This is a genomic window from Actinomycetospora cinnamomea (assembly GCF_003096675.1).
Lineage (GTDB): Bacteria > Actinomycetota > Actinomycetes > Mycobacteriales > Pseudonocardiaceae > Actinomycetospora > Actinomycetospora cinnamomea.
Map to the genome: position 1 here is coordinate 56,364 of NZ_QEKW01000004.1, position 115,343 is coordinate 171,706.

Below are 115,343 nucleotides of genomic sequence, written 5' to 3' on the forward strand. Positions count from 1 at the left end.
TTCGCGGCGACGGAGATGTAGGCGGCCGGCGCGACCTCCATGATGAACAGGCTCTGCCCCGGCATGAGCATGCTGCCCTTGCGCCACTTGTTGAGCAGCTGCGCCTGGTAGGGGTGCACGTTGGTGATGAACTGGGTCGACGCGATCGTCGGCCGGATGCGGTCGGTCTCGACCAGGCCGAACTCGTCGAGGATCGCCTGCCCCGAGGCGAGCACCTCGGCCTGCTGCTCGGAATGGATCTCCAGCAGGCCGAACTCACGCTCGATGATCTGCAGCGCAGGACGGACACCCGCGGCCTTGAGCGCGATGTCGGCGGCACGGAACACCTCGTTGCCGGGCGCCATCTCGATGTAGAGCTCGGCCATGCCGGCGATCGGCACGTCGCCGGGGCTGGTCGCGGCGATGTGCGCGGCACACTGCGGCTGCATGCGATCGACGAAGGCGTAGGTCCGCAGGGACGGAGCGTTCGCTGACGTCATGGCGCAGACCTCGCGATCCCGAGGGGGGTGATGAGCAGGGCGTGCGGGTGGGTCACGACGGTCCTCTGCAGGTACTGCGCCAGTACGTCGCCGGCGCGGGGGAGCATGAGGGCGCCGCCCGCCAGGTGCAGCGGGAGGTCGGCGTCCGTGCCCCGGGTCATGGCGCGGATCGACTCCGCGATGCGGTGCAGGCCGGGGGTGAGGATCGGGAGGGCCTCACCGGGCCGCTCTCGTTTGAACTGCTCGGCCTCGCTGACGTCGACGCCCAGCGCGCCGGCCACGACGAGGTCGAGGTGGTGCCCGCCGCCGGGGCGATCATCGAGGCGCTCGAGGCGTCCGTCGCGGAAGACCCCGACGCCGGTGGAGCCGCCGCCGACGTCGATCACCACGCCGTCGGTGATCTCGAGGGTGCGTTGCGCCGCGGTGACCTCGTCGACGAGCGCGACGTCCCGGAAGCCGGCCGTCTCGCAGACGTAGGTGCAGGCCCGGGCGTCAGCGGCGGGGATGCAGGGTGGGTAGGCGGTGGCGGCGCTCGTGAGCTCGATCCCGAGGGCGTCCACCGCGCGCTCGCGCAGCTCGCGCACCGTGGCCGCCGCCCGGGCGAAGTCGACGACCACGCCGTCTTGCAGTGCGCCCGAGCCGGCGGACTCGACCCACACCGGCCGCTCGTCGTCCAGCACGACGAGCACACAGCTGGCCGTCCCGAGGTCGACTCCGACACGAGGCCGGGCCGGTGTGCCGTTCGGCGGCTTCCCGACCCTGTCCGCCGCCGCGGCGAGCAGGGCCTGCGGATCCCCGCCCGCCACCGCGCTCAGACCTCGACGCTGTCGTAGACGCTGCGCCATGGCCGGACCTCGTGGGCGACTCTCTTGATGTTGATTAGGTGCAGGGGCGTGACGTTGTCCGAGCAGATGGATCCGCTCCACGTCCCGGTACCGAGCTGAAAGGACGGGTCGACGTCGGTCGAGTAGCCCATCCCGCCGAACAGAGCGGGAGTGTTGACCACGATGCGTCCCGCGGGGAGTGCTGCGAACGGGGCGAGCTCCGCAGGGTCGGCGGCGTGCACCGCCGTGGTGTGCCCCTCCCCGCCGAGCGCGAGGATCTCCCGGCATCGAGCGAGGCCGGCCTGCGGGTCACGGGCGCGGTAGACCGACAGCACCGGGCCGAGGATCTCCCGCGAGAGCGGGGTCGTCTCACCGACGGTGTCGAGCTCGCAGGCCAGCACGCGGGTCGAGTCTGGCACCCCGAACCCGGCGAGCGCCGCGAGGCGGTGCGCGCTCTGCCCGACGCTCGCGGGGCGCAGTGCCCCGCGGTCGTCGAAGAGGACGTCGACCAGGGCCGCCTGCTGGGCGGCGTCCATCCAGTGCGCGCCGCGCTCCTCGAACGCCCGCAGGAAGTCCCCGGCCACCGCCTCCGCGACCACCACCGACTGCTCGGCCACGCAGGCCGTGCCGTTGTCGAAGGACTTCGAGGTGATGATCATCTCCGCTGCCTCGGCGGCGTCGGACACGCTGGCGCCCACGTAGGCCGGCACGTTGCCCGCGCCCACCGCGATCGTCGGCTTGCCGCTGGAGTACGCGGCGCTCACCATGCCCGGCCCACCCGTCGCGAGGACGAGCGCGACCTCGTCGCGACGCATCAGCTCCCGGGTGGCCGCGAGCGTCGGCGACTCCAGGCAGGAGACGACGCCCTCCGGGGCACCGGCCGCCGCCTCTGCCATGATCTCCGCCGCCCGCAGCGTGCAGCGCGCCGCTCGGGGGTGCGGAGCGTGCACGACGGCATTGCCCGACTTCACCGCGGCGAGGCTCTTGAAGAGCGCCGTCGAAGTGGGGTTGGTGACGGGGATGATCCCGGCGATCACGCCCATGGGGCTGCCGATGGCGGTGACGCGGGAAGCCTCGTCGGTCCACAGCACACCGACGGCACGGCGCTCGAGCATCCATCGGGCGACGAAACCGGTGTTGTACCGGTTCTTGTAGATCTTGTGTTCGTAGACCCCGTAGCCCGTCTCGTCCACGGCCAGCCTTGCCAGCTCGTCGGCGGCCTTCGTCCCGGCCCGCGCCATGGCCCGGACGTAGCTGTCCAGGGTCTCCTGGTCGACGCCCTCCAGCCGGCGGACGGCCTCGCGCGCCGCCCGGGCTTTCGCGCGGACGTCCGCCAGGCCGGCGAGGTCCGCGTCGAGTCCTCCCGACGGCCCCCGGTCCAGGGTCGCGGTCATCTCCCCACCTCTCTCGGTGCTCGGTCCGTGGTGCCGGCGATCAGCCCTTCGGACGCGCGAGGACGGTGAGGATGCCTTCGGTCTCGTCGTGCGGACGGGGGATGACGTGGACCGAGACGACCTCGCCCGCCTTGCCGGCGGCGACGGCACCGGCATCGGTGGCGGCCTTTACCGCACCCACGTCGCCGCGCACCATCACGGTCACGAGACCCCCGCCGATCTCGCGGTGGCCGAGGACCTGGACGTTCGCCGCCTTGACCATCGCGTCGGCCGCCTCGATCGCGCCCACGAGACCCTTCGTCTCGATGAGCCCTAGAGCGCCGCGCATCGCGACCGCGCCGTTCGTGCTCGACCCGGCGGGGGTGGTCGCCGTGGTTGCCATGTCGTCCTCCGTGTCTCTGCTGGGTCCGGGCGGCGTCAGGCCGTACGGGAGCTGGCGGTGCCGTTGCGGATGACCGAGTCGGCGATGGCGACGACGGCCCGGTCGGTCGGTGAGTCGGAGCCGGCGGCGACCCGGGCGGCGCTACCGGTCGTCACCAGGACGACGTCGCCCTCACCGGCCCCGATGAGGTCGACCGCGACGCACGTCGGACCGACCCAGCCCTCCTCGGTCGTGTCCTGGACGAGCAGGAGGGAGACGTTGTCGAAGCCCGGTGAGCGCACCGTGGCCACGACCTGGCCCACCACGCGACCGAGCAGCATCCCGGCGCCTCCCCGCGACCCCGTCGTCCTCACGAGCCTGTGAGCCAGGTCTCGTACTGTGGATCGGACGCTAGGGCGCGGAGTGGGTAGCGGCCTTATCCCTCCTGGACAACATCGGCGGCCTCCGCTGTCCCGGGTCACCCTGGCTCGAGCCGTGGCGACCGCGGACGCTTCTCGTGATCCACGACACAACCGTGCCGCGCTCTGGAGGTCATCGGTGATCCGCGACGAGGACGCCCAGTTCCACCCGCCGACCAGCGACGACCCGCTGTGGGCGGAGACCAACTACTTCGGCCTGTACGCGGGGCAGGACACCGAGCGGCCGCTCAACATCGGGCTCTACGCGCTGCACCGCAAGATGATCGGCATGGTCGGCACCACGGTGTCGATCAACTCTCGGCGGGTCCGCGAGCCGTGGGCCGCCGAGTACTGGGACTCCCAGAACCTGCCGGCGCCCGACAGCCTGCTCGACTACGAATTGCTCAACGGCCTCAAGGTGGTGTGCACGAAGCCGAACCAGGTCTGGGACGTCGACTACTCCGACCCGACGGCGGGCGTGGAGATCCACTTCCGCTACACCGCGATCATGCCGGCCTACGACATCAATGATCCCGAACAGGACCCGCTCGCCGCAGACCGGGACATGGCCAAGACGTGGGGCCACGCCTACGCCGGGCACTTCGACCAGTCCGGCCGCTACGAGGGCGAGGTGTCGGTGCGGGGCCGCACCCTGCCGATCGACTGCGTCGCCACGATGGACCACAGCTGGGGTGTGCGCGCCGAGCGCCAGACCTCTCGCCTGTCCTGGATGCACGCCCATTTCGGCGAGGACCTCGTCGTCCACGGTCTGTTCGACTTCGACACGAGGAACGGCCCCGACGGCCAATCGCCGCTGCGCCTGACGCACGGCTACCTCGTCGAGGGCGGTCAGATGCACGGCCTCTCGGAGGGTCACGGCCTCACCCGACGGCGCGGGCTCTACCCCGAGCGCATCGAGATCGAGGTGAGCGCTGGCGACCGGTCGATCGCGGTCTCCGGCGACGCGCTCACGACGTTCCCGTGGCTCTCCCAGCCCGGCGTGGTCGGGCACAACGTGCTGCTGCGCTGGACGAACGACCGGGACGACCGGGCTGGGTTCGGCGAGTGCATGGACTTCATCGGTCTCGGTGAGCTCGGGGAGATCAACAGCCGATGACAGGACCGGTACGGGCGGTCATCTTCGACCTGGACGGAACACTCGTCCAGACACGGGTCGCATCGTGGGAGGTCTTCGAACCGATCAGCCGACGCCACGGGCTCGGTGTCGAGACGCCGGCACAGTACTTCGAGCTCTTCCGCGGCAACGTCTTCACCTCGATCCGCGGGCTGTGCTCCGACGACGAGCAGGCCTGGGCCGCCACCGCGGACTTCCTGGCCGCTCTGCGCGCGTACTACGCCCCTCCCCTCGTACCCGGCATGCACGCCGTGGTCCGGCGCCTGGCGTCGGTGTGCACGCTCGCGGTGATGTCGTCGAACGCGATGGAGGTTCTGCGCCGGGTCCTCGTCGAGAACGAGCTGGCGTACTGCTTCGCCCATGTCTTCGGCGGCGACGTGGCTCCGGACAAGCGCGCCGCGCTCCGCGCCTTCCTTGCCGATGCCGGCAGCGGCTACGGCCGACGGTGCTCGGCCGACTACGACGAGGCGAGCGAGGCCGAGCGCCCCGACCCGTCGACGACGGTGCTGGTGACCGACACCGCCGGTGACGTCCGCGACGCCCGAGAGGTCGGGGTCCGCGTGGTCGGTGTGACATGGGGGATGCACTCGGCCGACGAGCTGGCCGAGGCCGGAGCCGAGTTCGTCGCACTGTGGCCGCAGGAAGTGCTGTCCCACCTGCTCGGCGACGACGCCGCCCGCGGACCGACCGGCGCCTGCGCCGTGCCGGGCGCGGCCGTCTCAGCGCCGAGCGCCGGCGCGGCGGGCTGTGGGTGCGGATGCACGGGCGCGGCGTCCCGCCGCTCCGGCACCACGGGCGAGGAGCCCGGGGAGCGGCGACGCCGTCGTCGACGGGAGGCGGTCGCGACAGCTCTCCCTCCGGCCATCGCCGTGGAGAGCCCCGCGGGCCAGGACCACACCGACGGGAACCACACCAACGGCCGCCACCCCGTCGCGTCCGACGACGTGCTCGAGGCGATGCGCCGCATCTGCCGTGGCTGACTCCCCGAAGCAACGCTCAACTTCCGCGACCTCGGCGGCCTCCCGGCAGGCACGGGCTGCCGGACCCGAGCCGGTGTGCTCTTCCGCAGCGACACGCTCCAGGCCCTCACCGAGGCCGACGTCGCCCTGCTCGTCGAGCGCATCGGCCTCGAGGCCGTCATCGACCTAAGTGTCGGGCCCGAAGCCGTCGAGCAGGGTCGCGGACCGCTGGTGACCCGCGACGTCACCTACCTCAACGCCCCACTGCGCAAGGCCGAGCCGAACGACGAGCCGCCCGCACGACAGGCGCTGTGGTTCTCCCTCCAGCACCTCGGAGCGCCGACCTCGGTCCTGGGGGGTGTCCGGGCGGCGGCCGCGTTCGCCGGCCTGCCGACGGTGGTGCACTGCGCCGCCGGCAAGGACCGCACCGGCCTCGTCGTCGCGCTGCTGCTCGCCCTCGCCGGGGTCGAGCGCGACGCCATCGGCGCGGACTACCTCCCCAGCGGACCCCACATGGAGGCGGTCATGATGCGGTTCGCGACCTGGCCGCGCTACCGCGCGCACATGGCGACCGTGGCGCCCCAAGATGTCCATGGCCCACGAGTCGACGGTGCATGGCGGGCACGACGTGCTCGACGAACGGTTCGGCGGTGCGCCGGGTCTGGGCGATGACCCGCGGGATCGACGCCGCCCTGTTGGCACGCTTTCCGGAGCTCCTCACCGAGCCCACCGACTGACCAGGACCGATCTCACCCGGCGAGCGCCGCCCGCCCCAGTCCCAACAGCAGCGGGCGGACCTCGGGGAGGTCGACCGCGAAGCGGCGGAAGCCGAGGCCGTACAGCGTCGCCGCGACCTGGTCGGCGACCGTTCCGCTCAGTCGCACGCCCGTATCCGCGGGCACGTCACGCAGCAGGTGGACCACCACGGGATCGAGCTCGTGGCGCGGGTCGACGGCGAGCAACCCGCGAGCGAGGTAGGAGTCCAGGGGCTCAGCGGTGAGGAACTGCCGGGCCGGGATGCCGAACATCGCCGCCTGGAGCGCGCGGACCTCCAACCAGACCACGCCACTGTGGGCCGCGAGCTCGGCCGCTCCCAGGACCGCACGAGGGCTCGTCAGGTAGGTGCCGACGGCCGGGGCGTCGGCGCCCTCGTCGAGGGCGGCGAGGGCCTGCGCCTCGGCCGGATCGGAGACATGGCGTACGGCGAGACGCAGACGGCCGCCGTACCCGGCGTCGCCGGCGGCGCGGACGAGCCCTTCGCGCTGCGCGCGGATCAGATCGGGAACCCCGAGGGGCAGCGCGAGCTCGGGGTGCCTGGTCGTGACCGCCGTCTGCTGGAGCAGTTCGCGGGACTCGTCGGCGAGCAGGTCGATCGCCCGGACGTCGACGTCCCGCACCTCGGCTGCCCGCGCCGCCACGAGCAGGGGCGCGAAGTGCTCGGCCACCGCGTCGCGCATCTCGGACAGCGCGCCGACGCCGTTGAGACTCTTCTCCAGGAGCGTCTCGACGAGGCGGTTGAGGTCACCTGATGCGGCGAGAACGTCGTCGATCGCGGTCACCAGGCCGGTCGCTCCGGCAGCACACGCGGCTTCGACGTCGGCTGGCAACGTCACCCGGGCCAGGACCTCGCTGCCGGCGGCGTCGGCGGCCGCGGCCAGCAGGGTGTCCATCGCCTCGTTCGCGGCGGCCGGCGTGGTCGTCGGCAAGGCTCCCGCGAAGAGCTCCCCCGACCCGCCGTCGAGCGACACCGGGTCGCCCTCGGACAGGACCCGGTTCCCGATCCGGACCGTGCGCGCCGCTTCGTCGATCTCGAGGTCGGCCGCACCGACCACGCAGGCGGTGCCGAGCGCACGAGCGACCACCGCGGCGTGGCTCGTCGAGCCGCCGGTGGCGGTGACGATGCCGGCAGCCGCGATCATCCCGTGGAGGTCCGCAGGACTGGTCACCGAACGCCCGAGGACGACCGATGCGCCGGCGTCGGCCCGCTTGCGGGCGCGGTCCGGGTCCAGCACGAGCTCACCGGAGACCTGCCCGGGGCAGGCGCCGATGCCGGTGAGCAGCACCTGCGCTTCATCGCGGGCCGTGGCGAGGGCGTCCGGGTCGAACCCCGGGCGCTGCGCCTGCCGCAGCTGATCCGCAGTCACGAGGGTGAGCGCTCGCGCGGCGCTCGCGGTGCCGTCCGCGAGGAGGTCGGCGGCGATCCGCACGGCCGCCTCGGGCGTGCGCTTGGCGCTGCGGACCTGCAGGAAGTACAGGACGCCGTGTTCCACGGTGAACTCGATGTCGAGCACATCTCCGTGCCGCGCCTCGAGCTCCGCGCCCGTGCGCTCGAGCTCGGCCAAGAGGTCCGCGGGCAGGGCCTCCTGCACACGGTCGGGGGTGCGGACGCCGGCGACGACGTCCTCGCCCTGGCTGTGGGCGAGGTACTCGCCGTAGAGGCCGGGTTCCCCGGTGACGGGGTCACGGGTGAAGGCGACACCGGAGCCGGAGTCGTCGTCGAGGTTCCCGAACACCATGGATTGGACGACGACGGCGGTGCCCATGTCGTGCGGGATGCCGTGGTGCTCGCGGTAGGTCCAGGCCCGACGGGTGTTCCAGGAGCGGAAGACTGCCTCGACCGCGTGGACGAGCTGTTCCCACGGGGTCGCGGGCACGCTCGCGGAGAGCTCCTCGTCCAGGGCAGCCTCGGCCGCCGCCCAGACGCGGTCGTACACGGCGCCGGGGTCGTCCCCAAGGTCGGTCTCGGTCACGAGTGCGTCCACCGCCGGACGGTCGTCGAGGGCGCCGAGGACGATCTCCGAGTACATCGTGTGGAAGCGCGCGACGAGGTCGGCCATGAAGCGCGCGTCGCCCGAGCGCTGAGCGAGTGCGACCGCGGCCTCGCGGGACAGCCCGAGGTTCAAGACCGTGTCCATCATTCCGGGCATCGACACGGGCGCACCCGAGCGCACCGAGAGCAACAGCGGCTCCGGACCCGCGCCGAAGGTCTTCCCGGTCGTCGTCTCTAGTGACGAGAGCTGGCGGCGGACCTCGTCCTCCAGTCCGTCGGGAAGGGTATGACGGTCGAGGTAGACATGGCACGCGCCGGTGGTGATGACGTAGCCGGGCGGCACCCGCAGCCCGTCCCGGGTCATGCGGACCAGGCCCGACCCTTTGCCGCCGAGCTCGTCGACGTCGGCGGGGCCGTCGTCGGTGAACGCCCGCGTCCAGGTGCGCCCCGTGCCTGCCGGAGGTGCGCTCACTCGGCCCGCTCCCGACCGAGGGTGCGCAGGAGGTCCTCGTGGAACTCGAACCAGATGTTGTGGACCGAGTCGCGCGTCGGCGAGGAGACGAGGTCGTGGTCGCCGGCGTCGACGGCCTCGAGGGCTGTGGCCAACCGGGTGGAGTACGTGGCGAAGCGGGCGTCGTGACCCGCCAGCGCGTCGATCAGCGCCTCGAGGCGGCCGACCAGGCGCTCGATCTTCGTGATCACCTTCTCGTCGTAGGCGGCGTCCGAGTGATCGTTGGTGACCTTGCGGCCACCGACCTCCACCTGCTGCCACGACGACATCGCCGCGAGGAACTGGGAGTTGGTGGTCTCGAACTTCTCGACGAGGGCCAGGACGTCGTCGTCGGCCCGGACGGGGGCATAGACCGCGGCCGCCGTGGCCGCGAGAGCAGGCTCGGCCTCGTCCGTGGGCAGAGCGGACCCTCCGGCGACGACGGCGAGGCCCTGTCCCGCCAGCCCCTCCAGACGTCCCTCGACGTCACTGGCGGGCATCGAGGTGACTGCCGCGATCGCCGTCGCGTCCGCCATCTTCTTGAGGGCCAGGACGTTGAGCACGTCGTAGTCGGGCTTGGCCAGGGTCGTGACGGTCATCGGCGTCCTCTCTCGGTCGGCCCGACCGGTGCGGCACCCCTCCGAGGGCACCGCACCGGTCAGCGGACGTGGTGCGCGGGCCTACAGCCAGCGGTACTTCGACCGGGTCGGGCTGACGCCGTCCGGGAAGGGCAGGTAACCGGCGCCCGAGAAGATCTTGCTGGGCACGGTCTCCTGCGCGAAGCCCCTCTTCGTGATGTCGTAGTAGTAGTTGGCGACGCGCTGGTCGATCTCCCACAGGTCGTAGTCGCGGCAGGCCTTCTCGTACGTCCCGGCCTTCCGCATGTGCGGGAGGATCATGTCGATGTAGTAGACGTACTGGCCGTTCCAGATCAGGTCGCGGCGGCACATCTTCGACGTCTTCGTGTAGAGCTTCAGCGTCGCGGTCTGGACACGCCCCAGGTGGTCGCCGAGGTCCTCGATCGGGATGTTGTAGACCTCGCCCATCGGCGTGTCCCACTTCTCCCGGGCGAAGACCGCCCCGCCCACCACGGCCTGCAGGTAGTTCTTCGGTCGCGTGAAGGTGGTGGAGATGTCGTTGACCCGAATCTCCTCCAGGCTCATGATCTCCGGATCGATGACCAGTGCCAGCGTGTAGACGTGCGGCAGGCCGGCGTCCTCGCACACGTCACTCCAGTGGAACACCTCCTCGTTGACGAAGAGGTCGCGCAGGATCAGCAGCTTGCCGTCGGGCAGCTCGTAGGGCCCGGTGTCGCCGAGCCCGAGTCGGCAGTCGTAGTGGTCGAGGAACGCGAGCAGCTCGGCGGCCGCGTTGTACTGGTTGAACGCTCCGTGCTCCGGTCCGTCCGGGTCGAGCTCCTCGACCTGGTTGACGATCGAGTCGAGGAAGTCCTGGTCGTGGATGCGGCAGCGATAGCGGTCCTGCGAGTTGAGGATGTAGCCGTCCTGCCGCTTGCCCCACAGGACGCGCTGCATGAACTTGAGGATTGAGGTTGGCCCCTGGCACCGGACACCGACGGTGTGGGGTCAGTGATCTTGACTGGGCCTGGTGTGGCGGGCTTCGTAGTCCAGCGGGCTGAGCATCTCGATGCTGGAATGGCGCCGTTTGGGGTTGTACCAGCACTCTATCCATTCGAATATCGCGTTGGCAAGTTCTGCGCGGGTCTTCCAGGTCCGTGCATCGAGTAGCTCGAGTTGCATGGTACCCCAGAAGGACTCCATCATCGAGTTGTCGTAGCAGTCACCGATCGAGCCCATCGACCCGAGCAGCCCGGCGGCTTGCAGGCGTTGCCCGAACGCCCATGAGGTGAATTGCGAGCCGTGGTCGGAATGCATGATCGTGGAGTTGGCTGGAGTCGGGCGCCGGCGGGTGATGGCCATGCCGAGGGCGTCGGTGACCAGCGCGGTGCGCATGTTGTCATCGATGGACCACCCGATGATTCTTCGCGAGTAGGCGTCGAGGACCGCCGCGCAGTACAGCTTGCCCTCGTCGGTGCCGTGTTCGGTGATGTCGGTGAGCCACAGCTGATCCGGTGCCTCAACGTTGAAGCGGCGCTCGACCAGGTCGGGGTAGGGGTCGGCAACGGGGTCGCGGACGGTGCAGCCGCGGTGTCGGCGCCGGTAGAGGCCTTGGATGCCGGCCTCGCGCATCAGGCGGGCGACCCGTTTGTGGTTGACCGCCAGGCCCAGGCCGAGGGTCAGCTCGGCGTGCACGCGCGGCCAGCCGTAGGTGTCGCGGGACTCCTCGTGGATCTTTTCGATGTGCTTGAGCAGCAACTCGTTCTCCTGCGCGCGGGCAGACTTCGCTCCCGCGAGCCATTCGTAGTAGCCCTGACGCCGAACATTGAGCACCCGACAGGTCACCGCGACGTCGAAACCGTCGTCGGCGAGTTCACGGACCAGCGGGAAGACTACTTTGGGAGGACGTTCTCCCGCGCGAAGTAGGCCGCTGCGCGCTTGAGTATCTCCTTTTCGACCTCGAGGCGACGCTTGTCTTTGCGCAGCTCGGCGAGCTCGGCGCGCTCTTTGCTGGTCAACCGATCGGTGTTGGTGCCGTCATCGGCGTCGGCCTGGGCCATCCAGTTCCGCAGACACGACTCAGAGATTCCGAGGTCCTTGGCGATCGCGGCGACCGGCTGCTCGCCACCCTTGCGAGCCAGCTCGACGGCACGACGCCGGAACTCCGGTGGGTGAGGTGCGGGCACGAACGACATCCTCCCTGGTGGACCGGGTCCACCTCAGCTGACGTGTCCGGTGCCAGGGGCCAACCTCAGATCTCGTTGGACTCCTCGACGTACTCGTCGGGCTTGATCGCCTCGAGGGCGAGCAGGCCACAGCGGCCCATGCCGAAACCGACCGCGCCGATGCACCAGTCGTGCACCGCGTTGACCTTGGTGCCGATCTCGCGGCGCGCCGACGCCCCGATGTCCATGATCCCCTGGGCGCCGCCGACGGCCTCGGTGGTCATCGCCATGAGCTCCGGCCACCGGTAGAACTCGTGCATGAAGGCCAGGATTTCGTACTCCTGGCGGGGGATCATGCCGGAGACGCCCTCGGTGGCCCGCATGACGAGGACGTCCCAGATGTTCCAGGCGAGGTAGTTGTTCAGATCGTTGAGCTCGTCGATCGTGAAGCGGTCGCGGAGGACGTCCTCCTTCGAGACCCTCTCCAGCACGCCGGACTTGGCGCGCGACCGCATCATCTTGTCGCCCTTGATCCCGTCGGTGACGGGCTCCATGCCGACGAAGTTGCCGGTGTAGGTGAGGTCCTGGAAGCGGAGGCCGTCGTCGCCCTCCTCGTAGCGCTGGCGGAAGGTCGCGCGCTTGCCCTCGGTCGTGGTCACTGTGCTGTCAGCTCCTGGCGTGATCGATGGTCGGCTGGGCGTCGGCTGGCGCCGGCTGGTCGCGGTGCTCCTCGGCCGGCCGCTTACACCGCCACCACCCGCCCGGTCACGTGATCCGTGCAGTCGAGCCGGACCTGCTTGCCGTCGAGCTCGCGGGCGATCTCCTCAAAGTGAGCCTCGTCGGTGGAGCCGACGACGTAGCGCGAGTCGCTGCTCGTCAGGTGGGCCGTCATGACGCAGGGGGTCTGGAACTCGCGCGAGAGGATGCCGAGGGTGCGACTCGGGCGCACCGGACATCGTGATCACGCCGATGGCGCCCATGCTCAGCGCCGGTGCGAGGAACGTCGTCGTCCCGCCCCGCACCAGGAGGATGTGTTCCTTGAGCTTCCCGGACTGGATCAGCTGGATCACGTCGGACGGCGACGACAGGTACTTGACCGTCCCCGACGGGGACTTGGACGTGTCGAAGACGTTGTAGCCCTCGGCGAGGACGTCGGCCATGGAGTTCCTCCTCGAACCCGTGAGGTGTGCGGGCGGGGCTCAGCTCGATCGACTGTTCCTCCGCGCGTTGCCCAGGTCACAGTGCCCTGGATCACTTCACGGGCCGAGGGAGGGCGCGGACAAAAGACGTTCCTGAGGTTGTCTGGGTCGGATAGGAGCGCCGTCCGCCGCCCGTCCGCCGCCCGCAGGTCGAGCTCGTGCCCAGTCCTCAGGGCCCGCAGACCGGCTCGAGGCCGGAGCTGAACTGCCTCGCTCCCCTGGGACTTCTCCTCCGGACCTGATGGCCGGCGGCCTCGAGCCGGCTGAGCAGTGCACGGCGAGGTCCGCTGCCGTCAGCTGGGGGCGCGGGAGCGGGCGATGACGACGACGGGCTTCTCGAGCAGGAGGAGGAGGTGTCCGCAGTTCTCCAGCACCTCGAGGGTGTAGCCCCGATGGAACTGCGGCAGAGCCGCGGCGCTGAGCGGGCACTGCGGGGTCGTGGGAGGCCCAGAGCACGCTGGTGGGGATGATGCTGCGGTCGTGGCCGGCTGTGGTCCAGAATTGCGCGCGCCAGGTTGGCGCGGTCGTCGTGGAAGCCGCTGTCAATGTGGTCGTGGTGCCGATGCGCGCCACATCACTCGGGTGTGCCTGCGTCAGGGCTCTGGCCAGAGCGGCGGTTCTCGTCGGAGCAACCGGGCACCGCTCCTTCTCGTGTCACACCACCGCCGAGATGAGCTCGCACGCGTCGGAGCGTTTGCGCAGGTCACAGTAGGTGGAGACGAAGGGAATCGAACCCTCAACCCCCGCCTTGCAAAGATGGGCGATCACGTTGACCAGGGCCTCTACCATCGACAACAGTCTCTGCGAGACGCTCACCAACCTCGTCGTGCACTCCGTTGCACCCCATCTCGTGTCACGCGACGTGTCATGACCCCGAGGCAGGAACACGTCCTCGCACCCGGGATCGAGGCAGTCAGGACGGAGTGCTCGAGCGCCAGCTCGACGGTTCGGTCGTGGCCGAAGAACACCGTGGCCAGGACGCGGGCGGACACCCCGTCACGGTCTTCGAGGAGCACCTGCTCGGGCCGGACCACCACCAGGGCTGGACCGGTGACGCCGTCGGGGGTGCCAGCGAGAGCCGGCCCAGCGCGCACTCGCCGTGTCGCCGTCGAGTGTTCCGTCGAGCACGACCGCATCGCCGACGAACGTTGGCGACCCGACCGTCGCGCATCACCGCGACGTCACCGGCGAGCGACGCTGGCGAGACGCCCCACGCCTCGCCTCGGGGCCCTGGCAGGGGGCTGGGACGTTTCCGGGCATCCTCGCCGCATGTCCGGGTCCGAGGAGATCACGCGCCGGCGTCGCAAGCGGCTCGCGGACGAGTGTGCCGAGGCGCGGGTCTACCGCGATCTGGCCGCGCGGCGGTCCTCGGCGGACGAGCGCGAGATACTGCTCGGCCTCGCTGAGGCCGAGGAGCGGCATGCCGCGCACTGGCAAGCGCTGCTGGGCGACGAGGCGGGTCCGGCACCGCGTGGTGACGTGCGGCTGCGGCTCCTCGCGCTGCTCGCCCGGAACTTCGGCTCGGTCTTCGTGCTCGCTCTCGCGCAGCGCGCGGAGCGTCGTGCCTCTCGGGATGCGGCCGACGACGTCGACACCACCCCAGCCATGGTCGCCGACGAGCGCGTGCACGAGGAAGTGGTGCGCGGGCTGGCCGCCCGCGGCAGGGAACAGACATCGGGCACCTTTCGCGCTGCGGTCTTCGGCGCCAACGACGGACTGGTCAGCAACCTCGCCCTGGTGATCGGGGTCAGTGGCGGTGGCGTGGCTGCAAGCACGGTGCTCCTGACCGGCCTCGCCGGCCTCCTCGCCGGCGCGCTGTCGATGGGCGCCGGGGAGTACATCTCCGTTCGTTCTCAACGGGAGCTGCTCGAGGCATCGGCACCGGACCCGGCCTCGCGACGAATCGTCCCCGACCTCGACATCGAGGCCAACGAGCTCGCCCTCGTCTATCGCGCACGCGGGATGAGCACCGAGGACGCGCAGAGGCAGGCCGAGGCCGTGCTCCGGGGCGCGGAAGCCCGGCCCGACCCCACCCCCGACCCGCGCCACGAGGTCGTCGGCACCGGGGTCGGCGCGGCGCTGTCGAGCTTCGCCTTCTTCGCCTCCGGCGCGGCGGTCCCCGTCCTGCCGTTCCTCGTCGGCCTCGAGGGACTTCCCGCTCTGGTCACGGCCATGGTGCTCGTGGGCCTCGGGCTCCTGCTGACCGGCGCGACCGTCGGGATCCTGTCAGGAGGACCACCGCTGCGGCGGGGACTGCGCCAACTCGGCATCGGCGCCGGCGCGGCCGCGCTCACGTACCTCCTCGGCCTGCTCGTGGGCGGGACCATCGGCTGAGACTCCGTCCAGCGCAGGGCCGCGGAAGCACGTGGCGAAGGTGAGCTCCACGTCGCCGAGCTGTCGTGTCACCCGGGAGCCGAGGGGACGTGCCCGGCAGGAGTGGTCGGCGCCCGGAGCACGACGTCGTCGTAGCGGGCGCCGACGGCGGCCGCGGGGTCGAGCAGATCCCACGTCTGCATCCAGGCATGCGACCGCTCGAACATGTCGCGGGTGTAGGGCTGGGGCACGACGCGCTCGCCCGGGCCGAAGCGCCGGACGTCCACGAGGTCGAGGAGGTCAACGGGCATCTCCCGCGCCCAGTAGTGCGTGTAGCGCTGCGGCTCGAGGTCGATCTCCTGCTGGGCGCGCAGGAGGGCACGGAAGTAGCGCCCGATGTCCTGGGTGTCCGCGTCCGGGGAGAGAAAGAATCCCATCACGAACGTCGTGTCAACGATCTTCGGGCACCCGCGCTGCTCGAGGACGTAGGCGCCGGCACCCCACGCGTTCACCGCGGTCAACCTGCCGTCGAGCAGCAGGCGGACCCGGTCGAAGGGCCGCCCGACGAACGCCAGCGCGATCTCGCTGCGCGGGAGGAACGGCTCGAGGCCCTGCAGAGCCGAGTAGTGGCTGCCCGAGTGATAGCCCACGCCCACCTCGACCCCGGCCAGGTCGCGGGGCTCCCGGACGCCCGCGCCGGGGGCGACGTAGATGCCGGCGGGACACACCGAGTAGGCGTCGCCGTACATCCGGCCGTGGTGCTCGGTGGCGGCCGCGTTGACCGCCCAGTGGCAGGCGCTCGAGACCTCGGCGGAGCGTCCCGCGGCCATGTCCTCCAGGGCGCCGCTGCGCACTTCGGAGGGCGCCTCGTCCTCCCTCGCCACGCTGCTGCTCCCGCCCGCGAAGCCGGCCGGCTCGAAGACGTACTCCAACCCCTCCGCGGCGAAGAAGCCGTGCTCCTCGGCGACCCACTCATGCAGCCGGACGTGCGGCTGGATACGGAATACCACCCTCATCGCCCCTCTCACGGCTCGGTGACGTGCCCGCTCAGCGTGCGGCCGCGACGCGTGCCTCCGCCAGGGGTGCCGTCGGGTCGCCATGGCGTGCGCGCTCGACGGGCGCGCGACCGGACCAGGTCGCCGATCGGGCCGTTACGTCCGACACGTGGACGTTCATCCCCGCACGAACTCGCCCGTCGGCGAGTGGTCCACCTCCCGGGCTGGCGGCTCTGCCCCTGACCGGCGGAAGGACCCCCAACGCCGCGTGCAGGACCCGAGGAGGACGACCTGGTCCGCGACACGGACCGCGATGTCGTCGCCGAGTGGGGACGACCGCCGTCGATGACCGGAGCGCCGCCGCGAGGTGGCGATCTGCCCCCGAGATCGCGACAAATCCGGTGCCTCGGTCAACACCGTCAAGACCGATCAGCGTGCGATGCACAGAAGCGCGGTCCGCTGACCGGCGAGGCGCCCTCACCCACGCCCAACGCCTCGGCCTGCCTGAGGTCGCTCTGCAGGCTCCGGCGTGCCGACTGCCGTCGACGTCGACCGCGTTGACCAAGGCCTCAACCGGCGACAACGTTCCTGCACGGCGCCTTGCGGTGCTCCTGGGGCAACATCGTTGACCCTCGTTTCGTGTCACGCGGCGTGTCACGTGATCGAGGAGTCGACGAGCTCGAGACTCCGCCAACGTCAGATCCGCCTCGGCTCGCGTCTCGCTCACTGCGCCGCGGCGGCGACGAGCTTCATGAGTGTGTCGGCGAGTTCGTCGAGAGCACGCTCCCGTGCCTCGCTCTCCAGCCCGCCGCACCACAGCGGTGCCTGGGCCATCGCGGCGTGCATGCACTGCAGCGTCGTGTCCACCCCGGTGACCGCGAAATCGCCGGAGGCCAGGCCCTCCTCGAGAACGCCGCGGAACACCTGGTCGTGGCGCCGGCGCAATTCCTTGATGCGCTCGCGCGGGTCGGCGGGCCAGGTGCTCGGCACGAGGAAGAGCCGTAGCGCGGCCGGGTACTCGCCGACCGCGATGGCGACGTGCTCACGGAGGAGGGCACGCAGCCGCTCGTGGGGCGAGCCCTCGACCGTCGCGGCCAGCCGCTCCAGGCGGCCCGTCCAATCGGCGCCGAGCGTCTCGATCGCCGCCACGGCCAGCTCGTCCTTGCCGGGGAAGTAGTAGTAGAGCGACCCCTTGGTGACGTCGAGCCGTTCGGCGACGTCGTCGAGGCTCACCGCGTCGTACCCGCGCTCGCCGAACAGCTCGGCGGCCGTGGCGAGGATCTCCTGGACCCGGCGTCCCCGCTTGCGCTGCACACGGCTGACCGGCGCAGCGACCTCCACCGGCTGACTGCTCATCGGTCCTCCTCGTCCATGCCCACAGTGTCTCGATCACTGATCTATGAGTCAAATCCTGACCAGTCTATTGACTACTGGGTCAAAGTTTGTCACGGTCTTCAACCAGACACACTGAAGGGGCACCACATGGACTTCGAGCTCACCGAGACGCAGCGCGAATACCGCGACCGTGCTCGCGGCATCGCCGAGAAGGAGCTGCTGCCCGGCTACCAGGCAAGGGAGCGCAACGGGCGCATCGACCCCGAGCTCCGCCGTGAGATCGGCCGGCTCGGCCTCATCGCTCCGGAGCTGCCGACGGAGCTCGGCGGCCGAGGTCTGGACCGACTCACCGCCGGCGTGGTCACCGAGGAGATCGGCCGGGGCGACATCAACGTCGCCTACCTGCAGGTCGTGGGTTCGCTGGTCGGCCAGATCCTCGCCGGCAACGCGACGCCGGAGATCGCGCAGGCGTGGGTACCGCGGATCTGCGCCGGAGAGGAGATCGTCGGGATCGGGCTGACCGAGCCCCAGGCGGGGTCGGACGCGGGCATGCCGGCGCTCACGGCCCGCCGCGACGGCTCCGGGGACGAGGCCGACTGGGTGCTCGACGGCGTGAAGTCCCTGTCGTTCGCCGGGGACGCGGCGGCGGTCGTCGTGTTCGCCCGGACCGGACCATCACAGTCCCGGGGCAAGGACATCAGCGCCTTCCTGGTACCGCTCGATGCGCCCGGTGTCTCCCGTGAGCCGTACTCCGACATGGGCACGACGGCGGTCGGCCGGGGAGCGGCCCACCTCGACGCGGTGCGCATCCCCGCCGACCACCTCCTGGGCGCGGAGGGCCGGGGCTTCACCCAGGTGATGCAGGGGTTCGACTTCAGCCGCGCCCTCATCGGACTGCAGTGCCTCGGGTGCGCGCAGCAGACCGTCGACGAGACGTGGCGCTACGTGGGCGAGCGCACCGCCTTCGACCGGCCGCTGAGCAAGAACCAGGGCGTGGCGTTCCCGCTGGCCGAGGCCGAGACGCTGCTGTCGGCGGCGCGGTTGCTGTGCCTGCGGACGCTCTGGCTCAAGGACGTCGGTCGACCCCACACCGCGGACGCCGCGATGAGCAAGTGGTGGGCCCCGAAGATCGCCTACGACGTCATCAACCAGTGCCTGTTGCTGCACGGCCAGTACGGCTACCGCACCGAGCTCCCCATCGAGCAGCGCCTGCGCGACGTGCTCGGGCTGCAGATCGGCGACGGCACCGCCCAGATCATGAAGCTCATCATCGCCCGGCAGTACCTGGGCCGCGAGCTCGCACCGTAAAGACACCCCGATATCTCGAGGAAGGACCAGGAAGAGCCATGGGCAAGCTGCAGGACAAGATCGCGATCGTCACCGGTGCGGGACAGGGCATCGGCCGAGGCATCGCCGAGAAGCTCGCCGCCGAAGGCGCCACGGTCGTCGTGACCGACATCAACGAAGCGACGGCGAAGGAAACGGCCGACGCTCTGGGCGGAGGCGCGATCGGGCTGCACACCGACGTCACCTCCCGCGAGTCGGTGGACGCGATGGTCGCCCAGGCCCACCAGCAGTTCGGGCGGATCGACGTCCTGGTCAACAACGCGGGCTGGGACAAGGTGGGGCCGTTCGTCGACTCCGACCCCGCCGACTGGGACCGGGCCATCCAGATCAACCTCTACGGCGTCCTGAACACCTCCAAGGCCGTACTCCCGATCATGGCGGAGCAGGGCTCAGGTTCGGTCGTCAACCTCGCCTCCGACGCGGGCCGGGTCGGGTCCTCGGGTGAGGCGGTGTACTCCGCGGCCAAGGGCGGGGTCATCTCGTTCACCAAGACCACCGCGCGGGAGATGGCCCGCCACCAGATCAACGCCAACTGCGTGTGCCCCGGCCCGACCGACACGGCCCTGTTCGCCTCGGTCACCCAGGACAACCCCAAGCTGCGCGACGCCCTGATCAAGGCGATCCCGCTGCGCCGGCTAGCGCAGCCGGCGGACCTCGCCAACGCCGTCGCGTTCCTCGCCTCCGACGAGGCCGCCTACATCACGGGCCAGACGCTGTCGGTCAGCGGCGGCCTGTCCATGAGCTGACCGTGCCGGAGCGAGGAGGAGAACCGACCATGACGGATCTGGCCCACGACTACCTCGACCTCGACGGCCTGTTCACGACCGAAGAGCTCGAGCTCCGCGACCGCGTGCGCGCGTTCGTGCAGGAGCGCATCAGGCCCCACATCGCCGAGTGGTACGAGAACGCCCAGTTCTCCCGCGAGATCGCCCGGGAGATGGGCAAGGCCGGCCTGCTCGGCATGCACCTGAGCGGGTACGGCTGCGCCGGCCGCAGCGCCGTCGAGTACGGCCTCGCGGCCATGGAGCTCGAGGCCGGCGACTCCGGCCTGCGCACCTTCGTCAGCGTGCAGGGATCGCTGGCCATGAGCGCGATCCACAAGTTCGGCTCCGAGGACCACAAGCAGCGCTGGCTGCCCGGCATGGCCGCCGGGGAACTCATCGGGTGCTTCGGGCTCACCGAGCCGGGCGCGGGCAGCGACCCGAGCAGCATGACCACGCACGCCGAACGCGTCGACGACGGGTGGGTGCTCCGCGGAGCCAAGCGCTGGATCGGCCTCGCCACGATCGCGGACGTGGCCGTCATCTGGGCGAAGACGGACGAGGGCGAGGGGGCAGCATCGATTAGGGGGTTCCTGGTCCCCGCCGACACCCCCGGGTTCTCCGCCACCGCGATCGAGCCCAAACTCGGGATGCGCGCCTCGATCCAGGCCGAGATCACGCTGACCGACGTCCGGCTCCCCGCCGACGCCGTGCTCCCCGACGCCCGGGGATTGCGCGGGCCCTTCTCCTGCCTCAACGAGGCGCGCTACGGGATCATGTGGGGCGCCATGGGCGCGGCGCGCGACGCCTACGAGGACGCGCTGGCCTACGCCCTCGAGCGTCGCCAGTTCGGCGTCCCGATCGCCGCGTTCCAGCTGACCCAGCAGAAGCTCGTCGACATGGTGCTGGAGATCCAGAAGGGCATCCTGGTCGCGCTGCAGACCGGACGGCTCAAGGACGCGGGGACGCTGCGTCCCCAGCAGATCTCGCTGGGCAAGCTGAACAACGTGCGCGAGGCGATCGCCATCTGCCGGGAGGCGCGCACGGTGCTCGGCGGCAACGGCATCACCCTCGACCACTCCCCGCTACGCCACGCCAACAACCTGGAGAGCGTGCGGACCTACGAGGGCACCGACGAGGTCCACACCCTGATCATGGGCGCTGCCATCACCGGCATCCCCGCCTTCAGTGCGGGACCCCCATCATGAGCTACGAGACGATCACCGTCGAGGTGGCCGACCGGCTCGCCGTGATCACCGTCGACCGACCCGAGGCGCGCAACGCGCTCAACCGCCAGGTCCTCGCCGACCTGCGGGCAGCGTTTACCGCACTCGCCGACGACGACCGGGTGGGCGTCGTCGCCGTCACGGGCGCCGGCGAGCGAGCGTTCGTGGCCGGCGCCGACATCACCCAGCTGCAGCACTACACGGCGCAGACCGGACTCGACGCCGAGATGCAGCGGCTCTTCGACGACGTCGAGGCGTTCGAGAAGCCGACCATCGCCGCGGTCAACGGCTTCGCCCTCGGCGGCGGCTGCGAGCTCGCGATGGCCTGCGACATCCGGGTCGCGGCGGACACCGCTCGTTTCGGCCTGCCCGAGACCAACCTCTCGGTGCTGCCCGGAGCGGGCGGCACGCAGCGGCTGGCCCGGCTCATCGGCACCGGGCGGGCGATCGAGCTGATCCTCACGGGCCGGTTCCTGGAGGCCGACGAGGCCCGGCAGGCCGGGCTGGTCACCTCCGTGGTCGCACCGGGGGACCTGCTCGTCGAGACCCGCACCGTCGCCGACCGCATCCTCGCCAAGGGCCCGCTGGCGGTCCGACTGGCCAAGCTCGTCGTCCGGACCGGCATGGACGCCGACCAGCGCACGGGGCAGGTCGTGGAACGCCTCGCCCAGTCGCTGCTCTACACCACCGACGACAAGCGCGAGGGCGCCGCGGCGTTCCTCGAGAAGCGCACACCCGACTTCCGGGGGAGGTGACGACGATGACCAGCCAGGACACGCCCAGGGTGCACGAGGTCCTCGTCGTGGGCTGCGGGGCGATGGGCTCGCAGATCGCCATGGCCTGCGCCCTCGCGGGCTACCGGGCGACCGCCTTCGACCTCGACACCGGGGCGATCGACCGCGCCGCGGTCGAGCTGCGCCGCCGGCTCGACCGCGACGTCGCCAAGGGCCGGCGCGACGAGGACGCCGTGACCGCGGCGTTCGAGCGCCTGAGCTTCACCACCGACCTCGACGCGGCGGCGCGGCGCGGCGACTTCGTCATTGAGGCCGCCGCGGAGGACCTCGAGGTCAAGCGCGACGTGTTCGCCCGGCTCGACGCCCTCGCGCCGGCGCACACGATCCTGACCACCAACTCCTCGGCGATCGCCTCCTCGCGGATCGCCGACGCCACCTCCCGGCCCGACCGCGTCGCCAACATGCACTTCTTCAACCCGGCGCTGGTGATGCGCTGCGTCGAGGTCGTCGGCGGGCCCGAGACGTCCGCCGCGACCGTGGAGACGACCGCCGCGCTCGCCCGCCGGCTCGGCAAGGACCCGGTGGTGCTGCGCAAGGAGGTCCCCGGGTTCGTGGCGAACCGCATCCTCGGTGCGGCCCGCGACGAGGCGGTCTCCCTGCTCGAGCAGGGCGTCGCGTCGGTCCAGGACATCGACACGGCCTGCCGCACCGCGCTGGGCTACCCGATGGGCCCGTTCGAGCTCATGGACCTCACCGGGATCGACATCGGGTACCGGGCCAAGCTCGCCCGTTACGCCGAGACCGAGGACCCGGGCGACCGGCCCAGCCGCACGGTCACCGAGCTCGTCGAGCGCGGCGAGCTGGGCCGCAAGACCGGGCTGGGCTTCTACGGCTACGCCGACGACGGCACCCAGTACCCCCGCGAGGACGACGGGATCCCACGATGACGACCATCACCTCCGGCCTGCCGGAGACCTCCTCCAGCGACTACTACCTGCTCGACGAGCTGCTCACCGACGAGGCGCGCGACGTCCGCGACCGCGTTCGGGGGTTCGTCGACCGCGACCTGCTGCCGATCATCAACGACTACTGGGACCGGGCCGAGTTTCCGTTCGAGTTGGTGCCGAAGATCGCGCAGCTCGGGCTCGTCGGGTCGACGATCTCCGGCTACGGCTGCCCGGGGCTCAGCCGCCTCGCGGCCGGTGTCCTGACCCGCGAGTTGGCACGCGGCGACGGGAGTGTCAACACCTTCTTCGGTGTGCAGACCGGGCTCGCGATGGGCTCGATCGCCCTGTTGGGCAGCGAGGAGCAGAAGCAGCGATGGCTGCCCGGCATGGCCGCCCTGGACACGATCGGGGCGTTCGCCCTGACCGAGCCCGGGCACGGCTCGGACGCCGTCCGTCTCGAGACCACCGCCCGCCGCGACGGTGACCACTGGGTGCTCGACGGCGCCAAGCGGTGGATCGGCAACGCCAGCTTCGCCGACGTGGTCGTCGTGTGGGCCCGGGACGTCGAGGACGGCCGGGTCAAGGCGATCGTGGTGGAGAAGGACGCCGACGGCCGCTACCCCGACGGGTACTCCGCCGACCTCATCACCGGCAAGATCGGCAAGCGCGCCGTGTGGCAGCCCGACATCACGTTGCGCGGCGTGCGGGTGCCGGTGGAGAACAAGCTCGACGAGGCCCAGTCCTTCCGCGACGCCACCCGGGTCCTGACCTCCACCCGCGGCGGAGCCGCTTGGGAATCGCTGGGCCACGCGATCGCGGCGTACGAGATCGCGCTGGCGTACGCGGCGGACCGCCACCAGTTCGGCAAGCCGATCGCGAGCTTCCAGCTCGTCCAGCACAAGCTCGCCGAAATGCTCGCCGAGATCACCGCGATGCAGCTCTACTGCTTCCGCATGGCCGACCTGCAGGAACAGGGCCGCCTCACCGGCCCGATGGCCTCGCTGGCCAAGATGCACCACGCGCGCAAGGCCCGCCAGGTCTGCCTCGACGCCCGCGACATCCTCGGCGGCAACGGGCTGCTGATCGAGCACCACGTCGCCCGGCACCTCACCGACATGGAAGTCGTGCACACCTACGAGGGCACCGACTCGATCCAGTCCCTGATCGTCGGCCGCGACCTCACCGGCATCTCCGCCTTCACCTGATCCTGCCCGCTCGACCCGGACCACCCTCGACGAAGAGACGCTGCCATGTTCACCTACGACCCGACCGCCTACCGGAACTACTTCGAACGCGAGTTCACCTATCTCGCCGGCTTCCGCCGCAACACCCGCCGCTACGCCGATCGGGTCGCGATGACCGACCCCGCGACCGGCGACCGCTGGACCTACGCCGAGCTGGGCCACCGGGTGGACGCCCTGGCCGCCGGGCTGGCCGCAGCCGGCGTGCGCCCCGGCGACGTCGTCGTCCACCAGCTCTTCAACGGTCCCGAGTTCGCCCAGCTCTACCTGGCTACCCAGGCCTGTGGCGCGGTTGGCTCGCCGGTCAACTTCCGGCTTGCCGCCGGCGAGACCGCGCACGTCCTCGACGACAGCCAGCCCACCGTCTTTGTGTACGACACCGAGCTCTCGGACATGGTCGCGGCCGCCCTGGAGCGCGCCCGGCACCGTCCGGCCGTGATCGCCGCGGTCGGTCCAGGGGCGCCCCTGCCGGGTGCGATCCCGTTCGAGGAGCTGGTCACGCCGGGCAAGCCCGTGCCGGAACCGACGCGCACGGTCTACGACGAGACCACCCGGCTCTACACCTCGGGCACCACCGGCATGCCCAAGGGCGTCCCGCTCAACAGCATGGTCGAGATCTTCAGCGCCCACGACGTGATCATGCACTTCCCGCTGTCCCCCGAGGACCGCACGCTGAACATGACGCCCTGGTTCCACCGCGGCGGGCTGTACTCCGGTGGGCCCAACCCCGCGTTCTACCTGGGCGCCGAGGTCGTGCCGATGCGCGCGTTCGATCCGGAGCGCTGCCTCGATCTGGTGGCCGAGCACGGGCTGACCTACCTCATCGGCGCTCCGACGAATCTGGCGATGCTCGCCCGGGCCCAGTCCGACCGGCCGCGCGACCTCTCCGCGCTGCGCGGCATCGTCACCATGGGCGCTCCCCTCGAGCGCGAGGCGTGCCTGCACTACCAGGAGCTGCTCACGCCCCGAATCTTCAACGGGTACGGCACCACAGAGACGTTCTGGAACACCTTCCTGCGCCCGGTCGACCTGCCCGACCACGCCGGTGCCGCCGGCCGCGCGTCCACCGACGACGACGTCCGCGTCGTCCAGGTCCACGAGGACCGCCCGGGTCGGCCCGACGAGCGGGTCGCCCAGGACAGCACGGAGATCGGCGAGGTGATCGTCCGTTCCCCGAAGGCCGGCTACGCCTACGTCAACTCGCCGGCCCAGGAGGCGGAGAAGTTCCACGAGGGCTGGGTCCACCTCGGTGACCTCGCCGTCTGGGACGCCCAGGAGTACGTGACGATCGTCGGTCGCAAGGACGACATGCTCATCTCCGGGGGCGAGAACGTGCACCCGGTGCAGGTCGAGGAGGCGCTCAACGAGCACCCGGACATCGCCGACTCCCTCGTGATCGGCGTTCCGGACCAGCGCTGGGGACAGCGCGTGGTCGCCTACGTCATCCGCACCGACCCGTCGCTGTCCGCCGCCGACTGCGAGGCCCACTGCCGGGCGCACCCGATGCTGGCCCCCTACAAGCGACCCCGCGCCTACCGGTTCGTCGACGATCTCCCGCTCACCGCCACCGGCAAGAAGGTCCACTACCGGGCCCGGACCCAGGCCGTCGAGGACGACGCCCAGGGCCTGTTCGAGACCCCCTGACCGACCTCACGACCCCAGAGGAGCACTGCCATGAACTTCTCCGACTACCAGCAGCTCGACTTCGAGCGCCAGGACAACGGCGTCCTGCTCATCACCATCAACCGCCCCGACAAGTACAACGCCACCGACGAGCAGCTCCACGGCGAGCTCGCCCGGGTCTGGAACGACGTCGCCACCGACCCCGAGACGCGCGTCGCGGTCATCACCGGCGCGGGCAAGGCGTTCTCCGCCGGCGGGGACCTGGCCATGGTCGAGCGCCTGGCCGGCGACCACGAGCGGGTCTCCCACATGCTCACCGAGATGAGCGACCTCGTCTACAACATCATCAACTGCGAGAAGCCGATCGTGTCGGCGATCAACGGGGTCGCCGTCGGCGCCGGCGTCGTGATCGCGCTGCTCGCGGACATCGCCATCTGCGCCGAGGACGCCAAGCTCGGCGACGGTCACGTCAAGCTGGGCGTCTCCGCCGGCGACCACGCCGCGATCATCTGGCCGCTGCTCGCGGGGATGGCCAAGGCCCGCTACTACCTGCTCACCGGCGAGATGCTCACCGGGGCCGAGGCCGAGCGGATCGGCATGGTCGCCAAGGCGCTGCCCCGCGACCAGGTGCTCGACGAGTCGCTGCGGGTCGCGCAGACCCTGGCCACCGGCGCCCAGCAGGCCATCCGGCTGACCAAGCGTTCGCTCAACAGCTGGCTGCGCACCGCCGGGCCGACCTTCGACGCGTCCGCGGCCTACGAGATGCTCTGCTTCATGGGCCCCGACGTCGTCGAGGGCGCCGCCGCACTGCGCGAGAAGCGCGAACCCCGCTTCCCGTCCGCTGCGGCGCAGTCCTCAGGGGTGTCCTCATGACCGACGCGGTGATCTGCGAACCCGTCCGCACCCCGGTCGGCGCCTTCGCCGGCGGCCTGCGCGACGTCCCGGTGCAGGACCTGGCCTCGACGGTCGTGCGCGAGCTCGTCGCACGCACCGGGATCACGTCGGCGGACGTCGACGACGTCGTCTTCGGCCACTGCTACCCCACCATGGACGCCCCGGCGATCGGCCGCGTGGCGGCGCTGGACGCGGGACTCGACGTCGACGTCCCCGGTATCCAGGTCGACCGGCGCTGCGGATCCGGCCTGCAGGCCGTGCTCTACGCGGCGATGGCGGTCCAGACCGGCGGCGCGTCCCTGGTGCTCGCCGGCGGCGCCGAGAGCATGTCTGGTGCCGCGCACTACTCCCACCAGCCACGATGGGGTGTCAAGACAGGCACCATCGAGCTCAAGGACGCACTGTCGGTGGGGCGAGTGACCGCGGGCGGGCGCCACCACGAGGTACCGGGCGGCATGCTCGAGACCGCCGAGAACGTCCGTCGCGAGTTCGCCATCTCGCGGGAGGACCAGGACCGGCTCGCCGTGCGCTCGCACGAGAAGGCGGCGGCCGCCCAGAAGGACGGGCGCTTCGCCGACGAGCTGGTGCCGGTCACGGTGCGGGGGCGTAAGTCGGACACCGTGGTCGACGCCGACGAGCACATCCGGCCCGACACCTCGCTGGACAAGCTGGCCGCGCTGCGCCCGATCCTCGGGCGGAGCGACGAGGGGGCCACCGTCACCGCCGGCAACGCCAGCGGCCAGAACGACGGCGCCGCCGCCTGCCTGGTGACCACCCCCGAGCGCGCCGAACAGCTGGGGCTGCGCCCCCTCGTGCGCCTGGTCTCGTGGGGCCTGGCCGGCGTCCGGCCCCAGACCATGGGTATCGGGCCGGTACCCGCCACCGCGGCCGCCCTCGACCGCGCCGGGCTCGCGCTCGACGACCTCGACGTCGTCGAGCTCAACGAGGCCTTCGCCTCCCAGGTGCTGGCCGTGGCCCAGCAGTGGGGCATCGACCCAGTCACCGACGAGCGGGTCAACCCCAACGGCTCGGGCATCTCGCTGGGTCACCCGGTCGGGGCCACCGGCGTGCGCATCCTCGCCACCCTGGCCCGGGAGATGGACCGTCGCGGCGCCCGCTACGGCCTGGAGACGATGTGCATCGGCGGTGGGCAGGGCCTCGCGGCCGTCTTCGAGCGGGTCACCTGAGGAGGCAGGAGAACATCGTGTCCCAGCCGCCCTCCGGAGACCGACACCGGGTGGTCATCGTCGGTGGTGGGTTCGGGGGCGTGCGCGCCGCGCACGCCCTCAGCCACCTCCCGGTCGACATCACCCTCATCGACCGCACCAACCACCACCTCTTCCAACCGCTGCTCTACCAGGTCGGGACCGGTGTCCTCTCCCCCGGTCAGATCGCCCCGGCCCTGCGCAGCATCTTCCGGAAGAAGCCCAACGTGCGCGTCCAGCTGGCGCAGGTCGATGGCTTCGACCTCGACCGGCGGGTCGTGCACGGTGTCGCGGACCACGGCGTCGAGGTGCCCTACGACACCCTGATCGTCGCGGCGGGAGCGACCCACTCCTACTTCGGTCGCGACGAGTGGGAAGCACACACGCTCGCCATGAAGAGCCTCGACGACGCGAACCGCCTGCGCAGCCGGGTGCTGGGTGCCTTCGAGATGGCCGAGCAGGCCGACACACCCGCCGAGCGGGAGGCGTGGCTCACCTTCGCCATCGTCGGCGCCGGCCCCACCGGGGTGGAGCTCGCCGGGCAGGTCGGAATCCTCGCCCACCGGCTCCTGCCGGCCGAGTTCCGCAGCATCGACACCACCAGCGCGAGGGTCCTGCTGCTCGACGCGGCGCCCACGGTCCTCGGTCCGTTCGCCCGGCCGCTGCAACAGCGTGCCCGGGACGACCTGCACGAGCTCGGCGTCGAGGTGCAGACGTCCGCTCCGGTCACGACCATCGATGCCGAGGGCATCGAGATCGCCGACGACACCGGGAGCCACCGGCGGATCACCGCGAAGACAGTCATCTGGGCGGCGGGCGTGAAGGCCTCGCCCCTGGCCGAACGACTCGCCGAGGCCGCGGGAGCCGAGACCGACCGAGCCGGACGCCTGATCGTCTCGCCGGACTGCACCGTCCCCGGCCACCCCGAGATCTTCGCCATCGGCGACATGGTCTCCCTCCCCGGGGTACCCGGCGTGGCGCAACCCGCGATCCAGGAGGGCCGCTACGTCGCCGAGGTCATCGGCGCCCGCTTGGCCGGCGTCCCCGCCCCGGGGCCGTTCCGGTACCGGGACAAGGGCGCGATGGCGATCATCGGCCGGACCCACGCCGTCGCCCAGGTCGGCAAGCTCCGGCTCACGGGCTTCCCGGCCTTCGTCGTGTGGGGCGTCGTGCACCTGGCCTACCTGGTGGGCTGGGGCAACCGCTTCGAAGCGGTCGCCCGCTGGTTGTGGACGATGATCGCCCGCAACCGCCGAGAACGACTGATCAGCGTCGTGAGCCTGGTTCCCGAGGAGACCGCCCGCGACCAGTTGGCCCGGACCGGGATCCGGCGCCGTCGCGAGCGCGCCGGGGTCGGTCCCGGGGTCGGTCCAGAGCGCCGGGGGAGCGAGGGCACGATCGAACCATGATCGAACCTCTGCCCTCGGGCCCGATCGTCGAGCAGATCCGCTCGTCGATGGGTTACCGACTCCACGAACGCTCCGGCTCGCGCGTCCGGGCGACGCTCACCCTCGGCGAGGCGCACCACCAACCGTTCGGGCACGTCCACGGGGGCATCTACGCGATCGCCGTGGAGGGGGTCGCCAGCGAGGGTGCGTGTGCCGCGGTGGCCGATCGCGGCATGTACGCGGTCGGGACCAGCAACACCACCGATTTCCTCCGCCCCGTCGCCGCGGACGACGTGGAGGTGCTCGCCGAGCCCCTCTTCCAGGGCCGGACCCAACAGCTGTGGCAGGTCTCCATCACCCGCCTCAGGGACGGCAAGCTCGTGGCCCGCGGACAGCTGCGGCTGCAGAACCTGCCCCTGCCCGGGGACGCGTAGCAACCCTGCGCCATCCACCTGTTGGCGCCCGCACCTCAGCTCCCTCCGACACGAGCTCTTGTTGAGGACCGTGGTGAACGACATCACGGCAAGCCTCCACCGACGCGACGGCGAGATATCCGCATGGTGGCGGAGCGTTGCGCGCAGCGTTACCAGGTGCTGCGCTGGTCGGGCGGCAACGTGGGCGGGCAGAGCGAGTGGCTGCCCGCCGCCGCCCGGCTCTATATCTCGCCACGGACGGTCCAGACCCACATCACCCACATCCTGCGCAAGCTCGGACTCCGCTCCCGCGCGGAGGTCTCCGCCAACCTTTCGCGTCGGCAGACCCGACAGCAGCTGCGCGGGACGGCCACGGCCGCCCGACCTTGTGTCCGCGCTCCATCCACCTATCCCGGCGCCCGGCACCGTTTCGATTTCGCGTCACGGGCGCGTCTCGGGCAGCGCACCCTCAACAGCGGTCGCGCATCAAGAAGGTGCTGGTCGGGCGACCAGAACTCGCTCGCACGGGCTGGCCGTGCCACCGAGTAGCGCTCCGTTTCGCGTCACGCCACAGCCGAAATGACCTCACGCGACGTCGCCGTCAGAGCGTTTGCGCAGGTCACGGTGGGTGGAGACGAAGGGAATCGAACCCTCAACCCCCGCCTTGCAAAGGCGGTGCTCTGCCAATTGAGCTACGTCCCCGTGTCGGGGTCAGGACGCGTCGGCGGACCTCGTCGCGTCGCGCCAGACCTCCTTGGCCGGGCTCTGGTCCCGGTGCCGTCGCACGAGCAGGGCGGCCCCGGCGGCCAGGGCGAGCGCCACGAACGTCTTCACCGCACCCCTCTCGACTCCGGTGCCGCCCACGGTACCGCGCGCCCGCGTGCTCGCGCCGGACGCCGCCCGCGGGGTAGGAACCCCTGCGGACGAGGACGTCGAGGACGGGAGCGCGGATGGGCGCGACGGGACGGGCCTATGTGGTGGGCACGTTCGACACCAAGGGCGAGGAGCTGCGCTACGTCGCCGAGCTCCTGCGGGACGCGGGCCACGCGGTGACCACGGTCGACGTGGGGACCAGCGATCCGGAGGCGACGGGCGCCGACGTCGGTCCCCGCCAGGTCGCCGGTGACGAGGCGTTCACCGGCGACCGGGGCAGCTCGGTGTCGGCGATGAGCGCCGCGCTCGAGCGCTGGCTCCCGGCCCGCGACGACGTCGCCGGCGTCCTCGCGCTCGGTGGTTCGGGCGGGACGGCACTGGTGACGCCCGCGCTGCAGAGCCTGCCGGTGGGCGTGCCGAAGCTCGTGGTCTCGACCGTGGCCTCGGGCAACGTCGCGCCGTACGTCGGCGCGGTCGACATGACGCTCATGTACTCGGTCACCGACGTCGCCGGCCTCAACCGCATCAGCCGCCGGGTGCTGGCCAACGCGGCGCACGCGCTCGGCGGGATGATCGGCGCGGAGACGCCGCCGGCCCAGGACAAGCCGGCGCTCGGCCTGACGATGTTCGGCGTGACCACGCCGTGCGTCACCGCGGTGACCGAGACGGTGAGCGAGCACTGGGACTGCCTGGTCTTCCACGCCACCGGCACCGGCGGTCGCGCGATGGAGAAGCTCGTCGACGACCGGCTGATCGAGGCCGTCGTCGACGTCAGCACCACCGAGATCGCCGACTTGGTGGTCGGCGGGGTCATGGCCGCCACCGAGGACCGGTTGGGAGCGATCGCCCGCACGGGGGTGCCGTGGGTCGGGTCGGTCGGCGCGCTGGACATGGTCAACTTCGGCGCGCCCGACACCGTGCCCGAGCGCTTCCGCCACCGCACCCTCTACGAGCACAACGCCCAGGTGACGCTGATGCGCACCACGCCCGACGAGAACCGGACGGCCGCGGCCTTCCTGGCGGACGGCCTCAACGCCTGCCCCGGTCCCGTGCGCCTCGTCCTGCCCACCGGCGGGGTCTCGGCCCTCGACGCGCCCGGCATGCCGTTCGCGGACCCCGAGGCGGACGAGGCCCTGTTCACGACCCTGCGCGAGCGGTTCCGCGCCACCGACGACCACCGCCTCGTCGAGAGCCCGCACCACGTCAACGACCCCGAGTTCGCGGCGGCGCTCGTCGCGGCGCTCGAGGAGATCACCGGAGGACGCCCGTGACCCCGACCCGCACCGAGATCCTCGAACGCCTCCACGCGAAGGTCGATCGGGGCGAACCGATCGTCGGCGGCGGTGCCGGCACCGGCCTCTCGGCACGCTGCGAGGAAGAGGGCGGTATCGACCTCATCGTCATCTACAATTCCGGCCGCTACCGCATGGCCGGGCGGGGTTCACTGGCCGGATTGCTCGCCTACGGCAACGCCAACGACATCGTGGTCGAGATGGCGCGCGAGGTCATCCCGGTGGTGCGCCACACGCCGGTGCTCGCCGGCGTCAACGGCACCGACCCGTTCCTCATCCGCCCGCGGTTCCTGCGCGAGCTCCGTGAGCTCGGGTTCGCCGGGGTGCAGAACTTCCCGACGGTCGGGCTCATCGACGGCACCTTCCGGGTGAATCTCGAGGAGACCGGGATGGGATTCGACCGCGAGGTCGAGCTCGTCGCCGCCGCGCACGACGCGGATCTGCTCACGACGCCGTACGTGTTCTCCCCCGACGACGCCCGCGCGATGACCGAGGCCGGCGCGGACGTCGTCGTGTGCCACATGGGACTGACCACCGGCGGGTCGATCGGTGCGCAGACGGCCAAGTCGCTGGACGACTGCGTGGCCCTCGTCGACGAGTGGGCCGCGGCCGCGCGCGAGGTGCGCGACGACGTCCTCGTGCTCGTGCACGGCGGGCCCGTGTCGTCACCCGACGACGCCGCGTACGTCCTGTCCCGCACCCGTACCTGCCACGGCTTCTACGGCGCCAGCAGCATGGAGCGTCTGCCGACCGAGCAGGCGCTGACCGCCACCACCCGGGCCTTCGTCGACCTGCGACCCAACCGCGACCCCGAGGAGCACCGCTGATGCCCGACGTCACCAGCAGCACCGTCGTGCCCGCCGACGCCGAAACGGCCTGGCGGGTCGTGCGCGACTTCGACGGCCTCCCGGCCTGGCACCCCGGGATCAGCGCCAGCGAGCTCGAGGGCGACGCGCGTGCCGACCAGGTCGGCGCCGTCCGCCGGCTGACACTCGGCGACGGCGGCGTGGTGCGCGAGAGCCTCGTCGCACTCGACGACCGCGAGCGGCGACTGACCTACGCGATCCTCGATTCGCCGTTCCCGGTGCGCGACTACCGCTCGACGATCCGGGTCCTGCCGGTGACCTCGAGCGGGGAATGCGTCGTGACCTGGTCCGTGCTGTTCGACTGCGACCTCGACGAGGCCGAGCGCCTGAGTACGCTGTTCGGCCGCGATGTCTTCGGCACCGGGCTCAGCGGGCTGGTCACGTATTTGTCGCCCGCGCCGTGACGTCGGGCGGCACGAATCGAGTGGGGTGCGATCACCGCGCCATTCCTTTGCTAATGTCGCGAGCGACGCGAGGAAATCGCCACCTCGTCGGCGTGGAGAAGTGAAGGAGTCAGTCCCCCCATGGCCCAGAAGACCATCGTCACCCTGGTCGACGACCTGACCGGCGAAGAGGCCGAAGACATCACCACCGTCGAGTTCGCGCTCGACGGCGTCACCTACGAGATCGACCTCGACGAGAAGAACAGCGAGAAGCTGCGCGACGCGCTCGCCGAGTACGTCGCGGCCGCGCGCCGCACCGGGGGCCGCCGCGCGAGCGGTGGCCGTCGTCGGGCCGGCGGTGGCGCCGGCACCGGCACGCCGCGCGCGACGTCGCCCGGCGGGTACGACCGCGAGACGTCCAAGCAGATCCGCGAGTGGGCCAAGGCCCAGGGCTTCGAGGTCTCCGACCGCGGCCGCGTGCCCAACAACGTCGTCGAGGCGTGGGAGGCCCAGCGCAAGGGCTCCGACAAGGCGGCCACCTTCTCCGGGTGACGCCACGACCCGCAGCACGACGACGGCCCCGGAGCGTGGTGCTCCGGGGCCGTCGTCGTATCGGGGTGGGCCCAGCTGGATTTGAACCAGCGACCTCGTCGTTATCAGCGACGCGCTCTAACCAACTGAGCTATGGGCCCCCGCGAGGTGCGGCCACCAGGTTACCGGAGGCGCACCGGCGGCCGTGCACGGGGATCCGCGCTACTCCCGCTCGGACAGCGTCACCTCGATGCCGCCCGCGACGTCGGCCGAGATGTTGTAGATGAACGCCGAGACGCTCGCCAGCGCGGTGAACAGGATGATGTTCACGACGCCGATGATCGCCGCGATACCGAACACCCCGCCCGCGGTGATGAGATCACCGCCACCGCCACCGGTGTCGGAGGTCAGGTCCTGATAGGTGCCGTTGAGCTGGGCCCACACGCCCATGCCGTCGAGCACCGCGTAGAGCACGCCGACCGCGAACATCCACACGAAGAACAGCGCGACGCCGAGCACGAGCGCGAGCTTGAGCACCGACCACGGGTCGAACCGGCGCACCTGCAGGCTCGCGCGCCGCGGCACCTTGCCGCGAGGGCGCGCCGTCGCCAGGTCGGCGACGTCGTCGGGCTCGCGCCGCCCGTCGTCGGGGTCCTCGCGCGGGCGCATGCCGAGCTGCTCGGGCGAGAGCTGGTTGGTCGGCGCGTCGATGCCCGACGAGCTCGACGTGCCCGACGCGCTCGAGGCGCCCGGCTCGGCCGTGCCGCCCGGCGCGGCCGCCCCCGTGACGGGCGCGGTGCGCGACGCGAGGGGAACGCCCCCCGAGGACGGCGCGGCGCCCTCCGACGGCGGCCGACCCGGCACCCCCAGGGGCCCCACGGGGCGGGGGAACGGTCCCGACGGCGGGTGCGCCCCGGGACCGCCGGGGCCCCGCTGGCCACCGGTCGGGTTCGGCGGCGCCGTGGGACGCGGGCTCGGACGCCCGGCCGCGGGTATCGGACCGGAGGGCGGGCCCGTGGCCGCGCCGCCGCGCTGCCACGGCGGAGGGGGGCCGGCCGATCCGCCGCCGGAGGTCGAGTCGGAGGCCGCGACCGCGTCGGGCTCGGCGTCGTCGGCCCCCTCGTCCCGCGACGAGCCCGCCGGGCCACCGTCCTCGACGGCCTGCACCCGCGTCGTGGACTCCACGTCGCGAGCCCCGTTGCGCTGCGTCTCCCCGTCCCCGTCTCCGGGGCCGCGCTGCGCCTCGGGAGCCGGCTCCTCCGTACTCGTCCGCGCGCCGCCCGACCCCGGTGTGTCCGACGACGCGGTCGGCTCGTCCGGATTGCTCGGTGTGCTCACCACAGGCTCGTCTCGTCGTCGGTGACGGGGGCGGGGCCCGTCAGTGCTGGTCGGTTCGCGTCACACCTGCGGCGGCGAGGTCAGCCCGCCCGCGTCGGGGTCGGCGGCGTTCTCGGCGTTGCGCGCGATGGCGAGCAGCGTGCCACCCTCGCCGAGGTTCATCAGGCGTACACCCTTGGTCTGGCGGCCCGCCTTGCGGACCTCCTTCGCCGTGGTGCGGATGACCCCGCCGCTGGTCGTGATCGCGTACAGCTCGTCGTCGAGCTCGACGATGAGCGCGCCGACCAGCGTGCCGCGCCGGCGGTCGTACTGCAGCGTCAGCACGCCCTTGCCGCCCCGGTTCTGCACCGGGTACTCCTCGATCGGCGTGCGCTTCGCGTAACCGCCACCGGTGGCGACGAGCAGGAACGTGCCGTCGCGCACGACGCCGATCGAGAGCAGCTCGTCCCCGGAGTTGAACCGCATCCCGGTGACGCCGGAGGTCGCGCGGCCCATGGGGCGCAGCGCGTCGTCGGTGGCCGAGAACCGGATCGACTGGCCCTCGGCGGAGACGAGCAGCAGGTCGTCGTCGGCCGAGCACAGCACGGCGCCGACGAGCTCGTCGCCCTCGCGCAGGTTGATGCCGATGAGGCCGCCGGCGCGGTTGGAGTCGAAGTCGGTCAGCCGCGACTTCTTCACCAGCCCGGACTTCGTCGCGAGCACCAGGTACGGCGCCGCGTCGTAGTCCTGGATGTGCATGACCTGCGCGATCTGCTCCTCGGGCTGGAACGCGAGGAGGTTCGCGACGTGCTGGCCGCGCGCGTTGCGGTTGGCCTCGGGCAGCTCGTAGGCCTTCGCCCGGTACACCCGGCCCTTGTTGGTGAAGAACAGCAGCCAGTCGTGGGTCGAGCAGACGAAGAAGTGGGCGACGATGTCGTCCTGCTTGAGCGTCGCGCCCTGGACGCCGCGCCCACCGCGCTTCTGCGCACGGTAGAGGTCGGTCTTCGTGCGCTTCGCGTAGCCGGTGCGGGTGATCGTGACGACGATGTCCTCGACCGCGATGAGGTCGGCGTCGGCGACCTCGCCGTCGTAGCCGACGAGGCGGGTCAGCCGGTTGTCCCCGTGCTTGTCGACGATCTCGGCGAGCTCGTCGCGGACGATCTGCCGCTGGCGCTCGGGCCGGGCGAGGATGTCCTGCAGATCGCGGATCGTCTCCTCGAGCTCGGCGAGCTCGTCGATGATCTTCTGGCGCTCGAGGGCGGCGAGGCGCCGCAGCTGCATGTCGAGGATCGCCTGGGCCTGGAGCTCGTCGATGTCGAGCAGCTCGATGAGGCCGGTGCGGGCCACGTCGACCGTCTCCGACGCGCGGATCAGGGCGATGACCTCGTCGAGGGCGTCCAGCGCCTTGACCAGACCGCGCAGGATGTGGGCGCGCTCCTCGGCCTTGCGCAGGCGGTAGCGCGTCCGCCGCACGATCACGTCGATCTGGTGGCGGATCCAGTGCCGGATCATCTGGTCGAGACGCAGGGTGCGCGGCACGCCGTCGACGATCGAGAGCATGTTGACGCCGAAGCTGTACTGCAGCTGCGTGTGCTTGTAGAGGTTGTTCAGCACGACCTTCGCGACGGCGTCGCGGCGCAGCGTGATGACGATGCGGCGACCCACGCGGTCCGACGACTCGTCGTTGATCTCGGCGATGCCCTGGATGCGCCCGTCGCGCACCAGCGTCGCGATCGACTCGATGAGCGAGTCCGGGTTGACCTGGTAGGGCAGCTCGGTGACGACCAGGATCGTGCGCCCCTTGGCGTCCTCCTCGGCCTCGACCACCGCGCGCATGCGGATCGAGCCGCGCCCGGTGCGGTACGCGGACTCGATGCCGTCGGTGCCGACCACGAGGCCGGCGGTGGGGAAGTCCGGGCCCTTGATGCGCTCCATGAGCGCGGCGAGGGTCTCCTCCTCGGAGGCCTCCGGGTTGTCCAGCGCCCACGTGGCACCGGCGGCCACCTCGCGCAGGTTGTGCGGCGGGATGTTGGTGGCCATGCCCACCGCGATGCCGGCCGAGCCGTTGATCAGCAGGTTGGGCACGCGGCTCGGCAGCACCGCCGGCTCCTGCGTGCGGCCGTCGTAGTTGTCGACGAAGTCGACGGTCTCCTCGTCGATGTCGGCGAGCATCGACATCGCGAGCGGCGAGAGGCGGCACTCTGTGTAGCGCATGGCCGCGGCCGGGTCGTTGCCCGGCGAGCCGAAGTTGCCCTGGCCGTCGATCAGCGGGTAGCGCATCGACCACGGCTGCGCGAGGCGCACGAGCGCGTCGTAGATCGCCGAGTCGCCGTGGGGGTGGTAGTTGCCCATGACGTCGCCGACGACGCGGGCGCACTTGACGTAGCTGCGGTCGGGGCGGAACCCCGAGTCGTACATCGAGTACAGGACGCGCCGGTGGACCGGCTTGAGCCCGTCCTCCACGATCGGCAGCGCGCGGCCCACGATGACCGACATCGCGTAGTCGATGTAGGAGCGCTGCATCTCCTGCTGGATGTCGACCGGCTCGATGCGGTCGCCGGAGCCGGGAGGCAGGGTCGTCTCGGTCACGCGGTCGGTCTCCCCTTCTGCACCCCGGGGCCGCGGCGGACACCGCATCGTCTCGACGGGGGCGTGGTCGTGCTGCCGGACCCGGCCCTGGTCAGCCAGGGGCCCGACCCCTCGATTCTACCGACGGCCGCCGTCGGCCCCCGCGTCCCCCGACGGCGCGTCGAGCGCGGTTCCACGGGAAACGTCCCCGGGGAACCGAACCCTCGACCTGCACTACACGTCGAGGAAGCGCACGTCCTTGGCGTTGCGGGTGATGAACGAGCGCCGCGACTCGACGTCCTCGCCCATGAGCACGCTGAACAGCTCGTCGGCGGTGGCCGCGTCGTCGAGCGTCACCTGCAGCAGCATCCGGGTCCTCGGATCCATCGTGGTCTCCCACAGCTCCTTGGCGTTCATCTCGCCGAGGCCCTTGTACCGCTGGACGCCGTCGTCCTTGTTGATCTTCTTGCCCGCGGCCCGCCCGGCCTCGAGCAGCCCGTCGCGCTCGCGGTCCGAGTAGGCGAACTCCGGCTCCGCGTTCCGTCCGCTCCACTTGATCTTGTAGAGCGGCGGCTGCGCGAGGAAGACGTGGCCGTTCTCCACCAGCGGCCGCATGAAGCGGAACAGCAGCGTGAGCAGCAGCGTGCGGATGTGCTGGCCGTCGACGTCGGCGTCGGCCATCAGCACGATCTTGTGGTAGCGCAGCTTCGACAGGTCGAACTCGTCGTGGATGCCGGTGCCCAGCGCGGTGATGATCGACTGGACCTCGTTGTTCTTGAGGACGCGATCGATGCGGGCCTTCTCGACGTTGATGATCTTCCCGCGGATCGGGAGGATCGCCTGGAACATCGAGTCGCGCCCGGACTTGGCCGACCCGCCCGCGGAGTCGCCCTCGACGATGTAGACCTCGCTGCGCTCGGGGTCGTTGCTACGGCAGTCGGCGAGCTTGCCGGGCAGCCCACCGAGGTCGCCGGCGGTCTTGCGGCGCACGAGCTCGCGGGCCTTGCGCGCCGCGAGACGCGCCTGCGCCGAGCCCACCGCCTTGTTGATGATGGTCTTGGCCTCGGCCGGGTTGGCCTCGAACCAGTCGGCGAGGTGCTCGTTGCAGACCTTCTGGACGAACGAGCGCACCTCGGTGTTGCCGAGCTTGGTCTTGGTCTGGCCCTCGAACTGGGGCTCGGCCACCTTCACCGACACGATGGCCGCGAGGCCCTCGCGGATGTCGTCGCCGGTCAGCGCCGGGTCCTTGTCCTTGAGGAGCTTCTTGTCGCGCGCGTAGCGGTTGACCGTCGCGGTCAGCGCCGAGCGGAAGCCCTCCTCATGGGTGCCACCCTCGGTGGTGTTGATGGTGTTGCAGAAGGTGTAGACCGACTCCGAGTAGCCCGAGTTCCACTGCATCGCGACCTCGACCTGGTGGCCGGTGCCCTCGGCCTGGAACCCCACCGGCTTGCGGTGGATCGGGTCCTTGGCGTGGTTGATGTGCGCGACGAAGTCCTCGAGCCCGCCCGGGTAATGGAAGGTGCGCTCGGTGACCTTGGCGACGTAGCCCTCGGCGTCCGGGGCGTCGTCGATCACGGTGCTCTCGTCGTCGGAGCCCTCGGGCTTGCGCTCGTCACGCAGCACGATGGTCAGGCCCTTGTTGAGGAACGCCATCTCCTGCAGGCGGCGCGAGACCGTCTCGAAGTTGTACGACGTCGTCTCGAAGATCGTCGGGTCGGCCCAGAACGTGATCGACGTGCCGGTCTTCTTCGTCTTGCCGACCTGGTTGAGCGGCCCGGGACGCGCGTGGTCGTAGTGCTGCGTCCAGATCTGGCCGTCGGTGTGAATCTCGACGTCCAGCGCCGTGGACAGCGCGTTGACGACGCTGACGCCGACGCCGTGCAGACCGCCGGAGACGGCGTACGACTTGTCGTCGAACTTGCCGCCCGCGTGCAGCATGGTCAGCACCATCTCGACCGCGGGCTTCTTCTCCACCGGATGCATGCCCACCGGGATGCCGCGGCCGTCGTCGACCACCGAGATGCCGCCGTCAGCGAGGAGGCCGACCTCGACCCGCGTGGCGTAGCCGGCCATCGCCTCGTCGACGGCGTTGTCCACGACCTCCCAGATCAGGTGGTGCAGACCGCGCTCACCCGTGGAGCCGATGTACATGCCGGGCCGCTTGCGGACGGCCTCGAGACCCTCCAGGACCGTGATGGACGAGGCGCTGTAGTCGCCGTTGTTCTTCTTGGCCGAGTTCTGTGCGGCTGCCACGGGCTCCGGAGTCTCCCTCGCGTGGACGCAGGGGCCCGGTCGCGACGGCGAACGGGCAGGTCGATCTGCCTCCAGTCTACCGGTCCCGCTCGCCAGAACGGCCCCGGTACACGGCTCAGCGCGTCACAGGGCGCCGGAATCGGGCCCGGGAGGGGTCGACCGCCCGAGACGCCCTCTCGACGGCTCTCGGCGGGCGGTGGCGGCGTACCGACCGGTCACCGCTCAGCCGTAGGTGTCGCGCGGGCCGCGACCCGACACGTGACGGGGGCCGCGACGCCAGCTCGGGGCCGTCGGGCCGTGGATGCGCATGCGGGTCACGACGCCGTCGCCGAGGCCGGCCGCGATGCGGGCGACGAGCTGGCGCTGGAGAAGGCGCAGCTGCGTGGCCCAGGCCGTCGAGTCGGCCTGCACGGTCAGCTCGCCCTCGCGCAGCGACACCGGGCGGGCGTGCTCGGCGACCTCCGCGCCCACGAGCTCGGCCCACCGTCCGAAGACCGCGCCGTCCGACAGGCGCGGGGCCCAGCCGCGCTCGCCCGAGAGCCGGGAGGCGAGGCGACCCAGCGGCTGCGGGTCGCGGTCGTCCGCGCCGGCGCCGGACCACCCGCGTCGCCGGGTCCGCCCCAGCCCGTTCGCACCGCGCCGTACCGGGCGCCGCACCCCGCCGGCGCCGCCGCCCGCCGCGGCCCGTTTCGCCGCGCTCGCCTCGCGGGCGGCGGCGAGCGCGTCGCGAGCGAGGTCCGCGCCCCGGCGGGGCAAGGGATCCGCAGGAGAATCGCCCGATCCGGGGGTGTGGACAGCGTCCTCGGAGCGACTGCCCTGCTCGCGCCCCGGATCCGGGTCCGGACGATCGCGTCCGCCGGATCTCCCGGACGAGTTGTCCACAGCATCCACAGGTCTGTCCCCAGCACCCGTGCCACGATCACGCTTCCGGACCACCAGTGACACCCCCCGTCGTCCGACCTGCGCCCAGAATCTCACTCACCGTGCCCGAATCGACCACGTAGCGTGCCCCCTGCAGTTCGCCGGGCACATCGTCGTCCACCGCGGCGGTGACGAGGACCTGCTCCGCGCGTCCGGCGGTGCGCGCGAGCGCCCGGCGCCGCCGGACGTCCAGTTCCGCGAAGACGTCGTCGAGCACCAGCACCGGCTCCGAGCCCTCCCCGCGCAGCAGCTCGAACCCGCCGAGGCGCAGCGCGAGCGCCATCGACCACGACTCCCCGTGGCTGGCGTACCCCTTGGCCGGGCCCTCGCCCAGCACGAGCTCGAGGTCGTCGCGGTGCGGGCCGACCAGGCACACCCCGCGCTCGATCTCCTGCCTGCGCCGGCGCCGCATCTCCTCGAGCAGCACCACCTCCAGGTCCTCGACCGGCGGCACGTCCGCGCCCGCGACCCCGATCTCGTCGACGGTCGCGACCTTGGAGCGGTAGCGCGCGTCCACCGCCACCGACTCGGGCGCGACCTCGGCGTAGGCGTCCCGGACGTGCGGGGCCAGGGCGGCGGCGAGCTCGAGGCGGCCGGCGACGAGGACGGCACCGGCCCGCGCGAGGTGGGCATCCCAGACGTCGAGGGTGCTCGTGTCCCCACGGGCGTGGCGGGCGGTCTTGAGCAGCGCCGAGCGCTGGCGCAGCACCTTGTCGTAGTCCGCGCGCGCCCCCGCCCACCGCGGCGCCCGGGCCACGAGGAGGTCGTCGAGGAAGCGGCGGCGCTCGCCCGGATCGCCCCGGACCAGCGCGAGGTCCTCGGGGGCGAACACCACCGTGCGCACGATGCCCAGCACCTCGCGGGGGCTGCGCACCGGCGCGCGGTTGACGCGCGCCCGGTTGGCCCGTCCGGCGGCGATCTCGACCTGGACGGTGAGCTCGCGGCCCTCGTTGACCACGACCGCCCGCACCGTGGCCGCCGCGGCACCGCGGCGGATCAGCGGGGCGTCACCGGCCACGCGGTGCGACGACAACGTGGCCAGGTAGCCCACGGCCTCGACGAGGTTGGTCTTGCCCTGGCCGTTGGCCCCCACCAGCACCGAAACCCCGGGCGCGAAGGTCAGGTCGGCGTGGGACCAGGAGCGGAAGTCGGTGACCGACAGCGCCCGCACGTACATCCGCCCTCCCGTCGCTGCGCTCGCCCGGCATCCTTCCCGTCGCTGCGCTCGCCCCGGCATCCTTCCCGTCGCTGCGCTCGCCCGGGTCCTTCCCGTCGCTGCGCTCGCCCGGGGGGAGGCGGGCGATCAGCCGCCCGTCGGCGGCTCGAGCGCGGCGTCGCCCGCCTTGTGCACGGCGTGGCCGCCGAACTGGGCGCGCAGGGCCGCCACCGCCTTCATCGCCGGGGAGTCGACCTGGCGGGAGGCGAAGCGGGCGAACAGGGCCGCCGAGATCACCGGCAGCGGCACGGCGTGCAGGATGGCCTCGTCGACCGTCCAGCGGCCCTCGCCGGAGTCCTCGGCATAGCCCGTGATGCGGTCGAGGTGCGGGTCATCCTCGAGGGCGCGGACCATGAGGTCGAGCAGCCAGCTGCGCACGACCGTGCCGCGGCTCCAGGCCTTCATGACCGCGCCGACGTTCTCGACCGGGCCGCCGGCGTTGAGCAGCTCGTAGCCCTCGGCGTAGGCCTGCATGAGGCCGTACTCGACGCCGTTGTGGACCATCTTCGCGTAGTGGCCCGCGCCGACCGGCCCGGCGTGCACGAAGCCCTCCTCGCGCGGGCCCTCGGGCCGCAGGGCGTCGAAGACCGGCATCATCCGCTCGATGTCGGCCGGGTCGCCGCCGGCCATGAGGCCGTAGCCCTCGGTGCGTCCCCACACGCCGCCCGAGACCCCGCAGTCGACGTAGCGGATGCCGTGGGCGTCGAGCAGCTCGGCGTGCACGGTGTCGTCGGTGAACTTGCTGTTGCCGCCGTCGACGACGAGGTCGCCCTCGTCGAGCAGGTCGGCCAGGCTGCGCACCGTCGAGTGCGTCGGCTCGCCCGCCGGGATCATCAACCACAGCGTGCGGGGCGCCGAGAGCGCCTTGACCAGCTCGTCGAGCGACCCGACGTCGCCCGAGCCGTCGTTGGCGTAGCCGACGACCTCGTGGCCGGCGGCGCGTAGCCGTTCGGCCATGTTGCCGCCCATGCGTCCGAGACCGACCATCCCCAGCTGCACGTCGGAGTTCCTCTCGTCGGCCGGCGCGGGATGCACCTGCGCTCGGGTCGGATGGCGGCCCGGGCGTCAGCCCGGCAGCCGCACCGGCATCAGGAGGTAGAGGTACCCGGGCCGGGGCTCGGGAAGATCTTCGGCCGCGTCACCCGGTCCGGGCTCGGGCGTCGTCGCCCCGCCACCGGTGGGCTCCGCGTCGTCGGTCCCCTCCGACCCGGACTCGCCGGGAGGCGTCGCCGGGCGCAGCAGCGCGGGGCGGCTCGGCGTGGTGAACGACATGTGGGCGTGCTCGGCGCCGAGCGCGGAGAGCCCGTCGAGGAGGTAACCCGGGTTGAACGCGATGGTGAGCGGCTCGCCGACGAATCGGCACGCCAGCTCCTCCTCGGCGCTGCCCTCGTCGTCGCCGCCGGCGGTGAGGCGCAGGACGTCGTCGGCGAACTCGAGACGGACCTGCGTCCCGCGCTCGGCCACGAGGGAGACGCGCTTGATGGCCTCCACCAGCGGCGCGATCTCGAGCACGGCGGCCGAGGTGTGCTCCTTGGGCAGCAGCTGGCGGTAGCGCGGGAACTCCGCGTCGAGCAGGCGCGTGGTGGAGCGGCGCCCGCCGCCGGCCAGGCCGAGCAGCCCGTCGCCGCGCGCCAGCGCCATCTCGATGCGCGAGCCCGACGACGTCAGCGTCTTGGCCGCCTCGGCCAGCGTCTTGGCGGGGGCGAGCAGCGCGACCTCGCCCGACTCGCCGGCGCCCGCACTCTCGCCGGGCTCCCAGCTGAACTCGCGGACGGCGAGGCGGAACCGGTCGGTGGCCGCGAGTGTCAGCGTCGAGCCGTCGATCTCGATGCGGATGCCGGTGAGCATCGGCAGCGTGTCGTCCCGGCCGGCGGCCACCGCCACCTGCGAGACGGCCTGGGCGAAGACCTCGGGCGCGAGCGCGCCGGCGACCGGCGGCATCTCGGGCAGCTGCGGGTAGTCCTCGGCCGACATCGTCGGGAGGCTGAACCGCGCGTTGCCGCACGCGATGGCCGCGCGGGGCCCGTCGACGGTGACGTCCACGGGGTGCGGCGGCAGGGCCCGTGTGATGTCGGCGAGCAGCCGCCCCGAGACCAGCGCACGGCCCGCGTCCCCGATCATCGCCGGGACCTCGACGCGGGCGGACACCTCGTAGTCGAACCCCGAGACCGTCAACGTGCCGTCGCCCTCGGTGTCGAGCAGGACGCCGCCGAGCACCGGGACGGGCGCGCGGCTCGGGAGGCTGCGGGCGACGAAGGCCACGGCGTCGGCGAGGGCGTCGCGTTCGACGCGGAACTTCATCGCGGGTCCTCCCCCTTGCTGGGCCGTTTCGAGGGCATCTCGTCGTCGGGCGGGGACGCCCCCCCGGCGGGTGCATCACGGTAGAGCCTGCACCAGGGGTCCGACACTCCGGGCCCGGTCGCCATCCGAGCCGATCAGGTGGTCCGGCGGCGTGTCTCGGCGAGGTCACGACGACCGTCCACACCACCTCTTCTCTGGAAGTTCTCTAGAGAGAGAAAGACAGTAGGACCAGTAGGTCCTGTGCGTGGTGTGGACGGCGGGCGTCGTCGCAGGTCGGGCGGCCGGATCCGGTGTGGACACCCCGGCGGCGGAGATGCCCGGATCCGGGGACGGATCGGCGCGTCCGGTGGACGGATCGTCCCGGCGTCTGCTCGTCCCGGCGCCTTCCACCGCACCGCTGGGGATGTCCACAGACTTGTCCCCAGCTGTGGGTCGATCGGGAATCGACCGATCGCGGTGTGCTACCGGGGTGGGTGCTCGGCGCCGGGGCCCGACGACTCACCGCCGGCCCCTGCTTCCTGTGGTCACGCTCCGTCCCTCGAGGGGCGGGATCCGTTGGACGCAGCGTGACGAAATCCGCATCGATCGAGCCGCGTGTCGTTGTCGGCGCGCGGAACCGGAGTGCCCGACGCGGGTCGTCGGGACACGACTCGGGCTCCGTCGGGAGCCCGGCTACCGAGGAGCGAGGGCGTCCCTGGGTGCGTGCGAGGCAGCGAGGGCGCCCCTCGCTGCGCACTCAGCCGCGGGCGCGCTGCTTGATGCGCGCGGTGAGCTCCTGGACCTGCTCGTAGGTCCGGCGCCGCTCGGCCATCTCCTTGCGGATCTTCTTGTCCGCATGCATGACCGTTGTGTGGTCGCGGTTGCCGAACATCTGCCCGATGCGCGGCAGGGACAGGTCGGTGAGCTCGCGACAGAGATACATCGCGATCTGGCGGGCCAGGGCGAGCGCCTTGGTCTTGCCGGGACCGCAGAGGTCGTCGATGGACACCGAGTAGAACTCGGCGGTCACCGCCATGATCGTCGGAGCGGTGATCTCCGACTGGCGGGAGTCGGGGATGAGGTCGCGCAGGACGATCTCGGCGAGCTGCAGGTCGATCGGCTGGCGGTTGAGCGACGCGAAGGCCGTGACGCGGATGAGCGCGCCCTCGAGCTCGCGGATGTTGCGCTCGATGCGGTCCGCGATGAACTCGAGGACCTCGGGCGGCGCGGCCATCCTCTCGCCGGCGGCCTTCTTGCGCAGGATGGCGATGCGCGTCTCGAGCTCGGGCGGCTGGATGTCGGTGATCAAGCCCCACTCGAAGCGGGTGCGCAGCCGGTCCTCCAGCGTCTCGAGCCGCTTCGGCGGGCGATCGGAGGACACGACGATCTGCTTGTTCGCGTTGTGCAGGGTGTTGAAGGTGTGGAAGAACTCCTCCTGGGTGCCTTCCTTGCCCTCCAGGAACTGGATGTCGTCCACCAGCAGCACGTCGACGTCGCGGTAGCGGCGTTGGAAGGCCACCTTGCGGTCGTCGCGCAGCGAGTTGATGAAGTCGTTGGTGAACTCCTCGGTCGACACGTAGCGCACGCGCATGCCGGCGAACAGGCGCTGGGCGTAGTGCCCGACGGCGTGCAGCAGGTGCGTCTTGCCGAGCCCGGAGTCGCCCCAGACGAACAGCGGGTTGTACGCGCGGGCCGGCGCCTCGGACACCGCGACGGCGGCGGCGTGGGCGAAGCGGTTGGAGGCCCCGATGACGAACGTGTCGAACGTGTACTTCTCGTTGAGCCGCGTCTGGGACCGCGGCGCGCCGCGGGCCGGGTCGGGCCCGGTGTCGCGCAACTCGCCCGGCGGCTCCCCCGGCGGGCGGGGCGCCCAGATCTCGTGGACCGCGGCGAGCCCGTCCTCGACCTCGTCGACCTCCTCCTCGGGGTGCGACCGGTCGGGATTGTGGGTCACCCGCCCGACGCCGGCGGCCGCCGCGATCGCCTCGGCCCGGTGCGACGAGGTCGGCGACGAGGGCGAGGAGGTCGCGGCGAGGTAGCCGGTGTCCGGTCCGGTGTCGGAGGGGCGGTGCCCGTCGCCCGACGGGTGCCCGCCGTCGGCGGAGGGCACGGTGGCGCGGGGCAGCGGGGACGTGCTCGGCCCGATCTCGGGCGTGGGGCGGGCGCTGTGGTCGACGCGGACGGCCAGCGAGACCGGGCGGCCGATGTGTCGGGACAGTGCGGCGACGATCGGGTCGCGCAGCGCGCGCTCGATGGCCTCCTTGGCGAACTCGCTCGGCGCGGCGAGCAGCGCGGTGTCCTCCAGCAGGCCCAGCGGGCGCGTCACGCGGACCCAGGCCCGCTGCTGCGGGGAGAGTGCGGCGCCGTCCCCCGACCCGGCGGTGAGCTCGGCGACGACACGACCCCACGTCTCGTCGAGGTCGAAGAGCTGGTCCGACATCCGGCACCCCTCTCCGTCCCCTGCCCCGGCACGCGGCGGCCCGTCCGACCGCGGGCGCGCGTGTCCACAGTCCTGTCCACAACTGTGCACGACGGAGCGCGGACGGTGACGCGTGGGTCCCGGTGATCCCCCCCGGCGCCCGGGCACGATATCCACCCCGGGGACGCAGTGCGTGGGACTGTCGGCGGGCACGTGTCCTCGGCGGGAGAAGGACGCTAACAAGGCAGCCGACCGGCCCACAACCTCCCCTCGGAGGGCACTCCGGACCGGGGTGCTCGTCGCGCGGGGTGGACCGGCTACCCTGGAACGGACCGGAGCCGCCGTCCATCGTGGACGAAGGGCACTGACCGTGGCGTCGCGAGCACGCGACGCGTTGGAGCAGGAGAACGCGAGAGTGGCCAAGGGCAAGCGCACGTTCCAGCCGAACAACCGTCGGCGGTCGAAGACCCACGGCTTCCGGCTGCGCATGCGCACGCGTGCGGGTCGCGCCGTGCTCGCCGCGCGCCGCCGCAAGGGCCGCGAGCAGCTCAGCGCCTGACCGGGTCGCCGGCCGGGCCGGCGCTCGACCACCCGACGGGGCCCCTCCGACGTGGAGGCGGTCCCGTCGTCGTGTCTCGGGCGCGCCGCGCCCGCCCGTGCCGCGCCCCCACCCACCGTGCTGCCCCGCGCCCTCCGGATCACCCGGCCCCAGGACTTCCGCCTCGTGCTGCGCCGCGGACGGCGCGCCGGGCGGCGGCGACTCGTCGTGCACGCGCTCGCCACGTCGATCCCGCGCCCGGCGCGGGCCGGGCTCGTCGTGGGCCGCGGGGTGGGGCCGGCCGTCGTGCGGCACCGGGTCAGCCGGCGCCTGCGCCACCTGCTGCGCCCGCGCCTGGAGGCCCTCCCCCCGGGTACCGACCTCGTCGTGCGCGCCCAGGCCCCGGCGGCGGACGCGACCTCGGTCGAGCTGGGCGAGGACCTCGACGCCGCGCTCGCCCGGCTCGGCCTCGACCACCACGGGTCGGGCTCCTCCGCGGCGGCCCCCCGGCTCACGGACTGAACAGGTAGTTGCGCTCGGTGTCGACGATCCCCGCGACGGGCCGCCAACCCGCCGACCACGTGCAGGCCCGGTACCCCCGGTCCGTGAGCCGGTCGAACAGCTCCGCCGCGCGCACCCCGTACTTGCGGGTGTGCCGGTCCTCGATCTCGAGCAGCAGGTGCGGGCGGTGATGCGCGAGGGTCGCGGCCGCACCGTCGAGCAGCGCGCCCTCCGCGCCCTCGACGTCGGCCTTGACGAGGCGCACCCGCGGCAGGCCGAGGTCGGCGACGATCGCGTCGACGGTCTCGACCGGCACGGCCTCGAGCCGGTGGCGGGAGAACTCGCGGTTGGGCCCGTCGTCCCGTGCCCCCGCGGTGAGGTAGGCGCGCCCGTGCACGGGCAGCCCGCGCCGGCGCGGGACGGAGAGGTGTGCCGTACCGGGGGCGGCGCCGAGCGCGACGCGGTGCAGTGCCACCCAGGACAGCCCGGCCGCGCGGACCCCGAGCTGCAGGGCCCGGTGGGCGGCGCGCTGGGGCTCGAAGGCGTGCACGGCGCCGCTCGGGCCGACGAGGTCGGCGAGCACGTGGGTGTAGAGCCCGAACTCCGCGCCGACGTCGAGGCAGACGTCACCCGGCCCGACGAGCTCGGCCAGGCCGAGGATCTCCTTCTCGACGACGAGGCGCCGGCGCGCGCCCGCGGCGAGGACGGCGCGCACCGCGCGGGACCGTCGGGTGCCCCCCGTCCGTCCGTCGGCGGCGGCCACTCCGTCGATCGACACAGCGTCGATGATTTCACGACGGCGGGTCCGGCCCCCGTCGACGGTCGCTTCCCGGAGCCGGGAGGGGCACCATGGCAGCGACGAGTGCGACCGGCGTCCGCCGGGCCGACGGTGCCCCCGGGGCACGCGGCCCGCGGCCCGAGGAGGAGGACGGCATCGGTGGAGCACCGAGCCCCGGTGCAGGACACGCCGACCGGTGACCGGTCGACCCGGCCATCGGTCGCGGTGCGCGCGCTGGTGGCCGTCCTGCGCTTCTACCAGCGCTGGCTCTCGCCGATGCTCCCGCCGTCGTGCCGCTTCCACCCCACCTGCAGCGCCTACGCCGTCGAGGCCCTGCGCACGCACGGGGTCGTGATCGGCACGGGCCTGACCCTGGTCAGGGTGGCCAAGTGCGCGCCCTGGCACCCTGGAGGCCTGGATCCGGTGCCGCCCCGCGGGCCCCGGACGTGGTGCGGGTGGCCCCGCCGCGCCGCCGACCCGGGGGACGACGTCCCCCACACCGAGGAGCGAGAGTCGTGCTGAACTTCATCTACTACCCCGTGTCGGCCATCATGTGGTTCTGGCACGAGGTGTTCGGCTTCCTCCTCGGGCCCGCGAACGGCTTCGCGTGGATGCTGTCGGTGATCTTCCTCGTCTTCACGCTCCGCGCGCTGCTGATCAAGCCGTTCATCAGCCAGGTCCGCTCGATGCGGAAGATGCAGGAGTTCCAGCCGCAGATCAAGAAGCTGCAGGAGAAGTACAAGAACGACCGGCAGAAGCTCGCCGAGGAGATGCAGAAGCTCCAGCGCGAGCACGGGGTGAACCCCCTCGGGGGCTGTCTGCCGCTGCTGGTGCAGCTGCCGGTGTTCATCGGCCTGTTCCACGTGCTGCGCGGCTTCCAGCCGAACTACCCGTACAACTACGTCTTCGACCGGGGCGACATCGAGTCGTTCCTGGCCGCCGACCTGTTCGGGGTACGGCTGTCGGAGGCGGTCGCCGGCGGGATGCCCGCCCCGGGGACCCTCTCGTTCACCTTCGGCGACTTCCAGGCCCACGTGCTCCCGGTGGCCCTGCCCCTGATGATCGCCGCGGCGGTGGCGACGCACTTCACCGCCCGCATCTCGCAGCAGCACCAGAGCCCGGCGGCCGCCGCGAACCCCCAGGCCGCGATCATGGGCAAGATCACCATGTGGCTGTTCCCGGCCGGTCTGCTCGTGTTCGGCGTGTTCTTCCCCGTCGCGATCCTCATCTACTTCCTGAGCCAGAACACCTGGACGCTCGGCCAGCAGTTCCTCATCTACCGCAAGATCGCCCGCGAGGAGGAGGAGAAGCGCGAGCAGGCTCGCGAGCAGCGCGACAACCTCGCCCCGCGTCCGGGCCAGAAGCCCCAGCGCCAGCGCCCGGCCGGTCCCGCCGGCACCGTTCCGGCGACCACCGGGACCGACGGCGAGGTCGACGGCGAGGTCGACGGCGAGGTCGACGCCGCCCCGGACGCGACGGCCCCCGCCGACGACCGGCCCGCGCCCGGCGCGGCCCCGAAGCCCGGCGCGAAGCCGTCGGCTCGTCGGTCCCCCGGCAAGGTCGGCCCGGCACGTTCCGGTGGCGCCCGCCAGGGCTCGGGCAACGCCGCGCCGGGCAAGGTCGCGCGCGCCGGCGGAAACGGGGCCGGCGGCGGCAAGGGCAAGGGCGGAGCCGCGTCGGGCAGCGGCAACGGCAGCGGCGGCTCCGGCGGCGGCAAGGGCGGACAGCTCGCCTCTTCGGGCCAGGGCAAGAGGCCGAAGAAGAAGAAGTAGCCCCACGGCGAGGGCGCGACGTCGCCGCCCCCGCCGTCCGTCCGGTCCCGTGCGCGAACTCCCGCGGCACGGATCGGACCACTCGACCCGCACGCCCGCGCGATGCCGGCGCGATGCGTGCCAGACAGGCCCCGGCAGGACCGGGCGGAAGGGAGACGGCGTGTCGGAGACGGTGGCGTCGCAGGACGAGGACCGGGCGGACGCGGTGGCGCCCGCGGAGGACGCCTCGAGGGCCGAGCGCAGCTCGGAGGACCAGCTGGTCCGCGAGGGCGACATCGCGGGCGACTACCTCGAGCGTCTGCTCGACATCCTCGACTTCGACGGGGACATCGACCTCGACGTCGAGGCGGGGCGGGCGGTCGTCAGCGTGGACGGGGGCAAGGACCTCGAGAAGCTCGTCGGCGCCCGCGGCGACGTCCTCGAGGCGCTCCAGGAGCTGACGCGTCTGGCGGTCCAGCAGGCGACCGGATCGCGGAACCGGCTCATGCTCGACATCGCGGGCTGGCGCTCCCAGCGGCGCTCCGAGCTCACCGATCTCGGGCGCCAGGCGGCCCAGGAGGCCAAGGACACGGGGCACAGCCAGCGGATGCGGTTCATGACCCCGTTCGAGCGCAAGATCGTGCACGACGCCGTCGCGTCGGTCGGCGGCGTCCGCAGCGAGAGCGAGGGCGAGGAGCCCCGCCGTCGCGTCGTGGTCCACCCGGCGGGCTGAGCACCGTGCCCGGGGGTCCAGCTCGACTCCGCTCCGTGTCCCGGCCGCACGTTCCACGTGGAACACAGCCGTGAGCACCGCCCGCGGCGGGCCGGCCGAGGGTGGTGACGTCACGGACAGGCCGGCGGTGCCCGAGACACCGCCGGCGGCCGCCGAGGTGTTCGGCGACCAGCTCCCGGTGGCCGAGCGCTACGTCGAGCTCCTCGCCGGGCCCGGCCACGACCAGGGCGTGATCGGTCCCCGCGAGCTGCCGCGCCTCTGGGAGCGCCACGTGCTCAACAGCGCGGCGGTCGGCGAGGTGCTGCCGGTGGGTGCCACTGTGGTCGACATCGGCTCGGGGGCGGGGCTCCCCGGCGTGCCGCTCGCGCTCGCGCGGCCGGACCTCGCCATCACGTTGCTCGAGCCGATGGCGCGGCGCGTCGCGTGGCTCGAGCGGGTGGTGGACGAGCTGGGCCTCGGGGTCACCGTCGTCCGGGGCCGGGCCGAGGAGCGCGAGACGCGGCGGCGGTGCGGCGAGAGCGACGTGGTCACCGCCCGGGCCGTCGCCCCGATGGGGCGGCTCGCGACCTGGTCGCTCCCCCTCGTCCGGCCGGGTGGGACCCTGGCCGCGATGAAGGGCGCGAGCGCCGCGAGCGAGGTCGAGCGCGACCTCAAGGAGATCCGCGCCGCCGGCGGCGAGGACTGCCGGGTGGTGCGGTGCGGCGTGGGAGACGCGGCCACGACGGTCGTGCTGGTAAGCCGGAGCGAGCGGCGTGGGACGTCCCCCGGTTCCGGGCGCCGCGCCCGCGGCAGGAAGGATCGAGCCCGTGACTGAGCGATCGACGTCCACCCCGGCGGGTCGAGCCGTCGCCGAGCGCCCGGTTCCACGTGAAACTCCTCGCGGGGACCGCCCGTCCGCGGAGAAGGTGCGCGAGGCGGTGAGCGACGCGGCCGCCAGTGCCGGCGCCGGGGTGCTCGGCGCCGGGGAGGTGCTGTACCCGGGCGCCGACGAGGGCATGACGCCGATCGCCGAGGAGGCGGCACGCGCCGCGCGCGTCCTGCACCCCGAGGACCACCGGCTGCCGCGGCCGACCGAGCGCCGCATCATCACCGTCGCCAACCAGAAGGGCGGCGTCGGCAAGACGACGAGCGCGGTCAACCTGGCCGCCGCCCTGTCGCTGCACGGGTCGCGCGTGCTCGTGGTCGACCTCGACCCGCAGGGCAACGCGAGCACCGCGCTCGGCGTCGACCACCGCAGCGGCACGCCCTCGATCTACGAGGTGCTGCTCGGGGAGATGACGATCGACGAGGCCGCCGCCGTGTGCGAGCGCTCGTCGGACCTGCTGTGCGTGCCGGCGACGATCGACCTGGCGGGCTCGGAGATCGAGCTCGTCTCGATGCTCAACCGGGAGTCGCGGCTCAAGAACGCGTTGACGACGGAGGCGCTCGACCGCCTCGACGTCGACTACGTCATCATCGACTGCCCGCCGTCGCTCGGGCTGCTCACGCTGAACGCGATGGTCGCGGCGCCCGAGGTGCTGATCCCGATCCAGTGCGAGTACTACGCGCTGGAGGGGCTCTCCCAGCTGCTCAACAACATCGCGTTGGTGCAGTCGCACCTCAACCCGCAGCTGCACGTCTCCACGATCCTGCTGACGATGTACGACGGGCGCACGAAGCTCGCCGACCAGGTGACCACCGAGGTGCGCAACCACTTCGGCGAGATCGTGCTGCGCACCGTCATCCCGCGCAGCGTCAAGGTCTCCGAGGCACCCGGCTTCGGGCAGACGGTGCTGACCTACGACCCGGGCTCGCGCGGAGCGATGAGCTACCTGGACGCGGCCCGCGAGGTCGCCGCCCGCACCGTCGTGCGGCGCCAGCCGGAGGGTGAGGGAGCGCGATGACGGAGCGGACCGAGCGTCGGGGCGGGCTGGGCCGGGGGCTCGCGGCCCTGATCCCCACCGGTCCCCCGGAGACCGAGCCCGCGCCGTCGCCGTCAAGCCACGGCCTGGGCGCGCGGGCGGCGGACGTCGTCATCGGCGCGCGGCGGGGCGAGGACCCCGTGTCGTCCGCGTCGTCCGCGGCGACCGCGGAGGGCGGGGACGAGACGCCGGCGTCGCCCGAGGTGACCGGGAGCGAGGTCGCCGGCGCGGTCTACCGCGAGGTACGCCTCGACGGCATCCGACCGAACCCGCGGCAGCCGCGGCAGGTGTTCGACGAGGAGGCTCTCGCCGAGCTCGAACACTCGATCCGCGAGTTCGGGCTCCTGCAGCCGATCGTGGTCCGCGAGCTCGGCGAGCCCGAGCCGTCACCGGACGGCGGGCCGTCGCTCACCCACGAGCTCGTGATGGGCGAGCGTCGCTGGCGGGCCGCCCAGCGGGTGGGGCTCGAACACATCCCGGCGATCGTGCGGCGCACGCCGGACGACACGTTGCTGCGCGACGCGCTGCTCGAGAACATCCACCGGGTCCAGCTGAACCCGCTGGAGGAGGCCGCGGCCTACCAGCAACTGCTCACCGAGTTCGACGTGACGCACGAGCAGCTCGCCGACCGGATCGGCCGCAGCCGGCCCGCGATCACCAACACGATCCGTCTGCTGCGTCTCCCCGTCGCCGTCCAGCGGCGGGTCGCGGCCGGGGTGCTGTCCGCCGGCCACGCGCGCGCGTTGCTCGGGCTCGACGACCCGGGCGCGCAGGAGGAGCTGGCCGCGCGCATCGTGGCCGAGGGGCTGTCCGTGCGGGCGGCCGAGGAGGCCGTGACGCTCGCCCGCGGCGGGACCCCCGGCGGGGGCAAGCGGGCGCCCGCGCGGCGGCCGATGCACGCGCCGGGACTCCAGGACCTCGCGGAACGGCTGTCGGACACGTTCGACACCCGCGTCAAGGTCGAGCTGGGCCAGCGCAAGGGCCGGATCGTCGTCGAGTTCGGCTCGGTGGACGATCTGGAGCGCATCGCGCGCCTGATGGGCCGGGACCCGTCCTCGGGCCCGTCACCCCAGGAGTGATCGCCGGGGCGCCCAGCGTCGATCTGGGGGCGCCCTGAGATCGACGCTGACGCGTGGGCGGTGGTAGGGAGCGGGCTCGTCGGTGACGCCGAGCACGCGGTTCGTCCGGCCGGGGGACCCCGTGGCCGGGACGTCGATGAGCGGGGACCGTATCCTCGCGCCGGAGATTCGTCGGGGAAGGCGGGACGCGTGACGCGGAGCTGTGTCGGGGTCACCCTCGACAACATCGAGGAGCTGCCCAAGCAGTGTCGCCGCTGCGTCTACTGGGAGATCCCGCCGCACCTCGCCGACCAGGCCGAGGAGTTCGGCACCGTCGAGCTGGAGAAGGAGGCGTGGGTCAGCGGGGTGCTGCTGGAGTGGGGCTCGTGCGGGCGCATCGCCCACGTCGACGGCGTCCCCGCCGGGTTCGCGTTCTACGCGCCGCCGTCCGTGGTGCCGCGGGCTGCCGCGTTCCCCACCGCCCCGGTCTCCCCCGACGCGGTCCTCCTCTGCGGCCTGCACGTGCTGCCCGACTTCGCGGGCGAGGGCCTCGGGCGACTGCTGGTCCAGGACGTCGTGCGGGACCTGACCCGGCGCGGGGTGAAGGCCGTCGAGTCGTTCGCCGACGACGGCGAGCGCCCGCGCTTCGAGGGCCACGGCCGCACCGAGCTGGGCACGCCGACGTGCGTGCTGCCCGCCGCGTTCCTGCGCGCCGTCGGCTTCAAGACGGTGGCGCCGCACCCGCGCTGGCCGCGGATGCGCTACGAGCTGCGCACCGGCTTCAACTGGAAGGAGGACGTCGAGGCGGCCATCGCCCAGCTGCTGGGAACGGTGACCATCTCGACGGCCCCGGCCGCGCCGGCGCCCGCCCGGGTGACGTCCCGGTCCTGAGGGGCGGGTCCCGGGGACGAGGCCCCGCCGGGCTAGACGCCGGCGGGGCGGTTGTTCTCCCGCTGCAGGACCTCGGCCCACGTGAAGGTGCCGGTGGGCTTGTCGTCCTGACCGAGCAGGTACAGCCGCTTGACCGCGACGAGGATGCCCTCGGCCACGACGTCGCGGAAGCCGGGGTCGAGCAGGGCGGCGCGGTCGCGGTCGTTGGTGAGGTAGCCGATCTCGACGCGCACGGCCGGCATCCGGGTCAGCCGCAGCAGCTCCCACGGGCGCCCGTGGACACCGCAGTCGAGCATGCGGGTGCGGGCCAGCAGCTCGCGGTGGATGAAGCCCGCGAGGGCCTCGCCGACCGTCGAGGTGGCGCCGTTGCCGGTGCCGAAGTGGAACGCCGCCAGGCCGTTCGCCGCCGGGCTCGAGTTGGCGTCGACGTGCAGCGAGAGCACGACGTCGGCGCCCGCGGAGTTGGCGAAGCCGGCGCGCTCCGCGTCGGTGGGGCAGTCGTGGGGGCCGTGGGAGAGCAGCGCCTCCATGCCCGCTGCGGCCATCCGCCCCTCGAGGCGCCGGGCCACGTCGGCGACCAGCCCGGCCTCGGTGACCGCATCGGGCCCGCTGCCGACGAAGACGCCCCGGTCGGCGCCGCCGTGGCCGGGGTCGATGACGATGCGCTTGCCCGAGAGCCGCGGCCCGGCCCGGTGCAGCCGCTCCTGCTCGCGCAGCAGGCCGGGGCGACCACCGGTGACCTTGCGGCCGAGGTAACCGAGGTGGCGCAGGGTGCGGGGCCCGCACATGCCGTCGGGGCTCATGCCGTAGTCGCGCTGGAAGCTGCGCAGGGCCTGCTCGGTCTGGCGGCCGAAGACGCCGTCCGCGCGCCCGGAGTCGTACCCGAGCTCCAGCAGGCGCTCCTGCAGTGAGAACACGTCGTCGCCGGTCAGCGGGGACTGGGTGTTGAGCAGCAGCATCCGGTCGCCGAGGGACCAGCGCGCGTCACGCAGCGCCCGGTAGGTGGCGGGGCCGACGATGCCGTCGGTGATCAGACCGCGTTGCTGCTGGAAGACCCGGACCGCGTGCTCCAGCGCATCGTCGAACAGGGCGGGACCGGGACCGGCGGGCTCGAGGATGCCCATCTCCTCGAGGGCTGCGCGGACCTCGGCGACCGGCGGGCCGGCGTCACCGCGGCTCAGCAGCTGCATGCAGTTCGCTCCCGATCGTCCGCGCCCGGGTCCGGTCGCCCGGTGTGGTCGCGCCTCACTGGCACCTCATTGTGCCCTGCCGGGCACGTCACGCCGTGCAGCGGGGCGCCGCCGCGGGTCACGGTTCGGACGCGTCGACCGGACACGCGACGGCGCCGGGCGGCCACCGTGGAAGGGGGCCACCCGGCGCCGGGGGTCGGGTGCCGGGTCCGCGACGGACCCGGTCGATGTCAGTTGATGACGTCCGAGAGGTCGTCCAGCAGGGCCGACTTCGGCCGGGCACCGACGATCTGCTTGACCGGCTTGCCGCCCTGGAAGACGAGCAGGGTGGGGATCGACATGACCTGGTAGTCGCGCGCGGTGGCGGGGTTCTGGTCGATGTCGAGCTTGGCCACCGTCAGCTTGTCGCCGTGCTCGGCGGCGATCTCCTCGAGGACGGGGGCGACCATCTTGCACGGGCCGCACCAGGTCGCCCAGAAGTCGACGACGACGGGCTTGTCGCTGCCCAGGACCTCGTCGGCGAAGGTGGCATCGGTGACGTTCACGGGCGCGCTCATCGGCGGCTCTCCTCGGTCGGGTTCAGGGGTCGGCTTCTCGGGCGGGGGTTCAGGACGGGGCGGGCACGGCGTCGCCGGCGGGCTCGGGCGATCCCTCGTCCACCGAGCCCCCGGCCGCCCGGCCGTCGCCGGCGACGGGGCCGCCGGCACGGGCGTGGATGGAGTCGAGCTCGTCCACCTCCGCGCCGTCGACGCCCGGGGTGGGCGGCGGCGCGGTGTCGCGGTGGGGCGCGGCGGGCTGCTCCGCGAGCCAGCGCTCGGCGTCGATGGACGCCTGGCACCCGCTGCCGGCGGCGGTGACGGCCTGCCGGTAGGTGTGGTCGACGAGGTCGCCGCAGGCGAAGACGCCCGGCACGTTGGTGCCGGTGCCGGGCAGGGCGACACGGACGTAGCCCTCGTCGTCCGTGTCGACCACGTCGCGCACCAGGGCGGAGCGGGGGTCGTGGCCGACGGCGACGAACATGCCGGTCACGGCCAGCGTCTCCTCCTCGCCGGTCACGGTGTTGCGCACGCGGACACCCTCGACGGTGGTGTCGCCGAGGACCTCCTCGACCACGGTGTCCGTCCGAATCGTGATCTTGGGATCCTGGCGGGCGCGCTCCAGCATGATCCCGGATGCCCGGAACTCGCTGCGCCGGTGCAGGATCGTCACCGACCGGGCGAAACGCGTGAGGAAGGTGGCCTCCTCCATCGCCGAGTCGCCGCCGCCGACCACGACGATGTCGTGGTCGCGGAAGAAGAAGCCGTCGCAGGTCGCGCAGGCGCTGACGCCGCGGCCGAGCAGCCGCTCCTCGCCGGGCACGCCGAGATACCGTGCCTGGGCGCCCATCGCGAGGATGATCGCGCGGGCGAAGTGGTCGGTGCCGTTGACGTGCACCGACTTGACGTCACCGCGGAGGTCGACCGACTCGACGTCCTCGGGGCGCAGCACCGCGCCGAAGCGCTCGGCCTGCCGGCGCATGCGGTCCATGAGCTCGGGGCCCTGGATCTCGTCCGCGAAACCCGGGTAGTTCTCGACGCCCGTGGTGGTCATCAGGGCGCCGCCGAACTGGCTGCCCTCGAAGACCAGCACGTCGAGCTGGGCCCGCGACGAGTACACCGCCGCGGTGTACCCGGCGGGACCCGAGCCCACGATGATCACGTCGTGGATGGTCTGGTCGCTCACGTCGGCCTCAACGCTCGTCACGCCCCCAGGATTCCCCGCGCGACGCCGCTCACCGGCCGACGAGCGTGTCGGACAGGGTGAGCGGCACACCCGCTGCGCAGTCCGGTCCCACCGCCAGCAGCCGGAACCGGGCGGCGATGCCCGTGGGCAGCACGAGCAGCACGCCCGGGCGCCCGTCGACGACCACCTGGCGGGCCCCTACGGGCCGCACCCCGGCGGGGACGCCGTGGGCGGCGAGGCAGCCCGCGAGCCGGTCCGGGTCGGCGAGCGGCCCGTAGTCGGAGCGTCCGAGGCCGGCGCGCAACGCCGCCGGCCCGTCGCCCCCGGCCAGCACCGGCATGTCCGAGGGTGTCGGTGCGGTCGGTGCGGTCGGTGCGGCCGACGGCGCCGGCGGGTCCGCGGTGCGCCCGGGGACGACGGCGGCGATCACGGCCGCCACGACCGCGGCCACCGCGGCGGCGGCGGCCAGCGCGGCGAGGACCCGGCCGCGGCGGCGACGTGGGGGCGGGGGTGTCGGGATCCCGGGGGCGCCCGGCGATGTGGTCCGCGACCGTTCCGCCGCCAGCGCACGGTCGATGTCGGCGAGGAGGCCAGGGGGCATCGGCGGGGTGCGGGCGGCGTGGGCGGCCAGGTCGGCCTGCGTGCGCGCCAGGGCCGTGGCCACCTCGGGGTCCTGCGGACCGGGCAGCACGGCGTCGGGACCGTCCGGACGGTCCGGCCGGCCGGGACCCGCCGCGGCGGCGTGCTCGTCGTCGCTCACGCTCCGCCTCCCCTCCGGTCGGTCGCGTCGGTCGTCTGTTGGACGTCGTCGGGGCCCGCGGCGTTCCGTGCCGGGCGGGGCCCGGGGGGTCGGAGGTGCCCGAGCAACCCGGCCAGGCGGGTGCGGGCGCGGGCGCAGCGGCTCTTGATCGTGCCCTCGCGCACCCCGAGCACCTCCGCGGTCTCCGTGATCGAGAACCCGTGCACGTCGACGAGCACCACGGCGAGGCGCTGGCCGTCCGGCAGCGCGGCGAGGGCGTCGGCGACCGCGAGCCGCGTGAGGTGGTCGTCGATGCCGTCGCGCGGCGTGGGCAGGTCGTGACCCGCCAGCGGCTCGGTGGCCCGGGCGCGGCGCCGGCGGATGCGGTCGAGGCAGGCGTTGACGACGATGCGGTGCAGCCACGTCGACACCTCGGACTCCCCGCGGTAGCGGGCGGCGGAGCGCAGCGCGGAGACGAACGTCTCCTGCACCGCGTCGGCGGCGTCCTCGCGGTGGTCGAGCATGCGGAAGGCCAGCGACCACAGGCGGTCGGCGTAGCGGCGCACCAGCTCATCGAACGCTCCCGGCACCCCGGCCACGTGCGCGGCGAGGAGCTCGCGGTCGCTGCGCGGGTCGGGCACGGCGGGGACGCTAGCCGTCGGCGCGGGCCCGCCGGTGCCGTTCGGGGGAGCTCGTCGCGACCGGCGTCAGGGCGCGCGCTCGACCGTCACCTCGGCGAGCTCGCTGACGTACTGGTCGTCGTCCTCCTGGCCGAGCTCGGTGATCCAGACGAGCAGGTTGCCGGTCGGTGGGGCGGGCTGCAACGGGATGCGCAGCTCGTCGCCCTCGACGGTGCCGGCGCCGAGCAGCTGGGTCTGGGCCAGCGGCACGTCGGCGGCGGGCGCGGACCGGATCTCGATCCGCGTCCCGGGGCTCGGCGAGCGCACCGTCACCGCGGCCACGCCCGCCGGCGCGGTGAAGGTCGACATCATCCCGATGCCGGGCTTGAGCGCCGGGAGCTGCTGGCGGTACTCCGAGGTCGACCACGTCGTCGACGGGTCGTTGTCGGCGGCCCGGTTGATCCGCGTCGGGTTGTCCGGCGTGCCGGCGGGGCTGTAGACGGCGACGCTCGAGAGCTGCACCGGGCCCGCGGCCACCGGGGCGGGCGCGGCCGGGGGCGGCGCGGGCGTCCCGGCCGGTGGCGGGGGCGCCGCGGTCTCGGTCGGGATGACCACGACCGGCGGCCCCGAGGACCCGCCGCCCGCCACCACGGAGACGATCTGGAAGGTCACGAAGCCGAGGATCGCGAGCGTCGCCGCGACGAGCACGGTCACGCCGATGCGCAGCTTGCGCCGCTCCGACGGGTCCGGCCCGGGTTCGGGCACGGCGTCGTCGTGCCACACCTCGGCCGGGTCGTCGGCGTCGATGGTCTGCCCGTCCTCGAGCACCGGCAGCAGCACGCCGTCGTCCTCGAGGCCCTCGCGCATCTGGCTCACGAGGCGGTGCACCGCGGCCGCGGTGCGGATGCCGCCGTCCTCGTCGAGCGTGCGGTCGACCAGCGCGGCGAGCTCGACCGGCAGGTCGGGCCGCAGCGAGCGCGCGGGGACGGGACCGCCACCCGGCGCGTGCGGCGCGAGCCGCAGGCCGGCCGGCGCCCGGCTGCCCTCGGGACCCGGCCAGCGCGCGGTCAGCAGCAGGTAGAGCAGGGCGCCGAGGCCGTGCACGTCGTCGGCGTTCGTGGCGTCGCCGCGGGGCATGGGGAACGCGAGGCGGGTCGTCGCGCGGGCGCTGACCCGGACCCGCTGCGGGTGCTCGAGCCCGAGCACCAGGCCCGAGCGGTGTGCCGCGGCCACGGCGTCGGCGAGAGGCTCGATGACCCGCAGTGCCGCGCTGGGACGCAACGGGCCGCCGGCCACGAGCTCGGCGAGGTCGCGCCCGGGCGTCCACTCGGCGACCGCCGCCCCGAGCACCCCGGCGGGCAGCGGGCTGCCCCCGGGCCGGACGACGTCGAGGATGCGGGCCGCGTGGGGGTGCTCGAAGTGCGCCGAGCGGGTGGCGCGCGACAGCGCCGCGGCGGCCCGCGCGTCGCCCTGCCACGAGCCGACGAGCAGGGTGATGCCGACGTCGCGCTCCAGCACCACGTCGCGTGCCTTCCACAGGACCGCCTCCGCGGCGTCGTCCCGACCCACCTGGGCGACGAGGCGGTAGCGCTCCCCCAGCAGCGTGCCGGGCATGAGCCGCCCCGCGGTGGGCAGCGGACCGGACCCGGGTCCGGTGGCCGGACGCCCCGGGCCGCGGGCGGGGCGGCGCGGAGGCGCCGGGAAGGGGCCCGACGGCGGCGCCGGCGGACCGCCGGGACCGGGGCCCTGGGACGCCGGACCCCGCGGCCCGCGACCCGCGCCGCCGGCGGTGCCCGGCGGGACGGGGGCGGCGGTGCCGGCGGTGGCGCCGTTGGTGGGGCCGTGGGTGGGGCTGGAGCCGTTGACGGGACCGGGCGGGTCGGCGGCACGGGACACGTGCACTGTCGGCCCGTCGACGCCGGCACCGGCGGCGCGTGGACCCCGCGCGGGCGACGGCGTGTCGCGCCCGGGCGTGTCGCGCTCGGGTGCCTCGCGGGCGGGGCCGGCGGACGTGCGCTCCCCGGACTGCTCGCCGGCCACGTCCTCACCTCCCCCTCGGACCCGTCAGAGACTACGGGACACGACCTGCGCTCCGGGGGACGCCGGGGCGCGGGTCCGGGTTGCCCGCGCGGCGGCGGGTCACGCGTCGATCAGGTCGTGCGGGCCGGTCCCCGCCCCAGCAGGCGGCGCAGGCGGGAGACGACGGGGTCGAGCTCGGGCACGCGCAGCAGCCGCATCGCCACGGCGACCACGGCGAGGAACACCGACGAGCCGACGACGAGCACGAGCCAGGACCGCAGCACCAGGGAGGCGCCCCCGTCGAGCAGCCGCTCGAGCAGGGTGACGGCCAGCAAGGCGACGAGGACGGCGACGACCGAGGCGAGGAGCGTGAGCACGAGGGTGCGCAGCACCCGCTTGGTGTCGAGATGTCCGAGCCGTACTCGCAGCCAGATGTTGCCCACGACGAGGCCGACGACGAACCCGAACGCGTTGACCCCGGCGAGTCCGAGGACCACCTGCTCGGGCGGCAACAGCACCGGGCACAGGTAGGCCATCGGGACCTTGAGCGCGGTGATCACGACCATGATCAGCGTTGGGGTCCGGGCGTCGTTCATCGCGTAGAACACGCGCATCTGCAGCATGACGACCGCCATCGGCACCAGCCCGAACGCCGAGGCGGCCATGGCGCCGCCGAGCGAGGCGGCGCCCTCCGGGCCGGAGCGCCCGATCGAGAACAGCGCGATGCCCAGCTGCGAGCCGAACACCGTCAGCAGGGCGCTCATCGGCAGCAGCGTCACCGTCGAGAGCCGCGAGCCCAGGGAGAGGTCGGCGACGACCTGGTCGGTGCGCCCGTTGGCGGCGGCGGCGCTCATCCGCGGCATCAGCGCGGTGAGCAGGGAGACCCCGAGGACGCCGTAGGGCACCTGGATGAGCAGCCACGCATAGCTGTAGATGGCGGGGCCGCCCTCGTCGGCGCCCGATGCGACGCGCAGGATCGCCGCGAGCCCGACCTGGCTGATCAGCACGTAGCCCACGACCCACGCCGCGAGGCCGCCGAACGCGGACAGGCGCCGGTCCCACCCGAAGCGCCACTTCCACCGGAACCCGACGCGGCGCATCGCGGGCAGCATCACGGCGGCCTGCACGACGATGCCGAGCGTGCTGCCGATGCCGAGCACGAGCAGCTGGGCGTCGGAGATGCCCACCTCGGGCGACGGCAGGAACGCGTAGATCCCGAGCGCGACGAGGGCCACGACGTTGTTGAGCACCGGGGCCCAGGCCGCGGGCCCGAAGTTGGCCCGCGAGTTGAGGATCGCCCCGAACAGCGCGCCCATCCCGTAGAAGAAGATCTGCGGCAGGAGCAGGTAGGCGAAGTCGGTCGCGAGCTCGAGGTCGGTGCCGGGGTCGAGGTAGGGCCGGATGAGCAGGGGCGCGGCCAGCACGGCGAGCGCGGTCGCGAGGGCCAGGCCGACGGCGGCGCCGGAGAGCAGCTTCTGGGCGAAGCCCTCGCCGTCGTCACCGTCCTCCTTGGCCGCCCGGACCAGCACGGGGATGACGACGCTGGTGAGCACCCCGCCGAGCAGGAGCTCGAAGATGATGTTCGGCAGGGTGTTCGCGACGTTGAACGCGCTGCCGACGAAGTTCAGGCCGACGATCGCGGTCAGCCCGAGCGTGCGCAGGAACCCGGTGAGCCGGCTGACGAGGGTGGCCACGGCCATCCCGCCCGACGCGCGGACGAGCGCCCCGTCGTCGCGGCCCTGCTCGTCGGCGGGCGTGCGCGGGGCGGGCACGGCGGGCGCGTCCTGCTCGAGCGGCGGCCGCGGGAGCAGGACCGTCTCCTCGGACGACCCCGCGTAGTTCCACGACGCGAGCGGGGCCGGGCGCGCCACGCGCACGGTGCGCTCGGAGCCCGTCGGCAGGACCTCCGTGCGGTGCGGGTCGGCGGGGCCCGTGCCCGAGGGGCTCGACGTGCCGTCGACGGCGTCCACGGCCTCCACCGCGGCGGTGGGGGCGGTGAGACCCGTGGTGGACGGCTCGGAGGCCGCGGCGCCGGGCGGAGAGCCGGGCGGGCGCGGCGGCGGGGGCCCGGCGCCGCGCGGCGCCGGGCGGGTCCGGTGGCCGGCGGGCGGGCCGCCGGAGGGGGGTGCTCCCGGTGCTCCCGGTGCCGCGGGTCCCGGGGCGCCCGGGGCGCCCGGAGCCGACGGGGAGCGGCCGGAGCCGGGGGGCCGGCTCGCGGGCGGACCCGGAGGGGGTCCGGGAGGTGGGCCGGGATGTCGGCCGGCGGGTGGCCCGGCGGGTCGGCCCGGCGGGGGTCCGGACGACGGTCCGGCCCCGGGCCCCGGACGGGCCCCGGGGACCGGCGGGGGCCGGGAGCCGGGTGGGGCACCCGGTGGCGGCCCGGGCGGCGGTGCGCCCTCGTCACGGCGCCGGGCGGGCGGAGGCGGCGGGGGGACGACGTCGGGCGCGTCGGGGCCGCCCTCGCGGCTCTCCTCCGGCGCCTCCCCGGGCGGTCGCCGGCCGGGCTCGGGCGCGGTCACCGCTTCTGCAGCTCGCGGGTCGACAGGTCGTGCGGGCCCCGCGGCGTGCTCGGGCCCCGACGGTGGTGACTGCGCCGGGACCGGCGGTCGCGGCGCCCCGCCCGAACCCGGCGAGCGATCCGTACGCTCGCCAGGATCACCAGCACGACGGCTGCGGACGCGGTCAACCACACCGTGATCGTGCCGTAGGCGGTCGATCGCAGCAGCAGACGAGCCGTGGGCCCGAGAGGTTCACCCCCCGGTGTGCGGGCCTGGGCGTCGACGGCGAACTGCCCCGCCCGGGACACCTGGACCTCGACCTGCACCTGCCGGCTACCGAACGCCGGGACGGTGATGACCGGGAGCGGGCCGGTGGTCAACCCGTTCGTGGGCTCCAGCACGACCTCGACCCGCACGGCCACCGGCAGCCGGTTCTCCACGGTGAGCAGCAACGGGGCGTCGTTGGTGCCCAGCGAGTACGAGCCCGACGGCTGGACGACGCGCACGAGCGAGCGCAGCGCGTCGATCTGGCGCTCCACCCCGGCCACGGCCGCCTCCTGGGCGGCGGGTTCGTCCCGCCAGGCCGCGGACAGGGCGCGCAGCACCCCGTCGGTGAGCGGTTCCACGAAGTCCGTCGGCGAGGGGGTGCCGATCCCGTCCCGCTCGGTCGCCGCGAGCAGCTCGCGTTGGCGTTCCCGGACCTCGGCGGCGCGGGCGACCACCGACTCCTGCAGGCCGTCGACGGCCGGTGGCGGGGTCGCCAGGGCCGCGGCGGGCAGCGCGGTCGCGGCGCCGACGGGGGCGAGGAGGCTGCCGAGGTCGACGGGACGGGCGAGGCCGAGGCGGGTGAGGTCCTCGACGGCCGTGAGCAGCGCGCCGGCCTCGCCCGGGCCGGCGGCCCAGTCGGCGGGCGGGGCGAGGACGCTCACGGGCGGGGTCTCGTCGTCCGGGGTGTCCTGCAGGGCCCGCAGGGCCAGCGTCCCGATCGCGTCCTGCGCCGCGAGGCCGTCCGGGGTGCCGGCAGGGCTGGTCGAGCGGTCGGCGCGGTCCACCGCGCGCGGGGCGAGGGCCGCGGCCGCGAGCGGGTCGAGACCGACCGCGACCGGTGCGTCGGCCGGCGGGCCCGGCAGCCGGGCGAGGGCGCCGGCGGGCAGGCCGTCGTCGAGGACGTCGGCGTCGAGGAGCAGGGCGCGCGTCCCGCCGGCGGTCAGGTCGGCGAGGCTGCGCTCGTCGAGGAGCCCGCCCGGGGGCCACACGGTGTCCGGGACGGGGGTGACCCCGAGGATTCCCGCGACGCGGCGGGAGCCGGTGGTCACGGCGGCCGTCGTGAGGTCGGTGAGGTTGCCGCGGGCGGTCGCGACGAGGTCGGTGCGGGCGTAGGGCAGCGCGGTCACACAGCGACCGCCGGCCTGGGCGCGCAGGGCGTCGAGCCACCGGCTCGCCGCCGCGGACCCGGTGCCGGCGGTGGTCCGGCCGTCCGGGGTCAGCACCTGGTAGCCGCCGGCCATGGCCCGGGCGGTCTCGAGCAGGTCGGCGTCGACGGCGAGGCAGATCGACCGGGACGCCGCCGACCCCGCCGGCGCGGCGCGCCCCAGCGCGTCGACGAGGCCCGCGAGCCGCCCGCCCGGGGCGAACGACGCGGCGAGGTCGTCGTCGCGCAGCAGCGTCGGCGCGCCGGGCACGACGGGCACGCGTCGGGGCCGGTCGGCGATCGGCCAGAGCACCGACACACCCGCCGCCCGGCCCACCGGCGGGGCGGCGAGCGGCCCCGCCCCGGGCACGCCGACCACGGGCAGCAGCAGGCGGACCGCGCCGAGACGCTGCGGTCCGGCGGTGCCGAGCGCCCCGTCGATGTCGACGAGCAGCGGGTGCACGCCGGGTGCGGCGAGGGCCAGCGACCCCGCGCCGGCGCCGGTCAGGGGCACGCGGACCGTGAACGGCGCCTCCTGCCCCGGGTCGAGCAGGGGCGCGATCTCGGCGGTCGGCGTGCGCACCGCCGACGTCGACCCGCCCGCGGCGAGTGCGCCCCGCGCCTCCCGGGGCCCCGACAGCGGCGTGCCCCGCTCGAGGCGCACCCCGACGTCACGCGCCGGCACCGCCGAGCGGTTGGCCACGCGGCCGGTGACGACCAGCTCGCCGGGTCCGTCGGCGGTGACCACCCGCGGGGCCATGGCGTCGAGCACCACGGAGACCGGCTCGCCGCCGACGGGAGCGGCGGGGACGGCGTGCGCGGCGGGCGCCGTCGGCAGCCCCAGCAGCAGGGCGACCAGGGTCAGCAGGACTCCCGCGGCAGCCGGCGAGGACGAACGGGCTCCCCGCGGGCGGCGGGGAGGGCTCACGCCGACTCCTCCAGGATCTGCGCCGCACGCCGCACCAGGCGGCGCTCGTCGGCGTACGCCAGTCGGGTGTCGAGCTCGTCCAGCGGCACCCACGCCACCTCGGTGACCTCGACGTCGGCGTCGGACAGCTCGCCACCGTGCGCGTCGAGCAGGTAGTGGTGCACGGTCTTGTGGATCCGTCGGTCCTCGGCCACGAACCAGTAGTCGATGCTGCCGAGGAACGCCCGCACGCTCGCGATGATGCCGGTCTCCTCCTCGACCTCCCGCACGGCGGCCTGCTCGGCGGTCTCGCCCTCCTCGAGGTGGCCCTTGGGCAGCGACCAGAGCAGGCGCCCGCGACGGTCGAGCCGGCCGATGAGGGCGGCGCTGGCCCCGGCGGCGTCGACGACGAGGCCTCCCGCGGAGGTCTCGTCGACCGTGCGCATCCGCCGCCGGGAGCCCCGTCGGCGCCGGTCGCCGGACCGGCGGGACGGGGTGGACACGTGCGCGATCGTACGGCGCCCGCGCGGTGACGGCGGCGTGTCGACGATCCGACGGCGAGGTGTCGCCCGGGCCGGATCCCGGTGTCCCGGAGGTCCCGGCCCGTCGCGGTACGCTGTCCTGCCGTGCCCGGACCCGCGCAGGCCCCCACCTCCTCCACCGGCGCCGACCATGCGGCGGTGGTGGAGATGCTGCGCTACGCCCCCGTCGCCGACGAGCTCGCCCAGCGCTTCGCGGACGCGGGGCACCGCCTCTACCTCGTCGGCGGCAGCGTCCGCGACGCCCTGCTGGGACGTCCGTCGCCCGACCTCGACTTCACCACCGACGCCCGTCCCGAGCAGATTCAACGGCTGGTCTCGGGCTGGGCCGAGGCCGTGTGGGACACCGGGATCGCGTTCGGCACGGTCGGGGCCGCGCGGCGCGGGCAGACCCTCGAGATCACGACGTTCCGGGCCGACGCCTACGACGGCGTGAGCCGCAACCCCGTCGTGGCCTTCGGCGACACCATCGAGGGCGACCTCGTCCGCCGCGACTTCACCGCCAACGCGATGGCGCTCTCGCTGCCCGACCGCACCTTCGTCGACCCGTACGGGGGGCTCGCGGCCCTGGCCCGCGGCGTGCTCGACACCCCGACCGACCCCGCGACGTCCTTCGGCGACGACCCCCTGCGCCTGCTGCGCGCGGCGCGGTTCGTCTCCCAGCTCGGGTTCGAGGTCGCACCGCGGGTGCGCGAGGCGATGACCGCGATGGCGCCCCAGCTCGCGCGGATCACCGCCGAGCGGGTGCAGGCCGAGCTCTCGAAGCTGCTGCTCGGCGCCCACCCGCGGCGCGGGATCGAGCTCATGGTCGACACCGGGCTCGCCGACGTCGTGCTGCCCGAGGTGCCCGCGATGCGCCTGGAGATCGACGAGCACGCGCAGCACAAGGACGTCTACGAGCACTCGCTGACGGTCATGGAGCAGGCCATCGACCGCGAGAGCTCGGATGACGGGGGTCCGGACCTCGTGCTGCGCCTCGCCGCGCTGCTGCACGACATCGGCAAGCCCGCGACCCGCAAGGTGGAGCCCGGGCGGCGCGTCAGCTTCCACCACCACGAGGTGGTCGGCGCCAAGATGGCCCGCAAGCGGCTGCGCGAGCTGCGCTACCCGAAGCAGGTCGTCGAGGACGTCGCGCAGCTCGTGTTCCTCCACCTGCGCTTCCACGGCTACGGCAAGGGCGAGTGGACCGACTCCGCGGTGCGCCGCTACGTCACCGACGCCGGCCCGCTGCTCGAGCGTCTGCACAAGCTGGTGCGCTCGGACTCCACGACGCGCAACAAGCGCCGGGCCGCGGCCCTTCAGCGCTCCTACGACGACCTCGAGGAGCGGATCGCGCGGATCGCGCAGGAGGAGGACCTCGCGCGCGTGCGTCCCGACCTCGACGGCAACGCGATCATGGAGCTGCTCGGCATCCCGCCGGGTCCGCTGGTCGGGCGGGCGTGGCGCCACCTCAAGGAGGTGCGCCTCGAGCGGGGCCCGCTGGACGACGACGAGGCGCGCGCCGAGCTGCTGCGGTGGGCGGCCGAGGAGGGGATCGAGTCCGAGGGCACCCGAGGCGGCACGGAACCGCAGGGCTGACGCCCGCGTCGAACCGCGTGTGGGCGCCATCAGCTACGTCTTCGGCACCGGACGCGGTCCGGTGCACCGGCACGTCACCCCGGCCGACGCCGACCTGCCCGGCGGCGCGTCGGCGGCCCCGGACGCCGTCGTGCTCGACTTCGACGGCGACGGGCGGGTCGACGACGCGCTCTGGGACAGCGACGGCGACGGGGTCGCCGACCGCTCGGTGCTCGACCTCGACGACGACGGCCGCGGCGACCACGCCTACACCGACCCGTCCGGCCGCGGGGTGTGGGACGTCCGCGTGCCGCTCGACTCCGGCCCGGGGGCGACGGCCGGGGTGGCGCTGACCTGGTCCGACGTGCGGGGCCGGTCGGGCAGCGGGGCGGCCGTGCTCGACACCGACGGCGACGGGGTGGTCGACGGCCTCGCGGTGGACGCCGACCACGTCCCGGGCGAGGAGGTGCTCTGCGACCTCGACGGCGACGGGCGCGCCGAGCAGATGCTGGTCGACGACGACCGGGACGGGCGCGCCGAGCTGGCCTACCTGTCCGCGGACCCCGGGTCCCCGTCGGCGCGGTGGGACGTGCTGCTGGTCGACACCGACGCGGACGGCGCGGTGGACACGGCCATCGCCGAGGGCGCCGCCGGCTGGGTGCCGCCCTGAGCCTGGGTCCGCAGCGCCCACTCGTGCACCACGAGCCCGAGCAGGTAGAGCCCGGCGGCGAGGACGAGCAGCAGGGGTGAGCGCCCGTCCGGCGGGGCGAGGAACGCCGCGCCGGCCACCGCGAGCACGTAGGTGACGTTGAAGGTGGTGTCCGACAGCGAGAACACCCGCCCGCGCACCGCGTCGCCGACCTCGCGCTGCACCGCCGCGTCGGAGCACAGCTTGATCGCCTGGCCCACCAGCCCGAGCACGAACGACCCCGCGAGGATGGTGGGCAGGGTCATCGGCAGGCCGAGCGCGAGCAGCGCCACCGCCGCGAGCACCAGCATGATCCGCACGGTGCCGGCGCGTCCGACGCGCCCGGTGAGCCACGGCGTGACCACCGCGGCCACGCCCAGGCCGGCGGCCACCGCGACGACCACCTCGCCCAGCCCGGCGATGCCCGCCTTCAACGGGCCGACGTCGGTCAGGGCGTAGCGCATGAGCAGCAGCACGACCAGCGTCGTGACGCCGAAGGCCAGGCGGTGGGCGGCGACGGCGCAGAACGCGGCCACCACGCCGGGGGCCTCGCGGGCGGCGCGTGCCCCGTCGACGAGGCCGGACGCCACGGCGCGCAGGGCCTGTGCGGCCTCACGGCGCTCGTCGGGGCCCAGCGAGCCCCGGGGGATCCTGGCGGCCACGACGACGATCAGCATCGATCCGACCGCGGCGACCATCGTGGTCCAGGCGGCGTCGGCGTCCATCGGGCCGAAGAGCCCGCGCAGCCCGATCGCGCAGCCGGCCCCGATCGCCGCGGCCACGGCCCCGGAGGTCGTGACCAGGGAGTTCGCTCCGACGAGGTGCTCGTCGGCCACGACGTGGGGCAGCGCCGCCGAGAGCCCGGCCTGGATGAAGCGGCTGACCCCGATGGTCGCGAGCGCGCCGAGGTAGAGCGGTGGGCCGGTGATGCCGGCGAGCACCACGAGAGCGGTGAGCAGCGTGAGCGTCCCGCGCAGGGCGCCCGCGACCACCATGACCCGCTTGCGGTCCCAGCGGTCGAGCAGCGCCCCGGCGAACGGCCCGACGATCGAGTACGGCAGCAGCACCGTCGCCAGCCCCAGCGCGACCATGACCGGATCGGCCTCACGCTCGGGGCTGAACAGCACGAGCCCGCCCAGCGCCGCCTGGAACACGCCGTCGCCCCACTGCGCGGCCAGCCGGACGGTCAGCAGCTTGCCGAAGCCGGGGTGCACCAGCAGTTCCCGCAGCCGGGCGACGGGCCGCGGCCCCCGGGACGTCGCGGCCCGCGCGGGGGCGATGGGTCCGGGCGCGACGGGCACGAGCGCCCACGCTACGCGTCCGCGCGCCGGGGCGGTCCGTGCCGGCAGTCCGATCCGCGACAGCGTCCGGACGGTGCCGGCGCCACCCCGGTGCGCCTGCCGCGACCCCGTGCCTCGGTGCGACGATGGGGTGCGTGGCCAGTGGTGTGGGTGAACATCAGCAGGCCGAGGTCGAGGCGGGGACGCTCCTCGTGGCCTCCCCGACGCTGACCGACCCCAACTTCGCGCGGTCGGTGGTCTTCGTCATCGACCACCGGCCGACGGGCACGCTCGGCGTCGTGCTCAACCGGCCGAGCGAGGTCTCGGTGGCCGACGTCCTGCCCACCTGGGGCCCGCACACCAGCACCCCGCACGCCGTCTTCGTCGGCGGGCCGGTCGAGCAGCGCACCGCCCTGTGCCTGGCCGCACTGCGCGCCGGCGAGGACCCCGCCCACACCGGCGGCGTCGTGGGCGTCCGTGGCCCCGTCGCGCTGGTCGACCTCGACGGCGACCCCGACGACCTCGCCCCCCGCGTCCGCGGTCTGCGGGTCTTCGCCGGCTACTCGGGCTGGGACCGGGGCCAGCTCGACGGCGAGATCCGCCGCGGCGACTGGTTCGTGGTGCCCGCCCTGCCCGACGACGTCCTGGCTCCCGCCGGCTACGACCTCTGGGGCGGCGTCCTGCGCCGCCAGGGCGTCCCCCTGGCCCTCCTCGCCACCCACGTCACCGAGCCCCGCCGCAACTGAGCGCGCCTAGGGATGCAGCGAACGCGCTGTTCGCTGCTTCTACGCGTCCGAACTCCCCGTTCGCTCGGCGCGCCGGGCCGCCCGGACGGGCCTAGCGTGCTGATCGTGCGACGCGTCGAACCGGGCCCCGGGCAGGAGTCGGTGTGGGACTACCCGCGCCCCCCGCGGGCGGAGGCGGTGCGCCGGCGGGCGGTGGTCACGCACGCCGGTGCGGTCGTCGCCGACACCGACGACGTCGTCCGCGTCCTCGAGACCAGCCACCCGCCGACGTACTACCTCCCGCGGACGGCATTCGCCGACGGCGTCCTGCGGCCGGCGCAGCGCCGCACGGTGTGCGAGTGGAAGGGCACGGCCCGCTACGTCGACGTCGTCGTGCCCGGTGCAGCGCCGCTGACCGACGTCGGGTGGTGGTACCCGCAGGACGCGGTGTACCCCGCCCTCGCCGACCGCGTCGCGCTCTATCCCGGCCCGTTCGACGAGATCACCCTCGACGGCGAGCGCGTCGAGCCCCAGCCGGGCGGGTTCTACGGCGGCTGGATCACCCGCGACGTCGTCGGGCCGTTCAAGGGCGGCGCGGGCACCTGGGGCTGGTGACCGCGTGCCGGCCCCGTCCGTCCTCGCCCTCGCCGACGAACCCTTCGTCGCCCTGACCACCTTCCGCCGCAGCGGCGACGGCGTGCGGACGCCGGTGTGGGTGGCGCGCGACGGGGACACGCTGGTCGTCACCACCGTCGACGGCAGCGGGAAGGTGAAGCGCCTGCGCCGCGACCCGCGCGTCGTCCTGGAGCCGTGTGACCGGCGGGGCGAGGTGGCCCCCGGCGCGCCGCGCGTCGAGGGCCGCGGCGAGGTGGTCGACGACCGGCCGGCGCAGGAGTGCCCGCGGCGGGCCATCGCCGCGAAGTACGGCTGGCAGTACCGCGTGATCAGCCTGGTCGGGCGCGTCGGCGCGCTCCTGGGGCGCCCGCGGCGCCCGCAGGTGATCCTGCGCCTGCGCGACTGACCCGCGCGGGGATCACCCGAGCGGCGACGGCGGCAGTGACCGGAGGACGTGCCGGAGCTTGCCGCTCCGCGGATGTGGCCGCGGCGGGTCGTCGGCGAGCTCGATCGCCACGCCGGGCGCTGCCCCCTGCGTCCGCAGGTACTCGTCCAGGCGGTCACGGGCACGCTGCCCGACCTCGTCCCGCCGGGCGCCCGGGTCGACGTCCAGTCGCAGGGCCAATGTCGCCGGGGCGGTCTGCACGACCTGGTAGCCCCGCACGCCCGGCGTCTCCTCGACCACGGTGGCCACGGCCATCGGAAGGAGGGCGACCTCGGCGTCGTCGGCCCCGGGGATCCGCAGGATCTCGTCGGTGCGCCCCTCGGCGGTGATGGTGGGCAGCGGGCTCCCGCAGGGGCACGGCTCCGCGCCGACGACGACGCTGTCGCCGAGCTCGTACCGGATGATCGGCTGGACGTGGTTGGCCAGGTTCGTGACCAGCACCGTCTCCGACCGCTGCCCGTCCGGCACCGGCGCCCCCTCGGCGTCGACGGGCTCGACGACGAACCAGTCCGCGTTGACGTGCATGCGGCCCCGGCGACACGGCAGCGACAGCGGCGTCGCCTCCGACGCGTTGTAGGTGTCCACCACGACGGCGCCGAACACCCGCTCCGCCCGCCGCCGCACGGTCGGGGTCAAGGCCTCGCCGCCGCTGCTGATGACCAGCGGCGAGATGTGCAGGCGGCCGGCCTCCTGCTCGTCGGCCAGCACCCCGAGCGCACTCGCATAGGTCCCCAGCAGCACCGGCTGGAACTCGTCGAGCTGCGCGACGAGCTGCGGCAGCGGATCGAGGACGGAGAAGTACCGGGCCCAGCGCCGGCGCACCGGCCTGGCCCGCAGACGCCGCTCGAACATCGTCGCCGACAGGTAGTGCCCGCCCGGCGCGAACACGGCCGCCTGGCGCGCTCCGCGGGCGAGGACCCGGAGGAGCAGGCGGGGCGGCAGCACCCCGGCGGAGCGGGCGTAGGTCAGGCCGGTCATCACGGCGACGGCGCGGGGGTCCTGGACGAGCAGGGCCGGCTCCGCCGTCGACCCCGACGTGGTGAACACGACGTAGCGCCCGAGGAAGTCCTCCCCGACCCGTCCGGGGTCGCCCACGAACGCCTCGACCCCGGTGCGGGTCACGGCGGGGTCGGTGACCCAGTCGTCGAAGCGCGCCATCAGCCCCGGCTTCCGCACCGGGGGGAGGCGCACCAGGTCGACGGGACCGTCGGGCAGGGCCCGGTAGTGCTCGGCGTAGAAGGGCGAGGCGCGGCGGGCGTGCCGGACCACCGCGTCCAGCCGCGCCGCCCGACGCGCGGCGATCGCCGGCGGGCCCCCGCGGACGGCGCGCCAGGCGTCCCACGCGACGCCGGCGGCGGTGAGCTCGCGTCGCCTCATCGTCCCACGGCGCCCGTCACGGCGAGCCCCTCCCGATCGACGGCGCTCAGGCCTCCGCCTGCGCCCGCGGGCAGATCGCGCACGACCCGCCGCACGCTCCCGCCGGGGCACAGGTCGCGCGCTCGGGCTCCGGCTCCCCCGCCGTGCACGGGGCGGGTGGAGACGAGGCGAGGGCCTCGTGCTCGGCCTCCTCGGCCGCCGCGACCCGCGCACCCACGACCCCGCCGACCCCCAGCAGCCCGACGAGCCCGATGCCGCCGAGCACCAGCATCACCACGCCCGCGGGCGTGGTCGCCGCCAGCAGGGCGGCCACCGCCGCGCCCAGGCCGACGACGCCGGCGCCGACGAACGCCGGTGCGGCGGCGCGGTTCGCGCGCCGGAACGCGGCGACGTTGCTCATGGTCCACACCGTGCGCACACCGATGACCCGGTTGCGCGGTAGCCGGTACACGGACGCGAGCACCCCGACGACGCCCACCACGAGCGCCGCCACCATCAGGACCAGGGCCGGGACGATCACACCCCCAGAGTAGGCTCGCCGGTGTCCTCGCGGGATCCGCGGTGCCCCCCGCCGGGGCGCGGCGCCCGGGTCGTCGGCGGACGCCGGGGCGGGTGCCGGCCGGGCGGTCACGCAGGAGCGGGGACCACCGGTCGAGACCAGGAGGAGTCCCCGTGACCGCCGAGCCCGAGGTGGCGAGCCGCGCCGAGACCGCGTCCGGCGTGCCCCCGCACCGCTACACCGCCGCGCTGGCCGGGCAGATCGAGCGCCGGTGGCAGGACCACTGGGAGGCCGCCGGCACGTTCGCGGTCGCCAACCCCGGCCCGGACGCCCCGGAGCCGGCGGGCGAGAAGTTCTACCTGCTCGACATGTTCCCCTACCCCTCGGGCGCCGGCCTGCACGTCGGGCACCCGCTGGGGTTCATCGGCACCGACGTCCTCGGCCGCTTCCTGCGCATGACCGGGCGCACGGTGCTGCACGCCATGGGCTTCGACGCCTTCGGCCTGCCCGCCGAGCAGTACGCCGTGCAGACCGGGACGCACCCGAGGGCCACCACCGAGGCCAACATCGCCCGCTACCGCGAGCAGATCCGCCAGCTCGGCCTCGCGCACGACGAGCACCGGTCGGTGTCGACCACGGACATCGACTTCTACCGGTGGACGCAGTGGATCTTCCTGCAGATCCACGGCTCCTGGTACGACGCCGAGGCCGCCCGTGCGCGGCCGATCACGGAGCTCGAGGAGGAGCTGGCCGCGGGCATCCGCGCGCTGCCCGACGGCCGCGACTGGGCGACGCTCTCCCGCCCGGAGCAGGACCGCGTCCTCGACGACCACCGTCTCGCCTACCTGGCCGACGCGCCGGTCAACTGGTGCCCGGCGCTGGGCACGGTGCTCTCGAACGAGGAGGTCACCGCCGAGGGGCGCTCCGAGCGCGGCAACTTCCCCGTCTTCCGGCGCAACCTGCGGCAGTGGATGATGCGGATCACCGCGTACGCCGACCGGCTGGCCGCCGACCTCGACGGGGTCGACTGGCCCGAGTCGGTCAAGACGATGCAGCGCAACTGGATCGGGCGCTCGCAGGGCGCGCAGGTGCGGTTCGCCGTCGACCGCCCCGACGCGGAGCGGAGCGGAGCGGCCCCCTCGGCTCAGTCGATCGAGGTCTTCACCACCCGCCCCGACACGCTGTTCGGCGCTACCTACCTGGTCCTGGCGCCCGAGCACCCGCTGGTCGATGCGCTGACGCCGGACGCGTGGCCGTCGCCGCCGACCGGCGAGGAGCTCGACGGCCGGTGGACCGGCGGCGCCGCCACCCCGGCCGAGGCCGTCGCCGCCTATCGCCGGGTCGTCGCCCAGCGCTCCGAGCTCGAGCGCCAGGAGGCCCGCGACAAGACCGGCGTGTTCACCGGCGCCTGGGCGACCAACCCCGTCAACGGGGAGCCGCTGCCGGTCTTCGTCGCCGACTACGTGCTCATGGGCTACGGCACCGGCGCGATCATGGCGGTGCCCGGCCAGGACCAGCGCGACTGGGACTTCGCGACGGTCTTCGGCCTGCCCATCCGGCGGACGGTCCAGCCGCCGGCCGGCTTCGAGGGCTCGGGGGGCCAGGCCTACGTCGGCGCCGGCCCGGCGATCAACTCCGCCAACGACGAGGTCAGCCTGGACGGGCTCGAGGTCGACGAGGCCAAGGCCACGATCACCACCTGGCTCGCCGGGAAGGGCGCGGGCGAGGCCGTCGTGCAGTACAAGCTGCGCGACTGGCTGTTCTCCCGCCAGCGCTACTGGGGCGAGCCGTTCCCCGTCGCCTACGCCGCCGACGGCGAGACCGACGGCGGCCCGTCGATCCCGCGCGCGCTGCCCGACGCGGACCTGCCGGTGCTGCTGCCCGACGTCGAGGACTACGCCCCCCGCACCTACGCCCCCGACGACGCCGAGAGCGCGCCGGAGTCGCCGCTGGCGCGGGCCCGCGAGTGGGTGCGCTTCTCCGAGGACCTGCCGTCGGACCCCGAGCGCGGGTTCGCCGAGTACGTCCGCGAGACCAACACGATGCCGCAGTGGGCGGGCTCCTGCTGGTACTACCTGCGCTACCTCGACCCGCACAACGCGGAGCGCTTCGTCGACCCCGGCGTGGAGCGCTACTGGCTGGGTCCGCGCGCGCCGGGCGACCCGGGCGGCGTCGACCTCTACGTCGGCGGCGTCGAGCACGCCGTGCTGCACCTGCTCTACGCGCGGTTCTGGCACAAGGTGCTGTTCGACCTCGGCCACGTGTCGTCGTCCGAGCCGTTCCGCCGCCTGTTCAACCAGGGCTACGTCCAGGCCTGGGCCTACACCGACGCGCGGGGCGTGTACGTGCCGGCCGAGGAGGTCGTCGAGTCGGCGGACTCCGCCACCGGATTCACGTGGAACGGCGAGCCCGTGCGCCAGGAGTACGGGAAGATGGGCAAGTCGCTGCGCAACGTGGTGACGCCCGACGAGATGTGCGAGATCTACGGGGCCGATACGTTCCGGCTCTACGAGATGTCGACGGGGCCGATGGAGGCCTCGCGGCCCTGGTCGACGCGCGACGTGGTCGGCTCGCACCGGTTCCTGCAGCGGGTCTGGCGCCTGGCGGTCGACGAGCAGACCGGTGAGCTGCGCGTCGCCGACGTCGAGCCCGACCGCGACACCCTGACCGCGCTGCACAGGGCGATCGACGGCGTGCGCACCGACCTGCCGGCGATGCACTACAACACCGCGGTCGCCAAGCTCATCGAGCTGGCCAACCACCTGACCAAGGCCTACCCTGACGGCGGCACCCCGCGCTCGGTGATCGAGCCGCTGGTCCTGATGCTGGCCCCCCTGTGCCCGCACGTGGCCGAGGAGCTGTGGTCGCGCCTGGGTCACCCGCACACGCTGGCGTACGAGCCGTTCCCCGAGGCCGACCCGGCGCTGCTCGTCGAGGACACCGCCGAGTACCCCATCCAGGTCAACGGCAAGGTCCGCTCGCGCATCACCGTGCCCGCCACCGCCGGCCAGGACGAGGTCCGTGCCGCGGCGCTCGCCGACCCCAAGGTCGTCGACCTGCTCGGGGGCGCGGAACCGCGCAAGGTCATCGTCGTCCCCGGGCGTCTGGTGAACGTGGTGCGCTGACCCCGCGACGACGACGGGCCCCACCGGTTCCCGGTGGGGCCCGTCGTGTGTCCGTGCCGGTCGTCGGCCGGTCGTCGGCCGGTCAGGCCGGGCCGCGCTCGCCGCGGATGAACTCCTCGACGCGGTCGTAGGCCACCGAGTCGCGGTACTGCTCGGGCGGGGACTTCATGAAGTACGACGACGGTGCGAGCAGCGGGCCGCCGATGCCCCGGTCCATGGCGATCTTCGCCGCGCGGACGGCGTCGATGATGATGCCGGCCGAGTTCGGCGAGTCCCAGACCTCGAGCTTGTACTCGAGCGACAGCGGCACGTCGCCGAAGGCCCGGCCCTCGAGGCGCACGTAGGCCCACTTGCGGTCGTCGAGCCACGCGACGTGGTCGGACGGGCCGATGTGGACGTTGCCCGCGCCCATGTCGCGCTCGATCTGCGAGGTCACCGAGTTGGTCTTCGAGGTCTTCTTGGACTCCAGGCGCTCGCGCTCGAGCATGTTGCGGAAGTCCATGTTGCCGCCGATGTTGAGCTGCATCGTGCGGTCGAGCTGCACGCCGCGATCCTCGAACAGCTTGGCCAGGACGCGGTGGGTGATGGTGGCACCGACCTGCGACTTGATGTCGTCGCCCACGATCGGCACGCCCGCGTCGGTGAACTTCTGCGCCCACGCCGGGTCGGAGGCGATGAAGACCGGCAGCGCGTTGACGAAGCCGACGCCGGCGTCGATCGCGCACTGGGCGTAGAAGCGGTCGGCCTCCTCGCTGCCCACCGGCAGGTAGGACACCAGCACGTCGGCCCGCGCCTCGCGCAGGGCGGTGACGACGTCGACGGGGTCGCCGTCGGCCTCGGTGATCGTCTCGCGGTAGTAGCGGCCGAGGCCGTCCATCGTGGGGCCGCGCTGGACGGTGACGCCGGTCGGCGCCACGTCGGCGATCTTGATGGTGTTGTTCTCCGACGCGACGATGGCGTCGGCGAGGTCGACGCCGACCTTCTTCGCGTCGACGTCGAACGCGGCGACGAACTCGAGGTCGCCGACGTGGTAGCCGCCGAAGTCGACGTGCATGAGACCCGGCACACGGGTGGCCGGGTCGGCATCGGCGTAGTAGGTCACGCCCTGCACGAGGGACGCGGCGCAGTTGCCCACGCCGACGATCGCCACTCGGACCGAACCCATGTCTGTTCTCCTCTACGACTCTTCCTGGGGTGGGTGCTGGACGGACCTGTGGTCTCAGGCGTCGGTATCGGACGACGGGGCGTCGTCGGGGGCGTCCGCGGACCTCTCGGCGTCGATGAGCTCGTTGAGCCAGCGGACCTCGCGCTCCGTGGACTCGAGCCCGATGCGGTGCAGCTCGCGGGTGTAGTGGTCGATCTGCTCGCCGGCACGGGACAGCGTCGCGCGCAGGCCCTCGCGGCGTTCCTCCACCCGCCGGCGCCGGCCCTCGAGGATGCGCATCCGCACGTCGACGGGCGTCCGGGAGAAGAAGGCCAGGTGGACGCCGAAGCTCTCGTCGTCCCAGGTCTGCGGCCCGGCCTCGGCCAGCAGCTCGTCGAACCGGTCCTTGCCGTCGGCCGTGAGCTGGAAGACCCGGCGACCCCGGCGACCCCACGACGAGCCCCGCGACCGGCCGGACGCAGCGGGCTCGGCGCCGTCCTCGGTCTCGCCGGCGGACTCGTCGGTCTCGGCGATCAGCCCGGCGCGTTGGAGGCGGCGCAGGGTCGGGTAGAGGGAGCCCCAGGAGAACGCCCGGAACGTGCCGAGGCGGGCGTGGAGCTGCTTGCGCAGCTGGTAGCCGTGCATCGGTGCCTCGTGCAGGAGGCCGAGCACGGCGAGCTCGAGCACGTCCACCCCCGATCCCGCGCGTCCTCGCCGCCCCGGTGGACAGCGTGCCCAACTGTATCGGAGCGATACATCAGGGGTAGCCGAGCCACGATCACGTCACACGTCGTCCCGGGACCGGCGCCCGCCACGAGGAGGGGACGCGGGGGCGCGGTGGTGGCTACGCTGGAGCCGTGCCAGGAGCCCGCCAGGTGGTCGACTACGCCCTGCAGCGCCGCGCGCTGCTCGCCGGCGTCGCCGCCGGACGCGTGCCCACCGCGGAGGCCTGCGACGCCGGGGCCTACCTGCTCAGCGCCGCCTCCCACCACGGCCGTCCCACCGCCCGGACGTGCCCCGTGTGCCACCGCGAACCCCTCACCGAGGTCCTGTGGATCTTCGGTGAGCGTCTTGGCGCGGCCGCCGGATCCGCTCGTTCCGCCGACGAGATCAGTCGTCTGGCCGATGCGATCAGCGAGTTCACCGTGCACGTCGTGGAGGTCTGCCGCGGGTGCCGATGGAACCACCTCGTACAGTCATACGTCCTGGGGACCGACGACGCGTCGGGAGGCGGGCGCCGGCGACGCCGGACGGCCACCACCTGACGGCACGGGCGTGACGGCCCCCCGGGACCGACGGGGGGCCACCACGGCGCTCCGGAGAACCACCCGGCACCGGGAGGCGATCGGTGGACGACGAGCGGCGCACGGACCGCGGGGGCGCACGGCCCTCCGGTCCCGACCCGTCCCACCCGGGCGCCCCCCCGCCGCGACCCGACCGTGGCGTCCCGCCCGGGCCGCCCCCGAACGGCCGGCCCGCCCGAGGCGGCCCACCTCCCGGCCACCCACCCTCCCGACCGCCCCAGGATCCGCCGCCCGGGTCGCGCCCCGGGCCGCCGCACGGCCGTGCTGCCCAGGGCCCGCACGGGCAGCCCCCGTACGGCCAGGGCGGCCCCGGTCGCGGCGGTCCGTCCCGGCCGCCCGGGCCGGACGAGGACGGCCTGCCCTCGGGCTGGCGCGCGGTGCCGCCGTCGCAGAACCCCACCCACGGCCACGGCCCCGTCGACGCACCGACCGTCTCGACCGGAGCAGCCGCCGGGCCCGTCGGGTCGGCCGCGGCCACCCGGCGCGGCGCGGTCGGCACCGTCACCCCGCCCGACGGCGGAGGCCCCACGCGCGACGGGCACCTGCTGACCCACGAGGTCGCCCCCGGTCGCGGGGCGAGCGCGACGCGGGCGATGGCGCCCACCTCGACGGGTGGGTCCTCGCGCGCCGCCATGGCCGCCGGCGGCCTCTCGGGCACCGCGGTCGCCCCGGTGCCCACGCGCCCGGGCGGCGGTGGCGACGACCCGCCGGGCAACGGGCGCCGTCCAGCGCCCGAGGAGCCCGAGCCCGACCCGCGCCGGTCGCGCTGGCGCCGGATCCGCCGCGTCGCCTACGTCCTCGTCGGGCTGCTCCTGCTCGGTCCCGTGCTCGCGTTCGCGGTCGGCTGGATCTTCTTCCGCGTGCCGTCGCCGGACGACGCCGCCAACAACCAGGTCGCGACGATCTCCTACGCCAACGGGTCGTCACTGGCCTCGCTCGTCCCCGAGCAGGGCAACCGGATCAAGGTGCCGATCGCCCAGGTCCCGCTGCACGTCCAGCAGGCCGTCCTCTCGGCCGAGGACCGTTCGTTCTACTCGAACCTGGGCTTCGACCCCGTCGGGATCACGCGCGCGGTCTGGAACCAGGCGACCGGCGGCGTCGGCGGCGGGTCGACGATCACCCAGCAGTACGTGAAGGTCGTGCTGGTCGGCGACGAGTACTCGCTGTGGCGCAAGTACCGCGAGGTGGTGATCGCGGCGAAGATCTCCCAGGAGCAGTCGAAGGAGGAGATCCTCGAGAACTACCTCAACTCGATCTACTTCGGTCGCGGGGCGTACGGCATCCAGGCGGCCTCGCAGGCCTACTACGGCAGGGACGTCTCCCAGCTCACGGTCTCCGAGGGCGCGGTGCTCGCGGGCCTCATCCAGGCGCCGTCGCGCTGGGATCCGGCGGTGGACCGCTCGATGTCCGAGCAGCGCTGGAACTTCGTGCTCGACGGCATGGTCAGCCAGAACTGGCTGCCGGCGGCGGAGCGGCGCGCGCAGACCTTCCCGACGACGATCCCGCCGCAGCCGCGGCGCAGTGGCATCCCGGACAACGACCGCGGCCACATCGTCTCGGCCGTGCGTGCGGAGCTGAACTCCTACGGGATCACCGAGCAGCAGGTGAACCAGGAGGGGCTCCAGGTCACCACCACGATCGACCCGAGCCTGCAGGACGAGGCGGTGGAGTCCGTCGAGCGCCAGCTGCGGGGACAGCCGCAGAACCTGCGCACGTCGCTGGTCTCGGTCGACCCGCGCACCGGCGCGATCCTCGCCTACTACGGCGGCGAGGACGGCTCGGGCTTCGACTACGCCCAGGCCCGGCGTCAGCCGGGCTCGTCGTTCAAGCCGTTCGTGCTGCTCGCCGGGCTCGAGCGCAACCCGCCGATCGGTCTCGGCACGACCTTCGACGGGTCGAGCCCCCAGACCATCGCGGGCACCGAGGTCGAGAACAACGAGGGCGAGAGCTGCCCGAACTGCGACCTGCGCACGGCGATGACGCAGTCGATCAACACGGTCTTCTACCAGCTCGGCGTGCAGGTCGGGCCGCAGAGCGTCGCCGACGCGGCCCACCAGGCCGGCGTCTCGGCGGAGCTGCCGAACCCCAGCGGCGGCATCGCGCTGGGTGACCGCGAGGTCCGCCCCGGCGACATGGCGTCGGCGTACGCGACCTTCGCGGCCGACGGCGTCTACCACCGGCCCCACCTCGTCAGCCGCGTCACCACGCTCGACGGGCGCGTGCTCTACGACGCGGGCGTCCCGGCCGGCGAGCAGCGCATGACCCAGCAGGTCGCCCGCAACGTCACCGAGTCGATGCTCCAGGTCGCCGACCACTCCGGCATCGCGCTCTCCGGCGGCCGCCCCGTGGGAGCCAAGACCGGCACCGTGCAGTCCTCGGTCGACGGCCAGAACAACGACGCCTGGATGGTCGGGTTCACCCCGTCGATCTCCACGGCGGTCTGGGTCGGCACCGACGACAACACGCCGATCAAGAACGGGGACGGGCGACCGATCTACGGGCGCGGCGTACCCGGCCAGATCTGGCAGGGCTTCATGAACGACGCCCTGAGCGGCGACCCGGTCGAGCAGTTCTCCGACTTCCGGCCCATCGGGACGCCTCCCCAGACCACCCCGACGGCGCCGCCCGAGCAGCCGGGCTGCGTCGAGGGACAACCGTGCCCGCCGCAGAACCCCGAGGAGGGCGGCGACGAGTACGGCGACGACCCGTACTACGGCGGTGACCCGTACTACGGCGGCGACGGTGGCGGGTACTTCGGCGGAGACCAGGGCGGCGGCGACGGGGGCGGCGAAGGCGGCGGCGGTGACGGCGCTGCTGGCAGTGGAGGCTTCGGGGGCGGAGGCGGTGGCCTCGGCGGAGGTGGCGGCAGCGACAGCGACAGCGGTGGTGACAGCAGCGGCAGCGACGGGACCGATGGCTGATCGATGAGCGGCGCCCCCACCCGCGCCGCGGGCTCCGGCCGCGCCCGCACGCACGACCCCGCCTCACTGGGCCCGGACCAGCGGGTCCGACCCACGCACGAGGACCCGTTCGTCGCGTCGGTGTCGGCCGTGGTCGGCGGTCCGCTCGGCGAGCACGCCGTGGCGGGCCGTGCCCGCTTCCTCACGCCGCTGCGGGTGGTGCTGCTGCTCGGGGTGGTCGTGCTCGCCCTGGCGTGGTTCGCCAAGGCGCCGTGCCTGCAGCAGTACCCCGGCGAGCGCGGGCTCGAGCTCGACTGGCGCGACGGCCGCCAGTACGTGGCGATGTGCTACTCCGACACCGTCCCGCTCTACACCGCCGAGCGCCTCGACGTGGGCGGCGTGCCCTACGTGACGTCATGGGTCGACCGGCGCGACGACGGCAGCGAGCAGGTGCGCTACATGGAGTACCCGGTGCTGACCGGGTTCTTCCAGTGGGCCAACGCCCGCCTCGCCGACGTGTGGCTGGCCGGTGCCGGGGCGGGCCTGCTGCCGGGCGCGCTGCCGGTGGTCGTCTACTTCGACCTGTCCGCGTTCTGGCTCGCGCTCGCGTGGCTGGTGACGATCTGGGCGGTCGTGCGGCTGCGGCCCGGACGTCCCTGGGACGCCGCCCTCGCCGCGGTGTCCCCGCTGGTCGCGGTGCACGCCTTCACGAACTTCGACACGCTCGCGGTCGCCGGCGCCACCCTCGGGATCCTCGCGTGGGCCCGCCGCCGTCCGGTGCTGGCGGGGGTGGTCCTCGGCGTCGGCGCGGCCGCGAAGCTCTACCCGCTTTTCCTGCTCTATCCGCTGCTCCTGCTGTGCCTGCGGGCGGGACGGATGCGGGCGTGGGGGCAGGCGACGGCGGCCGGCGTGCTGACCTGGTCGCTGCTCAACCTGCCCGTCGCGATCGCCGCGCCGGACGGGTGGTGGGAGTTCTTCCGCCTCAACTCCGAGCGGGGCGCCGATCCCGACTCGCTCTACAACATCGTCGCCGGCCTGACCGGTTGGAGCGGCTTCGACGGCCCGCTCGCGCCCGGGCGGGCGCCGTCGGTGCTCAACGCCGTCAGCGCCCTGTTGTTCGCCCTGTGCTGCCTGGCGATCGCGGTGCTCGTCGTCCGGGCGCCCCGACGCCCGCGGTTCGCCGCGATCGCGTTCCTCGTCGTCGTCGCGTTCCTGCTGACCAACAAGGTCTGGAGCCCGCAGTACTCGCTGTGGCTCGTGCCGCTGGCCGTCCTGGCCTACCCGCGCTGGCGCCCGCTGCTGGCGTGGATGGTGCTGGACGCCCTGGTGTGGGCGCCGCGGATGTACTACTACCTCGGCACCGACGCCAAGGGCCTGCCCGCGCCGTGGTTCTACGGCGCGGTGATCGTGCGCGACGTCGCGGTGCTCGTGGTCGCCGCGCTAATCGTGCGATCGGTGCTGCGTCCCGAGGACGATCCGGTCCGCACGCCGCGGGATCCCTCGTTCTCCCGCGGCCTGGACGACCCGGACGGGGGCGTGCTCGACGGGGCGCCCGACCGGACGACCCTGCTCGCCCGCGCGGACGCGATCCTGGACGCCGTGGCGGGGCTGTTCGGACGTGGTCGACGGCGGACTGGAGTCCCACGATGAGGGCGCTCCCGCGCCGCCTCGCGTGTCGCTCCGCGAGGACTGCGGCAGCCGGGTGAGGGTGGCCGTCACCACCGGGTTACTCGCTCGTTGGGTTCGACGTGCCGCCGGGACGGCCCACTCCCCCATGGGGTCGGACCGGCACCCCCGGGTTCTTGCCAGAAAGGTCCGTCCATGGCCCTGCGTGCTCCCCGTCTGCTGACCGCCCTCCTCGCCGGCGGGCTGGTGACGGGTTCGCTGCTCCTCGGTGCCGGATCCGCGACCGCCGCGCCGGACGACGTCGTCGAGGCGCGCTGCGGCGACACCGTGCGCGCCGAGCCGGGCCAGCAGGTGAAGCTGATCCCCGCGGTCGGCGGGCCGATCACCAAGACGGTCACCGAGACGACGGAGACGCTGTCCTCGCTCATCGGCGGGCTCCTCTGCAGCGTCCAGGTGACCGTCGTCGAGCCGGTGACCGAGCAGGTCGCCCAGGCGGCTCCGCAGGCGCGCCAGCTCACCGAGGGACTCGGCGAGACCACCGGCCGGGTACTGACCCCGTCCCGCGAGTCCTCCGAGGCGACGGAGGCCGCCGAGACCGAGGCGGAGGCCGCGGAGACCACCGAGACGGCGGCCGCGCCGACGCTCACGCCGGAGCAGACCGCCGCCGCGGCGCCCGCGTTCGCGCCCGCCTTCGGTGCGCTGCCCTCGTCGTTCCTGCGCTCGGCCACCGGCCCGGCGCCGGGTGTCGCGGCCTACGACCCCACCATGCTGCTCGGCTCGGCGTTCCCGGGCCTGCGCGCCGGCGCACCGGCCTACCTCGGCTACGACCCCGCCAGTGCCGTGACCACCGCCAGCCAGGTCCAGGCCCTGCCCGTGGACGGCCTGACCCGCGGCGGGGTCGGGGTTCCCGCGCTCCTCGCGGTTCTCGTGCTCTCCGGAGTCGCGGCCTTCACCGTGCGCCGGATCGTCCTCGGCCGCGCGGGTGGCGGCGCGCGTCCGTCGCCGGTGACGGCGCCCGTGGCGGAGGAGGCCGAGGAGGCCGAGGAGGTCGAGGAGCCCGCCGCGGACGGCGGGCGGACCGCGGCGGACGTCGCGGTGGCCGGCGACCGGGCGGACACGGTGGACACGGTGGACACGGTGGACACGGTGGACACGGTGGACGCCGACCAGCCCGCCGCGGTGGGCCGCACGCCCGTCCCCGCCTGACCCCTCGCCGGGCGGTGGAACCGCCAGCGCGGGTGCTGCGTCGGACCTGGTGAGGGCGTGGCCGGGCCCCTTCGGTAGCCTGGTCGGACCGAGACCCTCCTGCCACGGATCGTCCGTGGCCGCCAGCCCACAGGAGGTGAGTGGATCTCGTGCGCCACTACGAACTGGTCGTGATCCTCGAGCCGAGCCTCGACGAGCGCACCGTCGCCCCGTCCCTCGAGACGTTCCTCAACGTCGTCCGCAAGGACGGCGGGACGGTCGAGAACGTCGAGGTGTGGGGCCGCCGTCGCCTCGCCTACGAGATCGACAAGCATGCCGATGGCATCTACGCCGTCCTCGACGTCAACTGCGAGCCCGCCACCGTCAAGGAGATGGACCGGCAGCTCGCGCTCAACGAGTCCGTGCTGCGGACCAAGGTCATGCGCCGCGACCCCGCCTTCGCCGGGCGCCGGGGCAAGGCGAACTGATGGCCGGCGACACCGTCATCACCGTGGTCGGCAACCTCACCGCCGACCCGGAGTTGCGGTTCACGCCGTCGGGCGCCGCCGTCGCGAACTTCACCGTGGCCTCGACGCCGCGCACCTTCGACCGCCAGAGCGGCGAGTGGAAGGACGGCGAGGCGCTGTTCCTGCGCTGCAACATCTGGCGCCAGGCCGCGGAGAACGTCGCCGAGACGCTCACCCGCGGCACGCGGGTGATCGTGCAGGGCCGCCTCAAGCAGCGCTCGTTCGAGACGCGCGAGGGCGAGAAGCGCACGGTCATCGAGCTCGAGGTCGACGAGATCGGCCCGTCGCTGCGGTACGCCACCGCGTCGGTCACCAAGGCCTCCCGGGGCTCCGGGGGCGGCGGTTACGGCGGCGGCAACGGGGGCGGCGGTTACGGCGGCTCCGGCGGGGCCTCCGGCTCCGGCGGCTCCGGCGGCTCCGGCGGGGGCGGCTGGTCGGGCGGGGGCGACGACCCCTGGGCCTCGGCCCCCGCGGCCGGCTCCTCCGGCGGCGGCTACGACGACGAGCCCCCCTTCTAGACCTCGTTCACCACCCGGTTCTGCTCAGGATCTCCAGGAGAAGACACACCATGGCGAAGCCGCCGGTGCGCAAGCCGAAGAAGAAGGTCTGCACCTTCTGCAAGGACAAGAACCAGCTGATCGACTACAAGGACACCAACCTCCTGCGGAAGTACATCTCCGACCGCGGGAAGATCCGCGCGCGGCGGGTGTCGGGCAACTGCAGCCAGCACCAGCGCGACGTGGCCACCGCGGTCAAGAACTCGCGGGAGATGGCCCTGCTGCCCTACACCTCGACCGCGCGCTGAGGGAGGCCGACGTGAAGCTCATCCTCACGGCCGACGTCGCCAACCTCGGCGGGCCCGGCGACACCGTCGAGGTCAAGGACGGTTACGGCCGCAACTACCTGCTGCCCCGCGGCCTGGCCATCGTCGCCACCCGCGGTGCGCAGAAGCAGGTCGAGACGATCCGCCGCACCCAGGAGGGCAAGCGGATCCGCGACCTCGACCACGCCAAGGAGGTGGCCGGCCAGATCCAGGGCCTGGGCACCGTGACCGTCACCGGCAAGGCCGGTCAGGGCGGGCGTCTGTTCGGCTCGATCACCCCGGCCGACGTCGTGTCCGCCGTCCGCTCGCAGGGCGGTCCGAACCTCGACAAGCGGTTCGTCGACATCGCCGGGCACATCAAGTCGACCGGCGACCACACGGTCACCGTGCGCCTGCACCCCGATGTCGCCGTGGACCTCCCGCTGGACGTCCAGGGCGCCTGACGGCGCCGACGGGCGAGCTCCGCGCCGTCGCCCGCCCGCACCCACCCCACCTCGGGCCCGGCACCGCCATGCGGTGCCGGGCCCGACGTGTGTCCGGGGCCCGCTCACGTCAGCGGCGGGGCCCTCTCGGCGTGCTCCCCCGGATGCCGGGACCCGGTGTCCGTGTCCTTCGGTGGATCACCGGGGTCACCGCCCGGCGAGCGGGGCCCGCCGCTCGGCTCGACACGCTGCGCGAGCGGGTGAACACACCGGCGACACGCGGTCCGCGGCGCGCCGCGGCGTCGTCCATCCACTTGTTGTCCACACTGCGCACAACCCGCTGACCTGCGGTGACGTCTCGACAGGAGCGGTTGCCAACAGGTTGTCCCCAGGTGTGTGCCCACGGCGGGGGTGTGCCCGGTGGACCGATCCCGGCTCTGTCCCCAGGGCATCCCCAGGACCGGCTTGGGCCGCCGTCGACGGGGCCCTAGCGTGCCGTCGGCGCGGTCGTGACGGCTGCCGTCGTCGACACCGCACCGCCGGTGCGGCGGGGCTGTCGGTGGGCGCTGCTAGAACGGGTGTTCGACGGAAGCGAGCCGTGCCGGCGCCGCCGGTCGGTGCGAGCGGAGGGAGCAGTCGTGGCGGTGCTGGACGATCGGGGGACGTCCGGACGGGGTCCGGAGCGGCCGGGGGCCACGCCCGCGGAGTTCGACCGGCAGCCGCCGCAGGACCTCCCGGCCGAGCAGTCGGTGCTCGGGGCGGTGCTGCTGAGCAAGGACGCCATCGCCGACGTCGTCGAGATGCTCAAGCCCGACGACTTCTACCGCCCGGCCCACCAGACGATCTACGAGTGCGTGCTGGACCTCTACGGGCGCGGCGAGCCGGCCGACCCCGTCACCGTCTCCGCCGAGCTCGAGCGCCGCGGCGAGCTGCTGCGCATCGGCGGGGCGCCCTACCTGCACACGCTGATCGCCACGGTCCCCACGGCCGCCAACGCCGGCTACTACGCCGAGATCGTCGCCGACCGCGCGATCCTGCGACGCCTCGTCGAGGCGGGCACGCGCATCGTGCAGCTGGGCTACCACGGCGCCGAGGGCGCCGACACCGACGATGTCGTCGACCGGGCCCAGGCCGCGGTGTACGAGGTCACCGACCGGCGCGTCACCGAGGACTACGTGGCCCTCGAGGACGTCCTGCAGCCGACCATGGACGAGATCGACGCCATCGCCTCGCGCGGCGGCGTCTCGTTCGGCGTACCCACCGGTTTCACCGACCTCGACGACGTCACCAACGGCCTGCACGCCGGCCAGATGATCATCGTCGCGGCCCGGCCGGGAATCGGGAAGGCGCTCGCCCTGGACACTCCGTTGGCGACGCCGGCCGGGTGGACCTCGATGGGAGAGGTGGCGGTCGGCGACGAGCTGCTCGACGCGGCGGGCCGGCCGACGCGGGTCGTGGCCGCGACGGAGGTCATGCACGACCGGCCGTGCTACGAGGTCGAGTTCTCCGACGGCACGGTGATCGTCGCGGACGAGTCGCACCAGTGGCTCACCGACACCCGGGCGTCACGACGCTCTCCACGCGTCTCCGCGAGCGTGCGGACCACAGGAGAGATCGCGGCGACGCTGCGGTGCGCCACGGCCGACCGCCGGATCAACCATTCGGTGCGGACCGCAGCGCCCCTCCAGCTTCCCGACCGGGAGCTGCTGGTCCCCCCGTACGCCCTCGGCGTCTGGCTCGGTGACGGGACGTCGGCGTCGGCGTCCTTCACCAGCGCCGACCCGGAGATCGCCGCACACGTCGAGGCGGAGGGCCTCGAGGCGCCCCTCGTCGGACGGCTGCGCTACGGCCTGCGCCTGCCTGCTCATCCATCGCCGCCCGAGCGGGAGTGTGTGGTGTGCGGCGCGACGTTCCGGCCGGCCACCTCCCAGGTCCGCACGTGCGGCCGGTCGTGTGGGGGCCGCGCCCGGTTCCTCTCCGCGCCGGTGCCTGCACCGAGGTGCCCCGACTGCGGGGGTCCTTCGTGCGGTCTCGTCCGCTGTCAGGACTGCCGTGACCACCACGGCACGGTCCAGGCGCGCCTGCGCACGCTCGGTGTCCTGGGTGACAAGCACATCCCCGTCGAGTACCTGCGGGCGTCGGAAGGGCAGCGTCGGGCCCTGCTCGCCGGGCTCCTCGACACCGACGGCACGGTCCTCCCGACCGGCGTGGTCCAGTTCGCGGTCACCAACGCCCGGCTGGCCGCCGACGTCGCAGAGCTCATCAGCAGCCTGGGCATGCGCTGCTCGACGGTCACGAAGGCCGTGGGTGGCCGCAGCGTCGCGACGAGCACGGCCTACCTCGTGACCTTCTCCACGGCTGACGAGGTGTTTCGCCTGGAGCGCAAGCGCGTCGCTCACAAGGAGCGTCGTCGGGCCGCCGACGAGACACGCACCCGGCTCCGTTACGTGGTCGATGTCCGGCCGGTGCCGTCGGTGCCCGTGCGTTGCGTCGAGGTCGACAACGACGCACACCTCTACCTCGCGGGGCGGTCGTTGGTCCCGACGCACAATTCGACCCTGGGAATGGATTTTGCTCGGTCGGCGAGTATAAAACATGGCCTGACCTCGGCGTTCTTCTCCCTGGAGATGGGCCGCACCGAGATCGTCATGCGCCTGCTCTCGGCGGAGGCCAAGATCCGCCTGGCCGACATGCGCTCCGGCACCATGACCGACGACGACTGGACGCGGCTGGCCCGGCGCATGAGCGAGATCAGCGAGGCGCCGCTGTTCATCGACGACTCGCCCAACATGACGATCATGGAGATCCGGGCGAAGGCCCGGCGGCTCAAGCAGCGTCACGACCTCAAGCTGATCATTCTCGACTACATGCAGCTGATGACCTCGGGCAAGAAGGTCGAGTCCCGCCAGCAGGAGGTCTCGGAGTTCTCCCGTCAGCTCAAGCTGCTGGCCAAGGAGCTCGAGGTCCCGCTGGTGGCGATCAGCCAGCTCAACCGTGGTCCCGAGCAGCGCACCGACAAGAAGCCGATGCTCTCCGACCTCCGCGAGTCCGGGTCGCTGGAGCAGGACGCCGACATGGTCATGCTCATCAGCCGCCCCGACGCCTTCGAGCGCGACGACCCGCGCGCCGGGGAGGCCGACCTCATCCTCGCCAAGCACCGCAACGGCCCCACGGCGACGATCACCGTGGCGCACCAGCTGCACTACAGCCGCTTCAGCGACATCGCCCGGGGTTAGGCGTCAGGCGGAGGTGTCCGCGCGTTCCCTGGCGCGGGCGTCGACGTCGGTCTGCGCGCAGAACCCCCGCCCGCTGCGCTTGAGGCAGAGCAGGCCGAGCAGGACGCCCTGCGCGTCGACAACGGCGAGCCGCCGCCGGTGCGTGGCCACCATCGCGCGCCAGGTCTCGAGGAGGTCCTCACCGGGACGCACGACGCGGTCCCCGAGCCGGCCGTACCGTCGCGCGGGGTCGGTGTCCGGAGCGTCGGCGAGGTCGGCCCGCTCCACGACCGCCACCAGGACGCCGGCGTCCACCAGCAGCACGGCGTGCACGTGGTCGTCGGCGAGTTCGGCGCGGGCGCCGGCGACGGTCAGGTCCGCCGTGCCCACCTTTGGGCGCGCCAACATCGCGTCGGCGACGCTCCGCCCCGACACCACGTCGACTCCACGGCAGGCCATGACCTGCAGTGTGCGACGTGGCGGGGGCGGAGCGCACGGTGCGGTTGAGGGAGCGGGCACGGCCGATGCGGTCACGGCCCGCTCAGAGTCCGGCCGGCGGCGTCTGGGTGAGGTCGGTGGCGACGCGTTCGACCTCGACGAGGTTGTCGGAGTACACGCCGGCGTTGCCCAACTGGTTGTGGCGGTCCGCCGTGATCGAGTTGACGGTGCACCCGGACGCCTTGTCCTGCCAGTGCCCGACGTGGGCCATGACGAGGCCCTTCATGACGACGTCGTCGAGCACGGCCGGGCCGGAGAACTGCCCGCGGTCGTTGAACACCCGCACGATCTCGCCGTCGACGATCCCGCGCTCGGCGGCGTCCTCGGGGTGGATCCATACCCGCTGGTCGCCCTGGGCCCGTTGCTTGCTCTCGGCGTTCGCGTACTGGCTGTTGAGGAAGGCGTGGGGTTTCGGCGACACGATGCTGAGCGGGTAGCGCTTCGCGAGCTCCGGCGCGGAGCCGGGCGACTCGAACGGCGGGACGTAATCGGGCAGTGGGTCGAGCTCGTCGCCCGGCTGCATCGCCTCGTACATCGAGCGCCAGACCGGGACGACGAAGTTGCCGCCCTCGGCGAGGCTGGAGCGGAACTCGCACTTGCCCGACGGCGTCGGGAAGTTCCCCTCCGCGTGCGGCGCGCGCTCGTGCGGCAGCCCGACGTCGAGTCGGGCCCAGCCGGTCTCCTTGAGCGAGTCGTAGGTGATGCCCCGTAACGCGGGGGCGTCCCAGTCGTGGAAGTCGCGGAGCATCTGCTCGTCGGTGCGGTCCCAGTAGTCGTCCGTGAACCCCATGGTCCGGGCGAGCCGACGGAACAGCTCGGAGTTCGGGACGCACTCGCCGGGCGGGTCGATCGCGGGCTGGTTGAGCGAGATGTAGAGGTGCCCCCAGGTGACCATGATGTCGAGCTGCTCGGCCTGCATCGTCGCCGGCAGCACGAGGTCGGCGAATTTGGCCGTGTCGTTGACGAAGTGGTCGCTGACGACGGTGAAGAGGTCGTCGCGCATCAGGCCGGCCATCGTCTTGGCCTGCGCCGGGCCCTGTGAGACGGGGTTGGAGTTGTAGACGAAGAGCGATCGGATCGGCGGGTCGAGCTCCATCTCGCCGGTCAGTGCCATGCCGAGGTCCAGCTCGTTGATCACCCGCGTTCCCTCGGGGATCCACTGCGGCATGCAGATCGCGTCGAACTTCGTCGGGAACTCCCAGATCGGCATCTCCATCGTGCCGCCGCCGACGTACCGCCATGCCCCCACGAGCGCGGGCAGGCAGGTGATCGCCCGGATCGCCTGGCCGCCGCCGCGGCTGCGCTCGATGGCGACACCCTGCCGGATCGCGGCCGGCTGGGTGGTGGCGTACTCGCGGGCCAGGACGCGCACGTCCTCGGCAGGCACCCCCGTGATCTCCTCCACCCGCTCGGGCGGGTAGTGCACCGCGCGCTCGGCGAGCTCGTCGAAGCCGACGGTGTGGCGCTCGACGTAGTCGGTGTCGACCAGCCCCTGCACGACGATCTCGTGGATGAGCCCCATCGCCAGGGCGCCGTCGGTGCCGGGCCGGATGCGGATGTGCCAGTCGGCCTGCCGGGCGGTGCGGGTGCGCACCGGGTCGATCACCACGATCTTGGCGCCCTTCCTGCGCGCCTCGAGGAGGAACGGCCAGCCGTGCAGGTTCGTGCTCGTCATGTTCATGCCCCACACGACGATGTACTTCGCGTACGCCATCGACTCGATGTCGAGCCCGCCGGTGCCGCCGACGGTCATGTGCCAGGCCGTCGACGAGCCCGACTCGCAGTAGGTCTTCTCGGCGACGGTCGCGCCGAGACGGTTGAAGAACGCATCGCCCGCCGTCAGCCCGTTGATCACACCCTGGTGTCCCAGATAGGCGTGCGGCATGATCGCCTGCGGTCCGTGCTCGGCGATGATGTCCGTCCACCGCGCCCGGATGTCGTCGAGTGCCTCGCCCCAGGTGATCCGCTCGAACTCCCCGGCACCCTTCGGCCCGACACGGCGCATCGGGTGGAGCAGCCGGTCGGCCTGGTAATGGTGCTCGGGGAAGTCCTTGAGCTTGACGCAGAGCCCGCCCCGGGTCATCGGGTGCTCGGGGTCGCCCGTGACGTCGACCAGGCGGCCGTCCTCGACGTGGTAGAGCATCGCGCAGGTGTCGGGGCAGTCGTGGGGGCACGCGCCGCGCACGATCGTCAGGTCACGACGGGTGGTCTCGGGGTCCCGTGCGAGCGTCATGGTCACGTACCTCCGCGAGGGCGGGCCGGTGGTGGCGGTCCGTCCAGTGACGCAGCACGCAGTGGCCCTCCGATGACCGAGGCGTAAAGGCGGCGTCAACCGCGTGGCGTCACCGCCCGACGGGGACCGCGACGACGGCGGCCAGCCCCAGCAGCGCGACCATGAACCCGACGGTCGCGGGCCAGCCGGCGAGGCCGTAGGCGATGCCGCCGAGGGTCCCGCCCACCGACGAGCCGACGTAGTACGCGCCCAGGTAGAGCCCCGACGCCACTGCCCGGCCGTGCGCGGCGCGGCGCCCGACCTGCGCGCTGGCGACGGTGTGCGCGGCGAAGAACCCGACGGTGAGCAGGGCGAGGCTGGCGACGACCACGGCCAGCCACGAGGTCAGCGTCGCCGCGGCGCCGAGGGCGGCGACCGCGACGGCGCCGAGCAGCACCGTGCGCGTCCCGAGGCGGTCGGCGAGGCGCCCGGCACGCGTCGAGGTCGCGGTGCCCAGCGCGTAGAGCACGAACACGGCGCCGACGAGGAGCGCGGGCAGCCGGAAGGGCGGACCGAGCAGCAGGAACGTCACGTAGTTGTAGGCGCAGACGAACACGCCCATCACCAGCAGGCCGACGGCGAACAGGCGGCGCAGCACGGGGTCGGCGAGGTGCGCGCGGACCTCGCCGAGCAGCGCGCGCCGACCGACGGGTGCGGGGCGGAAGCGGCGCGAGCGCGGCAGCACCGCGGCGAAGGCGGCGAGGCAGGCCGCCGAGAGCAGCGCGACGCCCGCGAGCGCCCAGCGCCAGGACCCGGTGAGGTCGGCGACGGCACTGACCACCAGCCGGCCGCCGAAGCCGCCGACCGAGTTCCCGGCGATGTAGAGACCCATGGCCGCGCCGAGGTGCTCGCCGTGCACCTCGTCGGCGAGGTAGGCCATGCCCACCGCGGGCAGCCCGGCCAGCGCGAGCCCCTCGAGTGCGCGCAGCACGAGCAGGAGCTCCAGTCCCGGTGCCACGGCGGCGGCGAGGCCGAGCACGACCGCCGCGGTCAACGACCACACCATGACCGGGCGCCGGCCCCACCGCTCCGACAGGGCGCTCGCGGGGATCACTCCCAGGGCGAGCGCCGCGGTCGTCACCGAGACCGACAGCGACGCCGTGCCCGGGGTCGTGTCGTACGCCGCGACCAGCGCGGGCAGCAGCGGCTGGGTCGCGTAGAGCAGCGCGAACGTGGTGAAGCCGGCGAAGAACAGGCCGACGGCGACCGGACGGAAGCCGGGCTCGCCACGGCGCAGCGCCGCCGGGTCGGTGGCGACCGCGGGCGACGAGGACATCGTTGCCGATGCTAACCGCCGGTGGGCGCCCCCACCTCCTCCGTCACCCACCTCACGTACGGGCCGTGTCCCCCGACGACGGGCAGGACGAGCACCTCCGGCACGTCGTAGGTGTGCTCGGCGACGAGGCGGGCGGTGAGGTCGTCGACGCGGCCGGCGTCGGTCTTGACCCAGAGCTGCCACTCCGGCTCCACCGACACCGCGCCCTCCCAGCGGAACACGCTGCGCACGGGGCCGGCGACCTGCACGCAGGCCGCCAGCCGGGCGTCGACCAGCAGGCGGGCCAGGCGCTCGGCCTCGTCGGCGGAGTCGGTGGTGGTCAGCACGACGCGGGTCGTGGTGGCGTCAGCACTCATCGGGGGCCTCCCGGCGATCGGTCCGTGCCACGATGCGCCGATGTTCCTCGTCACCGGTGCCACGGGCTTCGTCGGGTCGGCCGTGGTGGCCCTGCTGCACGAGCGGGGCCACGCGGTACGGGCGGTGGTCCGCGACCCGGCACGCGCCGACGTCCTGCCCGACGGCGTCGAGCGGGTGGCCGCGGACCTCGCCGACGGTGAGGCCCTCGCACGGGCGATGGACGGGTGCGAGGGCGTCTTCCACCTGGCCGCCGCGGTCGGTGCGCCGGGGCCCGAGGCGCACGAGCTCAACGTCGGCGGCACGCGCCGGGTCGTCGAGGCCGCCCGGCGCGCCGGCGTGCGCCGGCTCGTGCACACGTCGACCAGCGCGGCGATCTGCGTGCCCGACCCGTCGGGCCCCGGCTGCGTCGTGGCCGAGGACGCCGCGGGCGGCACGGCGCTGACCGACACGTACTCGACGACGAAGGCCGAGGCCGAGGCGGTGGTGCTCGACGCCGCGGCCGGGGGAGCGGCCGGTGGCCTCGACGCCGTCGTCGCGACCGTGGTCAGCGTGTACGGGCCGTCGCCGCGCGGGCCGTGGAGCTACAACGGGCTGCTCGCGGCCGCGGCGCGCGGGGAGGTCGGGGCCATCGTCGACACCCGCATCGGCTGGGTGCTCGCCGAGGACGTCGCGGCCGGGCAGCTACTGGCCTTCGAGCACGGGGAGACCGGCCGTCGCTACGTCCTCTGCGGCGAGGTCGCGTCGTTCCCGACGGTCCTCGACACCTACTGCGCCCTGACCGGCAGCCCGCACCGGGTGACCGCGCTGCCGGAGGGCAGCGAGCTCGACGGGGACGCGCCGCCGTTCGCGGACCGCTCGGTGGTCTACGGCCACCTGGGCGGCTACCGGGTGCGCGACGACGGGGCCCGCGCGCTGGGGCTCCGTGCCCGCGGGATCGAGGAGGGCCTGGAGCTCACGGCTCGATGGCTGCGCGCCATGTGACATGCGCAGACGGCATACCGGACGGTCGGTGGGAGATGCGCCACCACCTCCCGCTCCGCGCCGCGGCGGGTGCCAGAGTGGTTCCCACGGCGGTGACACTGCACCGTCGGGAAGGATGGGCAGATGACCGACGAGCAGACCGTGGTCGCCGCTTCCGGCAGCTACACGCTGGGCGGGACCCTCACCGTGCGGCGCCTCGGCTACGGCGCCATGCGGCTGACCGGTGAGGGCATCTGGGGTCCGCCGAAGGACCCGGACAACGCGGTCGCCGTGCTGCGGCGCGCGGTGGAGCTCGGCGTCGATCTCGTCGACACCGCCGACTCCTACGGTCCCTACGTCAGCGAGGAGCTCATCCGCGAGGCGCTGTACCCGTACCGCGAGGTCACGGTGGCCACCAAGGCCGGCCTGCTGCGCACCGGACCGAACCGCTGGATCCCCTGCGGGCGCCCGGACTACCTGCGCCAGGAGTGCGAGATGAGCCTGCGCCGCCTCGGCGTGGAGACCCTCGACCTCTTCCAGCTGCACCGCATCGACCCGCACGTCGCGGCCGACGAGCAGTTCGGGCTGCTCGCCGACCTGCAGCGCGAGGGCAAGGTCCGCGAGGTCGGTCTGAGCCAGGTCTCGGTCGCGGAGATCGAGGCGGCCGGGCGCATCGTCGACGTCGCGTCGGTGCAGAACCGCTACAACCTGGTCGACCGCTCCTCCGACGACGTCCTGCGCCACTGCACCGAGCACGGCATCGGTTTCATCCCGTGGGCGCCCGCCGACGCCGGCAAGCTGGCCGAGCCGGGCCACGCCGCGGCCCGCGCCGCCGAGGCCCTCGGCGCCACGCCGGCCCAGGTCGCGCTGGCGTGGTTGCTGCAGCGCAGCTCGGTGATGCTCCCGATCCCGGGCACCAGCTCGCTGGAGCACCTCGAGGAGAACTGCGCCGCGGCGGCCCTCGAGCTCGACCGCGCGACCGTGGCCACCCTGGACGCCGCCGCGTAGGTGCCCTGGGGGCACGTGACCATTTCCAGGTGCCCCCAGGACGCCGAAGTGCTCACGTGCGCGGAGCGCACCTCACGACCGCGGGGCGGGCGCGCTCGGCGTCGCGCCGCGTGCGGCGGTCGCGCAGGCGCGCCAGGGCCCCGCTGGGCGGGTCCGGGTCCTCGCCGCGCTCCACACGCTCGGCAGCGGCGACGATGCGGCGCTCCATGCCGCCGAAGACGAGCACGTGGAACGGCGCGATCACCCACCAGTAGGCGTGCCCGGCCAACCCGTGCGGGAAGAAGATGGCTCGCTGCCGGTAGCGCGAGCCGGTGCCCGCCGGCGCGACGCGCAGCTCCAGCCAGGCGAGGCCGGGTGCCTTCATCTCGGCGCGCAGCCGCAGCAGCCGCTCCCCCTCGGCGAGGTCGAGACCGGCGCGGACGTCACCGGGTGCGTGCTCGTCGACGCACTCCTCGACGCGCCACCAGTCGAGCGCGTCGCCGACCTTCAGCGAGTCAGCGTCACGCCGCCCCCGCCGCAGGCCGACGCCGCCGGCGAGCCGGTCCAGGACGCCGCGCGCCCACCAGCCCAGCGGGAACGAGTACCAGCCGCGCTCCCCCCCGATGCCGGTGACGACGTGCCACACCTGCTCGACCGACGCGGTCGACGGGCGCTCGCGGATGTCGGTGTAGACGCTCCCGCCGGCCCAGGAGGGGTCCGAGGGCAGCGGGTCGGCGGGCGCGTAGCTCGCGTTCGCCCCGGACCAGCGCGTCTCGACCTGGCCGTTGCGGATGCGCTGGAGGGCCAGGGTGACCGCGCCGCGGAAGTCGGTGAGCCCGCCCTCGGGCGGCGGGATGAACCGGTCGATGTCGTGCTCGTGCGCGACGACCTCGTGGATCAGTGAGTCGATCAGCGGCACGGCGGTGGAGCGCGGCACCGGGGTCACGAGGTTGACCCAGTGCGAGGACAGGCGCGGGGTCAGCACGGGCACCGGCAGCATCGTGCGCGGCGGGAGCTCCGCGACCTCGGCGAAGCCCTCCATCATCTGCAGGTAGGTCAGCACGTCCGGCCCGCCGATGTCGAAGGTGCGGTTGACCTCGGGCGGCACGGTGACGGCGCGGACCAGGTAGTGCAGGACGTCGCGGATGGCGATCGGCTGCACGCGGTGGTGGACCCACGACGGCGTCAGCATCACCGGCAGGCGCTCGGTGAGGTAGCGCAGCATCTCGAAGCTCGCCGACCCCGACCCGAGGATCACCGCGGCCTGCAGCACGACCGTCGGGACGCCGGAGCGCAGGAAGATCTCGCCGACCTCGGCGCGCGAGGCCAGGTGCTCGGAGAGCTCGGTGTGGTCGAGGCCCTCGGGGTGCATGCCGCCGAGGTAGACGATGCGCGACACGCCGGCCTCGCGGGCGGCCTGCGCGCTGATCATCGCGGCCTGCCGGTCGACGGCGGCGAAGCCGCTCTCGGACAGCGAGTGCACGAGGTAGAAGAGGACGTCGGCGCCCTGGCAGGCCCGGCGCATCGACTCCTCGTCGAGCACGTCCCCGCGCACGATCTCGACCTGCGCCGCCCACGGGACGTCGCGCATCTTCTCCGGTGTGCGGACCACGCAGCGCACCTCGTGGCCCTCCGCGGCCAGGCGTGGCGCGAGGCGCCCGCCGATGTAACCCGTCGCTCCGGTGACCACGCATCGCACGTGCCGATCGTGGCCCGACCCGGCGCGCGGCGCAGGACCGGACGCTCACGAGGTCCGACACCCCTCAGGGGTGACACACGGGCGGGGGATTCGTCGGCGTGTCGCGCATGAAAGGCCGTGTCGCCGGATCGGGGGGCCCAAGTCGCCGGGAGTTCCTGCCGTTGAGGAGACCAGACGCTCGACGTCGATGCGCCGTTCGGTGGTGTGCGCGCTCGGGCTGGAGGATCAGCAGTCGGGGAGGTCTGAGGAACGTGTGGGTGTGGCGTGACGACCTGGGGTCCGGTGCGGCAGCGAGCGGGGGTGGCGGTTGGCGCCTCGACGCGTACGGCACGTGGGTGTGGGACGAGCCCTCGCCGCTGGAGCGGCCGGGCGCGGGGATCGGGGCGCTGCGTGCGCGGGGCGGCGACGACGAGCGGGCGCGGCGCGACCTGTCCGCCGTCGGCGACCGGGCGCTGGCGACCCTGGACCGCGGGTACGACGACCGCGTGGGTGACCGCGGGGACCCGACGCCGATCTTCCACGAGCTGACCGTCGACCGGTCCCGGCGCGTGACGCGTCGCCCCGCCCGGCGTGACCGGGAGGCGGTGGCCGTGCCCGAGCCGCACCCCGGCTCCGGCCCGCTGCCCGTCCAGGACGGTGGCCGGGGGCGGGGCCTGCGCGAGGTCCCCACCGTGCCGCCCCCGCCCGTCGCGCCCGAGTTCGCCGAGTCCCCCGAGGACGAGCTGCGCCGCCGCGCCGAGCGCCGGCGTCGGCCGCTGGGCAGCGCCGGCGAGACCCCGCGCGAGGCCGACCGCGAGGGCGGACGCCACACCTGGCGCCGCGAGGAGGTACGCACCGGGCGGCACGCGCTGCGTCGCTGAGCCGCTCGTCGGGTATGGATCGACGGGCCGCCCCCACACCCGGGGGCGGCTCGCGCTCCGGGCGAGCGCGACCCCGGGGATCGTGGCGGCAGGGCTATGCTGCGTCCCCCGCGCGGCCCCGACGGTGCTCCAGATGGCCGCCGGGCCCGGGTCCGCCGCCGTCGTCAGTCGCGCCCGTGGAGGTCGCCCCCGTGCTCATCCGCCGTCTCGCCCGGCCCATGCTGGCCGCCATCTTCATCAAGGGCGGGGTCGACACCCTGCTCAACCCCGAGCCGCGCGTGCAGAAGGCCTCACCGCTGATCGAGAAGGCCTCGCCGCAACTGCCCGACCAGATCCCGTCCGAACCGAGCGAGCTGGTGCGCATCGACGCCGGCGTCAAGGTCGCGGCCGGGACGCTGCTGGCCATCAACAAGTTCCCGCGGGTGGCCTCGCTGGCGCTGGCCGCGAGCGTCATCCCGACGACCATCGCCGGGCACCCCTTCTGGGAGAAGTCCGACCCGACCGAGAAGGCCGGCGAGCAGCAGCAGTTCCTCAAGAACGTCGCCATCCTCGGCGGCCTCGTGCTGGCCGCCGTGGACACCGAGGGCAAGCCGTCGCTGGGCTGGCGGGGCCGCCGCGCGGCGCGCAAGCTCGCCGAGCGCACCAGCGAGCTGACCAGCAGCAACGACGGCGCGGGGGACAAGTTCCGTGACGCCGGGGACAAGGTCCGCCGCAACGTGGTCGACGGCGTCGACGTCGCGATCGGCGCGCTGGCCTCCTGAGGCCGTCGGGAACCGTCCGCACGGTGCTGCCGGGCGGACGGTCCCCGCGCACCTGTCTGGCGAACGCATCCCGAGCCCCTAGGGTGGCGGCCGTGTGGACGAACTGGTCCGGAGGCCTGCAGTGCCGGCCGACCGCGACGGTGCGCCCGCTGGACGACAGCGGTGTCTCCGGCGTGGTGCGGCGTGCCGCGGAGCGGGGCCAGGCCGTCCGACCCGTCGGCGCGGGCCACTCGTTCAGCGCGCTGGCCGTCACCGACGGCGTCCACGTCGACCTCTCCGCGTTCCGCGGCGTCACCGCGATCGGCGCGCGCTCCGGGCGCCCCACCGTCCGGGTCCGCGCCGGCACCACCCTCGGCGAGCTGCACTCCGAGCTCGCGACGCGGGACCTCGCCCTGGAGGCGCCGCTGGAGCTCGCCGCGCCCACCGTCGGTGGCGCGCTGGCCGTCGGCATGCACGGCAGCGGGGCCGCGCTCGGTTCGCTCTCGGCCGCCGTGGTCGGCCTGCGCCTCGTCGACGGCAAGGGCCGCCTGCGCGACGTCGCGCCCGCGGACCTCGACGCGGCCCGCACCTCGCTCGGCGCCCTCGGGGTCGTGCTCGAGGCGGAGCTGGCCGTGGTCCCCGCCGGGCGGGTGCGGGTCACCCGGGCGCCGAGGCCGGTGGACGAGGTGCTCGACGACGGGTTCTGGGACGCCCACCCCGTCGCCGAGGCCGCCGTCTTTCCCTCCGCGCCCACCGCGCTGACGCGCTGGGCCGACCCGCTGCTCGCCCACGATCCCGATGACGACACCGAGGACGCCGCCGAGGCCGACGAGGCCCGTGAGCGCAGCCTCGGCGTCACCGTCGCCGGCGCCACCGGCCGCACCGCGCTGGGCGGCGCGGTCGTCGTCGAGCGCGCCCTGCCCCGCCTCGTGCCGCGCTTCAACCGCGCGGTGTCGCGGCTCGCGCGGACGGTGTCGGCGACCGGGCCGATGTACCGGGTGCTCTCCAGCCCGCCCGCGGTGCGCTTCGAGCAGACCGAGTGGGCGCTGCCGCGCGCCGCTCTGGCCGCCGGCGCTCGCGAGCTGCTCGCCGCGCTCGCCGACGACGGGCTGGAGGTCGGGCTGCCGGTGCGCCTGCGCGTGGGCGCGCCCGAGTCCGGGTGGCTGCACCCGGCGCACGACCGGGCGACGGGCTGGGTGGCCGTGCGGGTGCCGCGCGGCACCGACCACGCGCCGGTCCTCGAACGCGCGTGGCGGGTGCTGCGCGACCACGGGGGCCGCCCGCACTGGGCCTCGCGCTCCGACTGGACCGTCGAGGACACCGCGCGCGCCTACCCGCGCCTGCCCGACTTCCGCCGGGTCCGCGACGACTACGACCCCGAGCGGGTGTTCGCCACGCCCGAGCTCGCCGAGGTGCTCGGCGACTGATCGTCGTCGGGGTCGTCGTCGGGGTCGTCGGCGGCGCCCAGGTCGACGGCCAGTCCGACGACGGCCTGGTCGATGCGCCGCAGCAGGCGCACCGCCGCGAGCATGGCCGTCCGCCGGTCGTCGGTGACCCGCGCGGCGTACTCCTCGGCGGCGTCCACCAGGTCCTCCGCGGAGTGGGCGCGTACCCGCCCGCCGTCGGAGGCGCGGCGCCCGCGGACGAGCACGTCGCGCAGCCCGTCGAGGTTGGCGCGCACCCGGTCGGCCGCCGGGTCGAGCGACGCGGCCCACCCCGGGTCGGCGGGGAGCCCTTCGGCGGTGCGGGCCAGCGAGCGCGCGTAGACGTCACACACGACGAGCACCCGCAGGCCCCGCTGGTGGCTCGAGCGGGCGCGCCGGCGGACGACGGGGTCGGTCAGCGGTCGGGCGCGCTGGCGCAGCGTGGTCAGCGCGTCGTCCATCGCCCGGACGGCCTCGCGCGCCGGCCCCGTCGCCCGCCGGCCGACCAGCCGGTCGGTGGTCTCGCGCAGCACGCGGTCCATGGCGTCGACGAGCTCGCCCACCGCCTCCCCGAACGCCTCGCGGGTGCCGCGCGGGAGGACGAGGAACGCCGCCAGGATGCTGGCGAGCGCGCCGACGATCGTCTCCTCGACGCGCAGCACCAGCACCTCGACGCTGAACTGGCCGATGAGGCCGTACACCAGCGCGAGCACGGCCGTGATGCCGAAGGCCAGCATCGCCGGTGACACGCGCACCAGGTAGAGGGCCACGAAGACGCAGGCGGCGAGCAGGACGATCGAGAGCACCCGGTCGTCCCCGACGAGCGCGGCGAGGCCCATGCCCGCGGCGACGCCGCCGACCGTGCCGACGATGCGACCCCAGCCGCGGGTGAGCAGGTCGCCCCGGCTGTTCGTGCCGGCGAAGACGACGAACGCGGTGATGACCGCCCAGTACCAGCGCGAGGGGGCGACGAGCTCCCCGACGACGATCGCGAGCGTCGCCGCCACGCCCACCTGCGCGGCCTGTCGCGTGCTCAGCGCGATCCCGCGCGGCCGGTCCGTGTCGTGCCCCGGGCCGACGTCGTCCTCGGCAGGCGCCTCGGCCTGGTCCGTGTGCTGGGCCTGGTCGGTGTGCTGGGCCTGGTCGGTGTGCTGGGCCCGCGGGGGGTCCGGCGCGGGCCGGTACGGGGTGAAGGTGTCCGGCGACACCCCGCCGTCGCGCCGTGCCGGGGCGTCCAGCTGGGCGTGGTGGATCGCATCGGCGACCCGGCGCACCGCGAACGCCGTGCGTTGCACTCGCTCGCCACCGGCGCGGGTGTCGGCGACGAGGCCGGCGACCGCGGCCCGCGCGTCCGCCGTCGCCTCGAGGACGGCCGCGTGCCCGCGCCCGGCCTCGAGCGCGGCGCCCAGGTGGCGCAGGCCGGTGCGCAGGGCGGCGATCGCCACGGGGTCCAGCGACCGCGGACCCCCCGCGGGTGGCAGGGCGAGGCGTCGCGCGGCGACCGACAGCCGCTCCAGGGCGAGCTCGGCGTCGGCCACACGCAGGGCGAGCACGTCGTCGTCGAGGCCCGGCCAGACGCGTCCCGCCGTCGTCTGCTCGAGCGTGTCCTCGACGAGCAGCGCCACCTCCTGCAGGCGCGCGCGGGCGCGCCGTCCCGACTCCAGCGTGCGCTCGTCCGGCCCGCCCTCGGCGATCGCGGCGAGCACGTCGTCGGTGGCGTCGACGACGGCGTGCGCCCGCGCCCGGAACGCGGCGACCAGGCGGCGCAGCGTCCGCTCCGGGCGCTCGGCGAAGACGACCCCCCGCAGCAGCAGGGTCGCGCCGATCCCGACGACCGCGGCCACGAGCAGCCACGGGACCTGGCCGGGCGCGACCTGCAGGAACTGGGTGAAGAAGAACGGCATGAACCCGGCCATGCCCAGCGCGAACCCTCGCGGGCCGTACCGGCGCACCCACACCGCGACCACCATGACCAGCACGAACGCCACCGCCGCCGGGATCCGGTGCGGCGCGAGGAGGGCGCCGACGACCGTGCTCGCGGTCGCCGGCAGCACCATGAGCGCGGTGGTCACGCGGCGCCGCGGCAGGTCCGGCTCGTTGACCGCGAGGTTGGACACCATCGCGAGCACGCCCGCGAAGAGCAGGACGGTGACCGGCTCGGCGGGGTCCAGCGCGGCCCGCAGCAGGGCCACCACGACGACGGCCAGGGCCATCGCGGCCACGGCGATCGACGCCAGGCGCAGACGGACGAGCCCGGGGTCCACGCCCGCCAGGCGCGTGCGCAGGTCGGCCGACCAGCCCGTCCGCCGTGCGCCTGCCACGCGCTCCTCCTCGACGCGGAGCGCCACCCCGCGCACCCCGCCCGACCACCCTCCGCAGTCGCGCCGGTGGGGAGCGAGTCTCCCACGCAGGAACACCACCGGAGCGACCTCGACAGGGTTACCCCTGGGTAATAGGCTCCGGTTACCGGCCGGTAGAAGTCTCCGGCCGCGCCGTGGTGAACAGGAGCGAGGCGGCATGGGCCACTACCGGGCGAACGTCCGCGACATCGAGTTCAACCTCTTCGAGGTCTTCCGCGTGCAGGACCGGTTCGGCTCCGGTCCCTTCGCCGACGCCGACGAGGAGACCGCCCGCGCGCTGCTGGGCGAGGTCGCGTCGATGGCCGAGGGGCCGTTGGCCGACTCCTACGCATCGGGCGACCGCAACCCGGTCCGCTTCGACCCCGAGACCCACACCGCCCACCTCGACGAGGGCATCAAGAAGTCCTACCGCGCGATGTGGGACGGCGAGTGGTGGCGGCTGTCGGCCGACAACGCGATCGGCGGCATGGGCGTGCCGCCCTCGGTCCAGTGGGCCGCCGGCGAGATGATCCTGGGCGCCAACGGACCGGTGTTCATGTACATGGCCGGCCCGAACTTCGCCTCGGTCGTCCACCGCAACGGCACCGAGCAGCAGAAGCACTGGGCGCAGCTCATGGTCGACCGCGGCTGGGGCGCCACGATGGTGCTCACCGAGCCCGACGCGGGCTCCGACGTGGGCGCCGGGCGCACCAAGGCCCGCGACAACGGCGACGGCACCTGGTCGATCGAGGGCGTCAAGCGCTTCATCACCTCGGGCGATGCCGGCGACCTCAACGAGAACATCATGCACCTCGTGCTCGCCCGCCCCGAGGGCGCGAAGCCGGGCACGAAGGGCCTCTCGCTGTTCCTCGTCCCCAAGTTCCACTTCGACCCGCGGACGGGTGAGCCGGGCGAGCGCAACGGCGCCTTCGTCACCAACGTCGAGCACAAGATGGGCCTCAACGCGTCGGCCACCTGCGAGGTGACGTTCGGCGCCCACGGCACCCCTGCGATCGGCTGGCTGCTCGGCGACGTGCACGACGGCATCGCGCAGATGTTCCAAGTCATCGAGTACGCGCGGATGATGGTCGGCACCAAGGCCATCGGCACCCTCTCGACGGGCTACCTCAACGCGCTCGAGTACGCCAAGGAGCGCATCCAGGGCGCCGACCTGACCCAGCAGGCCAACAAGACCGCCCCGCGCGTCCCGATCACCAACCACCCCGACGTGCGCCGCAGCCTCATGCTGCAGAAGGCCTACGCCGAGGGCCTGCGCGCCGTGTACACCTTCACCTCGACCTACCAGGACGTCGTGCGCTTCGGTGAGGCGCCGGAGGGCGACGTCCTCGGCGGCCCGGTGTCCGCCGAGGACGTCGCGCTGGCCGAGAAGGTCAACGACCTGCTGCTGCCGATCGTCAAGGGCGTCGGATCGGAGCGCGCGTCCGAGCAGCTGATCCACTCCTTGCAGACGCTCGGCGGCTCGGGGTACCTGCAGGACTACCCCCTCGAGCAGTACATCCGCGACGCGAAGATCGACTCGCTGTACGAGGGCACCACGGCGATCCAGGCGCAGGACTTCTTCTTCCGCAAGATCGTCCGGGACAACGGCCAGGCGCTGATGCACGTCGCCGGCCAGGTCCAGGCTTTCCTCGACGCCGGTGACATGGGTGGGGCCGGGAACGGGCGGCTCAAGGAGGAACGCGCCCTGCTGGCCACCGCGCTCGCCGACGTCCAGGCGATGCTCGGCAGCATGGTGGGCTACCTGACCTCCGCGCAGGAGGAGATCACCAACCTCTACAAGGTCGGACAGCACGCCGTCCGGTTCCTCATGAGCGTGGGCGACCTGCTCGTCGGCTGGCTGCTGCTGCGCCAGGCCGAGGTGGCGGGCCAGGTGCTCGACGCCGGCACCGCGGGGCGCGACCAGCACTTCTACGAGGGCAAGATCGCCGTGGCGCGCTTCTTCGCCCGCACCGTGCTCCCGGAGCTGACGGCCCGCAAGGCCATCGTCGAGGGCGCCGAGAACTCGATCATGGAGCTCGCCGTGGCAGCCTTCTGACCCGTACGTGAGCGAAAGTCACGGCCGTAGCCGGGAACTCCACTCACATGAGCGTGCGGATCGGGACCTCGGGGTGGATCTACCCGCCATGGCGGCGGGTGTTCTACCCCGAGGGCCTGGTGCAACGCCGTGAGCTGACCTACCTCGCCGAGCGTCTCGACACCGTCGAGATCAACGGCTCCTTCTACTCGCTGCAGCGCGCGTCGAGCTACCGCACGTGGGCCGACCGCACGCCCGACGACTTCGTCTTCGCCGTCAAGGGCGGGCGCTTCGTCACCCACATGAAGAAGCTCCGCGGTGTCGAGGAGGCGCTGGCGAACTTCTTCGCCTCCGGGCTCCTCGCCCTGGGCGCGAAACTGGGACCGGTGCTCTGGCAGCTCCCGCCGAACCTGCGCTACGACCCGGAACGCCTCGAGGGCTTCCTCGACCAGCTGCCGCACACCACCACGGCCGCCGCCGCGCTCGCCGGCGCCCACGGCGACCAGGTCCCCGAGTCCTGGACGGAGACCGACGCCGAGCGCCCGCTGCGCCACGCGCTCGAGGTGCGCCACCCCAGCTTCCGCGATCCGGCCTTCGTCGCGCAGCTGCGTCGGCACGGCGTCGCGTCGGTCGTCGCGGACACGGCGGGCACGTTCCCGCGCCTCGACGACGTGACCAGCGACCTCGTCTACGTGCGCCTGCACGGCGACACCGAGCTCTACGCGAGCGGCTACTCGCCCACGGCGCTCGACGACTGGGCGGCGCGCATCCGCGCCTGGGCGGCCGGCGACGCACCGGTCACGGAGGACACGGCCGCCCCCGACGACCCGCCGCCGCAGGCCCCGCAGGGCCGCGACGTCGTCGTCTACTTCGACAACGACGTCAAGGTGCACGCCCCGTTCGACGCGATCGCGCTGCGCGACCGCGTCAGATCCGGCGTGCCCGTGCCTCCGCGAGGGTGAAGACGCCGAAGGCCGCGAATCCCAGCGCCACCAGGATCAGCAGCACCACGCCGTAGGGCTGGCCGGCGAGCGTCTTGAGCGCCCCGTCGAGCCCGCTCGCCTGCGCCGGGTCGGCCCGCAGCGCCGCGAGGCCGAACAGCACACCGACGACCGCGAACGCCACCGCCCGCGCCACGTGCCCGACGACGCCGAGGAGCTCGACGGGCCGGCGCCACCGGTCGGGCAGGCGGGAGTAATCGAGGTCGTCGGAGAAGTTGCGGGCGATGCCGGTGTAGCCGGTGGCGGCCGCGACGACGATGACGACGAGGCCGATGAGGCCGACGAGCACCTGCCCTCCGGGCAGCGCGAGCAGCCCGGCCGTCGTCTGCTGCGACCCCCCGGCGCTCGAGCCGGACGAGCCGGTGACAAGCAGGCGCACGCCGACGACGGCGACACCGAGCACGGCGATCGTCTTGGCGCCCGCGCCGACCCGCTTGCGCACCCGCTCGCCGCCCGAGGTCCAGCGGAAGCCGGTGGCCGCCGCCAGGCCCTGCCAGATCGCGAAGGCCACCAGGCCGACGACGACCGCGATGATCGCGACGAACCCGAACGGCTCGCCGGCGATGGCGGCCAGCGCGCCCTGCTGGTCGGCCTGCCCGCCGCCGTGCACCGCGACCTGCACCGCGATCAGGCCTATCAGCACGTGCACGAGGCCGTAGCCGACCAGCCCGACGCGCCCGAGGAGCTCCACGCCCCGCGCGGGCGCCTCGCCCTCGCCCGAGCGACCGAGCCCGGAGAGCTCGCTGCGGGCGCGGTCCGCTGCGCGGGAGACGGTCTCACCGGCGTCCGCGGTGCGGTCGGAGGACTCCGACGAGGTGCTCACCCGTTGCAGGTGACGGTCGGCTGGGGCTCGTAGCGCACGGTGCGTGGTTCCCGGCGGACCTCGCCGGTACGCACGTCCCGCAGCACCCGGGTGTCGGTGATCGTGAAGCCCTCCGAGCCCTGCGACGGCGAGCACTCCGGGTCGCCGCCGAGGTCGCGCGTGCCGGGCGGGGTCTGGTTGGTCCGCGGGCCCTGCTCGGAGGTGACGTCGTAGCGCTTGATCCCGTAGAGCTGCACCGTGATCGCCGACGGCGTCCACTGGGTGCGGATGTACACCGGCGCGGGCCCGTCGTTGCCGAGGCGCAGGTCGATGGAGCCCTCGAACACCGTGGCCTCGCGGCCGGCGGGGTACCGGCTGATGTAGTAGCTGTGCTCCTTGTGCTCGACGTCGTCGAGCCCGGCGAAGTACCCCGCGTTGTACAGCGTGGTCGCGAACTGGGAGACCCCGCCGCCGACGCCGCGGCCGGGGGCGCCGTCGTCGATGATCCCGGCGGGGACGAAGCCGTTCGCCTCGTTGCGGGGGCTGGTGGCCGCGTTGAGGCTGAACACCGAGTTCGGGGCGATGACCTTGCCGTTGACGATCTCGGCGATGCGGCGGATGTTCTGGCCCGAGTCGGGCTTGAAGCCGCGCGTGGTGAACTCCCCGATGATCTCGGCCGGGCCGAGCGCCTGCAGCTGCTCGGTGGTCACCTCGGGCTGGGTGGTGGTGTAGACGGCGTTGATCGCGCGGCCCGACGCGGGCGGCGGCGACGCCGGCTCGGCACCGGGCGCGGCGGGCGGCGGGGTGAACACCGGTGGCGCCGGCTCGCCGGCCGGGCGCCCGAGCGCCTCGACGAGCCCGCTGAACGTGCGCGCCCAGTCGATCTCGCGGCCGACCACCGCCGGCACGACGGTGGCCTGGGTCCCCGAGAACTGCAGGGTGGCGTCCCGGGGCTCGGCCTCGGTGGTCGCGAGCTGGGGCTCGACGGCGGCGATGGCGGCGGGCTCGTCGATCGCGGGGACCAGCCCGCCCTGCCCGTCGGGACGGAACACGAGGAAGGTCGTGATCGCCCGGGTGGTGATCGTGGCGTTCTTCGCGTCGCCGACGACGGTCACGGGGCCGGCGACGGCCGGCCGGGCCACCTGGTCGATGGCCTCCTGGATGCCCTCGGCGGTGACGGTGACCGGTGCCTCGACGACCGGGAGGGCGACCGGGGTCGGATCGAGCCAGTGCTCGGTCACCGCACGCGCCGCGCCCGGCCCGTCCACGGCCTGCCCGGGCACCGACGGCACGGCGACGGGCTCGACGCCCTCGAAGCGCACGGTGCCCTCGACGGCCGGGCGGTCGAGCTGCGGGCGGGCCCCGTCGAGAGCCTGGCCGAGCGCGAAGGCGTTGACCCGGGTGACCGGCGCGATCTCGCGCGTGGTGAAGAGGGAGGTGACGCGCGTCCAGGGGTTGAACGGCTGCTCGCCCGCCTCGGCGATCGTGCCCTCGACGTCGAGCTCGAGACCGGCCGCCTGCGGGTCGATGGTCGCGGTGTTCGACCCGGCCTGCAGGGTCACGGGGCGCTCGACGCGGGAGGCGAGCTCGGTGCGCAGCGTCTGCTCGGCCTCGGGCTTGCCCATCCCGCCGATCTCGACGCCGGCGACGGTGACCCCGCGGGGCACGGCGGTCGAGGAGAACAGCAGGTCGCCGACGTAGAGCACGGCGAGCAGGCCGACGACGGCCGCGCCGATGAGCACCGGGCGACGCCGGCCCGGGGACCCGTCGGGGGACCCGTCGGCGGTGTGTCCACGGTCCTGGTCGGTCACGGGGATCCACTCGGTGCGCTCGACGTCGTGCTCCGGCCCCGCCTCGCCGGTCATGGTGCGGGTGGGCTCGTCGTGGGCCTCGGCGCCCTGCGGCGCGTCGGTGTCCACGGTGGTCTCCTCGGGCGTCGGCCCGCCGGGTGAGGTCACAGGTACAGTCCCGTCCCGCTCGAACTCCGCGTCGGCTCGGTGGTCGCGCTGGCGACCGCGTGCAGGTCGCGCTCCCGGAGGACGACGAAGGTGCGCCCGGAGACGTCGACCTCGAAGTGGTCGTCCTGGCCGTAGAGCACCCGGTCCCCCACCGCGACGCTGCGGACGTGCTGCCCGGTCCCGAACACCTCGCCCCACACGAGCCGCTTGGCGGGCTGGGCGGTCGCCGGGATGACGATGCCCCCGCTGCTGCGCCGCTCGCCCTCGCCCTGGACGGGGGCGACCATCACGCGGTCGTGGAGCATCTGGATCTCCAGCCTGGGATCCGACACGGCGGGATCGTACGGGGCAGCCGCGTCGGGTCCGGTCGGCGGGCCAGCGGTGCTTCACACGCCGCTGACGAGCCGTCGGGAGGCCTGGAACGTGGAACGCCCCGTGGCCCTGCCAGGTCGGGGGTCCGGCAGCGCCACGGGGCTCGCCGGGGATGTCGGCGACCCGGGAGGGCACGTTACCGGCCCTCCTGCAGTTCACTCGTCCGGCCTAGTGAAGGCTCATTCAGTCGCGTCCGAGCAGGAACCGGCCGAAGTGCGGGACCGTGAACGCGATCCAGCCGCGCTCGGCGGAGAACACCAGGCCCTTGCGCAGCAGGCTGTCGCGCGCCGGCGAGAGCGACGAGGGTTTGCGGCCGAGGTGCCGGGCGAGCGCCGAGGTGGTCACCGGCTCGTCGCGTCCCTCGGCGAGCTCGGCCATGCCCTGCAGGTACTCGCGCTCGGCGGGGGTGGCCCGCTCGTAGCGCGACCCGAAGAAGCCGACCGCCAGCTCGGCGCTCGCCTCCGGGGCGGCCACGCGCACGTCCTCGGCGTCGATCGGGCTCTGCACCGCGGCGTCCCAGGCGGCCTTGCCGTAGGCCTGCACGAAGTAGGGGTAGCCCCCGGAGACCTCGTAGAGCGCGTCGAGGGCCGCCGGCGTGAGCTCGGCGTCCTCCCGCTTGGCCGGCACGGTCAGCGCGAGGTCGGCGTCGGCGCGGTCCAGCTGCCCGATCATGACGTAGCGGAACAGCCGCTCGGAGTACGACTTCGACGCGCTGAGCACCGCGGGCAGGTGCGGGAGCCCGGCGCCGACCACCACCAGCGGCGCGCCCGACTGCGAGAGCTCGTGGCAGGCCGCGCAGAGCGCGGACACGTCGTCGATCTGCAGGTCCTGCATCTCGTCGATCAGCAGCGCGATGCCCACGCCGACGTCGGCGGCGAGCTCGGCGCACACCCCGAACAGCTCGACGAGATCGATCTCTATGTCGCCGGAGTCCGCCCGGCCGTTGCGCACGGGCACGTCGATGCCGGGCTGCCAGCGGTCCTTGAGCTTGGCGTCGGACGGGGCGGCCTTGAGCGCGAACGCCTTGAGCACGCCGAGGGTCTCCTCCACGCGGTCGGGGGCGCGGTGGTGGACCGCCAGGTCACGCACCGCGCGGTGCATGGCGGCCGCGAGCGGGCGGCGCAGGGCGGCGTCCGGGCGTGCCTCGAGCTTCCCCGCGCCCCAGCCCGCGCGGACCGCCATCGACCGCAGCTCCCCGAGCAGCACCGTCTTGCCGACCCCGCGCAGGCCCGTGAGCACGAGGCTGCGCTCCGGACGCCCGCGCGCCACCCGTTCGAGCACGACGTCGAAGGCGTCGACCTCCCGGTCGCGACCGGCCAGCTCGGGCGGGCGCTGGCCGGCGCCGGGGGCATAGGGGTTCCGGACGGGGTCCATGCCCACCTCCCGGTCGCTCCGCACGTCCGCCTCGCAGCGTATGGGCGTCTCTAGCGCCGACCCGATACCTCGCGAGAAAAGGTCATCGGCGTGTCGCGGGGACGGCGACATCGCCCGCCCGCCTGACGGTTGCGTGTCGATCCGCGCCGCCGGGCGCTGCCGGTCTTGTCCGTCCTGCCCGCCTCTCCCACGCTCACCGGGATCCGTCGCCGATCTCCCGGGGGGCTTCCATGAGCGCCGACGTCATCGGGTTCGCGCTGCTCCTCCTGGGCGCGGTCCTCCTCGTCGCCAAGTGGATCCGGGTCCGCGTCAAGCTCGCGCAGACCCTGTTCCTGCCCGCCGCGATCATCGGCGGCTTCCTGGCGCTGCTGCTGGGTCCGCAGGTCCTCGGCCGCATCGTGTCGGCCCTCGGCTCCGACGCGCTGGCCGAGGGCGGGCTGTTCACCGCGCCGGTGCTCGAGGTGTGGTCCGAGCTGCCCGGGCTGCTCATCAGCATCGTGTTCGCGGCGCTGTTCCTCGGTCACTCGTTGCCCAACCCGATCCGCGCGGCGAAGCTGGTCGGCCCCCAGATGTCGGTCGGGGTGGCGTTCGGCGCAGGCCAGTACGTCGTGGGCATGCTGCTCGCCATCCTGCTGCTGGTCCCCGTCTTCGGGATCTCGCCGCTGTCCGGTGCGCTCATCGAGATCGGTTTCGAGGGGGGCCACGGCACCGCGGCCGGTCTCGGTTCGGTGTTCGGCGAGCTCGGGTTCCCCGACGGGGCCGACCTGGCCCTCGGGATGGCGACGGTCGGCATCGTCAGCGGCATCGTCATCGGCGTCGGGGTGATCAACTGGGCGGTCCGCACCGGCCGGACCACGGTGCTCAAGGGCGGCCTGACCCAGTCGGTCGAGGAGCAGAAGGGCCTCTTCCGGCGCGACGAGCAGTACCCGGCGGCGATCATGACGACCCGGCCGGCGTCGATCGAGCCGCTCGCGCTGCACTTCGGCTTCATCGCGCTGGCCGTGATGATCGGCTACGGCATCCTGGCGGGGCTGCAGGCCCTCGAGCAGGCGCTGTGGGCGGAGAGCTTCGAGCTCTTCGAGTACGTGCCGCTGTTCCCGCTGGCGATGCTCGGCGGCGTCCTCGTCCAGTTCGTGCTCGACCGGACCGGCAACGAGCACATCCTCAACGACGCGATGATGCTGCGCATCCAGGGCCTCGCGCTCGACGTCCTCATCGTGAGCGCCCTCGCGACGCTGTCCCTGCAGGCGATCGCCGCCAACCTCGGCCCGTTCCTCGTCCTCGCCGGGGCGGGCGTGCTCTTCAACGTCGTCATCCTCATGCTCCTCGTCCCGCGCACCATCCCGCAGTACTGGCTCGAGCGCGGCATCGGCGACTTCGGGCAGTCCATGGGGGTCACGGCGACCGGCCTCATCCTCATGCGCATCGCCGACCCGGACGGCCGGACGCCCGCCTTCGAGGCCTTCGGCTACAAGCAGCTGCTCTTCGAGCCGTTCTTCGGCGGCGGCCTCCTGACCGCGGCCGCGATGCCGGTGATCGCCGCGTTCGGCCCCTGGCCCTGGACGATCGTCATGGCCGTGCTCTTCCTCCTCGCGGTCGTGTCCGGGCTGTTCTACTTCGGGCGCCAGGACTGGACCACGCCGCTGCGCGACGAACCGGCGGGCGCACCCCCGGCCCCACCACCCGCGACCTACGGCGGCTCCCAGGCCTGAGGTGGGGGCCCGTGCCTCGGGCTCTCTAGCGTTCTCTAGCGCTGGTCGGAGACAGCCGTAGACGGCGCGATCGTGTCGGTCAGCGCCGCGAGCCCCGGGCCGACGACCCCGACGAGCATGTCGGCGAGCGCGTCCGCCGGATCGGTCCGGTCGAGGGCGTCGTCGCTGGTCAGCCACCACTGCGCGAGCCCCTCGGCGGCGCCCACGAGGGTGTGGGCGTAGGGCACGACGGCGCCGCGCGGCAGCCCGAGCCCGCCGGCGACGAGGTCCGCGGCCTGGTCGACGATGCGTCGGCGCAGCGCGTCGACCTCGCCGGCGAACGGGCCCGTGGAGGCCTGGCGCCAGAGCACGGTCCAGCCGTCGCGGCGGCTGGTCAGGGCGTGGAAGAACGCGCGCAGGGCCCGGCGCAGGCGCACGAGCGGCTCGTCGCCGGGCTCCCCGGCCGCCGACTGCACCGAGCGCAGCAGCCGATCGGCCTCCCGGTGCAGGCAGGCCGCGAAGAGCTCCTCCTTGCTGCCGCCGTGCGCGTAGACCAGCGGCTTGCTCACGCCCGCCCGCGCGGCCACGGCCTCCATCGACGCGCCGTGGAAGCCCTCCTCCGAGAACACCGCCACGGCCGCGTCGAGCACCTGCCGGCGCCGCACCTCGGGGGCCAGGCGCCGGCGGGGCGTCTCGGAGGTCACGCTTGCACCCTAACTACCGATGCGTAAAGTAGCCCGCATTGGCGGGACCGCCAGTACCTGACACATCTCGCGCCATCGCCGAACCACGCCGGAGTGAGCCCGTGCCCGAGAAGATCGACGTCAACGAGCTGGGTCGCAGCGTCGACCCGAAGTCGTTGTCCGAGGACGAGCTGGTCGGCGCCCTGCGCGACGGCCTCGCGGACGGCGGGGGGACGAGCATCGACCCCTCCCTGTTCGCGCGGCTGGTCAAGAGCACCGGCAGGGGCCAGCTCGAGGCCGTCATGTCCTCCGACGTCCGCCGGCCGGTGCTCGACGCCATCTTCGGGCGGATGGCGGAGTTCTACTCCTCGAAGGGATCGAGCGCGAAGCGCCAGGTCGTGCACTGGCACGTCACCGGGAGGCCGGGCGGGGACCAGGACAGCTACCAGACCGCCATGCAGCACGGCACCTGCGAGGTGTCCGAGCAGCTCACCGAGGAGCCGCGGACGGAGCTGTCCATGGACGGCGTGCAGTTCCTCAAGATCGTCACCAACAACGCCTCGCCGGTGACCCTCTTCATGACGCGCAAGATCAAGGTCTCGGGCGACATCGGCTTCGCGACCGCGCTGCAGAAGATGTTCACGATCCCGTCGGCGTGAGGGGAGCCCCGCGATGACCTTCTCCATGGAACTGTCCGAGGAGCACACCGACCTGCGCGACTGGGCCCACGGGTTCGCCGCCGAGGTCATCCGGCCCGCGGCCGCCGAGTGGGACGAGCGCGAGGAGACCCCCTGGCCGGTCCTCCAGGAGGCCGCCAAGATCGAGCTGTACAACTTCGAGACCCTCGCCAGCTTCTGGGGCGACGAGACGGGCCTGTCCCTGCCGATCGTCAACGAGGAGCTGTTCTGGGGCGACGGCGGCATCGGGATGGCCATCTTCGGCACCACCCTCGCCGTCGCCGGCATCTTCGCCTCGGGCACGCCCGAGCAGATGGTCGAGTTCATCCCGCAGTGCTACGGCGACGCGGGCGACCCGAAGGTGGCGGCGTTCTGCTCCTCGGAGCCGGAGTCCGGCTCGGACGTCTCGGCCATGCGCACCCGCGCGACCTACGACGAGGCCAAGGACGAGTGGACGCTCACCGGCGCCAAGGCCTGGGCGACCAACGGCGGCATCGCGAACATCCACGTCGTGCAGGCCGTCGTCGACCCGTCGCTGGGCTCCCGGGGGCAGGCCGCGTTCGTCGTCCCACCGGCCACACCCGGGCTCGAGTCCACCCGCAAGATCAAGAAGATGGGCCTGCGCGCGTCGCACACCGCCGACGTCTTCCTCGACGACGTCAAGGTCCCCGGCTCCTGCCTGCTCGGCGGCAAGGAGAAACTCGACGAGCGGCTCGCGCGCGCCCGCGAGGGCGTGAAGTCCAAGGGCTCGGCGGCCATGCAGACCTTCGAGCTCTCGCGGCCCACCGTGGGCTCCCAGGCCATCGGCATCGCCCGCGCCGCCTACGAGTACGCGCTGGACTACGCGAAGGAGCGCGTCACCTTCGGGCGTCCGATCATCGACAACCAGTCGATCGCGTTCACGCTGGCGGACATGAAGACCGAGATCGACGCGGCGCGCATGCTGGTGTGGCGCGCGGCGTGGATGGGGCGCAACGGCGTGGCGTTCGAGGCCGGCGAGGGCTCGATGTCCAAGCTCAAGGCCGGCCGTGTCGCGGTGTGGGCCACCGAGCGCGCCATCCAGATCCTCGGCGGCGCGGGCTACTCCCGCGAGCACCCCGTCGAGCGCATGCACCGCGATTCGAAGATCTACGACATCTTCGAGGGCACCGAGCAGATCCAGCAACTCGTCATCGCCCGCGCCATCTCCGGACGGCACATCGCCTGATCCGCTCCGGTCAGAACGTGGCGATCGGGTTGACGGGGCTGCCGGACGTACCGGCGAAGCGGATCGGCGCCACGGCGAGGTGGAAGTCCCACTGGCCGAGCTCGGCGGCCGTCGTCGCGCACCCCTCCAGGTCGCAGTTGTCGAGCAGCCACAGCCCCATCGCGACGAGGCCCACGGCGTGGATCGGCATCAGCACGCCCTCGTACCCCGACGGCTGGACGTCCTGCGGGGTGTCGGCGCCGATCAGCGCGACCTGCCGTTCGTGCAGCCACGGCAGGCAGGACGCGTGCCAGCCGGCCTGCGCGACACCGGGCGCCGCCCCGGCCTCGTGGCGGGCGCGGCCACGGCCGGTCCGCAGGAACACGGCGTCCCCGGCCCGCACCCGGACACCCTGGCGACGCTCGGCCTCCTCGAGGTCGTCGGGGAACACCCCCTGCCCCGGTTCCAGCCACGGCACGTCGCGGACCCTCGCGACGTCCAGCAGGACACCCCGCGTGAGGATCCCGTTCGCGGCCGCCGTCACGGCCGCCCACGCCGAGCCGGTGGCGGCGTCGACCAGCGAGTGCGGCCGCCCGTTGTACATCGCGCCGTCCCAGAAGATGTGGCACGGCGAGTCGATGTGCGTGACGGTGTTGCCGTGGAAGGTGAGGCCGAGCCGCTCGGACGAGAAGCCCCAGCGGCGGTCGTGGGGGAACTCGGGCACCGGCATGTCCTCGGCGCCCGGCATGTCGGCGGCGCAGGGACACGTCGTCGTCGACCGCTCC

Annotated in this window: 103 protein-coding genes, 2 tRNA genes and 1 pseudogene (2 of these 106 cut by a window edge); 53 read left to right on the plus strand and 53 right to left on the minus strand. The window is 73.5% G+C overall.

The annotated features are described in order from the left end of the window. The 5 genes from C8D89_RS09485 to C8D89_RS09505 all read right to left on the minus strand — a co-directional run. Window positions 1-479, minus strand: the 5' portion of a protein-coding gene (locus C8D89_RS09485; protein ID WP_116707893.1) for a BMC domain-containing protein. Its footprint begins 154 nt before the window's first position; 479 of the gene's 633 nt are visible here — the first part of the coding sequence; it begins with the start codon at window positions 477-479; its stop codon lies beyond the left edge, outside the window. After that, a complete protein-coding gene (gene eutJ / locus C8D89_RS09490; RefSeq protein WP_116707894.1) occupies window positions 476-1,324 on the minus strand; it encodes an ethanolamine utilization protein EutJ in 849 nt (282 codons plus the stop codon). Before eutJ ends, C8D89_RS09485 begins: the two co-directional genes overlap by 4 nt. Continuing rightward, a complete protein-coding gene (locus C8D89_RS09495) occupies window positions 1,291-2,697 on the minus strand; it encodes an aldehyde dehydrogenase family protein (RefSeq protein WP_116707895.1) in 1,407 nt (468 codons plus the stop codon). Before C8D89_RS09495 ends, eutJ begins: the two co-directional genes overlap by 34 nt. A 40-nt stretch (window positions 2,698-2,737) precedes the next feature. Continuing rightward, the gene (locus C8D89_RS09500; protein ID WP_116708163.1) at window positions 2,738-3,025 is read right to left on the minus strand and encodes a BMC domain-containing protein; all 288 of its coding nucleotides are present in this window, start codon (window positions 3,023-3,025) and stop codon (window positions 2,738-2,740) included. A gap of 89 nt (window positions 3,026-3,114) precedes the next feature. Continuing rightward, window positions 3,115-3,399 (minus strand): EutN/CcmL family microcompartment protein, encoded by a 285-nt coding sequence (locus tag C8D89_RS09505; protein WP_116707896.1) that lies wholly within the window; start codon window positions 3,397-3,399, stop codon window positions 3,115-3,117. A 217-nt stretch (window positions 3,400-3,616) separates the two neighbouring features. Here C8D89_RS09505 and C8D89_RS09510 point away from each other — a divergent pair, with 217 nt between their 5' ends. From C8D89_RS09510 to C8D89_RS09520, 3 genes and pseudogenes are all read left to right on the plus strand, one after another. Further along, a complete protein-coding gene (locus tag C8D89_RS09510; RefSeq protein WP_116707897.1) occupies window positions 3,617-4,594 on the plus strand; it encodes a DUF7064 domain-containing protein in 978 nt (325 codons plus the stop codon). Further along, complete coding sequence (locus C8D89_RS09515) at window positions 4,591-5,592, plus strand: HAD family hydrolase (protein ID WP_116707898.1); 1,002 nt, start codon at window positions 4,591-4,593, stop codon at window positions 5,590-5,592. The genes C8D89_RS09510 and C8D89_RS09515 overlap by 4 nt, the downstream gene beginning before the upstream one ends. Before the next feature lie 69 nt (window positions 5,593-5,661). Continuing rightward, window positions 5,662-6,243: pseudogene (locus C8D89_RS09520) on the plus strand (tyrosine-protein phosphatase); the annotation flags it as partial. A 77-nt stretch (window positions 6,244-6,320) separates the two neighbouring features. Here C8D89_RS09520 and C8D89_RS09525 read toward each other — a convergent pair. From C8D89_RS09525 to C8D89_RS31090, 8 genes are all read right to left on the minus strand, one after another. Further along, a complete protein-coding gene (locus tag C8D89_RS09525) occupies window positions 6,321-8,813 on the minus strand; it encodes a pyruvate, phosphate dikinase (RefSeq protein ID WP_116707900.1) in 2,493 nt (830 codons plus the stop codon). Next, on the minus strand, window positions 8,810-9,430 hold the full coding sequence (locus C8D89_RS09530) for a hypothetical protein (protein WP_116707901.1): 621 nt from the start codon (window positions 9,428-9,430) through the stop codon (window positions 8,810-8,812). The genes C8D89_RS09525 and C8D89_RS09530 overlap by 4 nt, the downstream gene beginning before the upstream one ends. A gap of 81 nt (window positions 9,431-9,511) precedes the next feature. Continuing rightward, window positions 9,512-10,366, minus strand: coding sequence for a hypothetical protein (locus tag C8D89_RS09535; RefSeq protein WP_207787148.1), 855 nt, complete (start codon window positions 10,364-10,366; stop codon window positions 9,512-9,514). A 51-nt stretch (window positions 10,367-10,417) separates the two neighbouring features. Continuing rightward, a protein-coding gene (locus C8D89_RS09540) for an IS3 family transposase (protein WP_423716940.1) occupies window positions 10,418-11,595 on the minus strand; the annotation gives its coding sequence in 2 pieces (ribosomal slippage) (window positions 10,418-11,304 and window positions 11,304-11,595; 1,179 coding nt in all). A 65-nt stretch (window positions 11,596-11,660) separates the two neighbouring features. Beyond that, a complete protein-coding gene (locus tag C8D89_RS09545; protein WP_207787149.1) occupies window positions 11,661-12,233 on the minus strand; it encodes a hypothetical protein in 573 nt (190 codons plus the stop codon). Between the two features lie 165 nt (window positions 12,234-12,398). Beyond that, window positions 12,399-12,734, minus strand: coding sequence for a hypothetical protein (locus C8D89_RS09550; protein ID WP_207787150.1), 336 nt, complete (start codon window positions 12,732-12,734; stop codon window positions 12,399-12,401). A gap of 693 nt (window positions 12,735-13,427) precedes the next feature. Next, window positions 13,428-13,589, minus strand: a complete 162-nt coding sequence (locus tag C8D89_RS29125; RefSeq protein ID WP_165825620.1) for a hypothetical protein — start codon at window positions 13,587-13,589, stop codon at window positions 13,428-13,430. After that, window positions 13,586-13,909 carry a TOBE domain-containing protein gene (locus C8D89_RS31090; RefSeq protein ID WP_116707902.1) on the minus strand — a complete coding sequence of 108 codons (324 nt, stop codon included), beginning with the start codon at window positions 13,907-13,909 and terminating at the stop codon, window positions 13,586-13,588. The genes C8D89_RS29125 and C8D89_RS31090 overlap by 4 nt, the downstream gene beginning before the upstream one ends. Before the next feature lie 133 nt (window positions 13,910-14,042). Here C8D89_RS31090 and C8D89_RS09560 point away from each other — a divergent pair, with 133 nt between their 5' ends. Further along, a complete protein-coding gene (locus C8D89_RS09560; RefSeq protein WP_116707903.1) occupies window positions 14,043-15,107 on the plus strand; it encodes a VIT1/CCC1 transporter family protein in 1,065 nt (354 codons plus the stop codon). Between the two features lie 68 nt (window positions 15,108-15,175). Here the strand turns inward: C8D89_RS09560 and C8D89_RS09565 are convergent, their stop codons facing one another. After that, a complete protein-coding gene (locus C8D89_RS09565) occupies window positions 15,176-16,102 on the minus strand; it encodes an ABC transporter substrate-binding protein (protein ID WP_133251860.1) in 927 nt (308 codons plus the stop codon). Window positions 16,103-16,804: 702 nt separating this feature from the next. Continuing rightward, the gene (locus C8D89_RS09570) at window positions 16,805-17,437 is read right to left on the minus strand and encodes a TetR/AcrR family transcriptional regulator (RefSeq protein WP_116707905.1); all 633 of its coding nucleotides are present in this window, start codon (window positions 17,435-17,437) and stop codon (window positions 16,805-16,807) included. A gap of 126 nt (window positions 17,438-17,563) precedes the next feature. On the opposite strand from C8D89_RS09570, the gene C8D89_RS09575 reads away from it, so the two are divergent. From C8D89_RS09575 to C8D89_RS09630, 12 genes are all read left to right on the plus strand, one after another. After that, window positions 17,564-18,724, plus strand: coding sequence for an acyl-CoA dehydrogenase family protein (locus C8D89_RS09575; RefSeq protein ID WP_116707906.1), 1,161 nt, complete (start codon window positions 17,564-17,566; stop codon window positions 18,722-18,724). A gap of 38 nt (window positions 18,725-18,762) precedes the next feature. Continuing rightward, the gene (locus C8D89_RS09580) at window positions 18,763-19,509 is read left to right on the plus strand and encodes an SDR family NAD(P)-dependent oxidoreductase (RefSeq protein ID WP_116707907.1); all 747 of its coding nucleotides are present in this window, start codon (window positions 18,763-18,765) and stop codon (window positions 19,507-19,509) included. 29 nt (window positions 19,510-19,538) lie between these two features. Beyond that, window positions 19,539-20,732, plus strand: a complete 1,194-nt coding sequence (locus C8D89_RS09585; RefSeq protein WP_116707908.1) for an acyl-CoA dehydrogenase family protein — start codon at window positions 19,539-19,541, stop codon at window positions 20,730-20,732. Next, window positions 20,729-21,505: an enoyl-CoA hydratase/isomerase family protein gene (locus C8D89_RS09590; protein WP_116707909.1), complete on the plus strand. Its 777-nt coding sequence runs from the start codon at window positions 20,729-20,731 to the stop codon at window positions 21,503-21,505. Before C8D89_RS09585 ends, C8D89_RS09590 begins: the two co-directional genes overlap by 4 nt. Before the next feature lie 5 nt (window positions 21,506-21,510). Continuing rightward, window positions 21,511-22,431: a 3-hydroxyacyl-CoA dehydrogenase family protein gene (locus C8D89_RS09595; RefSeq protein ID WP_116707910.1), complete on the plus strand. Its 921-nt coding sequence runs from the start codon at window positions 21,511-21,513 to the stop codon at window positions 22,429-22,431. Beyond that, window positions 22,428-23,636 (plus strand): acyl-CoA dehydrogenase family protein, encoded by a 1,209-nt coding sequence (locus tag C8D89_RS09600; protein ID WP_116707911.1) that lies wholly within the window; start codon window positions 22,428-22,430, stop codon window positions 23,634-23,636. Before C8D89_RS09595 ends, C8D89_RS09600 begins: the two co-directional genes overlap by 4 nt. 45 nt (window positions 23,637-23,681) lie before the next feature. After that, the gene (locus C8D89_RS09605; RefSeq protein WP_116707912.1) at window positions 23,682-25,316 is read left to right on the plus strand and encodes a class I adenylate-forming enzyme family protein; all 1,635 of its coding nucleotides are present in this window, start codon (window positions 23,682-23,684) and stop codon (window positions 25,314-25,316) included. A 30-nt stretch (window positions 25,317-25,346) separates the two neighbouring features. After that, window positions 25,347-26,168 carry an enoyl-CoA hydratase/isomerase family protein gene (locus tag C8D89_RS09610; protein ID WP_116707913.1) on the plus strand — a complete coding sequence of 274 codons (822 nt, stop codon included), beginning with the start codon at window positions 25,347-25,349 and terminating at the stop codon, window positions 26,166-26,168. Further along, the gene (locus C8D89_RS09615) at window positions 26,165-27,376 is read left to right on the plus strand and encodes an acetyl-CoA C-acetyltransferase (protein ID WP_116707914.1); all 1,212 of its coding nucleotides are present in this window, start codon (window positions 26,165-26,167) and stop codon (window positions 27,374-27,376) included. Before C8D89_RS09610 ends, C8D89_RS09615 begins: the two co-directional genes overlap by 4 nt. Window positions 27,377-27,393: 17 nt before the next feature. Then, window positions 27,394-28,803, plus strand: a complete 1,410-nt coding sequence (locus C8D89_RS09620; RefSeq protein ID WP_207787151.1) for an NAD(P)/FAD-dependent oxidoreductase — start codon at window positions 27,394-27,396, stop codon at window positions 28,801-28,803. Beyond that, entirely contained in the window at window positions 28,800-29,216 is a 417-nt protein-coding gene (locus tag C8D89_RS09625; protein WP_116707915.1) for a PaaI family thioesterase, read from the plus strand. The genes C8D89_RS09620 and C8D89_RS09625 overlap by 4 nt, the downstream gene beginning before the upstream one ends. 123 nt (window positions 29,217-29,339) lie before the next feature. Next, window positions 29,340-29,744, plus strand: coding sequence for a response regulator transcription factor (locus C8D89_RS09630; RefSeq protein ID WP_116707916.1), 405 nt, complete (start codon window positions 29,340-29,342; stop codon window positions 29,742-29,744). A gap of 80 nt (window positions 29,745-29,824) precedes the next feature. On the opposite strand, the gene C8D89_RS09635 is transcribed toward C8D89_RS09630, so the two are convergent. Next, window positions 29,825-29,897: transfer RNA gene (locus C8D89_RS09635), tRNA-Ala, on the minus strand. A gap of 9 nt (window positions 29,898-29,906) precedes the next feature. Next, on the minus strand, window positions 29,907-30,029 hold the full coding sequence (locus C8D89_RS30160; RefSeq protein ID WP_243417983.1) for a DLW-39 family protein: 123 nt from the start codon (window positions 30,027-30,029) through the stop codon (window positions 29,907-29,909). A gap of 116 nt (window positions 30,030-30,145) precedes the next feature. Between C8D89_RS30160 and C8D89_RS09640 the strand changes: the two genes are divergently transcribed. From C8D89_RS09640 to C8D89_RS09655, 4 genes are all read left to right on the plus strand, one after another. Next, window positions 30,146-31,339 carry a Tm-1-like ATP-binding domain-containing protein gene (locus C8D89_RS09640; protein ID WP_116707917.1) on the plus strand — a complete coding sequence of 398 codons (1,194 nt, stop codon included), beginning with the start codon at window positions 30,146-30,148 and terminating at the stop codon, window positions 31,337-31,339. After that, window positions 31,336-32,187, plus strand: coding sequence for a phosphoenolpyruvate hydrolase family protein (locus tag C8D89_RS09645; RefSeq protein ID WP_116707918.1), 852 nt, complete (start codon window positions 31,336-31,338; stop codon window positions 32,185-32,187). The genes C8D89_RS09640 and C8D89_RS09645 overlap by 4 nt, the downstream gene beginning before the upstream one ends. Continuing rightward, window positions 32,187-32,630 carry an SRPBCC family protein gene (locus C8D89_RS09650; RefSeq protein ID WP_116707919.1) on the plus strand — a complete coding sequence of 148 codons (444 nt, stop codon included), beginning with the start codon at window positions 32,187-32,189 and terminating at the stop codon, window positions 32,628-32,630. The genes C8D89_RS09645 and C8D89_RS09650 overlap by 1 nt, the downstream gene beginning before the upstream one ends. Window positions 32,631-32,750: 120 nt before the next feature. Continuing rightward, window positions 32,751-33,161: a histone-like nucleoid-structuring protein Lsr2 gene (locus C8D89_RS09655; protein WP_116707920.1), complete on the plus strand. Its 411-nt coding sequence runs from the start codon at window positions 32,751-32,753 to the stop codon at window positions 33,159-33,161. Window positions 33,162-33,227: 66 nt separating this feature from the next. Here C8D89_RS09655 and C8D89_RS09660 read toward each other — a convergent pair. The 9 genes from C8D89_RS09660 to dnaA form a co-directional block, all read right to left on the minus strand. Further along, a tRNA-Ile gene (locus C8D89_RS09660) sits at window positions 33,228-33,301 on the minus strand. Window positions 33,302-33,362: 61 nt separating this feature from the next. Further along, the gene (locus C8D89_RS31095; protein ID WP_423716941.1) at window positions 33,363-34,010 is read right to left on the minus strand and encodes a DUF3566 domain-containing protein; all 648 of its coding nucleotides are present in this window, start codon (window positions 34,008-34,010) and stop codon (window positions 33,363-33,365) included. A 528-nt stretch (window positions 34,011-34,538) separates the two neighbouring features. Continuing rightward, the gene (gyrA, locus tag C8D89_RS09670) at window positions 34,539-37,046 is read right to left on the minus strand and encodes a DNA gyrase subunit A (protein WP_116707921.1); all 2,508 of its coding nucleotides are present in this window, start codon (window positions 37,044-37,046) and stop codon (window positions 34,539-34,541) included. Between the two features lie 213 nt (window positions 37,047-37,259). Next, window positions 37,260-39,278: a DNA topoisomerase (ATP-hydrolyzing) subunit B gene (gene gyrB, locus C8D89_RS09675; protein WP_116707922.1), complete on the minus strand. Its 2,019-nt coding sequence runs from the start codon at window positions 39,276-39,278 to the stop codon at window positions 37,260-37,262. 222 nt (window positions 39,279-39,500) lie between these two features. Then, a complete protein-coding gene (locus C8D89_RS09680) occupies window positions 39,501-40,034 on the minus strand; it encodes a DciA family protein (protein WP_116707923.1) in 534 nt (177 codons plus the stop codon). Window positions 40,035-40,197: 163 nt separating this feature from the next. Beyond that, a complete protein-coding gene (gene recF / locus C8D89_RS09685; RefSeq protein WP_116707924.1) occupies window positions 40,198-41,376 on the minus strand; it encodes a DNA replication/repair protein RecF in 1,179 nt (392 codons plus the stop codon). A 126-nt stretch (window positions 41,377-41,502) separates the two neighbouring features. Continuing rightward, window positions 41,503-42,402, minus strand: coding sequence for a phosphogluconate dehydrogenase (NAD(+)-dependent, decarboxylating) (gene gnd, locus C8D89_RS09690; RefSeq protein WP_116708166.1), 900 nt, complete (start codon window positions 42,400-42,402; stop codon window positions 41,503-41,505). 78 nt (window positions 42,403-42,480) lie between these two features. Then, window positions 42,481-43,716 (minus strand): DNA polymerase III subunit beta, encoded by a 1,236-nt coding sequence (gene dnaN / locus C8D89_RS09695; RefSeq protein WP_116707925.1) that lies wholly within the window; start codon window positions 43,714-43,716, stop codon window positions 42,481-42,483. 736 nt (window positions 43,717-44,452) lie between these two features. Then, window positions 44,453-46,135, minus strand: a complete 1,683-nt coding sequence (gene dnaA, locus C8D89_RS09700) for a chromosomal replication initiator protein DnaA (protein ID WP_116707926.1) — start codon at window positions 46,133-46,135, stop codon at window positions 44,453-44,455. Between the two features lie 394 nt (window positions 46,136-46,529). Between dnaA and rpmH the strand changes: the two genes are divergently transcribed. After that, window positions 46,530-46,673 (plus strand): 50S ribosomal protein L34, encoded by a 144-nt coding sequence (gene rpmH / locus C8D89_RS09705; RefSeq protein WP_116707927.1) that lies wholly within the window; start codon window positions 46,530-46,532, stop codon window positions 46,671-46,673. Between the two features lie 117 nt (window positions 46,674-46,790). After that, a complete protein-coding gene (rnpA, locus tag C8D89_RS09710) occupies window positions 46,791-47,174 on the plus strand; it encodes a ribonuclease P protein component (RefSeq protein WP_116708167.1) in 384 nt (127 codons plus the stop codon). On the opposite strand, the gene C8D89_RS09715 is transcribed toward rnpA, so the two are convergent. Next, entirely contained in the window at window positions 47,164-47,931 is a 768-nt protein-coding gene (locus C8D89_RS09715) for an FkbM family methyltransferase (RefSeq protein WP_165825622.1), read from the minus strand. The two genes, rnpA and C8D89_RS09715, sit on opposite strands and share 11 nt — an antisense overlap. 159 nt (window positions 47,932-48,090) lie before the next feature. On the opposite strand from C8D89_RS09715, the gene yidD reads away from it, so the two are divergent. The 7 genes from yidD to C8D89_RS09750 all read left to right on the plus strand — a co-directional run bounded on the left by yidD (window position 48,091) and on the right by C8D89_RS09750 (window position 54,265). Next, window positions 48,091-48,453: a membrane protein insertion efficiency factor YidD gene (gene yidD, locus C8D89_RS09720; protein WP_116707929.1), complete on the plus strand. Its 363-nt coding sequence runs from the start codon at window positions 48,091-48,093 to the stop codon at window positions 48,451-48,453. Continuing rightward, entirely contained in the window at window positions 48,447-49,703 is a 1,257-nt protein-coding gene (gene yidC, locus C8D89_RS09725; RefSeq protein WP_116707930.1) for a membrane protein insertase YidC, read from the plus strand. Before yidD ends, yidC begins: the two co-directional genes overlap by 7 nt. A 160-nt stretch (window positions 49,704-49,863) precedes the next feature. Next, entirely contained in the window at window positions 49,864-50,415 is a 552-nt protein-coding gene (locus C8D89_RS09730; RefSeq protein WP_116707931.1) for a Jag family protein, read from the plus strand. Between the two features lie 127 nt (window positions 50,416-50,542). Beyond that, entirely contained in the window at window positions 50,543-51,229 is a 687-nt protein-coding gene (gene rsmG, locus C8D89_RS09735; protein ID WP_116708168.1) for a 16S rRNA (guanine(527)-N(7))-methyltransferase RsmG, read from the plus strand. Between the two features lie 181 nt (window positions 51,230-51,410). Next, window positions 51,411-52,298: a ParA family protein gene (locus tag C8D89_RS09740; protein WP_116708169.1), complete on the plus strand. Its 888-nt coding sequence runs from the start codon at window positions 51,411-51,413 to the stop codon at window positions 52,296-52,298. Then, window positions 52,295-53,395, plus strand: coding sequence for a ParB/RepB/Spo0J family partition protein (locus C8D89_RS09745; protein WP_116707932.1), 1,101 nt, complete (start codon window positions 52,295-52,297; stop codon window positions 53,393-53,395). Before C8D89_RS09740 ends, C8D89_RS09745 begins: the two co-directional genes overlap by 4 nt. Window positions 53,396-53,584: 189 nt before the next feature. Continuing rightward, on the plus strand, window positions 53,585-54,265 hold the full coding sequence (locus C8D89_RS09750; RefSeq protein WP_116707933.1) for a GNAT family N-acetyltransferase: 681 nt from the start codon (window positions 53,585-53,587) through the stop codon (window positions 54,263-54,265). 32 nt (window positions 54,266-54,297) lie between these two features. Here the strand turns inward: C8D89_RS09750 and C8D89_RS09755 are convergent, their stop codons facing one another. The 9 genes from C8D89_RS09755 to C8D89_RS09795 all read right to left on the minus strand — a co-directional run bounded on the left by C8D89_RS09755 (window position 54,298) and on the right by C8D89_RS09795 (window position 65,817). Then, window positions 54,298-55,455: an N-acetylmuramoyl-L-alanine amidase gene (locus C8D89_RS09755; protein WP_116707934.1), complete on the minus strand. Its 1,158-nt coding sequence runs from the start codon at window positions 55,453-55,455 to the stop codon at window positions 54,298-54,300. Window positions 55,456-55,685: 230 nt separating this feature from the next. Further along, window positions 55,686-56,012 (minus strand): thioredoxin, encoded by a 327-nt coding sequence (gene trxA, locus C8D89_RS09760; protein ID WP_116707935.1) that lies wholly within the window; start codon window positions 56,010-56,012, stop codon window positions 55,686-55,688. Window positions 56,013-56,061: 49 nt separating this feature from the next. Continuing rightward, window positions 56,062-57,177, minus strand: coding sequence for a thioredoxin-disulfide reductase (gene trxB / locus C8D89_RS09765; RefSeq protein WP_116707936.1), 1,116 nt, complete (start codon window positions 57,175-57,177; stop codon window positions 56,062-56,064). 49 nt (window positions 57,178-57,226) lie between these two features. Beyond that, window positions 57,227-57,937: a hypothetical protein gene (locus C8D89_RS09770; RefSeq protein WP_116707937.1), complete on the minus strand. Its 711-nt coding sequence runs from the start codon at window positions 57,935-57,937 to the stop codon at window positions 57,227-57,229. After that, window positions 57,934-58,557: an RNA polymerase sigma factor SigM gene (sigM, locus tag C8D89_RS09775; protein WP_116707938.1), complete on the minus strand. Its 624-nt coding sequence runs from the start codon at window positions 58,555-58,557 to the stop codon at window positions 57,934-57,936. The genes C8D89_RS09770 and sigM overlap by 4 nt, the downstream gene beginning before the upstream one ends. Window positions 58,558-58,623: 66 nt before the next feature. Then, window positions 58,624-60,576, minus strand: a complete 1,953-nt coding sequence (locus C8D89_RS09780) for a protein kinase family protein (protein WP_116707939.1) — start codon at window positions 60,574-60,576, stop codon at window positions 58,624-58,626. A 110-nt stretch (window positions 60,577-60,686) separates the two neighbouring features. Further along, window positions 60,687-62,525 carry a murein biosynthesis integral membrane protein MurJ gene (murJ, locus tag C8D89_RS09785; RefSeq protein ID WP_243417984.1) on the minus strand — a complete coding sequence of 613 codons (1,839 nt, stop codon included), beginning with the start codon at window positions 62,523-62,525 and terminating at the stop codon, window positions 60,687-60,689. 545 nt (window positions 62,526-63,070) lie between these two features. Then, the gene (locus tag C8D89_RS09790) at window positions 63,071-65,392 is read right to left on the minus strand and encodes a DUF6049 family protein (protein WP_116707940.1); all 2,322 of its coding nucleotides are present in this window, start codon (window positions 65,390-65,392) and stop codon (window positions 63,071-63,073) included. Beyond that, on the minus strand, window positions 65,389-65,817 hold the full coding sequence (locus tag C8D89_RS09795) for an NUDIX hydrolase (RefSeq protein WP_116707941.1): 429 nt from the start codon (window positions 65,815-65,817) through the stop codon (window positions 65,389-65,391). The genes C8D89_RS09790 and C8D89_RS09795 overlap by 4 nt, the downstream gene beginning before the upstream one ends. Before the next feature lie 180 nt (window positions 65,818-65,997). On the opposite strand from C8D89_RS09795, the gene C8D89_RS09800 reads away from it, so the two are divergent. Continuing rightward, entirely contained in the window at window positions 65,998-67,488 is a 1,491-nt protein-coding gene (locus C8D89_RS09800; protein WP_279323365.1) for a CCA tRNA nucleotidyltransferase, read from the plus strand. A 525-nt stretch (window positions 67,489-68,013) separates the two neighbouring features. Here C8D89_RS09800 and C8D89_RS09810 read toward each other — a convergent pair. Further along, window positions 68,014-69,456: an MFS transporter gene (locus C8D89_RS09810; RefSeq protein WP_116707942.1), complete on the minus strand. Its 1,443-nt coding sequence runs from the start codon at window positions 69,454-69,456 to the stop codon at window positions 68,014-68,016. Window positions 69,457-69,590: 134 nt separating this feature from the next. Between C8D89_RS09810 and C8D89_RS09815 the strand changes: the two genes are divergently transcribed. From C8D89_RS09815 to C8D89_RS09825, 3 genes are all read left to right on the plus strand, one after another. Next, the gene (locus C8D89_RS09815; protein ID WP_243417985.1) at window positions 69,591-70,181 is read left to right on the plus strand and encodes a YqgE/AlgH family protein; all 591 of its coding nucleotides are present in this window, start codon (window positions 69,591-69,593) and stop codon (window positions 70,179-70,181) included. Window positions 70,182-70,286: 105 nt separating this feature from the next. Further along, window positions 70,287-70,775, plus strand: a complete 489-nt coding sequence (locus tag C8D89_RS09820; protein ID WP_243417986.1) for a DUF427 domain-containing protein — start codon at window positions 70,287-70,289, stop codon at window positions 70,773-70,775. Window positions 70,776-70,779: 4 nt separating this feature from the next. After that, a complete protein-coding gene (locus tag C8D89_RS09825) occupies window positions 70,780-71,181 on the plus strand; it encodes a PPOX class F420-dependent oxidoreductase (protein WP_116707945.1) in 402 nt (133 codons plus the stop codon). Window positions 71,182-71,193: 12 nt separating this feature from the next. Here C8D89_RS09825 and C8D89_RS09830 read toward each other — a convergent pair whose 3' ends face one another. Both C8D89_RS09830 and C8D89_RS09835 read right to left on the minus strand, forming a co-directional pair. Further along, a complete protein-coding gene (locus tag C8D89_RS09830) occupies window positions 71,194-72,597 on the minus strand; it encodes a phenylacetate--CoA ligase family protein (RefSeq protein ID WP_116707946.1) in 1,404 nt (467 codons plus the stop codon). A 46-nt stretch (window positions 72,598-72,643) separates the two neighbouring features. Next, window positions 72,644-73,117, minus strand: a complete 474-nt coding sequence (locus tag C8D89_RS09835; RefSeq protein ID WP_116707947.1) for an SdpI family protein — start codon at window positions 73,115-73,117, stop codon at window positions 72,644-72,646. Between the two features lie 170 nt (window positions 73,118-73,287). Between C8D89_RS09835 and C8D89_RS09840 the strand changes: the two genes are divergently transcribed. Further along, the gene (locus tag C8D89_RS09840; protein ID WP_116708172.1) at window positions 73,288-76,221 is read left to right on the plus strand and encodes a leucine--tRNA ligase; all 2,934 of its coding nucleotides are present in this window, start codon (window positions 73,288-73,290) and stop codon (window positions 76,219-76,221) included. Between the two features lie 82 nt (window positions 76,222-76,303). Here C8D89_RS09840 and C8D89_RS09845 read toward each other — a convergent pair whose 3' ends face one another. Together C8D89_RS09845 and C8D89_RS09850 are read right to left on the minus strand one after the other, a co-directional pair. Then, window positions 76,304-77,386 (minus strand): inositol-3-phosphate synthase, encoded by a 1,083-nt coding sequence (locus C8D89_RS09845; RefSeq protein ID WP_116707948.1) that lies wholly within the window; start codon window positions 77,384-77,386, stop codon window positions 76,304-76,306. 54 nt (window positions 77,387-77,440) lie between these two features. Continuing rightward, on the minus strand, window positions 77,441-78,052 hold the full coding sequence (locus tag C8D89_RS09850; protein ID WP_116708173.1) for a PadR family transcriptional regulator: 612 nt from the start codon (window positions 78,050-78,052) through the stop codon (window positions 77,441-77,443). A gap of 170 nt (window positions 78,053-78,222) precedes the next feature. Between C8D89_RS09850 and C8D89_RS09855 the strand changes: the two genes are divergently transcribed. The 9 genes from C8D89_RS09855 to dnaB all read left to right on the plus strand — a co-directional run bounded on the left by C8D89_RS09855 (window position 78,223) and on the right by dnaB (window position 89,388). Next, window positions 78,223-78,630, plus strand: a complete 408-nt coding sequence (locus C8D89_RS09855) for a DUF5318 family protein (RefSeq protein WP_116707949.1) — start codon at window positions 78,223-78,225, stop codon at window positions 78,628-78,630. Between the two features lie 416 nt (window positions 78,631-79,046). After that, window positions 79,047-81,590 carry a transglycosylase domain-containing protein gene (locus C8D89_RS09860; RefSeq protein ID WP_243418018.1) on the plus strand — a complete coding sequence of 848 codons (2,544 nt, stop codon included), beginning with the start codon at window positions 79,047-79,049 and terminating at the stop codon, window positions 81,588-81,590. Between the two features lie 3 nt (window positions 81,591-81,593). Then, window positions 81,594-83,219, plus strand: a complete 1,626-nt coding sequence (locus C8D89_RS09865) for a glycosyltransferase family 87 protein (protein WP_116707950.1) — start codon at window positions 81,594-81,596, stop codon at window positions 83,217-83,219. Window positions 83,220-83,390: 171 nt separating this feature from the next. After that, a complete protein-coding gene (locus C8D89_RS09870; RefSeq protein WP_116707951.1) occupies window positions 83,391-84,401 on the plus strand; it encodes a hypothetical protein in 1,011 nt (336 codons plus the stop codon). 140 nt (window positions 84,402-84,541) lie between these two features. Further along, on the plus strand, window positions 84,542-84,868 hold the full coding sequence (gene rpsF / locus C8D89_RS09875; protein ID WP_243417987.1) for a 30S ribosomal protein S6: 327 nt from the start codon (window positions 84,542-84,544) through the stop codon (window positions 84,866-84,868). Next, window positions 84,868-85,425: a single-stranded DNA-binding protein gene (locus tag C8D89_RS09880; RefSeq protein ID WP_116707952.1), complete on the plus strand. Its 558-nt coding sequence runs from the start codon at window positions 84,868-84,870 to the stop codon at window positions 85,423-85,425. The genes rpsF and C8D89_RS09880 overlap by 1 nt, the downstream gene beginning before the upstream one ends. A 50-nt stretch (window positions 85,426-85,475) precedes the next feature. After that, entirely contained in the window at window positions 85,476-85,712 is a 237-nt protein-coding gene (gene rpsR, locus C8D89_RS09885) for a 30S ribosomal protein S18 (protein WP_116707953.1), read from the plus strand. Between the two features lie 11 nt (window positions 85,713-85,723). Further along, window positions 85,724-86,173 (plus strand): 50S ribosomal protein L9, encoded by a 450-nt coding sequence (gene rplI / locus C8D89_RS09890; RefSeq protein ID WP_116707954.1) that lies wholly within the window; start codon window positions 85,724-85,726, stop codon window positions 86,171-86,173. A 617-nt stretch (window positions 86,174-86,790) separates the two neighbouring features. Continuing rightward, window positions 86,791-89,388, plus strand: a complete 2,598-nt coding sequence (gene dnaB, locus C8D89_RS09895) for a replicative DNA helicase (RefSeq protein WP_116707955.1) — start codon at window positions 86,791-86,793, stop codon at window positions 89,386-89,388. Window positions 89,389-89,391: 3 nt separating this feature from the next. Here dnaB and C8D89_RS09900 read toward each other — a convergent pair whose 3' ends face one another. The 4 genes from C8D89_RS09900 to cutA form a co-directional block, all read right to left on the minus strand. Next, window positions 89,392-89,826: a CBS domain-containing protein gene (locus C8D89_RS09900; RefSeq protein ID WP_133251861.1), complete on the minus strand. Its 435-nt coding sequence runs from the start codon at window positions 89,824-89,826 to the stop codon at window positions 89,392-89,394. 82 nt (window positions 89,827-89,908) lie between these two features. Next, a complete protein-coding gene (locus C8D89_RS09905; RefSeq protein ID WP_116707957.1) occupies window positions 89,909-92,098 on the minus strand; it encodes a molybdopterin-containing oxidoreductase family protein in 2,190 nt (729 codons plus the stop codon). Between the two features lie 109 nt (window positions 92,099-92,207). Next, a complete protein-coding gene (locus C8D89_RS09910; protein ID WP_116707958.1) occupies window positions 92,208-93,413 on the minus strand; it encodes an MFS transporter in 1,206 nt (401 codons plus the stop codon). Between the two features lie 11 nt (window positions 93,414-93,424). Further along, window positions 93,425-93,769 carry a divalent-cation tolerance protein CutA gene (gene cutA, locus C8D89_RS09915; protein WP_116707959.1) on the minus strand — a complete coding sequence of 115 codons (345 nt, stop codon included), beginning with the start codon at window positions 93,767-93,769 and terminating at the stop codon, window positions 93,425-93,427. Between the two features lie 40 nt (window positions 93,770-93,809). Here cutA and C8D89_RS09920 point away from each other — a divergent pair, with 40 nt between their 5' ends. Together C8D89_RS09920 and C8D89_RS09925 are read left to right on the plus strand one after the other, a co-directional pair. Continuing rightward, window positions 93,810-94,751 (plus strand): NAD-dependent epimerase/dehydratase family protein, encoded by a 942-nt coding sequence (locus C8D89_RS09920; RefSeq protein WP_116707960.1) that lies wholly within the window; start codon window positions 93,810-93,812, stop codon window positions 94,749-94,751. Between the two features lie 123 nt (window positions 94,752-94,874). After that, window positions 94,875-95,738 carry an aldo/keto reductase gene (locus C8D89_RS09925; RefSeq protein ID WP_116707961.1) on the plus strand — a complete coding sequence of 288 codons (864 nt, stop codon included), beginning with the start codon at window positions 94,875-94,877 and terminating at the stop codon, window positions 95,736-95,738. A gap of 52 nt (window positions 95,739-95,790) precedes the next feature. On the opposite strand, the gene C8D89_RS09930 is transcribed toward C8D89_RS09925, so the two are convergent. Then, entirely contained in the window at window positions 95,791-97,416 is a 1,626-nt protein-coding gene (locus C8D89_RS09930) for an SDR family oxidoreductase (protein WP_116707962.1), read from the minus strand. Window positions 97,417-97,673: 257 nt separating this feature from the next. Between C8D89_RS09930 and C8D89_RS09935 the strand changes: the two genes are divergently transcribed. From C8D89_RS09935 to C8D89_RS09945, 3 genes are all read left to right on the plus strand, one after another. After that, window positions 97,674-98,276: a hypothetical protein gene (locus C8D89_RS09935; RefSeq protein ID WP_133251862.1), complete on the plus strand. Its 603-nt coding sequence runs from the start codon at window positions 97,674-97,676 to the stop codon at window positions 98,274-98,276. Between the two features lie 176 nt (window positions 98,277-98,452). Next, a complete protein-coding gene (locus C8D89_RS09940; RefSeq protein ID WP_341477316.1) occupies window positions 98,453-99,037 on the plus strand; it encodes a DoxX family protein in 585 nt (194 codons plus the stop codon). Window positions 99,038-99,129: 92 nt separating this feature from the next. Beyond that, entirely contained in the window at window positions 99,130-100,443 is a 1,314-nt protein-coding gene (locus tag C8D89_RS09945) for a D-arabinono-1,4-lactone oxidase (RefSeq protein ID WP_165825623.1), read from the plus strand. On the opposite strand, the gene C8D89_RS09950 is transcribed toward C8D89_RS09945, so the two are convergent. Then, complete coding sequence (locus tag C8D89_RS09950) at window positions 100,386-102,761, minus strand: FUSC family protein (protein ID WP_133251863.1); 2,376 nt, start codon at window positions 102,759-102,761, stop codon at window positions 100,386-100,388. The two genes, C8D89_RS09945 and C8D89_RS09950, sit on opposite strands and share 58 nt — an antisense overlap. Window positions 102,762-102,957: 196 nt before the next feature. Between C8D89_RS09950 and C8D89_RS09955 the strand changes: the two genes are divergently transcribed. Together C8D89_RS09955 and C8D89_RS09960 are read left to right on the plus strand one after the other, a co-directional pair. Then, window positions 102,958-104,835: an acyl-CoA dehydrogenase gene (locus C8D89_RS09955; protein ID WP_116707966.1), complete on the plus strand. Its 1,878-nt coding sequence runs from the start codon at window positions 102,958-102,960 to the stop codon at window positions 104,833-104,835. Between the two features lie 47 nt (window positions 104,836-104,882). Beyond that, on the plus strand, window positions 104,883-105,776 hold the full coding sequence (locus C8D89_RS09960; protein ID WP_116707967.1) for a DUF72 domain-containing protein: 894 nt from the start codon (window positions 104,883-104,885) through the stop codon (window positions 105,774-105,776). On the opposite strand, the gene C8D89_RS09965 is transcribed toward C8D89_RS09960, so the two are convergent. From C8D89_RS09965 to C8D89_RS09980, 4 genes are all read right to left on the minus strand, one after another. Continuing rightward, window positions 105,742-106,638 carry a DUF1206 domain-containing protein gene (locus tag C8D89_RS09965; RefSeq protein WP_165825624.1) on the minus strand — a complete coding sequence of 299 codons (897 nt, stop codon included), beginning with the start codon at window positions 106,636-106,638 and terminating at the stop codon, window positions 105,742-105,744. The two genes, C8D89_RS09960 and C8D89_RS09965, sit on opposite strands and share 35 nt — an antisense overlap. Beyond that, the gene (locus tag C8D89_RS09970; protein ID WP_243417988.1) at window positions 106,635-108,536 is read right to left on the minus strand and encodes a VanW family protein; all 1,902 of its coding nucleotides are present in this window, start codon (window positions 108,534-108,536) and stop codon (window positions 106,635-106,637) included. Before C8D89_RS09970 ends, C8D89_RS09965 begins: the two co-directional genes overlap by 4 nt. A gap of 35 nt (window positions 108,537-108,571) precedes the next feature. Beyond that, complete coding sequence (locus C8D89_RS09975; RefSeq protein WP_116707969.1) at window positions 108,572-108,907, minus strand: GroES family chaperonin; 336 nt, start codon at window positions 108,905-108,907, stop codon at window positions 108,572-108,574. Between the two features lie 223 nt (window positions 108,908-109,130). After that, window positions 109,131-110,321 (minus strand): ATP-binding protein, encoded by a 1,191-nt coding sequence (locus C8D89_RS09980; protein WP_116707970.1) that lies wholly within the window; start codon window positions 110,319-110,321, stop codon window positions 109,131-109,133. Window positions 110,322-110,551: 230 nt separating this feature from the next. Here C8D89_RS09980 and C8D89_RS09985 point away from each other — a divergent pair, with 230 nt between their 5' ends. Further along, the gene (locus C8D89_RS09985; RefSeq protein WP_207787152.1) at window positions 110,552-112,033 is read left to right on the plus strand and encodes a sodium/glutamate symporter; all 1,482 of its coding nucleotides are present in this window, start codon (window positions 110,552-110,554) and stop codon (window positions 112,031-112,033) included. 35 nt (window positions 112,034-112,068) lie between these two features. Here C8D89_RS09985 and C8D89_RS09990 read toward each other — a convergent pair whose 3' ends face one another. Beyond that, window positions 112,069-112,716, minus strand: coding sequence for a TetR/AcrR family transcriptional regulator (locus C8D89_RS09990; RefSeq protein WP_116707971.1), 648 nt, complete (start codon window positions 112,714-112,716; stop codon window positions 112,069-112,071). Between the two features lie 101 nt (window positions 112,717-112,817). On the opposite strand from C8D89_RS09990, the gene C8D89_RS09995 reads away from it, so the two are divergent. Then, window positions 112,818-113,354 carry an SCP2 sterol-binding domain-containing protein gene (locus C8D89_RS09995; protein WP_116707972.1) on the plus strand — a complete coding sequence of 179 codons (537 nt, stop codon included), beginning with the start codon at window positions 112,818-112,820 and terminating at the stop codon, window positions 113,352-113,354. Window positions 113,355-113,367: 13 nt separating this feature from the next. Next, the gene (locus C8D89_RS10000) at window positions 113,368-114,579 is read left to right on the plus strand and encodes an acyl-CoA dehydrogenase family protein (RefSeq protein WP_116707973.1); all 1,212 of its coding nucleotides are present in this window, start codon (window positions 113,368-113,370) and stop codon (window positions 114,577-114,579) included. 10 nt (window positions 114,580-114,589) lie between these two features. Here the strand turns inward: C8D89_RS10000 and C8D89_RS10005 are convergent, their stop codons facing one another. Next, window positions 114,590-115,343, minus strand: the 3' portion of a protein-coding gene (locus tag C8D89_RS10005; protein WP_243417989.1) for a cyclase family protein. Its footprint extends 203 nt past the window's final position; only the last 754 of its 957 coding nucleotides appear in the window; its start codon lies off the right edge, out of view; it ends in the stop codon at window positions 114,590-114,592.

Coding starts and splice junctions, on each gene's coding strand:
- C8D89_RS09590 (WP_116707909.1), top strand. CDS start 20,729: ATGAGCTACGAGACGATCACCGTCGAGGTGGCCGACCGGCTCGCCGTG.
- C8D89_RS09515 (WP_116707898.1), top strand. CDS start 4,591: ATGACAGGACCGGTACGGGCGGTCATCTTCGACCTGGACGGAACACTC.
- C8D89_RS09900 (WP_133251861.1), bottom strand. CDS start 89,826: ATGGCCTGCCGTGGAGTCGACGTGGTGTCGGGGCGGAGCGTCGCCGAC.
- C8D89_RS09655 (WP_116707920.1), top strand. CDS start 32,751: ATGGCCCAGAAGACCATCGTCACCCTGGTCGACGACCTGACCGGCGAA.
- C8D89_RS09870 (WP_116707951.1), top strand. CDS start 83,391: ATGGCCCTGCGTGCTCCCCGTCTGCTGACCGCCCTCCTCGCCGGCGGG.
- C8D89_RS09505 (WP_116707896.1), bottom strand. CDS start 3,399: ATGCTGCTCGGTCGCGTGGTGGGCCAGGTCGTGGCCACGGTGCGCTCA.
- dnaN (WP_116707925.1), bottom strand. CDS start 43,716: ATGAAGTTCCGCGTCGAACGCGACGCCCTCGCCGACGCCGTGGCCTTC.
- dnaA (WP_116707926.1), bottom strand. CDS start 46,135: ATGTCGGACCAGCTCTTCGACCTCGACGAGACGTGGGGTCGTGTCGTC.
- C8D89_RS31090 (WP_116707902.1), bottom strand. CDS start 13,909: ATGCGGTCGTGCTCGACGGAACACTCGACGGCGACACGGCGAGTGCGC.
- eutJ (WP_116707894.1), bottom strand. CDS start 1,324: ATGGCGCAGCGTCTACGACAGCGTCGAGGTCTGAGCGCGGTGGCGGGC.
- C8D89_RS09615 (WP_116707914.1), top strand. CDS start 26,165: ATGACCGACGCGGTGATCTGCGAACCCGTCCGCACCCCGGTCGGCGCC.
- C8D89_RS09745 (WP_116707932.1), top strand. CDS start 52,295: ATGACGGAGCGGACCGAGCGTCGGGGCGGGCTGGGCCGGGGGCTCGCG.
- C8D89_RS09495 (WP_116707895.1), bottom strand. CDS start 2,697: ATGACCGCGACCCTGGACCGGGGGCCGTCGGGAGGACTCGACGCGGAC.
- C8D89_RS09575 (WP_116707906.1), top strand. CDS start 17,564: ATGGACTTCGAGCTCACCGAGACGCAGCGCGAATACCGCGACCGTGCT.
- C8D89_RS09980 (WP_116707970.1), bottom strand. CDS start 110,321: ATGGACCCCGTCCGGAACCCCTATGCCCCCGGCGCCGGCCAGCGCCCG.
- trxA (WP_116707935.1), bottom strand. CDS start 56,012: ATGAGCGCGCCCGTGAACGTCACCGATGCCACCTTCGCCGACGAGGTC.
- C8D89_RS09570 (WP_116707905.1), bottom strand. CDS start 17,437: ATGAGCAGTCAGCCGGTGGAGGTCGCTGCGCCGGTCAGCCGTGTGCAG.
- C8D89_RS09955 (WP_116707966.1), top strand. CDS start 102,958: ATGGGCCACTACCGGGCGAACGTCCGCGACATCGAGTTCAACCTCTTC.
- C8D89_RS09605 (WP_116707912.1), top strand. CDS start 23,682: ATGTTCACCTACGACCCGACCGCCTACCGGAACTACTTCGAACGCGAG.
- C8D89_RS10000 (WP_116707973.1), top strand. CDS start 113,368: ATGACCTTCTCCATGGAACTGTCCGAGGAGCACACCGACCTGCGCGAC.
- cutA (WP_116707959.1), bottom strand. CDS start 93,769: ATGAGTGCTGACGCCACCACGACCCGCGTCGTGCTGACCACCACCGAC.
- gnd (WP_116708166.1), bottom strand. CDS start 42,402: ATGGTCGGTCTCGGACGCATGGGCGGCAACATGGCCGAACGGCTACGC.
- C8D89_RS09920 (WP_116707960.1), top strand. CDS start 93,810: ATGTTCCTCGTCACCGGTGCCACGGGCTTCGTCGGGTCGGCCGTGGTG.
- C8D89_RS09795 (WP_116707941.1), bottom strand. CDS start 65,817: ATGCGCACGGTCGACGAGACCTCCGCGGGAGGCCTCGTCGTCGACGCC.
- C8D89_RS09565 (WP_133251860.1), bottom strand. CDS start 16,102: ATGAGGGTGGTATTCCGTATCCAGCCGCACGTCCGGCTGCATGAGTGG.
- C8D89_RS09865 (WP_116707950.1), top strand. CDS start 81,594: ATGAGCGGCGCCCCCACCCGCGCCGCGGGCTCCGGCCGCGCCCGCACG.
- C8D89_RS09625 (WP_116707915.1), top strand. CDS start 28,800: ATGATCGAACCTCTGCCCTCGGGCCCGATCGTCGAGCAGATCCGCTCG.
- C8D89_RS09550 (WP_207787150.1), bottom strand. CDS start 12,734: ATGGCCGACGTCCTCGCCGAGGGCTACAACGTCTTCGACACGTCCAAG.
- C8D89_RS09740 (WP_116708169.1), top strand. CDS start 51,411: ATGACGCCGATCGCCGAGGAGGCGGCACGCGCCGCGCGCGTCCTGCAC.
- C8D89_RS09500 (WP_116708163.1), bottom strand. CDS start 3,025: ATGCGCGGCGCTCTAGGGCTCATCGAGACGAAGGGTCTCGTGGGCGCG.
- C8D89_RS09880 (WP_116707952.1), top strand. CDS start 84,868: ATGGCCGGCGACACCGTCATCACCGTGGTCGGCAACCTCACCGCCGAC.
- C8D89_RS09600 (WP_116707911.1), top strand. CDS start 22,428: ATGACGACCATCACCTCCGGCCTGCCGGAGACCTCCTCCAGCGACTAC.
- C8D89_RS09910 (WP_116707958.1), bottom strand. CDS start 93,413: ATGTCCTCGTCGCCCGCGGTCGCCACCGACCCGGCGGCGCTGCGCCGT.
- C8D89_RS09830 (WP_116707946.1), bottom strand. CDS start 72,597: ATGAGGCGACGCGAGCTCACCGCCGCCGGCGTCGCGTGGGACGCCTGG.
- C8D89_RS09905 (WP_116707957.1), bottom strand. CDS start 92,098: ATGACGCTCGCACGGGACCCCGAGACCACCCGTCGTGACCTGACGATC.
- C8D89_RS09530 (WP_116707901.1), bottom strand. CDS start 9,430: ATGACCGTCACGACCCTGGCCAAGCCCGACTACGACGTGCTCAACGTC.
- rpsR (WP_116707953.1), top strand. CDS start 85,476: ATGGCGAAGCCGCCGGTGCGCAAGCCGAAGAAGAAGGTCTGCACCTTC.
- C8D89_RS09925 (WP_116707961.1), top strand. CDS start 94,875: ATGACCGACGAGCAGACCGTGGTCGCCGCTTCCGGCAGCTACACGCTG.
- C8D89_RS09960 (WP_116707967.1), top strand. CDS start 104,883: ATGAGCGTGCGGATCGGGACCTCGGGGTGGATCTACCCGCCATGGCGG.
- C8D89_RS09580 (WP_116707907.1), top strand. CDS start 18,763: ATGGGCAAGCTGCAGGACAAGATCGCGATCGTCACCGGTGCGGGACAG.
- C8D89_RS09560 (WP_116707903.1), top strand. CDS start 14,043: ATGTCCGGGTCCGAGGAGATCACGCGCCGGCGTCGCAAGCGGCTCGCG.
- C8D89_RS09640 (WP_116707917.1), top strand. CDS start 30,146: ATGGGCGCGACGGGACGGGCCTATGTGGTGGGCACGTTCGACACCAAG.
- C8D89_RS09595 (WP_116707910.1), top strand. CDS start 21,511: ATGACCAGCCAGGACACGCCCAGGGTGCACGAGGTCCTCGTCGTGGGC.
- C8D89_RS09630 (WP_116707916.1), top strand. CDS start 29,340: ATGGTGGCGGAGCGTTGCGCGCAGCGTTACCAGGTGCTGCGCTGGTCG.
- C8D89_RS09985 (WP_207787152.1), top strand. CDS start 110,552: ATGAGCGCCGACGTCATCGGGTTCGCGCTGCTCCTCCTGGGCGCGGTC.
- C8D89_RS09845 (WP_116707948.1), bottom strand. CDS start 77,386: ATGGGTTCGGTCCGAGTGGCGATCGTCGGCGTGGGCAACTGCGCCGCG.
- C8D89_RS09755 (WP_116707934.1), bottom strand. CDS start 55,455: ATGCAGCTGCTGAGCCGCGGTGACGCCGGCCCGCCGGTCGCCGAGGTC.
- C8D89_RS09610 (WP_116707913.1), top strand. CDS start 25,347: ATGAACTTCTCCGACTACCAGCAGCTCGACTTCGAGCGCCAGGACAAC.
- recF (WP_116707924.1), bottom strand. CDS start 41,376: ATGTACGTGCGGGCGCTGTCGGTCACCGACTTCCGCTCCTGGTCCCAC.
- C8D89_RS09585 (WP_116707908.1), top strand. CDS start 19,539: ATGACGGATCTGGCCCACGACTACCTCGACCTCGACGGCCTGTTCACG.
- C8D89_RS09535 (WP_207787148.1), bottom strand. CDS start 10,366: ATGCAGCGCGTCCTGTGGGGCAAGCGGCAGGACGGCTACATCCTCAAC.
- C8D89_RS09650 (WP_116707919.1), top strand. CDS start 32,187: ATGCCCGACGTCACCAGCAGCACCGTCGTGCCCGCCGACGCCGAAACG.